Consider the following 114,567-nt stretch of genomic DNA (forward strand, 5'->3'; position numbering starts at 1 on the left):
GCTGGCCTACTATAATGCTGAACGTCCTCACTCGACCCATGGAATCTTGCCCCCCGACGAGGCCTATGCCAACAAAACAGAACCAATGAGAGTAGCAGCCTGACATGAAACCCTGATCCACCTTAACTAGGCTGCAAACTGGTCGAAAACTTAGGACCACCTCTGATGTTTCCCGATTGATCTCACAAACTTGTCCCAAAACGATCTGCGGACACGCCATAAAACATTGAAATAAGTAAGGAAACGATATGATTAAACATAAAGAAACTGCTCTGGCAGAACAAAGAGCCGTGGCTTATGCGGACGGAGCAGTACTTTCAGGAACCACTGCTGCAGGTTGGGGGTGCCATGTTGTGCTCCATACAAGTGCGGGTAAAATAATTGAGGTGAACCGCGGAAGCTCCGCAAGTGCGACACTGCCTAGAGCAAATATTGTGGCGATGCTTGGCGCACTCAAAACGGCTCCAGTTGATTTGCCGCTATCAGCCTCCTGAATGGCGCGAATAAGGAGAGGCCAAGACGTGGACTCTGCTGTTAACTTGATCGCAACTCCGTCCCATTAAAGCACGTCTTCAGCCTCGCTGCGAAAGAACGTAGCCTGATCACCTCGTGCATAGTGTTTACGTTTCGGTATCGTCATATTCTTCAAAGGAGTTGCGGGTGTCTGTCAGCGCTTGTGAGACCTTCTCGTTACACTCTTCATGTGCGGTTTCAAAATGAAAGCGCTCATTACGGTCTACTTCACCTTTGAACCCTGTGATGCGAGACTCGTCGTCCTCTTCTAGACGATAGTGGAAGTAGGTGCCCTTGATGGCCTGTATCTGATCGGGGGACAGCGAAGATACGATGGGGCCAATTCGAACGGCCTCTCGGTGATCTGTTGCGCCGAGCGAGAAGGTTTCTTCTGCTTTGGGGTAGGTGTTGGCAATGTCTTTTGGAATAGCTGCTCGGTGATAATAGGTGGCGTTGCGGCGATATAATCTTGGGTGTCCGGCCATGTTTTTTAAAACTGCCACTGTAACACTCTTCTGTAGCAGGCTGGATAGATATCGCTTTAAAAGCAGCAACTTGCAGTAATATAGGGCGATTCTGATTGGATGGTGGAGCCTAGCGGAATCGAACCGCTGACCTCTTGCATGCCATGCAAGCGCTCTACCAACTGAGCTAAGGCCCCATCCTGCAACTAGGTGTTGCGAAGTGCTGTTTAGGCAAGCGCGGGGAGGAGATCAAGGGAAAAAATCCCCGCGCAAAAGATTAATTGTCGTCGTCAGGCGCCGCGACATCTGCGATCTCGTCGAGAGGCACAGTGTCGTCATCGTCGTCGTCCTCAATGAAGTCATCTTCGAGATCAACTTCCTCAACTTCATCATCATCATCCTCTAGAACGACAACTTCTTCTTTTTCGGCATCTTTGGACGCGGTTTCAGCATCGGCCTTATCCGCCATCATGGTGCGTGCTTTCGACGAGGTGTCGATAACAACTTCTTCACCCGTGTAAGGGCTAATGATTGGTTTATTGTTTAGGTCGTAAAACCGCTTGCCGGTCGTTGGGCAAACACGTTTAATACCCCATTCTTCTTTGGGCATGGTTGTCCCCTTCAAGCTATCTAGAATTTCAGAGTTGAAGCCAACTGCCACAACATGGATAGGGTGTCAAAGGCTTTTAAAGATTGTAGGGGTAAGAAGCGGTTTTTCTCGTACACTTTTACGAAGTGTGAAACGATTTGTTAACTTGGAGGGGCGATGGACCGCCTATTATTACCTGGCGAGCCTCAGCTTGAAGTAACTCTGCGTCGCTCAGCGCAGGCCAAGAGGCTCAGTCTGCGTGTTTCGCGCCTTGACGGGCGGGTGACGTTGACGATGCCCAAGCGGGCAAAAGAGCGGGAAGCCATTGCTTTTGCATATGAAAAAGCGGACTGGATTCGCGGCCATCTTGTGGCGCGTCCTGAAAATTTGGTGCCCGAAATTGGCGGCTGGGTGTGGTTCCGTGGGGCCAAGATTCCCATCGTTGAGGGCAGGGGGCGGGCTGCAAAATTCGTCGATGGGGCCATATATGTGCCGATGGAGTCGCAAAAGGTGCCTATTCGGGTCGCGAGCTTCCTAAAACTTGCTGCGCGCGTTGATTTGACCGAGGCCAGCGAAGGATTCGCCCACGACTTGGGGGTGAGCTTAGGGCGAATTTCCTTGCGCGACACACGGTCTCGGTGGGGATCTTGCGCACACGATGGAAAATTGATGTACAGCTGGCGCCTCGTTATGGCCCCACCCTACGTATTGCGCTATGTCGCGGCGCATGAGGTGGCCCACCGCTTAGAGATGAACCATTCCGCTGATTTTTGGGCCGTTGTCGAGCGAATTTTTCCCGACCATAAAGACGCCCGCAATTGGCTGCGTGTTCACGGCGAAGAATTGCATCAGTTTCGTTTCACGGATTGACGTAGATCTGTTTTGTGATCACATTGGTTTTATGCAGACAAACAGCCGCCAAAATGACGCCCTCCACGAGCAAATCTATCGCCACCTACGGGCGAAGATTATGCATGGCGAACTTGCGCCCGGTCAGTCGCTAACCTTGCGGGGTTTGGGGGCGGAATATGGCGTGTCGATGACCCCTGTTCGGGAGGCCGCGCGGCGTTTGGTGGCAGAGGGCGCGTTGACGCTGTCCTCCTCTGGGCGGATTTCAACGCCTGAGTTGTCAAACGAACGAATCGAAGAATTGGCAGCATTGCGGGCGCTGTTGGAGCCTGAATTATCAAGTCGCGCCCTTCCACGCGCGCATATGGCCTTGATAGAACGGTTGCAGACCATCAATGTTTCGATCGCCGAACATATCGCAAAACAGGATGCTGTTGGCTATATTCGCACCAACTTGGAATTCCATCGAACGCTTTATTTGCGTGCTCAGGCGCCTGCTATCTTGGCGATGACGGAAACTGTTTGGCTTCAACTTGGACCAACGATGCGCGCCCTCTACGGGAAATTACGCCGTACCGAGACGCCAAGAAATCACCGTCTTATTGTTGCGGCTCTGCGTGCGGGAGATGAGCCAGGCTTGCGTCTGGCCATTCGCACCGATGTGACCCAAGGGTTGCGCCTATTGGCGAGTTAGCGGCCTTCCCCTCGATTCATATATTTGTAAGAATTTGGGAATGTTCGAATCAGCTTTGGGCTATTTCTTCGAACGCCGGATAGGAGGCATCCATGAGATGCTATACGGTTGTTTATTTGTAAAATTACAGCCGCGTATTTATAAATTCATTTAGTAAGGAGCGTAGTTGTAGCAATATTTGGTTGGTGGTGTTCGGGTTGAGATTTTCATCACATTGTTTTTGTTCGTTAAAATATTGAGAATTGAGTTTTCCTCACTCCTTTCGGAATATTTGTAAATATTTGTATTGAAGGTTGTAAGGCTGGGCGCTATGTTTTTTCAAACGCCGAACCCTGAAATGCGTCCAGAAGCGTAGCAACGCTAGGATGATCCAGACGGGTGAAAATTACCGCGCAGGTTGGCGATAGAAATCGACGAGTTGTTTGGGAGGCAGATTTGTTAGGTGTTCAACTAAACAAAATCGTCGAGAAATTTGGCGCCATACAAGCAGTTCACGGGACTGATTTGAAGGTCAAATCCAAGGATCGCGCTGCGGCGATGGTTATCCAAAACTCTGCGCTCTACCCCAACCCAATTGTGGCTGAAAATATCGCGTTTGGCCTCGAAATTTGTAAAATTCCAAAGGGCGAAAGTAAGGAACCCGTCGTTGCTGTTGGCGAGACACTTGGGTTGACCGAGGACCTTGAGAGGCGGCCTGCGGACCTCTCTGGGGGGCAAAGACACCCCTTTGCGATGGGGCGTGCAATCGTTCACCGCCCAGAAGTTTCTCTGTTTGATGAAACTCGGTCAAATCTGGACGCCAAGCTGCGGACACAAATGCGCGCCGAGCTTAAACAGCTTCACAAACGTCTTGACGCGACCTCCATATACGTGACGCACGATCAGGCCGAAGCCATAACTTCGGCGGATCGTATCGTCGTTATGTGCAATGGGCGCATTGGGCAAAACAGTGGTGGTGTAGCCATGCCAATTGCGTTGGATTCGGTAGAAACCTTGGGCTCTGAAGCGCTTTTGCATTCGCAAGTTGACGATGTTTCCTTCGTGCCCAAAGTTCAAACGCATGGGGAAACTCCCCATCTCAAAGCACTCTATGTCGATACGTCTCGGATCAAAGTTTTTGGTATAAAAACGGGCCGTGCCATCGGCCTCCCTAAAAACACACAGAGGGGGCGGCCTATGCGACGACTCTCTGAAAATGCGATGTGGGTTTGTCTTCACATGCGGCGGAAATGGCAAATATATCTGCTGCTTGCGCCCACGGTCATCTGGTTTCTGATTTTCTTGTGCAAACCTATGTACGGCCTCCAGATTGCCTTCCCGATACCGATCATCTTAGCCCTGGCTTTCAATGAGTTCGTAATCCCTGGCCTGAAGAAAACCGCGCAAACCATTGTGTATTTGCCGCATTTTATCTCAACCGTCGTTCTGGTATTTAGCAAGAGGCTGGCTTTAGTTCGATTTTGCCAACAGTCCTCGTCATGTTGATTATTCGGATCGGCAATATTCTTGAGATCTGGTTCGAGTTCATCTTCCTGCTGTATAAACCCACGGCTTATGAAATCTCCGATGTGATTTCGAGCTTCATTTATCCTCAGGGTCTTGCCGGGGCGCAATATGATGCGGCTCCCGCCGCGGGCCTGTTCAACGCTGTCGTCGCATTTGTCCTTGTTGCGACTGCCGCCACAATCAGCAAACCCGTTTCGCGCGCTTCATTGTGGTGAGGATAAATACTTGCAGAAAAACATGAACCTTTACTCTCGCGGCGACAAAGCATTTGCCTATTTGAACATGGCGCTGGTGAACGCTTTCAACATTACCCTTTTGCGCAAATTTTTTGAGGCACTCCTTGCTCCCTCTGGGGAAGCGGCACGTTTGGATAGCACCAAGGAGTTCCAAGGGCTTTGGAAAGTGTTCATCCCGCTTTCAAAACCGGCAATCGCGACGATCAGTCTGTTCTGTATTGTGGCGCGGTGGAACGGGTTTTTCTGTGCGATGATCTTGGTGCGCGACGAAGATAAGTCGTCGTTTCAAGTCAATATGCGCAAAATTATTGTAGAGCTTCAGGCCGACAATGACTTCGGGGCTGTATTGCTTACATCCGCCTTTTCGTTCGAAGCCGTCAATGCCGCGGTCATGGTCTGCTCGATCCTTATGGTTTTGATTGTTTACCCGTTCATCCAGAAATCCTTCAACAAAGGTATTTTTAAAGGCGGCGTAAAAGAACAATGAAGTCAAAGCATTATGGAAATTATATGCGGAAAACTACTTTGGTTGGGGCCGCGTTGTTGTCAACGGCAATCGGACCAGCACGTCCTGTTTTAGCGGGGGGGGAGTACCTTGCGTCGGAAGAACCGATCACATTGGACATTTTTTCCCACAAAAAACTATTCGTCTATGATGACAATTGGCCGATTGAATTGGCCACCGCTGCCGCATCAAACGTGACCCTAGATGCGTTCAATATCATGCTCGCATCGGATGATACTCCTGACATTGTTGGTGGCCAAGCGCTCAAGGAAAGCTTCAACCAACTGGGCCTAGAAGCTCCTCGGAACGTCGATGAAATTTATGCGATTTTGACAGAGTTTCGCGCTCAAGTTCTCAATAGCAACGGCCTAAAGGATGAAATCCCCGTTTTTAACCGGGAGTGGGAGGAAATGCAGCGCCTTGTGACAATGTGGGACGGCCACACATCTGGGGCGGATTCCCACAACGATTTTTATCTCAATGATGATCAAATCTGTCATGACTACATGGAAAACAGCGTCAAAGAAGGCATCAAGAACTTCTCTAAATGGAACGCCGAAGGTTTGATTGACCCCGAAACTTTTACCCAAGGAGGTGAACTCGCTGAAAATCAGCCCCGATTCAAATGGTTGCCGGTTGGCGAGGAAATCGCGCATAAGACACAGTTTTTCGAAAATCTTCCGTGGAAGTTTTTCACCCGCGGCACCGGATTGGAGACAGGATATTGTTTTTGGGGCTTCGATGTCTGGGATGAAGCCGCGGGTAAGACTGAGGCGAACTGGTCCAAAATCCGTGCGTTTACAGTGATTGATGCCCAAACCAATGTGCCGCCTTCTGACCGTACGGTGCGGTATGGATGGGTGGAAGCGAGCCACCCTCGGTTGTGGACAAATTCGCGAACTCTAGCGACCTTCAAGAAGGATGTTGCCAAGGACCTGAGCTATTGTTCATGGCATGTGTTCGTTAAAAAGTCCGCTAAGGGGGGGATGGACCACGACATCATGGCCGAGCCTTCACGCTATGAAAACGATCAACGCACGCCGCCTGCTTGGCGCCAACCCAATATTGATTACCAAGAATTGGTCTATGTCATTCGCCACTTGGCCATCGCGGGGAAGGTTCTTGAAAACCCCGCCTACTTGCGGCGGGTAAAAGAGTGGCAATTACCGGCCTGTCCGTGGGAAATTGATAGCACAACGTCGCGGCCTTATACCGATGAGTGGGCGTTTCGCGTTAGCGTTGCCTTGGTTCGGGGCTTTTACTGGCTGCATGATTTACCGCCGGAGGAGGAACGTGTCTTCGCCCGCCACCACCTTCTTGAGCGCACCCGTCAGACGGTGGACCACCTTATAAAACACGCCAATATTCAGCCTTTTCTCTGCAACAGTCATGCTGTGTGTGGGGTTTCCGCCGTACCTATTCCTGCCTGTATCACGATGAGGGGCGAGGGGGCGGAAGCAAAAGAATGGCTCGATCCTTCCATCAATTTCCTTTCGACCAGCTATACCCCTTGGGGCGATAACGCGGGGAGGGGGGCCGAAGGACCGCATTATTGGATGTCGAGCACGGCCCATTTGACAGAAGCGGCAAATCTCGTGAGACCCAATTTCGGGATCGACCTGTACCAGCGTCCGTTTATTCAACAAACGGGTGACTTCCCCGCCTATACCAACAGCCCGGATACGCGCCGCGCCGCCATTCAGCACCGTTTGGGCGACCCAAAGGAGCACATTCAATTTGTGTTTAAGTCCTCACCTTACGGCTCCGCTTCCCACAGTCACGGCGACCAAAATGCGTTCTGCCTAGCAGGTTTCGCCGAAGAGCGGGAAAACCACATTTATATCAAGGGGGACACGACCGAAGCCTATAAGCATTTCAACCTCTCCGAGACGAAGGTTCAACGCGAAGTCCATTTCGTGCGTGACAGCTATTATGTGTTCGTTGACATAAATTGGCTGTACCAAGCAAATGGCGAATATGACCTCGGAAGGCCCAGCTTCCGCTGCAATGTTGAAAAAACGGGTTTTCCCGATGTTGGCCCAAGCGAGTATGACGGGCTTGCTGTTTCGACGGCCCTTCACGTTAAATTCCCCAAGGAAAAACGTCATCGCATAGCAATTTTGCTTGTTTCATATTCAATGGAGGCCCCAAAACGGGTTTTCCATTTCCTTGATGATCAAGGGTATGATCGCGATTTTTACTTCACCGACGCGGATGAAAACGCGTTTAAAATCACCATCCAAAAACTGGCGAAAGCCTAAGGAATCACCCGATGTTGGGTGAATAACAGGAGCTTACTATGAATCTCAAAGGAAAAACCGCGATTGTAACTGGCGGCGGACGCGATATTGGTCGTGCTTGCGTTATGCGTTTGGCTAAAGAAGGCGCAAACGTTGCGATCAACTATTTCCAATCTTCCGAAGGTGCAGATTCAGCCGTTGCTGAAATCAAAGCAGCGGGTGGCAATGCCTTCGCAATGCAAGGCGACATGACCAAACAAAACGAAGTAAAAGCGCTCGTTGCGGCGACCGTTGAAGCTTACGGAAGCGTTGATACACTTTTGCATGTGTCTGGCGGGATCGTTAAGCGTGTTTCTATCGCGGACATGACTTTGGAGCACTGGAACAAGGTTATGGAGTTGAACACAACGTCGTTCTTCCTCGCTGTAAATGCAGTCATTCCGTTCCTCAATGAAGGGTCTTCCATTGTGTCGATTGCGTCGCAAGCAGGCCGCGACGGTGGTGGACCGGGGGCTGCAGTTTATGCGGCGTCCAAAGGTGCGATGACAACCTTGACCCGTGGCTTGGCCAAAGAACTTGGGCCGAAAGTTCGCGTGAATGCATTGTGTCCGGGCATGATCGACACTGATTTTCACAACATCTTCTCCAAGCCAGAAGTGCGTACGCATGTCGCTGGCATCACCCCCTTGAAACGCGAAGGCACGCCAGACGAGGTTGCAAACTTGGCCGTATTCCTCGCGTCCGACGAAGCTTCCTTTATCACGGGTGCAAACGTCGACATAAATGGCGGCTTGCTCTTCTCTTAAGCAGCGCGGCCACAGCCTTTCTGGGCTGTGGCCAACCCATATTTCAAGCGGAGGTATATTGATGGCCACCCCCGCCTTACTAAGGCGTCATATACCGAGATGCCCTCAAAGATAAGATGGTCGGTGGCATGATGATTATGTTTGCCAGTCACCTTCTTGGGTATACGTCCGGACAAGCCTCCTTCCTCACCACTGTTGCGCCGCTTGTTCTCCTCGTGCGTTACCCGTTTCTGGAAGTTGTGAATCGCCTTCCTCGGTTTCGCGTCATGTTGGCTCCCCTGCGTGACACGCCTGAACGCAAGTATCCGTCGCGCAAAAATCGTGCTTTCTAAATTGTTCTAACAACGTAACCGCTCATGCGCCGCCCCCTCGCTATCTCGATGACCAAGAGCCTGTTTATCATTTTGAAAACAACCGGCGCAATTCTCTCGCGGAACATTTGGGACCGAAACGCTGACCTGAACGGTTTTTGGTGAGCCTTGCTCGCTCGGCCCCTTTCCGATCCTTATGATTGTACCCGAATTCGTTCAAGTCCCAAACGGCAGCCCTCTGTATTTGTTCGGAATATTTTCGTAAGTACGGATGCTTCTTTTATGGGGGTACTGTTTGCGGGGCAAAACTTGGCAAACACCCTTTATTTCACCGCGTATCTTCGGGAGGGGCAGGGGGTTTCTGTCCTAACCTTTTGACGGCGATGATCACGGTTTTCTTGTCTGGTCGACGGCTTCCGAATTCTGCCCATCTTCGGTCTGAGATGGCTGCGCGCCTAAGGGCTTGTCCTGTCCTTCAGCATTCCTCTTCATATCGTCAAGACGCACGTTTAGTCCCCTTTAGAACGCAAAAAGGTAGCCACTGGGCTGCCTTTTTGATTGACGGGGTACATCGGATTAGGCGTGGATAGGGCCATCACCACAGGCCAGTGCGGCTTCGCGCACAGCTTCGGAGTAGGTTGGGTGCGCATGGCACGTGAGCGCGATGTCTTGAGCACTGGCACCAAACTCCATAGCAATACAAATCTCGTGGATCATGTCGCCAGCGGCGGGGCCGATGATATGGGCGCCCAAAACGCGGTCGGTGTCTTTGTCGGCAAGGATTTTTACGAAACCTTCGCCTTGGAAAACGGCCTTGGCGCGGGCATTCCCCATGAACGAGAACTTCCCGACTTTGTAGTTTACGCCTTGTTCTTTCAGGACCTGTTCCGTCGCGCCAACGCTGGCCACTTCGGGGCTCGTGTAGATCACGCCGGGGATCACGTTGTAATTCACGTGGCCTGATTTTCCTGCGATTTGCTCAGCGACGGCCATACCTTCGTCTTCGGCTTTATGGGCCAGCATGGGTCCTTCGATGACATCGCCAATGGCATAAATACCATCAATATTTGTATCCCAATGGGTGCCTGTCGCGATTTGTCCGCGTTCCGTCATTTTGCCACCGAGGGCTTCAAAGCCAAGATTGTCGACATAAGGACGACGGCCCGTTGCAACCAAAACGACGTCTGCATCAAGGCTCACTTCACTGTCGTCTTTGCGCAGTTTGTAGGTGACTTTTGCCTTGGTTTTGGTCGCTTCAACGTTTTGAACTGCGGCGCCCATAATGAAGTTCAGCCCTTGTTTGCTGAGAATCCGTTTCAACGTTTTCTGTACGTCTTTATCCATGCCGGGTGTGATTTCGTCGAGGAACTCGATCACGGTCACTTCGGTGCCAAGGCGGGCGTAAACCGACCCCAACTCAAGCCCGATGACGCCAGCGCCAATCACAACCATGGAGCGCGGGATTTTGGCTAAATCGAGCGCGCCAGTTGATGTGACAATCCGTTTCTCGTCGACTTCAACTCCGCGTAGGCTGCTGGCTTCGGATCCCGTTGCGATGACGATAGATGTCGCTGTGTGAACCTCGTCGCCAACTTTGACTTGGCCTGCGGCGGGGATGCTGCCCCAACCTTTGATCCAGTCGATTTTGTTCTTCTTAAATAGAAACTCGATGCCTTTAGTGTTTTGGCTGACAACGTCTTCTTTATAGGCCTTCATTTTGGGCCAATCGACCGAAGGGGATTTTCCCATGAGGCCCATTTTTGTGAAGTTGTGTTCGGCTTCGTGCAGCATGTGGCTGGAATGCAATAGGGCCTTGGAGGGGATACAGCCCACATTGAGGCAGGTGCCTCCGAGTGTGTCGCGGCCCTCGACGCAAGCAGTTTTCAAGCCGAGTTGGGCAAGGCGGATAGCGCAGACATAGCCGCCGGGGCCGCTGCCGATAACGATCGCATCATAATGTGCCATGGGTCTCTCCTTGGGTAGGAATTTCAATAATCTAAAGTGTGTTTCTGGCCAAGCTTAAGCGGTTTAAGTTTGGAATGTAGGGGTTTAGGGAATGAGTGCTGCGATAATCATCATAATGGTCGCAACGAGGCCCGCGAACCAAACATAGCTTCGCCAAGGCGTCAGCCCGTAAACATAGCAAAACACATATAAGATGCGCGCGACGACGTAGATATACGCGCAAGTTGCCGTGAGAACGGAGGATTGATTGCCGAGCGTGACAACAACCACAGCGAGGGTGAACATAACCAGCCCCTCAAAATGGTTGTCCAGCGCGCGTTTGATACGGGCCGCATTTCCAGACAAGTCGGGCGCGTTATCGCGCGTCCCCATTGCGACGTTGCGACCAAGTTGGCGCTGCCCTGCGATCATATAGGAAAAGTATTGTGCGCTTTGCACGAGGCCAGCGAGGGCAAGAGCGGTAAGTTCTGGGGTCATCTTTGCGGCCTACTTTGTGGTTCGGACGCCCCCGCTCTTTGAGAAGCGGGGGCGGTCTGAATTTACAGATCCATCAACAAGCGACGGGGATCTTCGAGGGCTTCTTTAACACGCACAAGGAAAGTCACTGCGCCTTTTCCGTCCACAATGCGGTGGTCGTAAGACAGCGCGAGATACATCATCGGGCGAATGACAACTTGTCCGTTGATCGCCATGGGGCGGTCTTGGATTTTGTGCATGCCGAGGATGCCAGCTTGGGGCGGGTTGAGGATGGGCGAGGACATAAGCGAGCCATAGACGCCGCCGTTTGAGATCGTGAACGTGCCACCCTGCATTTCGGCCATGGAGAGTTTTCCATCCCGTGCGCGGGCGCCTTTTTCGGCGATGGCCTTTTCGATTTCAGCAAATGACATGGCATCTGCGTCACGGATTACTGGAACAACAAGACCTGTTGGGGTGCCCGCTGCAATACCCATGTGCACAAAGTTTTTGTAGACGACATCTGTGCCATCGATCTCTGCGTTGACCTCTGGGATTTCCTTCAGGGCGTGACAGCATGCCTTGGTGAAGAAGGACATGAAGCCCAGCTTGACGCCATGCTTTTTCAGGAACAGGTCTTTGTATTCGTTACGAAGCGCCATCACTTCGGTCATGTCCACTTCGTTATAAGTGGTCAGCATGGCCGCTGTGTTCTGGCTCTCTTTTAGGCGACGCGCGATTGTCTGGCGCAGGCGAGTCATTTTCACGCGCTCTTCGCGAGAGGCGTCGTCAGGGACACTTGGCGCGCGCGGTGCCGCTGCGGCAGCAGATGGAGCGGTAACGGCCGAATCTGATGCCAGTGCCTTTTGCACGTCATCTTTCATGACGCGGCCATCGCGGCCAGTGCCTTGCACGGAGCCTTCAGAAAGGTTGTTCTCGGCCATAAGTTTTTTTGCACTCGGGGCGTCCTCGATGCTTTTGCCGGCGGTTGCGGCCGGTGCAGTTGCCGCGGCGGCGGGAGCAGCAGAAGATGCGCCGTTTCCGCCGATAACGGCGAGCTTGGCCTTCGCGTCGACAGTGGTGCCTTCAGGTGCAAGGATTTCGCTCAAGACACCTGATGCAGGCGCAGAAACTTCGACGGAAACTTTGTCGGTTTCGAGTTCACAAAGCATTTCATCTTGAGCAACAGTGTCTCCGACCTTTTTGAACCATGTGGATACGGTTGCTTCGGTTACGGATTCGCCAAGGGTAGGGACCATGACATCAACGCTTGTTGTCGGTTCTGACGCGGGTTTTGACGCCGTTGGCGCGGCTTCGGGTGCTGCGGATTTTGCTGCGGGGGCACTTGCCGCGCCAGCTCCTGTATCGATTGTTGCGAGGAGTGCATCAACGCCAACGGTTTCCCCTTCGGCGGCAATGATGGATTCCATAGTACCGGCAGCGCTCGCGGCGACTTCGACGGTTACCTTGTCGGTTTCCAGTTCGCAGAGCATTTCATCGACGGCAACCGCGTCGCCTGGCTTTTTGAACCATGTGGCGACGGTGGCTTCGGTGACGCTTTCGCCCAGAGTGGGGACACGGACTTCTGTGGACATGATAGCTTATCCTTGCAGTGTGAGCGCTTCGTTGATGAGCGCCGCTTGTTGAGCTTTATGTTGAGAGGCGAGGCCCGTCGCAGGGCTGGCCGCGGTGGCGCGTCCTGCATATACGGGACGGCGATGTTTTGCTTTGATGCGTCCGAGGACCCATTCGATATTGGGTTCCATGAAGGTCCAAGCGCCTTGGTTTTTTGGCTCTTCTTGGCACCAGATAACGTCCGCGTTTTCGAACCGTTTCAACTCATTCACCAAAGATTTGGCGGGGAAGGGGTAGAATTGTTCGACACGCATCAGGTAAATGTCGTCGATTCCACGGGCATCACGCTCTTCGAGGAGGTCGAAGTAGACCTTGCCTGAGCACATGACAACGCGTTTGATTTTATCGTCTGCTGCCAAGGTTGTATCGCTATTGCCTTTTTGCGCGTCATCCCAAAGAACACGGTGGAAGGAGCTTCCTGTCGTGAAATCTTCGACGGTTGATACCGCGAGTTTGTGGCGCAGCAGTGATTTCGGTGTCATCAATACCAGCGGCTTGCGGAAGCTGCGGTGCATTTGGCGGCGCAGTATGTGGAAATAGTTGGCTGGGGTCGTACAGTTGGCGACGATCCAGTTGTCCTGTCCGCACATTTGCAAGAAACGCTCAAGGCGGGCTGAGCTGTGCTCTGGGCCTTGGCCTTCGTATCCGTGCGGCAACAACATCACGAGGCCCGACATGCGCAACCATTTGCTCTCGCCAGATGAGATGAACTGGTCGATCATGATTTGCGCACCATTGGCAAAATCGCCAAATTGCGCTTCCCAAGCCACAAGTGCATTGGGTTCGGCCAGTGAATAGCCATATTCAAACCCCAGCACGGCGTATTCGGACAGCATCGAGTCGATGACATCAAAATGTGCTTGGCCTTCGCGGATGTGATTGAGCGGGAAATAGCGCTCTTCGGTATCTTGGTTTACGATACCCGAGTGACGTTGGCTGAAGGTGCCACGCATCACGTCTTGGCCTGAAAGGCGCACCGGGTATCCTTCGACCTCAAGCGAGCCAAATGCGAACGCTTCGCCTGTGGCCCAGTCGATCCCTTTGCCAGTTTCAACCATTTTGGCCTTGGCTTCCATCAAGCGTGCCACTGTTTTATGGACTGGAAACCCATCTGGAACGGTTGAGATCGCCTTGCCAACTTCGGCAAAGACTTTGGGAGACACTGCCGTTTTCCCACGCTGATAGGTTTCTTTTTGCGCGTTGAGGTGCTTCCAGCGCCCGTCAAGCCAGTCGGCTTTGTTCGGTTTGTAATCATTGCCAGCTTCAAATTCGGCATTCAGATAGGCTTGGAAACCCGCTTTCATATCCTCAATTTCGCCTTCGGGGATCAAGCCGTCTTTGACCAAGCGCTCTGTATAGAGCTGCAAAGTGGTCTTTTGTTTTTTGATCCGCTTGTACATGATCGGGTTGGTGAACATGGGCTCGTCGCCCTCGTTGTGCCCAAACCGACGATAGCAGAATATATCGAGGACCACGTCTTTGTGGAACTTTTGGCGGAATTCAGTGGCAACTTTGGCTGCATGAACAACCGCCTCGGGATCGTCGCCGTTCACGTGGAAAATAGGCGCCTCAACCATCAAGGCAATATCCGTGGGGTAGGGGCTTGAGCGGCTAAAATGCGGAGCGGTTGTAAACCCAATTTGGTTATTCACAACGATGTGGATTGTGCCGCCAGTTTTATGGCCCACAAGACCAGACAGACCGAAACATTCCGCCACGACACCTTGGCCCGCAAAGGCCGCGTCGCCGTGCAGAAGGATCGGCAAGGATTCGGTACGATTGACATCCTTCATTTGCGCCTGCTTGGCGCGCACTTTGCCCAAGACGACGGGGTTCACGGCCTCAAGGTGGCTTGGATTTGCGGTCAACGAGAGGTGAACCGTGTTGCCATCAAACTCGCGGTCCGAAGATGCGCCAAGGTGGTATTTCACATCGCCAGAACCGTCGACGTCTTCTGGTTTATAGCTGCCGCCCTGAAACTCATTGAAAATCGCGCGGTATGGTTTGCTCATCACATTACACAGAACGGATAGACGACCACGGTGGGGCATGCCGATCACGATGTCTTTGACGCCCAGCGAGCCGCCGCGTTTGATGATCTGCTCCATCGCGGGGATCAAGCTTTCGCCACCATCCAGACCAAACCGTTTGGTGCCCATGTATTTTACGTGCAGGAATTTTTCAAAACCCTCGGCCTCAACCAGCTTGTTGAGAATGGCTTTGCGCCCTTCGCGGGTGAACTGGATTTCTTTGCCGTAGCCTTCGATCCGTTCCTTGAGCCAGCCTGCTTCTTCGGGGTTGGAAATGTGCATGTATTGCAGCGCAAACGTGCCGCAATATGTCCGTTTGACGATATCGATGATCTGGCGCATCGACGCGATCTCAAGTCCGAGAACATTGTCGATAAAGATCGGGCGGTCCATGTCGGCCTCAAGGAAGCCATAGGTTTTTGGATCGAGTTCAGGATGGGTCGTGGTGTCGGTCATGCCAAGGGGGTCTAGGTCCGCCGCAAGGTGGCCACGGATGCGATAAGCGCGGATAACCATCAACGCGCGGATACTATCGAGAACGGCTTGTTTTAGTTGATCGTCGGAGACTTCCACACCCTTTTCGGCGGCCTTACTTTTGATTTTCGCACCCGCAGCTTCGGGTTCAGCGGCCCATTGACCGTCGAGTGCTTGCGTGAGGTCATCATGTGGGATCGGAGGCCAATCGGCACGTGCCCAGCTCGGGCCAGAAGCTTCTGCAACGACATCATCGCCGTTGTCGCCTAAACCCGCAAAAAACGCCTGCCAAGCCGTATCAACAGCCGTCGGGTCTTTGGCAAATTGCGCGTAAAGTTGCTCAATGTATTCCGCGTTATGGCCTTGAAGGAAGGAGGACGCGTGGAACTGGTCGTTAGAGCTTTGGTCGGTCATTCTGATAGCTTTCCGAGTGACATGGGGGTTGTTGTAATCGTGATATTTACCGCATAGAGCGCGGGAGTTTTGGCGGGTGCGCCATCGGTTTCCTCGATGGGCGTTAAAAGATCGGTGACAGTTTGTACGTCAATTTCGCTCAGCAGGATACGGCTGCGTTCCGTGGCTTCGCGCAGAAGGTGGCGGCTAGGAACATCGGGCAAGCCAGTCCATGGGACGAGCGTTTGGGTAAGGGTTTCTTCGGCGAGGATGGCAAGCCAGCTTGGACCTGCGAGGACGCACCACGGTTTTTTTGTTTCCAGACCTAGAGGGGCAAAGAAGACATCGCCGTGCTGATAGACGGGCTGGTTTGGGGCTAAGTTGGACCCACCGAGCACCGACATTGTGAGGAATTGCGCTGTTTGCACCGAAGCCTTTGTCGCGGCGGGGTCAAGCGTGGCGATAAGATTGCTTGCAGTAAGTATATCCGGCAGTGTTTTTGTGTTTTCGACACGCTGCCAGCCTTCGTCCAACAAGGTAGTGGAATAGGGGAGCTTCACTTCTGGGAGGGCTGCGCAGCGCGAAATTGCGGTGGCGGCGGCCTCTTGGGCGGTGAGGGGGGCGGCCGGCGCGCTACCCGCAACTAGGGAAAGTCCCGCAGCAAATGCTACGGGAACAACCCAATGTGCAAGGGGTGCGCGCAGGCCCATTTTGTTAGCCGATCGCCTTGAGAACAGCTTCGCCGAGTGTGGCGGGGCTATCTGCGACGATGATTCCAGCGGCTTTCATCGCTTCGATTTTACTCTCTGCGTCGCCTTTACCACCGGCAACAATCGCGCCTGCGTGGCCCATACGGCGGCCGGGAGGGGCTGTGCGACCCGCGATGAAGCCAGCTGTTGGTTTCCAACGGCCTTTTTTGCGCTCATCCGCAAGGAATTGCGCCGCTTCTTCTTCTGCGGAACCACCGATTTCACCGATCATGATGATCGAATGCGTTTCGGGATCGGCAAGGAACATTTCCAGCACGTCAATGTGCTCTGTGCCTTTGATGGGGTCACCACCGATGCCAACAGCTGTGGATTGGCCGAGGCCGATGTCAGAAGTTTGTTTCACGGCTTCATATGTAAGTGTGCCTGAGCGGGAAACAACACCGACGGAACCACGTTTGTGGATCGAACCGGGCATAATGCCGATTTTACACGCATCTGGTGTAATCACGCCCGGGCAGTTAGGGCCGATGAGACGCGATTTGGAACCTTCAAGCGCCCGTTTCACACGCATCATATCGAGAACAGGGATGCCCTCAGTGATACAAATGATGAGTTCCATCTCGGCGTCGATCGCCTCTAGGATCGAATCTGCCGCGAAGGGGGGCGGCACATAGATCACGGAGGCGTTGGCCCCAGTGATGTGACGCGCTTCGTGGACGGAGTTGAACACAGGCAGGTTCAAGTGGGATTGCCCACCCTTGCCCGGAGTGACGCCGCCAACCATTTTCGTGCCATATGCGATGGCTTGTTCGGTGTGAAAAGTGCCCTGCGAGCCAGTAAGACCCTGACAGATGACTTTGGTATTTTCGTTTACGAGTACTGCCATGATTTTAGCCCTTCACCGCTTTGACGATTTTCTGTGCGCCATCTTTGAGGTCGTCGGCGGCTATTACGTCCACGTCGGAGTTGTTGATGATTGCTTTGCCTTCGGCCACGTTTGTGCCTTCGAGGCGAACAACCAATGGAACCTTGAGGCCCACTTCTTTCACGGCAGCAATCACGCCCTCAGCGATCACATCACAGCGCATGATACCGCCAAAGATGTTCACAAGGATGCCTTTGACGTTGGGATCGGACGTGATGATTTTGAAGGCTTCGGTGACTTTCTCTTTGGTCGCGCCGCCGCCAACATCAAGGAAGTTTGCAGGCTCAGCACCGTAGAGTTTGATGATGTCCATTGTCGCCATCGCCAGACCCGCGCCGTTGACCATACAGCCGATTTCGCCGTCGAGGGCGATGTAGTTGAGATCGTATTTCGAGGCTTCAAGCTCTTTGGCGTCTTCTTCGCTTTCGTCGCGCAATGCGATGATATCGGCGTGGCGATACAAAGCATTGCCGTCAAACGAGACTTTCGCATCGAGCACTTTAAGGTCGCCGCTGTCGGTAACGATCAGCGGGTTGATTTCCAGCATCTCCATGTCTTTCTCAACGAAAGCTTTATAGAGCAGCCCCATCAGACCGACACATTGCTTAACCTGCGCGCCCTTAAGGCCGAGGGTGAAAGCAACACGGCGGCCGTGGAAGCTTTGGTAACCCGTTGCCGGATCAACCGAGAAGGAGAGGATTTTTTCAGGGGTCGCTGCAGCGACTTCTTCGATGTCCATGCCGCCTTCGGTGGAGCAAACGAAGGAGATACGCGATGTTTGGCGATCAACGAGCAACGCAAGGTACAGCTCAGTTTCAATGCCAGAGCCATCTTCGATGTAGATACGGTTGACTTGTTTGCCGGCTGGGCCAGTTTGGTGCGTGACCAAAGTGCGTCCAAGCATTTTTGCGGCTTCTGCAGCGGCCTCGGCCACAGATTTGGTGAGACGTACACCGCCAGCGGGGCCTGCGGACTCTTCTTTGAATTTACCTTTGCCGCGTCCACCTGCGTGGATTTGCGCTTTTACTACCCAAAGAGGGCCGTCGAGTTCGCCTGCGGCGGTTTTCGCATCTTCAGCTTTGAGGACGACACGCCCATCTGACACAGGTGCGCCAAAGCTGCGAAGAAGGGCTTTGGCCTGATACTCATGAATATTCATGAAAGAATCCAATCTTAATGCTACGTTCCTAAGTACCTAAACACGCATGTAAGGTGTAAATAAACGGTTTTCATTACATTTGGATGCAATATAGGGAATTTTCGCCATTTTGTGATCACACCAATAATTGGTGTGATCACAAAATGCGGAAGCCGAGAATGCTTGTGGTGGATTCGAGAGGTGGTAAATGTGTAATTTAAGGGTCGCCAGAAGGATTGATGAATGAAAACAGAAGATTTCGCGTCTAAATGGGCCGTTGTAATAACCGTGAGCGAGCCGAGTGAATTGGTTTTGGCGAATGTCGCCCATCATCTCACGCATGGGGCAAGTGAGATTTTCGTCTATTTGGATACGCCGGACGCGGAGCTTGAAGCGGTTTTGGCTGCGCATCCGGCTTGTCATGTCGCCTTGTGTGACGCCGCCTATTGGCAAGTCCAACACGGGATGAAAAAACCTCCTGCGCGACATACGCGCCGCCAAACCCTGAATGCCGATCTGGCAGCCAAGACGACTCGCGCCGCATGGTTGCTAAATATCGATGCCGATGAGTTTTTGTGGTGTGAGGGTCGATTCGCGGACATTTTGACCACAGTCCCCGAGTCTGCGGGCTGGATAAAACTCCGGCCATGGGAAAGGCGGCGTTTTGCTGGTCGTGCTGAAGGGCTTTTTGACGGGCGATTTCTGGGACTACATGTGCTTCCGTCCGAAAGGCCACTCACCGAGGGTGGTTTCACGGGGCATTTGGTCGGTAAAGCTTGTGTGAGAACCGGCCGAGGGTATGCCCTAACGCTTCACAACCCAAGGATCGGCCCCGTCAAGGAAAGAAGTATTCCAAAATCCTTCGAGGACGACAACGCCTACCTGCTTCATTTTGATGGTTTGACGCCGTTGCATTGGGCGAGCAAACTGCTTCGGCGTGCAGAAAAAGGCCCAGAATACGTGCGGAATAACTATCGTGGGAAAAGGTTGCGGCAGATTTACTTGGCGGCGCAAACATGCGGCGATCCAGCAAACCTTGCTAAGCTTCAAAACGAAGTGACGTATATTTCGCCCGAACGCGCAGAGGTTTTAACGGGCGAGGGAATGCTGCGCATGTTAGATCTGCAGATTCCGCAGGCGCTAAATACGCAGTTTTCGAATGAGGTTGTTGATCTTACCACCCAGCATTTCGACAAAAAAATCGCACCACTTCTAGATCAATTGCGTGCGCGTGTCGCGGCGCGCGGAGATGTATGGGGAGTGGGGAAATAGAAAAAGGGCTGAGTCTCCCCAGCCCTTTTCGCATTCATTTCCCTTAAAGTCTTAAGCGAGGGAAGGGTCGATCTCTTTACATGCTGCAACCAAACCTTTGACCGCATTGACTGAGCTGTCGAACATTTCTTGCTCTTCTTTGGTCAACTGAATGTCGGCAATGCGTTCAATGCCGCCCGCGCCGATCACGGTCGGAACCCCAACATAGAAACCATTGAGGCCAAACGCGCCATCAACGTAGGCCGCGCAAGGCAGTAGACGTTTTTGGTCCTTGAGGTAGGCTTCAGCCATTTCAATTGCGGAAGTTGCTGGCGCGTAGAACGCGGAGCCAGTTTTCAAAAGACCGACGATTTCGGCGCCACCATCACGGGTGCGTTGGACGATCGCGTCGAGCTTTTCTTGTGTTGTCCAACCCATTTTGATGAGGTCGGGCAAAGGGATGCCAGCAACGGTTGAATACCGAATGAGCGGAACCATTGTATCGCCGTGTCCACCCAAAACAAAAGCTGTCACGTCGCGCATGGAGACGTTGAACTCCGCTGAAAGGAAGTGGCGGAAACGTGCGGAGTCAAGAACGCCCGCCATGCCGCAAACTTTGTGGTGCGGAAGACCAGAGAATTCGCGCAGTGCCCAAACCATCGCATCAAGCGGGTTTGTGATACAGATGACGAATGCGTTTGGCGCGTGTTTTGCAATGCCTTCGCCGACGGATTTCATAACCTTGAGGTTGATGCCCAAAAGGTCGTCACGGCTCATGCCGGGTTTGCGTGCGACACCAGCGGTGACGATGCAAACGTCCGCGCCTGCGATATCTGCGTAATCTGTGGTGCCAGACATGGCCGCATCAAAACCCTCGGAGGGGCCGGATTCTGCGATGTCGAGAGCTTTGCCTTGGGGCGTTCCGTCTGCGATGTCGAAAAGGACGACGTCGCCCAGTTCTTTCATTGCAGCAAGGTGAGCGAGCGTGCCGCCGATTTGCCCTGAGCCGATAAGTGCGATTTTGGGTCTAGCCATGAAATTGATCCTTGGTCTGTTTAATCCGCCATTTGCCTATCCATTTGCGGAGCATCACGCAAGGGTGCTGCACTGCGGCAGGGGGGAACTTTGAGGGTTTAGATAGCGCTAACAACCATATAAAGGTGCAGGTAACCGTGCTAAAACATGCGCATTTCATTCGGAGACAACATGGAACTGGACCCAACATTTTTCGCATTTGCGGTACCTGCGGTGTTGTTTGCGGGGATTTCCAAGGGGGGATTCGGCAGTGGGGCGGCCTTTGCGGCGACTCCATTACTGGCGCTGATTCTCACGCCTGGGCAAGCGGTCGGGCTTATGTTGCCTCTTTTGATGTTGATGGACTTGGGAGCTTTGAAAGCATTTTGGGGGAAATGGAATTGGGCCACGGCCAAGATTATGATCCTCGGATCACTCCCTGGAATCGCGATTGGTGGGGCCTTGTTTGGTGTGGCGAACCCAAATGTCTTTAAGTTTTTGATTGGAATGGTTGCCGTCGGATTCGTCGTTTATCAAGTGTCGCGCTCGACCGGGTTGTTGCGAATTTCCACGAAAGAGATGCCTAAATGGAAGGGGTATCTCGCTGGCGCTGTCTCGGGTTTTACAAGTTTCATCAGTCATGCAGGCGGACCTCCCGCAGCTGTTTATCTGTTGTCCAAAAATATGAACAAAACAGAATTTCAAGCGACGACCGTCATTGTATTTTGGGCTATAAACTTGATGAAATTTCCGCCGTACTACATGCTTGGGATGTTTACCAAGGAAACGGCGGTTGCGGTTGCCTATCTGGCACCCGTTGCATTTTTGGGCGTGTATTTGGGTGTCATCGGCCACCGCAAGATGCCCGAAACACTATTCTTCCGCGTGACTTATGTCTTTTTGCTCATTACTGGCGGCAAACTCATTTGGGACAGTTTGGTTTAGATTATCAAACTTCGTCACCAGTGAGGGACGCGAGATCTTCGTTCATGGTTTCGAAGGCTTGGCCGGACGCGACAAGGCATGTCTTTCCGTTGGCCATCGTCACCGTAATGGTCCAAGTGCCGGACGTCTGGCTGGCGAAAACTTCGACAACTGCGTTATTTGCGCCCAATCCTATGCTTTGGCGGGTCTCGCCGTACTTATTTGCAAGCCGGTCAACAATTGCTATCCGGTCGCCGCAATTTACGCGTTGTTGTGCCTGTGCGCCTTGTGCAACGATCAACATCGCACCAACGGCAAGAGTAAGTGTTAAAAACTGATTCTTCATGTTTCTCTTCCTTTTTCAAAAGGTGCTAAACCCTATGCCGGGCCAATCCAGAGAGGTTCTGGCAGCAGGGGCTTTGCCCGTGTGGTTGCAGGGGTCGGGTCGTTTCGTTCCGTCGTTTTGGCGGCCATGCCTGACGGACCTCCTAATGCCCAACGTTGGAAACAGCTTGCATTAGCTTAGCAAATAAGTGGTTAAGCCGCCGTACTGTGATCCTTTTTAAAAGGTTAATTTCGTCTGCTGTGAAATCTCGATGGGTAAAATTCTGCACCGCGGCAATTTTTCCCTTGTCATTTGATGCGGTATGGGGATTGATTGCGCAACAATATTGCGAGGATAATTATAGCATGCCAGTAGAAACCTCTCTTACCCGCTCCGTTTTATATATCCCAGCTTCCAAGGAACGCGCCTTGGAAAAAGCGCGAGGACTGGAGACCGATGCCATTATCTTTGACCTTGAAGATGCCGTGGCTCCTGACGAGAAAGAAACGGCAAGGGCCGTCCTACGCAAAGCTTTGACACAAGGCGGGTATGGGAGCCGATTGCGCATCGTGCGCATTAACGGAGCGGAAACGGAGTGGGGTAAAGCTGATATTGAAGCTCTTAAAACAATGGATTTCGATGCGGTTTTATTGCCAAAAGTCGAAAATGCGGCGGATATTTCGAACGTGAATTCCGCGTTGCCAGACATCCCAGTGTGGGCCATGATCGAGACGCCGAAGGGCATTTTGCACGCCGAAGAAATTGCGGCGCACCCCGCCCTTGAAGGGTTTGTCATGGGCACAAACGATCTCGCCAAGGAACTTCGATGTCGTTTTCGGGCGGACCGATTGCCACTCATGGGGGCCCTTCAATCGGCCCTTCTGGCGGCGCGCGCGCATGGGGTGATCGCCATTGATGGCGTCTATAACGCTTTCAAGGATGACGCCGGTCTTGCACTTGAGTGTGAGCAGGGGCGCGATCTTGGATTTGACGGAAAGACTCTCATACATCCTGCACAACTCGCCACCGCGAACAGGGTTTTCTCGCCTAGCGCTGCGGAGGTCGACTTGGCAAATCGCCAAATTGAGGCCTATGAGACCGCCGAGGCAGTGGGGCAGGGCGTTGCGGTCGTAGATGGGAAAATTGTGGAGAACCTCCATGTGGTTACTGCACGCCAAATTATTTCTCAAGCGAAGGCCATTGCAGAGGCCCAAGAATAAAGGCAATGTGAAGCGGATTTACATTGCGTGTCGGCGCAGCTTTTGGAGATTTTCATGACTTTACTTTACCTTGGCCTCGCGCTCTGGATCATTGCCCACTTTTTTAAACGCTTACATCCCGCTCTGCGCGCCAAATTGGGCGACAAGGCCAAAGGCGGCGTTGCGGTGGCCGCATTGCTTGGCATTGTTGCCATGGTTATTGGCTATCGCAGCGCGTCAATTATCCCAGTTTACACGCCGATGGCGGGTATGGGGCACGCGAATAACCTTCTGATGCTTGTTTCCATTTTCCTATTTGGGGCTGGGAGCGCCAAGGGCGTTACCGCTAGTAAAATCCGTCACCCAATGTTGTGGGGCGTTGTTGTCTGGAGTTTTGCCCATCTATTGGTCAACGGCGACTATGCATCAGTTGTTTTATTCGGCGGAATGGGGATTTGGGCGTTGGTGCAAATGATTCTCATCAACCGCGCCGAGGGTGTCTGGGCACGGCCAATGGCTGGCCCAATTAACAAAGATATCCGCACCGTCTTTATCACACTGATCCTCTATGGCATCATTTCTGGCATTCACATTTGGCTTGGATACAGCCCGTTTCTAGGAACCTACGGATGAAAATTTATCGCCTCCTAACCGAAGAAGACACTTCGGCCTTTTGTCACAAAGTCTCGCTGGCGCTGAGCAAAGGATGGGAGCTTTACGGCAGCCCAACCTATGCATTTGATGCGGCAAACGGTGTTATGCGTTGTGGTCAAGGGGTCACAAAAGAGGTCGATACGCCCTATACTCCCGACATGAAACTCGGCCAGCAATGAGCAAAACCAACGCTGGGCGCTTTTTTGAGGATTATGCCGTGGGCCAAGAGATTGTCCACGCGGTGCCACGCACGCTTTCGGGAGGGGAGCGCGCGCTTTATCACGCGCTTTATCCCGCCCGCCATGCGGTGCAATCCTCGGATGAATTTGCGCGCAGCGTTGGGTATAGTGAAGCGCCGATGGACGATTTGATCGCGTTCCACTCGGTTTTCGGCAAAACAGTGCCTGACATCTCACTCAATGCTGTCGCCAATTTGGGCTATGCGGAGGGGCGTTTCTTGCGGCCAGTATTTGCTGGCGACACATTAACGGCGACCTCAGAAGTCATTGGCGTAAAGCAGAATAGCAACGGGAAATCCGGCGTCGTTTATGTGCGTACTCGCGGCGAAAATCAGCGCGGTGAGACCGTGTTGAGCTATGTGCGCTGGGTTATGGTGCGTAAACGCGACCTTGCATCGGCCCCTCCACAAACGGTGATCCCCGACCTTGTGGATCATGTCGCGCCGGTTGATTTACCCATTCCAGAAGGGTTGGATTTTACAGGATACGACTTCGCGCTGGCAGGGGAGCCGCATCGCTGGGCGGATTATGCCGTCGGTGAAGTCATCGATCACGTCGACGGCGTAACCATCGAAGAAGCTGAACACATGCTGGCAACGCGGCTGTGGCAAAATACCGCCAAAGTTCATTTTGATACCACGGCGCGCCCCGAGGGGCGGCGGTTGATTTATGGCGGACACGTGATTTCAATGGCGCGGGCGCTGTCTTTCAACGGCCTTGCCAATGCGCAACTCATCGCGGCCATCAACAGCGGCGCACATGTAAATCCGTGTTATGCAGGCGATACGATCCGAGCGTGGAGTGAGGTTTTGGATAAAGCTGAGACCTCCGCCCCTAATGTTGGTGCGCTTCGTTTGCGGCTAGTTGCAACAAAAGGCAGGGCAGGAGGGTTGCGTGACGCGGATGGCAAGTACTTGACCGATATTCTGCTCGATCTTGACTACTGGGTGCTTGTCCCACGCTGATTTTGCATTCCACTAGATTATTATAGGAGTCGGGGCAAATTTAAAATCTGCACGACACTTGTTACTCTATTTGTGATCACGGCAATTGGATGCGTGATCACAAAACTTAAATTTATACCGCTTTGTTTATGTTTCAAGCATATTTACGACTCTGAAAGAGTGACATGTGTAAAAAATGCGGTATTAGTTGTGAAACCGAACCAAAGGCATCTTATCCTGAAAGGGTGAACCCATGGCTGACATGAAGCAGAGCAAGCGCCCGCTCTCTCCGCATCTCCAAATCTACCGCCCCCAACTTAACTCCATGACGTCAATCCTGACGCGGATTACGGGCAACGCGCTCCTTGTGAGTTTTGTTCTCGTTGTGTGGTGGCTCTTTGCCGCGTCAACTAGCGAAGAATATTTTGCGGTGGCTAACGGCGTTCTAACGTCTTGGCTGGGGCAATTCGTGATGGTGATTTCGCTTTGGGGTATTTGGTACCACTATCTAGCAGGCTTGCGTCATTTGTATTTTGACTCTGGGCGCGGGCTTGATCCTGTGACTGCGGACAAATTGGGCTGGGGCTGTATCATTGGCTCCGTCGCTCTCACCCTGTTAACCTGTGTCATCGTTTAGGAGGCCACTATGAGTTTTATTACTGATCGTAAACGTGCAGAAGGCAAAGGCGCTTCGGGCACAGGCACCCTAGACCATTGGTTCATGCAGGTCAGCGCTGTTGGCTTGGCCGTGATGGTGCCCACATTCTTGTTCATTTTTGGCCGGGCTTTCGGAGGCAGCTATGAAGAGGTCCTCTCCACGTTTGCGCGCCCCGTTCCTGCGATCCTTTCTGCCCTCGTGCTGGTTTTTGGTCTTCTGCATTTCCGAAAAGGTGCGCAAATGATGATCGAAGATTACATGCGCGGTTCAAGCCGCAAAATCGCGATTATCGCGGTGATCCTCTTTTCCTACGGGTTGATGGCCACTGGCCTTTTCGCCCTCGCTAAAATCGCGCTTTAAGGAGCTGGCTCCATGTCTGCATATGAATATGAAACCCACGACTATGATGTGGTTGTTATTGGTGCCGGTGGCGCAGGTTTGCGCGCAACCCTCGGGATGGCCGAACAGGGCCTCCGCACTGCTTGCGTAACCAAAGTTTTCCCAACCCGTAGCCACACCGTTGCGGCGCAGGGCGGCATTGCCGCGTCGCTTTCAAATATGGGGCCAGATAATTGGCAGTGGCACATGTTTGACACCGTTAAAGGCTCCGACTGGCTTGGTGATACCGATGCCATGGAATACCTCGCCCGAGAAGCTCCCAAGGCGGTCTATGAGCTTGAGCATTACGGTGTTCCGTTCTCACGCACCGAAGAAGGCAAGATTTATCAGCGCCCCTTCGGCGGCCACACAACGGAATTTGGCGAAGGCCCCCCCGTGCAACGGACCTGTGCAGCCGCCGATCGGACCGGCCACGCCATTTTGCACACGCTCTATGGACAATCCCTCAAGCATAACGCCGAATTCTTCATTGAATACTTCGCGATTGATTTGATCATGTCCGAAGACGGCCAATGCCAAGGCGTTGTCTGTTGGAAGCTTGACGATGGTACAATCCACGTCTTCAACGCCAAGATGACGGTTCTTGCGACGGGCGGTTATGGACGTGCCTTCTTTAGCGCGACTTCTGCGCACACGTGTACGGGCGATGGCGGCGGCATGGTTGCCCGCGCTGGGCTTGCTTTGCAGGATATGGAATTCGTTCAGTTCCACCCAACCGGCATTTACGGATCGGGCTGTTTGATCACTGAGGGCGCGCGCGGAGAGGGCGGTTATTTGACCAACTCCGAGGGTGAACGCTTCATGGAGCGCTATGCGCCCACCTACAAAGACCTCGCGCCACGCGACTATGTTTCGCGCTCGATGACGATGGAAATTCGCGAAGGGCGTGGCGTTGGCAAGGATGGCGATCACATCCATCTTAATCTAAGTCACCTGCCCAAAGAAGCGCTTGCCGAACGCCTCCCCGGAATCTCGGAAAGCGCACGCATTTTTGCGGGTGTAGATGTCACCAAGGAACCGATCCCCGTTTTGCCAACGGTGCATTACAACATGGGCGGAATTCCAACGAATTATTTCGGCGAAGTTCTAAACCCAACTGCCAAAGATCCTAACGCCATTTTGCCGGGCCTGATGGCCGTTGGTGAAGCTGGCTGTGCGTCCGTGCACGGGGCCAACCGTTTGGGCTCGAACTCTCTGATCGATCTTGTCGTCTTTGGCCGTGCTGCAGCGATTAAAGCGGGCAAGATTGTCGACCCCGAGGCCTCCAATCCTGTCCTGAACCAAGCCTCCGTTGATGCCGCCTTGGATCGTTTTGACGGCTTGCGCCATGCAAAAGGCAATGTTTCCACCGCCGAGTTGCGCATTGAAATGCAGAAAACCATGCAGGCCGATGCCGCCGTGTTCCGTACGGATAAATCCTTGGCCGAAGGCGTTGAGAAAATGACCGTCATCGCTGGCAAAGTCGATGACCTAAAAGTTACTGACCGTAGCCTCGTTTGGAACAGCGACTTGATGGAGACGTTGGAACTGACCAACCTTCTTCCAAATGCGATGGCTACAATTGTCGGCGCCGAAGCTCGCAAAGAGAGCCGTGGCGCGCATGCCCATGAGGACTATCCCAAGCGCGATGACGAAAAATGGCGGGTTCACACCATCAGTCGTGTTGACGGCAACAAAGTTGACCTGACATATCGCCCCGTTGTTACGACTCCACTCTCCACGGAAGCCGAGGGCGGGATTAGCCTCGCGAGAATCGCTCCCAAAGAGAGGACGTTCTAATGCGTCTGTCTTGGGCCGTCTTGGGACTTTTGGGGGTTGCAGCTTGCGGTCCCACTCCACCGAAGACACCGAAAAACACGGATGAATGCCAGTCCTATGCTGCAAGTCGCGCTGGGCTGAGCTTTTCAACGGTTGGGGCAAAACAGGCGTATTTTAGTAAAGTTGTGACCGATACACATGGCGACAACAAAACGGTGCGCTCCACTTACCTTGGCTGCTTGGACCAAATTGGCGCGCTTCCAGAAGGCGTGAACTCTGTAGGCCAATCGGGGTCTATTCCTATTGGCGAGCGCACTGGAAACCGCAGTGACGTGATGTCGGGCGGAGCTGGCTACAAGATCGTGTCCTTTCGATCTGAGGGCCCTGGCATGATCGCGAGCGCTTCGGCCACGGGAACAGAGCCGCTCCCGCTTGAGTATGCCAGAATTTCTGGTGGAGCGGACCTTTGGTCCACCTTGTCACAATCACAACAAAAGCGCGTGCAATCTTACTTGTCTTCGGGGGGCGCATTTATGCCTTCCCTTCAGGGAGGCCTATAATGCGGAACAGTCATATGAGCGCAAAAATCGCTCCGAATTACAGCAAGCTTGGTGTTGATATGGTCGAGCGAGCCACAAAGAAACGGGTGCTATAATGGTAGAGTTTACACTTCCAAAGAACTCCAAAATCAAAGTGGGCAAAACTTGGCCCAAACCTGCTGGTGCGACGAATTTGCGGAAATTTCAGATTTACCGCTGGAATCCAGACGATGGCAAAAACCCCCAAGTTGACACCTATTTTGTCAATTTGGATACTTGTGGTCCGATGATTTTGGACGGGCTTATTCAAATCAAGAATGAGATCGATCCAAGTCTCACGTTCCGTCGCTCCTGTCGCGAGGGCATCTGTGGATCGTGTGCGATGAACGTCGGCGGGATCAACACGCTCGCCTGTATCTATGGCATGGACGAAGTGAAGGGCGACGTGAAGATTTATCCGTTGCCACATATGGAAGTGGTCAAAGACCTTATTCCAGACCTGACCCACTTCTACGCACAGCACGCGAGCATTATGCCGTGGCTGGAAACCAAATCTAACCGCCCCGCCAAAGAGTGGAAACAGTCGATTGACGACCGCAAAAAACTGGATGGCCTATACGAATGTGTGATGTGTGCTTGTTGCTCAACATCCTGCCCAAGCTATTGGTGGAACAGTGATGAATATCTTGGACCGGCGGCGTTGCTGCATGCCTATCGCTGGATTGTAGATAGCCGCGACGAAGCCACGGGCGAGCGTTTGGATGATCTTGAAGATCCGTTCAAACTGTACCGCTGCCACACGATTATGAATTGCGCGAAAACTTGTCCTAAGGGCCTTAACCCCGCAAAATCAATTAGCCACATCAAACAGATGATGGTCGAACGCGCAGTTTAAAAAATACAAAATGTTTAAAAAAGGGGCCGGACAATCTGTCGGCCCCTTTTGTGTTCTGGCTCCTAAGCCGATTTATGCAAATGCGGCTTCAAGGGCAATTTCTACCATGTCGCCAAAGCTTTTTTCACGTTGATCGCTCGGAAGGGCTTCCCCTGTCAAAAGATGGTCAGAGACCGTCAGGATCGCCAAGGCACGGCAACTGTGGCGCGCAGCCAGATTATAAAGTTCGGCCGCTTCCATTTCCACGCCCAGAATGCCGTGACGGATCATCTGTTCATTCAAATCGGGGCGCTCGTCATAGAAAACGTCGCTGGAATATATGCCGCCAACATGGGTGGGCGTGCCGCGGGATTGCGCCGCATCGGCGGCCGCGCGCAACAGGCCGTAATCGGCGCAGGGCGCAAAATTCATCTCTTTGAAAATCCCGCGTGACGGGGTCGAGAGGGTCGTTGCCGTCATGCCGATGATAACGTCACGGACCTTGATGGATTCTTGCATGCCACCACAGGATCCAATGCGGATGAGGGTTTTTGCGCCATAAGTTGTGATCAACTCGTTAACGTAAATTGAAAGGCTGGGCATGCCCATTCCGGTGCCATGGATGGTCACGCGGTTACCATTCCACATGCCAGTATATCCAAGCATGCCACGCACTTCATTGACCAGTTTAACGTCGGTCAGAAAGGTTTCAGCGGCCCATTTTGCACGATAGGGATCGCCCGGTAATAAAACGGTTTCTGCAATGTCACCGGGGGCTGCGCCAATATGGACTGTCATTCGGACCTCTTAAGTTTGACTGGATGGTCAATCTCTGCACAAAGCTTGGAGCGAGCGCAAGTAGTGTCTTACTGTGCCGCGATCGTTACAGGCGTAACAAGGGCGACAATATCAAACATGATTTTGTTCATTTCGAAGTCTTTCGGCGTATAAATTCGGGTAAGTCCCATTGCGAGCAGAGTTTTTGCATCGTCTTCGGGAATAATGCCGCCAGCGACGATGGGGATATGCCCAAGACCAGCATTCCGCATGCGCTCAACGAGTTCCCCCAATAGGGGAATGTGGCTGCCGGATAGAATCGACAATCCGACAATATGCGGCTCCTCGCGCAGGGCTGCTGCAACGATTTCCTCTGGCGTGAGGCGGATGCCTTCGTAGCATATTTCCATGCCACAATCACGTGCGCGGGTTGCGATTTGTTCGGCCCCGTTTGAGTGGCCATCAAGCCCCGGTTTGCCGACGAGGAACTTGAGGCGACGACCAAGGGACGCGCTTACGCCTTCAACGGCAGCGCGAATTTCTTCAAGGCCTTCCGTTTGGTTCGAGACGGTTTTGCGCACACCTGTGGGGGCGCGATATTGCCCGAAGGCAGTGCGCACAACGTCGCCCCACTCGCCCGTCGTAACGCCGGCTTTTGCGCAGGCGATGGAGGGTGGCATGATATTGGCACCGGATTTTGCTGCCGCGCGAAGAGCCGCGATTGCGGCTTGTACTGCGGTGTCATCGCGCGCTTCCTTGAAGGCCACAAGACGGGCGATTTGGTCCGCTTCTGCGGCGGGATCGGCAGCCATAATCGCGCGTTCCCCCGCGGTAAGGGGGCTTTCTTCCGTTTCGGTCCATCGGTTTACCCCGACGACCGTGGTTTCCCCCGTTTCTATTTTTCTCAAACGGTTCGCGTTGCTCGTCACAAGGCGGGATTTCATGTATTCAATCGCCGCGATTGCCCCGCCCATTTTGTCGATCTGGGCCAATTCGGCGCGAGTGCCTTCTTTTAGGGACTCCACTTTGCGTGTGACGGCTGGGTTTTCGTCAAACAAGTCGTCGAATTCCAAAAGATCGGTTTCATAAGCCAAAATTTGCTGCATCCGGAGGGACCATTGTTGATCGAAGGGGCGCGGCAGACCGAGCGCTTCGTTCCACGCAGGGAGTTGCACCGCACGGGCGCGCGCGTTCTTGGAAAGGGTCACCGCGAGCATTTCGATAAGAACGCGATAGACATTGTTTTCCGGCTGCTGCTCGGTCAACCCGAGGCTGTTGACTTGCACGCCATAGCGGAAACGTCGAAATTTTGGCTCCTCAATGCCATATCTCTCGCGGGTGATCTCGTCCCATAGGTCCACAAAGGCGCGCATTTTGCAAAGTTCGGTCACAAACCGGATACCGGCGTTAACAAAGAAGCTGATGCGCCCAACCATTGCGGGGAAATGCTCGGCTGGGACTTTTGTGCGTAAATCATCCAAAACCGCGACCGCCGTTGCAAGGGCAAAAGCCAGTTCTTCTTCGGGCGTCGCTCCGGCTTCCTGAAGGTGATAGGAGCACACGTTCGTTGGGTTCCATTTCGGTAGGAATTCGCGCGTATAGGCCGCGACATCCGTGAGCATACGAAGGGATGGCTCGGGCGGGCAGATATATGTGCCGCGACTGAGGTATTCCTTGATAATGTCGTTTTGGACGGTCCCTTGTAAGGCCGACACATCCGCCCCTTGCTCCTCCGCTGCGGCGATATACAACGCCAAAAGCCATGGGGCCGTGGCGTTGATCGTCATGGACGTGTTCATTTTCTCAAGCGGGATTGCATCAAAGAGGGCGCGCATGTCACCGAGGTGGTTGATTGGAACGCCAACTTTTCCCACTTCGCCACGGGCAAGTTCGTGGTCGCTGTCGTAGCCAGTTTGCGTCGGCAGATCAAAAGCCACAGACAATCCAGTTTGCCCTTTGGAAAGGTTCGAGTGGTAGAGCGCGTTGGAGGCCTGAGCCGTGGAATGTCCTGCGTAGGTGCGGAAAAGCCATGGCTTGGATTTCTCGGAAATTTGCATGGTTAAACCTTAGCGTAATTTTGATGCGTAAACTTACTTATAATTGATATATAGTTTCACTGTCAATCGCTGCGTTGCGGCATCTTGGGCTTTACCTAGGGGGCCGCGACTGAAACATTGGCACAATGTTTCAAACCGTTGAATTTCCAATTTGGCTAGTTGTTCTCGTTGCCCTCTTGGCTGCGATATCGACGCTTGATCGCATTCTAGTACCCTCCGTGCGCTGGTTTTTTCGCCGTCGTATGGAGCGGGTCGTCGCGCGGATAAATCTCAGGCTCCAGCGTCCAATTGAGCCATTCAAGCTCGCGAGACGTCACGATATGATCCAAAGGTTGATTTATGACCCTAAGGTCGCAGAGGCAATTCAAGAGCATGCGGAGGCCGAAGGTATACCCGAAAATGTCGCCTTTGAAGCGGCGCATAGATATGCGCGCGAGATCGTACCGTCATTCTCGGCGACAGCCTATTTTGGCTTCGCGATAAAAATCACACGTTGGCTTTCCCGTAGCTTTTATCGTGTCCGTCTTGGATATTCTGATGAGGAAAGTATCGCTCAGATTGCGCCTACGGCAACGGTGGTTTTCGTTATGAACCACCGCTCGAACATGGACTATTTCCTCGTGACATATCTCGCGGCCGAGCGAAGCGCCTTGTCATATGCCGTTGGAGAGTGGGCGCGCGTATGGCCTCTACAGGGGTTTCTCCGCTTTATGGGAGCCTATTTTATTAGGCGAAAGTCGCATAACTTACTCTATCGTCGCGTTCTTGGACGGTATGTTCAGATGGCGACTGAAGCTGGTGTTGCACAGGCCGTGTTCCCCGAAGGGGGGCTTTCTCTCTCGGGAAAAGTGGGGCCACCAAAGCTCGGAATCCTCAGTTATGTGATCTCTGGTTTTCACGGTGATGATGGCCGCGATGTTGTGTTTGTTCCCATCGCTTTGAACTATGATCGTGTTTTGGAAGATCGTGTTTTAATTGAAGCTGCGACCACGGGGTCGCGCAAATTTGGGTTCAGCTTTTTTAAGATGCTCGGGTTTGTTCTTCGCCAATTCCGCTTTTTCCTGACGGGTCGGTTCCACCGCTTTGGCTATGCCGCAGTGAGTTTTGGGCAGCCATTGTCTTTGCGGGAGTTTGCAGCCGAAGTACCAAAGGCAACCCATGATGAGCTTACGAAAACTGTGGGGCGGGAAATGATGAAACGTGTGCGCGAGGTTGTGCCGGTTCTTCCTGTTCCCTTGGTTGCTCTGATTTTAACCAGATCAACCAAGCCGTTGAGTCGCGAACAAATAGAAGCGCAAATGGGGGAGATCATTCAGGGCCTTAAAGAGATTGGTGCGCATGTGCATATCCCACGGGAAAATATTTCCTATGCTACCGACGTTGGTTTGCGCATCCTGTTGCTAAGGCAATTTATCCGTGAGGCATCTGGAACCTATACAATTACAGAGGATTCCAAAGAGTTTACGGCGTATTATGCGGCCTCAATTGAGCATTTGGTGGACGGCGAGCTTGTTATTTGATGGGAATGCGCCGCATCTGCTCGGTTATAAAGTTTCAAAAATGATGCCTGAATGGTTGTAATATTGCTTTGAGGTCGGTAATCCTTTCTTTAAGGCGCGTGATTCTGCGCCGCAGAAACCGATGGAGGCCGCCATGGCTCTAGATACAGAAAGCAAATTTCCTAGCAACGACGGTGCTAAGCTTGACCTATATGAGGTCGGTCAAATGCCGCCTCTAGGGCATGTCCCAAAACAGATGTATGCTTGGGCGATCCGGCGCGAGCGGCACGGTGAACCGGATAAATCTTTCCAACTTGAAACTGTGGCTGTTCCCGAAATTGACAGCTATGAAGTTTTGGTTTTGGTGATGGCCGCAGGTGTTAATTACAATGGTATCTGGGCGGGGCTTGGCGTTCCGATCAGCCCGTTTGATATTCACAAACAGGACTTCCACATTGCCGGTTCCGACGCTTCAGGCGTTGTTTGGGCGGTTGGGGATAAAGTTACGCGCTGGAAAGTTGGCGACGAAGTAGTGATCCATTGCAACCAAGACGACGGCGACGACGAGGAATGCAATGGTGGCGATCCTATGTTCTCATCGAGCCAGCGGATTTGGGGATACGAGACACCCGATGGGAGTTTCGCGCAGTTCACACGCGTGCAAGCGCAGCAATTGATGCCACGCCCCAAGCACCTGACGTGGGAAGAAAGTGCGTGCTACACACTCACCCTCGCCACCGCCTACCGGATGCTGTTTGGGCATCATCCACATGAGTTGAAACCGGGCCAAAATGTTTTGGTTTGGGGGGCCTCTGGTGGGTTGGGCAGCTTTGCTATTCAGCTCATTAATACCGCTGGGGCGAATGCAATTGGGGTCATTTCCGATGAAGAAAAACGCGCATTTGTGCTCGGGCTGGGGGCAAAAGGGGTCATTAATCGCAAAGACTTCAACTGTTGGGGGCAACTCCCGACGGTAAATAGCCCCGAATACAAAGACTGGTTCAATGAGGCGCGCAAATTCGGCAAGGCCATTTGGGATATCACGGGTAAAGGCGTGAATGTTGACATGGTTTTCGAGCATCCGGGCGAAGCGACGTTCCCAGTTTCAACCTTTGTTTGCAAGAAGGGCGGTATGATCGTTATTTGCGCAGGAACGAGCGGCTTTAATCTGACGATGGACGCGCGTTATGTATGGATGAACCAAAAACGCATTCAAGGCAGCCATTTCGCGCATTTAAAACAAGCAGCCGCGGCGAACAAATTGATGTGTGAGCGGCGTATTGATCCATGCATGAGTGAAGTCTTTGGTTGGAACGACATTCCACAAGCGCATCTCAAGATGCTGCGAAACCAGCACCAGCCTGGGAATATGGCTGTGTTGGTTCAGGCACCTCGTACTGGGTTGCGTACACTCGAAGACACTTTAGACGCGAATCTCTAATCCTGATTGTGCCCGCGACTCACCTGTGTTGCGGGCACAAACCTAGAAGACGAACAGGCCCCCCATAGCTTTCAAAACGTTAAAAGAGGCCGCCTCGCTATTTTAGGGGAGGAATAATATGCGAATACCCCAATTATTTAACTCGTGCTACGGTTGTGTCAATGCTCTGTTAACCACTGTCGAAGAGACTCGTCATGACAAACGTAACCACTGTGAAAGAGACTCGTCATGACAAACGACTGGATACTGAGCGTTCTCAACGACCTACAAGTTTTTGCTGATGCAAACGATATGCCTCAGCTCGCCTTACAGCTTGTAGAGACGAAAATATTGGCAGCCGCCGAGCTCTCTCAGAATCCGGAAAACCCAACAAGGGCGTTTAACGGGTATGAAGCGGAAGTTGGAGAGTATTATCGATCAGTTGGGCCAAGCGCAATCGCTTGAGGCTCTGCAAGATCAGGTATTCCAGATCAGGGACCTCTATGAGGTCGAGCATTTGGTTTATCATTCAGTCAATTCTACGGGTCAGCAATACGCTGCGCTCACCTATGAGGACGCCTGGGTCGATCACTACATCGAGACCGATTTGGCGCGGGTTGATCCCGTGGTCAAAGGGTGTTTCCAGCGGTTTCATCCCGTCGACTGGAAGCGATTGGATTGGTCGTCCAAAAAATCCCGTGACTTTTTGGGGGAAGCTGTTGCTGAAGGCGTCGGCAACCAAGGGTTTTCCGTTCCAATACGCGGTCCAAACGGGCAGTTTGCTCTCTTTTCGGTGAATCAGAAATGCGGCGACGAGGAATGGGAGAAGTTTACAGACCGCAGCATTCAAGATTTAATTCTGGTTGCGCATTACCTCAACCAAACGGCTTTGCGCATTGAACGTGGAACAGATGAGATGGCGACACGTGCCCTGTCTCCTCGCGAAAAAGATGCGCTAACTATGCTTGCGCTCGGGTATAGTCGTGCTCAGGCCGCCGAAAGCCTTTCCATTTCCCCCCATACTTTGCGCGTTTACATCGAAGCAGCCCAATTCAAACTCGGAGCCGCCAATACAACCCATGCCGTGGCGCGCGCGATGGCGCAGGGGTTGCTCGTCGTGTGAGTGTTGCGCAATTCGCGGGCAGGGCGCTCGCCTATGTTTGAGAATCTTTAGCCCTACGAAATAGACATCAAGGTGCCAATAACGACGGAGGGCACCATGATCCATTATCTTTATGCAGACCAACTCTCAACCTACCCAAAACTGCGCGACGGAATGTTCCGCGATCGCGCTCTTCAGTTTAAAAACCGCCTTGGTTGGGAGGTCGAAGTCGATGCAAATGGCAAAGAATGTGATGACTATGATGCCCTCAACCCCCTTTATGTGATTTGGGAAAATACCGACGGAACCCACGGTGGCTCCATGCGTTTCCTACCAACGACAGGCCCGACAATGGTCAACGATCATTTTAACGAGCTGTCTGATGGGGTGCATATCGAAAGCCCGCTTATTTGGGAATGCACGCGGTTCTGCCTTGCCCCAAATGCGCCCGCTGGTACGGCTACGGCTTTGATGTTGGGTGGCTCCGAAGTGGGGGTGAATTTCCATCTCAGCCACGCTGTTGGGGTTTTTGATGAACGAATGGTGCGCATCTATTCACGCCTTGGCTGGGGCCCCGTCATTATGGGAACTCAAGGAGAGGGGCGTGATGCTATTAGCCTTGGTTTTTGGGAGTATTCCAAGGAAATTCGCGAAAAAATGTACGAGAAATCGGGCATATCAGCGGCACAGTCGGCGCAATGGTTTAATCGTGCCTTTGGTACCCCATCGGCACAAGTTGGCGGCGCGGAAAAATCTCTAACCTTCGCTATGTGATATAGACTGGCAACCTCTGGGGCGGCCCTGTAATGTCGCCCCATGACCCTGCCAACCATTACCTATTCCGAAGATCAGGCCGAAGCCTTTGACCGCGTAACCGAAGTGTTACGGGAGGCAGGCGTTGATCTTGAAAATTCAGTAATGACACCGTTAAGTGATGGAAAACAAAAGGCTTTGGCCGTGATTGGGAAGGCTGGATCCGGCAAAACCCTTTTATTGGCGGAACTGTATAAGGCGCTTGAGGCCGCAGGCGTTGATGTTGTCTCAGGCGATTACGAAGGCAAGAAACGCAAATCGCGGCGCACGCTTGCAATCCTTGCCCCTACGAACAAAGCCGCGAGCGTTTTGCGCAATCGTGGGGTGCCAGCGACAACAATTCACCGCATCCTTTATACCCCCGTTTATGATCCCGAATACGAGAAAATCGCTGAATGGTTGGCGGGCGAGGGGGAGAGGCCGCAAGTCGAGGGGCTGACCGATGCGGCCCTCGATCGCGCCTTCGCTTTTTTCCAGAATAATAAATCGGTTCCGGGGGCATTAGCCGCCGCAGGGCTTCGTGGATCGGACTTTATTACCGGCTGGAAGCGCCGCGATGACCCGCTCGATATTGGGTTCATCGACGAAAGTTCGATGCTGGATGAAAAACAATACAATGATCTGCGTGAAATTTTCCCCACGCTGGTTCTTTTTGGAGATCCAGCCCAGCTCGCACCCGTAGGGCAGTCGGGCGAGATGATTTTTGACCGATTTAAAGGCCGTCAAAAGATGGTTCTTTCACGCGTTCACCGTCAAACCCAAGATAATCCTATCCTGGATCTCGCGCATGCTCTTGCCGATGAAAACCTCACGTTTGAGGGGTTTGAGCGGATGATAGAAGAGGCGTCAAAAAAGGACGAGCGCGTGGTTTGGGCACAGCGTGTCGAAAGCGACTTGATGGCGCGCTCTCCTGTCCTTGTGTGGCGAAACGCGACTCGCGTGCGGCTTATTCAGGCCTTTCGCGGTGCTTTTGGCGCTCCGGGGGATGCGCTTTTGCCGGGGGAGCCGCTAATTTGTGACGGGATTGAACTGCCCGCGAAACACCGAAAAAAACGCATTGATCTCGAGGCGCGTGGCCTAATTAAAGGGGCGCAGGTGGTCTATCTGGGACCAGGTCGCAATCCGGGTTTTTCGCGCATTCACGTAATGGGTGCCGAAGACCCGCAGGTCAGTGCGGCTTCGATCATCAAAATTGAATTCCCAGACGAAGAAGAGCCCTTCATTCCCTTTGCTGCCCGTATGGGGGCAGCGTTTTTGCACGGGGCCGCGGTAACCGTGCACAAGGCGCAAGGGTCGCAATGGGAAGATGTGCAGGTTTTTGGACCAGATATTTATGCCGCTGCGCGCATGGGACGGGTCGAGGCGGGGCAACCTTTGTGGAAACGGTTGGCTTATGTCGCTATTACACGGGCGGAAAAACGCCTTTTTTGGGTAGTGCGTAATCGTTTGGCCCGCCCAAGTGGTCCGCTGATAACGTCAGACTTGACGGTAAAGCCATCGGTGCTGAAATTGGCGATTGAAAACGAAGGGACAGAGGCATGAAGTCGATAATTATTACGGGTGCCAGCGGTGGTTTGGGCGCAATGACAGCGGGTATTTTCCTGTCACGTGGTTGGCGCGTTGGGTTGATGGCGCGCAACGCAGATAAACTTGCCGAGGTTGCCACTGGCTTTGAAAACGCTGTTCTTTTACCCTGTGATGTAACCAACGAGGTGCAAGTGGCGCAGGCTTTCGACAGCTTTGATGGCCCCCTTGATGCGCTCTTTAATAATGCCGGAAGCTTTGGCGCTACGGGTCTTATTGATGAGATTAGCCTTGCCGATTGGCAACAGGTTATGGAGGTCAATGTGACAGGGATGTTCCTCTGCGCACGTGCTGCTTTCGGTCGGATGCGCAAGCAGTCGCCACAAGGTGGGCGCATTATCAATAACGGTTCGATTTCCGCAACAACACCGCGTCCGGGGGCGATTTCCTATACGGCGTCCAAACATGCGGTTTCTGGGATCACCAAAACACTGGCGCTCGATGGCCGTCCTTTTGGCATTGCCTGTGGCCAAATCGATATTGGCAATGCGGCCAGTGCAATGACGCAAAAAATGTCGGGTGGCGTGCCACAAGCTGATGGCTCAATTCGGCCGGAACCTGTAATGGACGCGAGCAATGTTGCGGAAACGGTTTTTCACATGGCGAGTCTACCGCTCAATGCGAACATTCTAAACGTAACGGTTATGGCGACCGATATGCCGTTTGTTGGTCGCGGTTAGCGTGGGCCTTAAGCGCGGAAATAGCGGAAGATTGCGCTGGCACCCCAGCCCGCAAAAATTGCGATAAAGAGCGACATAATCCCGTAAATCAGAGAGTGTTGATGCGCGAGGTTGTACAGCCAGCGTTCGACACCCACTTTACGCACCTCAATGGAGGCCTCCGTTTGATTGACAACTCTTCCGTTGCGCACCAGTAAAAAACGCGTTTTGTATGTGCCTTCTGTAAGGTTCGCGGGCAGGGCAATTGAGGTGCGAAATAGGGTGTCCGAGGAAAGTTCGACCGCGCCTTCAAGGAGTTGATACAGTTTTTCTTTGTCGCGAATGCGTATCAGAGCTTCCGTGAAAGTTTCGGAATCAGTGATGTTGCTCGGCGCGCCAACCGAGCGCACAGCGTTGTTGATCGTTATATCGTGGCGCAAGTCAGAGGTTTGAGAAAGAATATCCTGTAGGGGAGACGTCGTTGCTACGGCATAGAAACTGGGTGCGGCATCAACTTCGACCGCATCAGTATTCACCCAAATTCCCAAAACACGCGACTTACGGCGGACAAGGACGGGCAAAGACGGGCCTGATACCGTGATGATAATATCCAGTTCCTCGCCCTCGGGAATCGGCGAGTCGCGTTTAATAGCGCCAAAAATGAGGATTTCAGAGCCGTCAAAATTAGCTGTGATGGCGACGTTATTATGGCTTAGAGCGGCGATGACTTCTTCACGCGCCGGAGCGGTTACAACACTTGTCAAAAGTAGGATGGTAGCGAGTAGAAGTGACCGCATTATTAGCTTCCCACCTTGCCCAAAGAGTAAAGTTCGCTGGGTTGGAGAAGCAAATCAAGCGCAAGTTTTCCGCAAACGACCAACACCAGAAGTGCCAGGAGCACACGCAATTGTTCGGCCTTAAGTTTGAGGCCAATGTGAGTGCCAAATTGGGCGCCAACAACCCCACCAATAAGCAGGAGAACCGCAAGGGGCATGTCGACGGTTTGGTTTGTTGTTGCGTGCAACAGTGTGGTGAATCCGGTTACGAAAATGATCTGAAACAGCGAGGTTCCGATCACAACTTTGGTGGGCATCCCCAGAAGATAGATCATGGCAGGCACCATAATAAAGCCGCCGCCGACGCCCATGATGGCCGCCAATATTCCAACAAGTACACCCACAAGGATCGGGGGGATTACACTGATATACAGGCCAGACGTGCGGAATTTCATTTTGAACGGGAGGTTGTGTACCCAGTTGTGTCTGCGTCGTATTGGTACTGCTCCGGGTCTTCTGGACCGAAGGATCGCACGAACGCTCTCGATAAACATGAGCGCACCGATGATGCCAAGGAAAACCACGTAACAGAGGGTGACAAGCAAATCTACTTGCCCCAAAGATTTCAGCAGGTTGAAAAGATAAATACCAAAAGCCGCGCCGAGCAGGCCGCCGATGAGCAAAACTGTCCCCATCTGAAGGTCGACGGTTTTGCGCTTAAAATGCGCAAGGACGCCGGAAATCGAAGACGCTACGATTTGGTTGGCCCCTGTCGCCACAGCCACGGCGGGCGGGATACCAATGAAAAACAGCAGCGGCGTGAGAAGGAAGCCACCGCCCACACCAAACATTCCCGACAGGATTCCCACCAATCCCCCAAGGCCTAACAATAGGAAGACGCTGACCGATACTTCGGCGATTGGGAGATAAATCTGCATTTGGTTACCCTGCTAGTCGCACAGTCAGTATAAGATGTCCCACGCCGGTTGTAGACCCCCGCATGCGACAAATCGGATCACTTCTGTTCAAAGCCGCACTTATTTTTCTTTTACGTAGGGCTGCCCCCCAGCGCGTGGCGGAATGGCTTTGCCAACAAACCCTGCGAGGATGATAACTGTGAGCAAATAGGGCAGAGCGTCGATGAATTGGGACGGTACTTCGAACCCCATAAACGATTTGTTTTCTAGATAGGGCGCCGCGGCTGCGAGGAAGCCAAACAAAATGCACGTTCCCATCGCCTGCCAAGGGCGCCATTTCGCAAAAATAAGCGCAGCAAGGGCAATATACCCCCGACCTGCCGTCATATCCTTCACGAAATTAGCGGCAAAACTCGCCAGATATACACCTGCTAGCCCGCACAAAACGCCAGCAATAATGATCGCGCTATACCGGAGTTTAACCACAGAAACCCCTGCTGTATCCACGGCCGCCGGATTTTCACCCGCTGCGCGCAGGCGCAACCCAAAGCGTGTGCGAAATAAAACGAACCATGTAACAGGCACGGCGATTAACGCTACATAGACCAATATGGTGTGCCCAGAGAGCAAATCCGAATAAATTGGCCCCAGTATCGGCACGTTCGCAACGGAATCCGCAAAGGGCAGTGTGATGTCGTGGAATCGGGCGCTGCTTGGCAGAGAGGGCGTGCGCCCACCAAGACCAAACCACGCAGAGCCAATCACAATCGAAAGGCCCGCCGCAAGGAAGTTGATCGCAACACCTGAGATGAGCTGGTCGCCACGGAAGGTAATCGATGCAACTCCGTGCAACATCGAAAGCGCCATGGAACCCGCAACTCCCGCCAAAAGGCCCAGCCAGATCGAGCCTGTTACAAACGCAACACCCCCTGTGAGGAAGGCTGCGCCGAGCATTTTACCCTCAAGGCCAATGTCCACGATCCCCGCGCGCTCAGAGTAGAGGCCCGCGAGGCACGCCAAAAGGAGTGGCGTTGCATAGCGCAAAGTTGAGTCGAGAATCGGGATTAAGATGTGAAAGAATTCCATGTCCTAAGCCCTCTTCTTCGAATTTGCGCGCATGAGAAAAATCCGCTCGACGGGGCCACGGACCATATAGTCGAGGGCGCCGGTTAGCAGAATGACGATGGCTTGAATCACGGTGACCATTTCGCGCGGGATGCCATAGACAAACTGTAATTCCGCGCCGCCTTGCCACAAGAAGCCAAACAAAATCGCCGCAAGAATGACACCGATGGGATGATTGCGCCCCATCAAGGCCACGGCGATGCCGATGAAACCAGCCCCTTCGACCGCGTTGTGGATCATGCGCTCGGCTTCGCCCATGACGTTATTTACAGCCATAAGTCCGGCAAACGCGCCGGAGATCAACATGGTGATGATCATGATTTTGGCGGGTGAAATTCCTGCATATTTGGAGGCAGTCTCCGAGTGTCCGAGGGCGCGGATTTGATAACCCAAGCGCGTGTGCCACATCAAAACCCAAAAAAACAAACAGCACAAAAGCGCCACGAGGAAGCTGATATTCGCGGGGGCGTGTTTTGAAAACTCAATGCCAAAGGGAGCGAGCATCTCGTGGAAGGTTGGCAAATGCGTGCCTGGTGGGAACGCGGCTGTTTCGGCAGCCATTTTGCCTTTCACTTTCATTGGGCCGGTCAACAGATATCCCGTTAGGGCCGCCGCCATAAAGTTGAACATGATCGTCGTGATAACGATATGGCTGCCCCGTTTTGCCTGAAGATAAGCGGGAATAAAGGCCCATGCTGCGCCGAACAGGCCACCAAAAACAATAGCTGCGGGAAGGGCGAGCGTCCAATGTGGCCACGGAACCGCTAATAAAATAACGGCGACTCCAAGGCCGCCAATCGCCGCTTGGCCCTCGCCGCCGATGTTGAACATCCGAGCGTGTGACGCGATGGCCATTGCGAGGCCTGTAAATATGAAGTTCGTCGCGTAATAAAGCGTGTAGCCCACACCGCGCGAACTGCCGAACGATCCTTCGATCATCGTGGCGAGCGCGTCAAACGGGTTAGTTCCGATCGCAGCGAGAACAATGCCAGAAATTACAAATGCAATGAGCAAATTTATGAAGGGGATAAGGGCAACATCCGCCCATCTTGGCATCTTGTTCATGCGCCCGCTCCGTCACTCTTGTCTGGTGTCATACCCGCCATCATCATCCCCAATTCGCGCTCGTTCGTTTCGCTCGCAAGGCGTTCGCCCATGATTTTCCCGTCAAACATGACGACAATCCGGTCCGCAAGCGAGAGCACTTCTTCAAGTTCCACCGAGACCAGCAAAATCGCCTTGCCCTGATCACGAAGCGCAACGATTTGCTGGTGGATGAATTCGATAGCTCCAATATCCACACCGCGGGTCGGTTGGCCAATGAGGAGTAAATCAGGATTGCGCTCAATTTCGCGTGCAAGAACGATTTTCTGTTGATTGCCACCCGAGAAGTTCGCCGCGTGAAGATGCGGGTTCGGGGGGCGTACATCAAAGCGGTTCATCTTGCCTTGAGTGTCCTCGAGGATGGCCTTGTTGTCCATTATGAATTTGTTTTTATTGTATTTTGCGTCGTTGTGATAACCGAAGGCGACGTTTTCCCACGCCTCAAAATCAAGGATAAGACCCTCTTCGTGGCGATCTTCGGGGACGTGCGCAATGCCATTGGCGCGGCGAGATTGGCCGTCGCTTTTGGAGCCTGTTAGGTCGAGTTCTTTGCCGTGCAAGCGGATGCTTCCGGTGGCCTTGGCGTAGCCGCCAAGAACTTCAAGAAGTTCAGATTGGCCGTTCCCCGAGACTCCCGCAATTCCCAAAATCTCGCCTGCGCGAATATTGAAGGAAATGCCTTTGACGCGGGTGACCTTATCTTCGTCAACGACCACAAGGTTCTCGACCGAGAGGATTTCCTCACCCGGTTGCACGGGGGCTTTGTCGACATGCAGAAGCACTTTGCGGCCGACCATCAGTTCGGCCAACTGCTCAGGGCTCGTTTCCGATGTTTTCACCGTCGCAGTCATTTCCCCACGGCGCATGACGCTCACGGTGTCGGTGATATCCATGATCTCGCGCAGCTTATGCGTAATGAGAATAATGGTTTTGCCAGAGGCGCGAAGGCCTTCGAGAATGCGGAACAGGTGGTCAGCCTCATCGGGTGTCAAAACCCCCGTGGGCTCGTCGAGAATAAGGATATCCGCCTTGCGATACAGAGCTTTCAGGATCTCAACCCGCTGACGATGCCCCACCGAGAGGTCTTCAATCAACGCGTCCGGATCAACATTCAACTCGTATTCTTCTGCCAATTCGGTGAGTAGTTTGCGCGCCTTGCGCAACGACGGCGTCAGGCGCCAACCATCTTCGGCCCCAAGGACCACGTTCTCAAGAACCGTGAAATTATCAACCAGTTTAAAGTGCTGGAACACCATGCCAATGCCAGCCTTGATGGCGGCCTGACTGTCAGGAATGACCGTTCGTTTTCCGCTAATAATAATCTCGCCCGCATCGGCCTTGTAGAACCCATAGAGGATCGACATCAGCGTTGACTTACCAGCGCCGTTTTCGCCAATAATTCCGTGGACGGTGCCCTTTTGGACGGTGATCGAGATGTCTTTGTTGGCTTGAACAGGGCCGAAAGCCTTGGAAATGCCGCGCAGCTCGATAGCGGGAGCGGGGGATGTTGGAGCGGCAGTTTCCTGCCGCCCCTTTTCTGGTGCCAAAGCCATTCTAGCTTAGTACGCTGGGCAAGTTTCGTCGGACATGTAGTCATGTACCGTGATGTCGCCAGCAATGATGCCAGCTTTTGCCGCTTCAACTTGCGCGATCATGTCTTCTGTGATGAGTGCCGCATTGTGCTCGTCCATCGCATAGCTCACGCCATCGTTCGCAAGGCCCATTGCGTTGAAACCTGGCTCAACGGCTTCGCCGGCGAGGAAGCTTTCGTATACAGCGTTATCGACGCGTTTCATCATGGAGGTCAAAACCGACCCTGGCTGAAGGTAGTTTTGGTTGCTGTCGACACCAACCGAAAGGATGCCTTCGTCAGCTGCCGTTTGAAGCACACCAAGACCGGTGCCGCCAGCTGCTGCGAACACAACGTCGGAGCCTTGGCTGATTTGGCCGCGTGTAAGCTCGCCACCTTTTACGGGATCATTCCAAGCAGAAGGCGTTGTGCCTGTCATGTTGACGATGACTTTCGCGTCAGGGTTCGTCGCTTTGACGCCCTGTGCATAGCCACATGCAAATTTGGAGATCAATGGAATATCCATGCCACCAACGAAGGAAACAGTGCCAGTTTCGGACGCCAAGGCCGCCAGAACACCCACAAGGTAGGAGCCTGTGTGCTCGTCAAAAACAATGCTGCGCACGTTTGGCTGGTCTACAACCATGTCGATCAAAACGAATTTTGTATCTGGGAAGTCGGGAGCAACTGTTTCAAGCGCAGAAGCAAACGAGAAGCCGGCCATAACAACAGGGTTGTTGCCGCCTTCAGCGAAGCGACGAAGAACCTGTTCGCGCTGTGCATCAGCAGAAAGTTCGAACTCATCGTAAGAGCCGCCTGTTTCTTTTACCCAACGCTCAGCACCATTAAAGGCCGCTTCGTTGAAGGATTTGTCAAATTTTCCGCCAAGATCAAAAATGATCGCGGGATCAGCCAAAACAGCGCCAGCCGATAGGGCCAAAGTCGCGGTTGCGCCGAGAATGGATTTCATGAGGGTCATTATACTCTCCCAGTTGTGTTTTTTTAGGGTGTCATACCATGGATGACGTTACCCTTTGTTAAGAGCAGATCACAAGAAGATCATCGGGTATTTAGGGGAGAGAGGCGACCGTTGGTCAACAAAAATTTTACCATTTGGTAATAAAACTTGAAATACCCGTGAAAATATTGGGTTAAGTGCCGTGTTTTCAGGCTCCTATGGTTTTTCGAAAAACCAGAGCGTCTAAAATAGTACCGCTTTGCGAACGGTAGTATCCGCGTCGAAGCCCAGATTCGCGGTAACCCACTCCCCGATATAGGGAAAGTGCCGCTAGGTTATCTTCGGCGACCTCAAGAAATGATTCTGTGGATTCGCGTGCGATGGCCTCGTTTTCAAAGAGTTCCATCAAGGTGCTTCCCGCGCCTGTTCGACGTGCATTTGGCTCGACGGCAATCGTAAGCAATTCGGCCTCTCCCGCGATGGCGCGCCCAAGAGCAAAGCCCGATGGGACCGTCACGAGGAATACCAATTTTTGAGAAAGTAGCGAGGCAAACTCGTCCGCCGACCATGGACGCGGCGACGTGAAGGAGCGCGCGTGCAGCGCCGCGAGGGCCTGTGGTGTTTTGAGGCTAGTCAAGGAGCACCGGCGGCGCGTCCTTTGCGGGAGCAGCATCGGCGGAGCGTACATAAAACGGGGTTGGTCGTTGACCTTCGGATTGGAACTCAAAACGACGTGCCGCGATTTTGGCAATTGCGACCGCGAGAGGGACATTTGAGGGTGTAAATTCGGTGGTATCAACGGGGCCGACCGACGGCCCTTCCAAGACACGCGCCTGAGCCTCAACGAGGGGAATTTGCTCGATAACGTCCACATCAGCACCGAGACTTTGGATGTAATATGTATCCCGCGGGGCAGGGATCAAGGAGTAGATCGGGCGCTCTAGACCATCGGCCTGTGCTTCGAGCGCCGTGACGCCCACCGCCGGAATACCAAGGGTCATCGCCAACCCACGGGCAAGGGCGACGGAAATCCGAATGCCGGTAAAATTTCCGGGGCCAGTTCCCACACCAATCGCGGCAAGGTCAGCCCACTTGTGTCCCGCTTGCGCGAGGACGTCTTCAAGGATGGGCACGAGGTTTTCGGCCTGTCCTTTGTGCATCGTAACATAGGTTTGCGCCAAAACTTGGTCGCCAAACAGCAACGCGGCCGCACAATGGGCGGCCGACGTATCAAATCCTAAAACCAGTCGATCAGGCAGCAACAGGCCGCACCTCAAGAACTTCGGGTATATAGTGCCTCAGCAGGTTCTCGATGCCCATTTTCAACGTCAGCGTCGAACTTGGACAGCCCGCACAGGCCCCTTGCATATGAAGATATACGATGCCGCGATCAAAGCCGTGGAACGTAATATCGCCACCATCTTGGGCAACCGCAGGGCGGACGCGCGTGTCGAGGAGCTCCTTGATTTGCTCAACAATTTCGCCATCTTCGCCTTCATGTTCGGCATGTCCAGACGCTGGTTTCACATCACCACTAAGCGCGGATTGGCCGGATTGGTAGTGTTCCATGATCGCGCCGAGGATCGAAGGTTTGACATGATCCCACTCAGTTGCGTCGTCTTTTGTGACAGTCACAAAATCAGAGCCGAAAAACACACCCGTCACGCCGCCAACCGCAAAGATGCGTTGGGCAAGAGGAGAGGTATTTGCAGTTTCAGCACTTGGGAAATCCGCCGTTCCAACTTCAAGCACGGTCTGGCCGGGCAAGAACTTTAAGGTCGCGGGATTTGGTGTGGACTCGGTTTGAATAAACATAGGGGCCTCCGTTTGAACCTAGATATGCGCCTGCGCGTCCTAAGTGTCAAGGTTTAGAACTGTTCTAAACATCCTATTCTGACAGAAACACTACGGTACTTATGTGATGGCTTCAAGTTGCTCTTTAGTCAAGTCACCAGGAACAATAGTCACGGGAATGGGCAAACTGCCCGCCGATTTTGACAGCGCCGAGACCAAGGGGCCGGGGCCACTTTTCCCAGTACTTGCTCCAAGAACCAAGACACCGATCTGTGGGTCGTCGCGGATTTGTGCCAATATTTCGTGCATAGGTTCGCCCTCGCGAATGATCAACGATGGATCAATGCCTTGGCGGTCGCGCATCCATTTTGCGAAAACGTCAAAATGAACTTGAATCCGCTCGCGGGCCTCGGCACGCATGATGTCGGCCACGCCAATCCAGTGATTGAACTCGTCTGGCGGGATCACAGATAGGATTTCCACTCCGGCCCCAGTATGGGCTGCCCGCATCGCCGCAAAACGCATAGCGTTTAAACATTCGCGGCTATCATCGAGTACGACCAAAAACTTGCGCATAAAATTCTCCCTTAACGGCTTGATGATGGCCGATTTTGGGGGCCTGCTGCAAGCACAATGAAAGATACCACTGCGTCGTAGTCTCATTGGCGAAAGGAAAGCCGCCTCTGGTCGGGGAACCAGAGGCGGTAGGGCGATGTGGGGCTGGTTGGGACTTGGGCAAAGTTTTCCAACCCACAGGTTTAAGGTAGGCCGTTTCTGAATCTTTTTTGTGACAGTTCAGCGGGGGAATTCGGCCAGCAATGCGTCAAGGTCGAACGGTGTATTGTTCATTGTCAGCGTGCCGTCCTTATCCCGTGGCCACTCGTTTTCGGCGCGGTCCCAGTAAAGTTCGACCCCGTTTCCATCGGGATCGTCAAGATAGATCGCTTGGCTGACGCCATGATCTGCGGCCCCCGTGAGGGGCCAGTCGGCTGCGATCAAACGGTGCAGCGCATCGGCTAGTTCTGCGCGGGAGGGATAGAGGAATGCCGTATGATACAGACCCGTATGCCCTTTAGGGGGCGGAGTCGCACCGAGGCTTTCCCATGTATTGAGGCCGATATGATGATGGTAGGAGCCCGCCGCGAGAAAGGCCGCTTGCGGGCCGTAACGTTGCACAATGCCAAACCCCAAAATGCCGCTGTAAAAGGCAATGGCGCGGTCAAGGTCCGAAACTTTTAGATGAACGTGGCCTATCCGAGTCTGGGGATGGACAGGCTTATTTTCGATGTGTTTGTTCGATGTCATGGCTTGCTCCTGTTTTCACATGTCAATTTAGGGATGTGCGCAGGGAAACGAAATGCTGATTGGCGCGCAGGGTTAGTTCATCTTTGCACATAGCGTAGGATGTGAAAACAAAAACGGGGCACCCGAAGGCACCCCGTAATCTGTGGAAATTGTATAAGGCGTGGTTTAGCGCACCATGCCAATGATATCGTAGGTTTTCTCAAGGATTGGTCCCGCAACAGTACGAGCGTTTTGGGCCCCTTGACGCAGGATTTTGTCGATCTCGGCGGTGTCTTGCATCAAACGCGCCATTTCGGCGGCAATCGGAGACAATTTGGAAACCGCAAGTTCGGCCAACATCGGTTTAAACACTGAGAACTCTTTGCCACCAACATCCGCAAGCACATCGTCCACCGTCATGTCGGCAAGACCCGCATAAATGTTGACGAGGTTGCGCGCTTCTGGACGTTCATTCAGGCCAGAGGCTTCACTTGGCAAAGCATCAGGATCCGTCTTGGCCTTGCGAATTTTCTGAGAGATCATGTCGGAATCGTCCGTCATGTTAATCCGGCTGGCGGCAGAGGGATCAGACTTCGACATCTTTTTGGACCCATCGCGCAAACTCATAACGCGTGTTGCCGCCCCCTCAGTAACGGGTTCGGGGATCGGGAAAAAGTCGACACCGTAGTCGTGATTGAACTTCGTCGCGATGTCGCGGGTCAATTCGATATGTTGTTTTTGGTCTTCGCCCACGGGAACATGCGTGGCGTGGTACACCAAAATATCGGCGGCCATCAAATTCGGATAGGCGAACAGACCCACAGAAGCGGCCTCGCGGTTCTTGCCAGCCTTGTCCTTGAACTGGGTCATACGGCTCAGCCAACCCATGCGTGCTACACAGTTGAAAACCCACGCAAGTTGAGTGTGCTCGGGGACTTGGCTTTGATTAAACAGCGACGATTTGGCGGGATCAAGGCCAGCCGCAAGGTAGCCAGCGGCCAACTCTCGCGTCGCGCGCCGCAGGTCATCCGGTTTTTGCGGCGTCGTGATCGCGTGCAAATCGACCATGCAATAAAACGTCTCAATGCCGCTTGCTTGCATATCCACAAAGCGTTTGATCGCCCCGAGATAGTTGCCTAGGGTCAAGCCGCCTGTTGGCTGAATGCCTGAAAAAACGCGCGGTACAAACTGAGTGCCGGGCTGCGAGGGTGTTTGGACCACCTCGGTCATAATGAATACTCCATCTGGATTTTTAATGTCCTTTCGCTTACCGATAGGACAAAGGCACGTCAATGTAAGCCTGTTTCATGAGGTCAGTAAATGAGCACACCCCAAAACGACAATGATTTCGATCACAATGCATCGCCGTTCAATGCCCTGCCCATCGCGGTTGTGGGTTTGGTGATGGTGATTGTCGCGGTCGAAATCATCCTGAGCTTGGCAAGTAGCGGTTTGATTGGCGGACCGGAGGCCATTGCATGGCGTCGCGACGCGATTTTGGATTATAGCGTCCTTGGCCAAATCATCACCCCCTACCTTGAAACGGGGCGCTATAAGCCAGAAGTCCTTGGCCGTTTTCTAACCTATTCTTTCGTGCACCAAAACTTTACGTCCATGGCCTTCGTCGCGGTGTTTATCTTGGCGCTCGGAAAAATGACCGCCGAAGCCTTTGGTAACTTCGCGTTTCTGCTCATTTACTTTGCCTCGGCCATTGTTGGTGCGGTGCTCTATTGGATGATTTTCCGCGAAGAGGCCGTGTTGATCGGCGGCTATGTCGGGGCATTTGGCCTCATCGGAGCCTTTACCTTTGTGCGTTGGGTGAGCTTATCGCTCAATGGCAGCAAACAGTATCAAGCCTTCTATCTCATCGGCATGTTTATGGGGCTGCGGTTAGTTTTCGGCATGCTTTTTGGCGGATCCAACGATTGGGTTGCCGAGCTTATTGGCTTCTTTGTGGGATTTTTCTTGTCATTCGTCTTGGTGCCCGGAGGGGCGAAGGCGATTTTAGTAAAGTTGCGCCGCAGCTAAGCTAGCGGCGCAACGATGCTTTGAAATCGCCAAGGCGGAAGGCCCCAATCAGGTGCCCGAAGCCGAAATAGCTGACTATTCCGGCTGTGATGAGCAAGAGTAGCGCCAAGACTTCAAATCCACCCGTGCCAAAAAGCTGCCCGAGCATAAGGTTTGCGGCCCAAAGACATACGCCCATAAACAGCGAGGCGATGACAATGCGGATTAAGCGGCGCCAAAACCGGCGGTCAAAACGCACGGTCTCGCCATAGCGACGCGCACCAAGCGCTAGCATAAGCACCATGGTCCACCCCGCGACAGTGGTCGCAAGGGCGGCGGCCCAAAACTGAATGAACGGCGCAAGACCGATGGCAATGGCGGCATTTAACACCATCGCAAACAGCGCGAAGTAGAACGGTGTTTTCGTGTTTTCCCGCGCGAAATAAACGGGTTGCAGCAGCTTTTGCAGGACAAACGCAGGCAGGCCAAGGCCGTAGATCGCAACGGCGACGGCGGTCGCTGCGGTATCGTCCGTGCCGAATGCACCGCGTTCAAACAATACCCTCACAAGGGGGATTGGGATCACAACTAGCGCCACGGCGGAAGGAATGGTGAGGGCGAGGGAAATCTCGCCCGCGCGGCTCAACGCGTCGCGGCTACCCGCAAAGTCTTCGGCGCGTAACCTGCGCGAAAGCTCCGGCAGAAGCACAATTCCAACGGCAATTCCGACAACGCCAAGGGGCAGCTGATACAGGCGATCCGCATAGGAAAGCCACGCAACGGCGCCTTCAAAATGGCTCGCGACTTGGCGTCCCACCAGCAAGTTGATCTGTACGACGCCCCCCGCGAGGGCGGCGGGGGCGGCGATAATCATTAGGCGTTTAAGGTCAGGCGTCATGCGTGGACGGCGGGGGATCAACCGATATCCCGCGCGCGAAGCGGCCACCCAAACGATGGCCATTTGCGCGATACCTGCTATGGGCACCGTGATGGAAATGGTCGTCCCCATGTCCCATCCCGCCCTATGTGCCGTCAGCATGGAGGTGACCAAAAGAATGTTGAGCAACACGGGGGCGGCGGCGGCGGCGGCGAACCGTCCGGACGAATTTAGAACGCCGGACAGCAGCGCCGCGAGGGAGATAAACAGGATATAGGGGAAAACGATCCGACCATAGAAAACAGCCAAGTCAAACCGTGCATCATTGGCAAAACCGCTGGCCATCGCAAGCACCAGCCAAGGCATGAAAAACTGGGCGATAATGGTGAAAACAATGAGGATTCCCGCAAGCCCAGACATCGCGTCCCGCGCGAATGTATGTGCGCCTTCGCCGCCCTCCAGCTTCTTGGAGAACATCGGTACAAAGGCCATGTTGAAAGCCCCTTCGGCAAAGAACCGACGAAACATATTGGGCAGCGAGAAAGCGACCAGAAACGCCTCTGCGACGGGCCCCGTTCCCAGATAGCTCGCAATAAGTATATCGCGTACAAAGCCTAAAATACGACTCATGAGGGTCCAAAAACCGACCGTCATAAAGCCCGACATCATCCCTCTGGATCTCATTCTTTGTTTGCTCTCTCGGCGCCACTCAAAATCGCGGCGCGAATTTTATCTTCAAGGGCTTTTTGCTTGGCGACCGTGTGATATTTAATGCCAAACATATCTTTTACATAGAAGGTGTCGACCACCTGCTCCCCAAAGGTCGCGATGATCGCCGAGGCAATATACACGTTCGCATTCACCAACGTGCGCGACAAATCATAGAGCAATCCCGGGCGGTCGCGGGTGTCGACTTCGATAATTGTGTAAATTTCACTGCCTTCGTTGTCGAAGGTGATATTGGTCGCCACGCGGAAGGCTTTTTCCCGCTTCTTCAGCTTGTCTCGCCCTGCGAGTGCATCGCGAGCAACCACTTCGCCCTTGAGGGTTTTCTGGATCATATTGCGTAGCCGCGTCATATGATTACTCGCGTAGGGGTGCCCCTCGGCGTCCTGAATCCAGAAAATCGCGGTCACATAACCGTCCTTGGTGGTGTAACTGCGCGCATCGACAACATTCGCCCCAACAAGGGCCAAAGCTCCCACGAGACGGGAAAAAATTCCGGGATGATCGACCATACAGAAGCACGCGCGCGTGGCATCGCGAGTTACATCTAGGCTTAGGTCGATACCGACTTCGCTATCGTTGTGGTTCTTTAGAAGATTGGCGAATACGATGTGATCCGCAGACTGCACCCCTTGCCAATAGGGCTGGTAATGGCGCGAGGTTTCCTTGCGAATATCTTTTTTGTCCCAGTCCGAAAGCGCGATGCGGAGCGCTTTTTTGGCGACCTCTTCTCGCGTGGATCGATTCACCTCTTCGAGTCCGTTCTCAAGCGCCATGGAGGTTTGCGCATAGAGATCGCGAATGAGCACGGCTTTCCAATTGTTCCATGTATTCGGCCCAACACCGCGAATATCACAAACCGTCAAAACGGTGAGAAGGTCGAGCCGTTTCTTGCTTTGGACCGATTTGGCGAACCCACGCACAGTACGGGGATCGGAAATGTCGCGTTTTTGGGCGATGTCTGACATCACCAGATGGTTGCGCACGAGCCATTCAACGGTTTTGCAATCGGCAGGTTTGAGACCAAGCCGTTCGGCCACTTTACGTGCGATCTTGGCCCCCAAAATCGAGTGGTCTTCGTCGCGACCTTTACCGATGTCATGCATGAGGAGGGCAACATAAAGAACTTTACGATCCACGCCCCCTTTCAGAATTCCGCTTGCCACGGGCAATTCTTCGATCAACTCTCCACGCTCAATTTTTGCAAGTGTTTTGATACATTGGATCGTGTGTTCGTCGACTGTGTAGTGATGATACATATTGAATTGCATCATCGCGACAATGACTTGAAACTCGGGGATAAAGGCCCCTAAAACGCCAATTTCATTCATCCGTCGCAGGGCGCGTTCCGGATTGCCATGTTTGAGCATAAGGTCGAGGAAAATTCGGCGGGCTTCTTTGTCGTTGCGCACCTCGTCATCAATTAAACCAAGGTTTGCATCAATCAACCGCATCGCTTGCGGGTGGAGCAGCATCCCTGTGCGCAGGGCTTCTTCAAATATCCGCAGGATATTAAGCTTGTTTTCAGCGAGTTCCATGTCGGGGGAAAATGTAAGCCGGTTTTGCTCAATTTCGAAGCCATCGCGGACTTTGCGTTTGCGGCGGAAAAAGCCTACGAGCCGAGGTTCTTTTTTAACCTGCGAAGCTTCGAGCGACGTGAGGAAAATACGTGTCAATTCACCCACGCGGTTTGCGTGCCGGAAATAGTCTTGCATGAAAATTTCAACGGCCCGACGTCCGGCTTTGTCGACATACCCCATGCGGGCGGCAACCTCGACTTGCATGTCAAAACTCAGCGTGTCCATCGCGCGCCGCGAGATCAAGTGAAGGTGGCAACGAATGGCCCAAAGGAAAGATTCTGCACGTTCAAAGCTGTCATATTCATCTTGGTTGAACATGCCCAGTTCAACGAGTTCGGCGGTGGAATCCACTCCATGTAGGTATTTCGCCACCCAAAATAGCGTTTGAAGATCGCGAAGACCCCCTTTGCCTTCTTTGACGTTCGGCTCAACAACATAGCGCTGTCCGCCTTGTTTTTTGTGACGCCGGTCGCGTTCATCAAGTTTTGCCTCCGTGAATTCCGGAGCAGTTCCTTTGAAGAGGTTCTTTTTTAAACTTTCGTCGAACTCCCCAAGCAAGGGTTCATAGCCTGCAATGAAGCGATGCTCCAAAAGAGCGGTGCGAATGGTGAAATCCTCGCGGCCCAGACGGATACAATCTTTGATCGTTCGACTGGCGTGGCCGACCTTGAAATGCAAATCCCAAAGAATATAGAGCATGCTTTCAATCACGCTCTCGGCCCAAGGTGTTATCTTGTAGGGTGTCAAAAACAACAGATCGACGTCCGAGTGCGGTGCCATTTCTGCGCGTCCATACCCGCCCACCGCCAGTAAGGCGAGGCGTTCGCCCTCGGTGGGGTTCGGGTTTGGATGAAGCAATTGCGTAGCGACCCCATGGGTCAAAATCACAATGCAATCGGTTAGGTAACTATAGGCGCTGGTGACGGGCTTCGCGTCAAATGGGCGAGCCAAAAACGCGGCTTCAATTGCTGCCGTTCCTTTGGAGCGAGCCTCCAAAAGAAACGCAACCGTGAGGGTGCGTTTCTCAGAGTTATCGCTGATCTCTTCAAGTTGTTTAAAAAGCGCCCTGCGTGATTCCTCAAGATTGAAGATGTCAGCAGGGTCACAGATCAGCTTTTTGGCAGGATATGTGATTGAGGCGTTTTTGTCGGCGGTACTAGAAACCAGAGCCGGAGAAGCTTCTTGGAGCGGGGTCAATGACGATTACCTGATTTTCTTGGACCTGCGCAATTGCGAGGCCACGTTGATTTGTTCCATCGGGGAGAAGGCGGAAGACACCGTTCACACCCACAAAACCGGAGGATTGTGTGAGGGCTGCCGAGGTGAGGGCATTGGAACTTCCGCTCTTAACCAGCGCCCCAATAGCCGCGATTCCATCATAGGCAAGGCCCGAGATCGGATGGGGAGGCTCGCCAAAGGCGGCTGAATATCGTGCGATATAACGGTTTGAAAGACCTGGATCGGGCAAGGCAAACCATGCTCCCTGAACTCCAGGGAGGGACAACGTCGCGGTTGGAATATCCCACCGCGTGAGGCCGATAAATTGGGTCGTTTCCGTGTTTATGCCATTTTCAGGAAGAAGTTGCGTCAGAAGCGGGAGTGCCCCTTCCGTCCCTGACGCGAACAAAATTGCGTCGGTCCCCGAATTGCGCGCTTGTGCGGCAATGTTAGGAATCGCATTGATCACGCCTTGCTGGCTCATCTCAAAGGAGGGCACGCCGGTGATCGTTGCGCCATTGCGGTTCGCGGCTTGCACCAAGGCGTCGCGGCCCGCTTCTTCTGAAACATTGTCGGCGCCGTGAACGATCATGACGTTCCGGCGGCCCTGATTTACACTATATGAAACGATGCGTTCGGCGGTATTTTGGAAGGTGTTGCCCAAAACAAAAACGTTTCCGCCTGCAATGGAAGGTTTATTTGAAAACGCGAGGATGTTTATGTTTTTGTTGGACAAAGCCAAGCCAACAGCATTGGCAGACTCACCGTATAGAGGCCCCAGAATGATCTGAGCGCCGTCATCCACTGCAGCCACGGCCACGGAGGCAGCCTTCTCGGCATTGCCCGAAGTACTATAAACTCTCAGATCGATTTGAACCCCTTCAAGGTCCGAAATCGCGAGGCGCGCGGCATTTTCAAGGGAGCGTGCAATGATGTTGTCGCCCGCACTCGCTGATTCTCCGGGAATCAGCAGAGCAACGCGCACAGGCTTCGACGTATTGATCGTCGGACCCGAACTTGTCGACGATGGCTGACACGCGGCCACAAAAAGCACAATAAATATGGGAAAAATAAGACTAAAACCCTTGCGGGCATTCTTTAAAAAAGCAAACATAAGTTGGTCTCGCTCCAAATTGCAAAAGTGCGCAAAGCAGTTTCCACGTTTGGAACGAACTTAAGCGCTTGAGCCTCATTAGTAAACGTCATGGAAGGCGCCAAATCATGAATTTTGAAACAAAGAAGCTCGCTGCTGGGCTGTATTTTGTCGCGACTCCGATTGGAACTGCGCGTGATATCACGTTGCGGGCGTTGGATGTCTTGGCGAACGCGGATGTGATCGCCGCAGAAGATACCCGTACCGCGCGCAAGTTGATGGACATTCACGGGGTGCCCTTGGGCGAACGGCAGCTTGTTGCCTACCACGATCATAACGGTGCCCAAGCGCGTCCTCGCCTGTTGCGGTATCTGGAGGAGGGGAAATCTGTGGCTTATGCTTCAGAAGCCGGAACCCCCCTTGTTGCGGACCCTGGATATGGTCTGTCGGTGGCAGCGATTGAGGCGGGATACACGGTAACCTCAGCGCCAGGCCCTAGTGCCGTCGTGGCTGCCCTCACAATTGCGGGCCTTCCCACCGATCAATTTCACTTCGCAGGCTTTTCCCCGAATACGCAAAAAGCGCGCCAAACCTATATGCAGTCTTTGGCGAAAATTGACGCCACGCTGGTTTTTTATGAATCCCCCAAACGGATTGCCGCAGCGCTGGCAGATCTTGCCCAAGTCCTCGGGGGCGCGCGAAGAGCCGCGGTTTGTCGCGAAATCACCAAGAAATTCGAAGAGGTGTCCCGTGGAACACTCGACGAACTTGCCGCCAGCTTCTCCGAGCGAAGCGTAAAGGGCGAGATTGTCGTCGTGGTCGATCGTGGTGCACAGGAAGAAATTTCCACGGCGTCGATTGAAGACGCCTTGAAACAGGCCCTCGAGTCTCATTCGGTTAAAGATTCTGCAACTATTGTGTCCGAAGCTTTGAATATCCCACGTCGGGATGTGTATCAAACCGCGCTTGCCATGAACAAAGGTCGCTCTGAATGAATGGACAAATGAATTACCACGCAGGCTTTGCCGCCGAAGAGGCTGTCGCGCGGTCATATGTCCGTCGAGGGATGCAGATTGATAAAACAAGATGGCGAGGGGCCGCGGGCGAAATTGATCTTGTTGCTCGAAATGGTGACGGCGTCGTCTTTATCGAAGTGAAAAAGAGCAAGAGTTTCTCCGCTGCGGCGGAACGTCTCTCACGGCGGCAAATGCAGCGAATTTACCAAACTGCATCCGAATTTCTCGCAGGCGAACCCAACGGGCAAAACACGGATGTGCGATTTGACGTGGCCTTGGTGAATGGCGTTGGGGAAATCCGCATCTTGGAAAACGCATTCGGCCAGATGTAATCTCCCATTGAAAATACACCCTTGCTAGGCCATCTATTGGCCAACAAGGAGATTTCACATGGCACTTAAAATCGCGTTTCAAATGGACCCAATCGAGCATTTCGATATTTCTGGGGACAGTTCTTTTAGGCTTGCAGAAGAAGCGCAAGCGCGCGGGCATGAGTTGTTTTACTACACGCCGGACAAACTCGCCTACCAAGAGGGGAAAATCACAGCGCGGGGTTGGCCTCTCACAGTTCAGCGTGTCGTTGGCGATCATTATTCTTTGGGTGAAGAAACAGAAGTTGATCTTGCTGATTTCGATGTGGTCTGGTTGCGTCAGGACCCTCCGTTTGACATGGGCTACATCACAACAACGCATCTTTTGGATCGCCTCAAAGAGACCACCCTTGTGGTAAATGACCCGTTTTGGGTGCGGAATTATCCCGAAAAACTATTGGTTTTGGATTTTCCCGATTTGACTCCGCCAACCACAATCGCGCGCGACTTGGCCACGATACGCGCCTTTAAAGAGCGCCACAAAGATGTGATTCTTAAGCCGCTTTATGGAAATGGCGGGGCGGGTGTTTTTCGACTGGATGCGAATGATCGAAACTTAGCCTCTCTGCATGAGCTGTTTTCGGGCATAAACCGCGAACCCTTGATCGTTCAAAAGTTCCTTCCGGATGTTTCAAATGGCGATAAGCGCGTGATTTTGGTGGATGGGGTACCTGTTGGTGCCATTAATCGTGTTCCCGCTGCAGGTGAAACGCGTTCAAATATGCATGTTGGCGGGCGGCCCGAGAAAATCGGCCTGACCGCGCGGGATTTGGAAATCTGTGATGCCATCGGACCGTTGTTGCGTGAAAAAGGCCAGATTTTCGTAGGAATCGATATTATCGGCGACTATCTCACCGAAATTAACGTGACCTCCCCAACGGGCATCCTCGAGTTGGAGAAATTCGATGGTGGAAATATTGCGGCGCAAGTTTGGGAAGCTATTGAAGCTAAGTGCTCTTAATGACGCCGTTGGGCAGGGAAACGATAACTGACAGCTTCGGAAACATGTTGTTTTTGAACGTTTTCCTGCTCGCCTAAATCTGCGATCGTGCGCGCCACACGTAATACGCGGTGGTACCCTCGCGCCGAAAGCCCAAATTTGTCGGCAACTCTGGATAGCAACTCTTTGCTTTCGGTATCTAGGGCGGCGATCTTCTCAAGGATGTCGCCTTGGGCATCGGCATTTTGATACATCCCGTCAATTGTGCTGAACCGGTCGGCTTGAATTTCCCGTGCGGCACTTACACGTTCTGCAATGGCCGCGCTGCTCTCTCCATTTTGTGGCAAATCAAAATCCGAAAACGGAACCGGCGGGACTTCGATTTGCAAGTCGAACCGATCCATTAACGGGCCAGAAATTTTCCCGAGATAGTCTTGGCCACAAATAGGTGCGCGGCTGCAGGCTCGAGAGGGGTCAGGAAGATAGCCACATTTACATGGGTTCGCCGCGGCAATCAGCATGAACCGACATGGGTAGCGCACGTGTGCATTCGCCCGCGCCACCATGACTTCGCCCGCTTCGAGAGGTTGGCGCAAAGAATCCAAAACATTTCGATTATGCTCAGGGAATTCGTCCATGAACAGGACCCCGTTGTGCGCGAGGGAAATTTCGCCGGGCAAAGCGGTGCGGCCCCCGCCGACAATCGCCGCCATTGACGCTGTATGATGCGGGTCGCGGAAGGGGCGGTCGCGATGAAGGCCACCTCCCGAAAGCAAGCCCGCGACGGAATGCACCATTGACGTTTCGAGGACTTCGCGCGGAGTGAGAGGCGGTAAAATTCCGGGTAAACGGGCCGCCAACATCGATTTTCCCGATCCAGGCGTGCCAAGAAGCAACGTGTGGTGACGCCCTGCCGCTGCGATTTCCAGCGCGCGTTTGGCGCGTTCTTGGCCTTTGACATCCCGCATGTCTTTTAGAGCGGGGGTATGTGTGGATTGTCCGGGTTCTGCGGCCGTTAGGAGTGTTTTTCCCGTGAAATGCTGAACCAAAGCCGTAAGGTTTGTCGCGCCAAGGGCGCGGGTTGTACTGACCCATGCCGCCTCGGAGGCACATGAAATTGGACACAAAAGGTCTTTGTCTTCGGCCGCTGCTGTTAGGGCCGCAGGCAGGGAACCATTCACATAGGCAAGGGTGCCATCCAGTGAAAGTTCTCCAATCGAAACATAGTCTTGTGCTGTGTCTTGGGGGATAATATCCAGCGCTGCGAGGAGGGCGATTGCAATCGGGAGATCGTAATGCGGCCCTGATTTTGGCAGGTCAGCAGGCGTAAGATTAATGGTGATCCGCTTGGACGGCAGGGCCACAGACATCGCCGTAAGCGCCGCGCGAATCCGCTCTCCTGCTTCGGACACGGACTTTCCCGGAAGGCCGACAATTGAGAAAGCAGGCAGGCCAGGCGCAAGGGAGCATTGCACCTCGACCAGTCGCGCGTCGATACCTTCAAATGCAACTGTGTAAGTGCGCGCGACCATTTTATCCGCCTTAACAAGTGTTAACTCTCCTTTAGGACTACGATGATCATAGTTTACGAAGAGTTAACGCATGTTCGGATGCGACCTTTTAGTCCGCCAAAAGTGCCATAAATGCTGGCCATGCTGCGGGGTCTATAACCGTTTTATCGCGGCATAACGCATTGCAGAACCCAAAGATACGCCCCTCAATTTTTGCAAAATGGGTTACAGGTTTTCCAGAATAGGGGCACATGGCGTTTTCTGAGGGGCCGTGCTCAATGGTTTCGACGGCCAGCGATGAGGCATGTGGCCAATCCTGTAATGCAAAATCGCGCTTATAGAAGGGTTGATCAGGGCCATCGACCATGCCCATTGCTCGCCAGCGGCGAAAGGCAGGGTCACTCAAATGTGCATCGACATAGGCCTGTGCCGAGGGCGAAACTTTGAGGCCATAGCCCGCAATGCGCGCGGCAATTGGCGCATAGAACGCGTCGGCGGCGCTATATTCTCCACAGAGCCATGGTGTTTCGTTTAAGGTTTCCTCGCGGGCGCGATCCCAGATGACTTCAAGTCGGCGAAGGTCTTTTTCGACGGCCTCGGAGGGTACAAAATCACTATAGGAAACACGCATGTTCATCGGGCAAGCGTCGCGAAGCGCGCCAAATCCGGCGTGCATTTCCGCGGCTAAACTGCGCGCGATGGCGCGATGCGTTGGGTTGCTCGGCCATATCTTGGCTTCTGGGTGGCGGCTAGCGAGTTCTTCGGCAATGGTGAGGGACTCGGAAATAACCACGCCATCGGGCGTTTTCACCGTTGGCACTAGCCGCGCGGGCGCGAATTCTTTTAGCATCTTTGGGAAGGCGTCTGAATAGAGACGCGCGAACCGAGTTTGCACAGGAATGTTAAATTTTTCAAAGAGCAGCCATCCCCTGAGGGACCAACTGGAGTAGGCGCGATCGCCCAATGCAAGTAAATATGTCATGCCAAAACTGTAGCTAGAATTCCGCGGTTCACGAAGCGAATTAATGGAATAATTGGTATCACATAATTTGATTGATGCTGGTCGCCCGCCAGCCTTCGTCAAACGAAAGGCAACTCAGGGAAAGGTTGTCTATTTTCTGCGCAAAAACTTCGGTCGTGCTAACGCCGAGAGCGCGTTGGACCTGACAGAGGATGGCTCCAAAATGGGCGACGATGATGATGTCGGGTTCTGGACGCGCCAGAAGCCGGTCTGCGGCAGCATCGACACGTTGGCGTAAATCATTCCAGCTTTCTCCCGCAGGGGCGGTACTTTCACCGGGGTGGTCCCAAAAGAGTTTGAGCGCGTCAGGATCTCGCGCGTTGGCCTGATCAAACGTGAGGTTTTCCCAGTCTCCGAAATGAATTTCGCGCAGGTCTGGATCGGGCTCAAGGAGCGGCCGCGTCTGTGAAAGCATCTTGGCCGTGCCAATTGCGCGCTGCAACGTGGATGAAATAATTGGTGCTTGTGTGGGAAGGGCCGTGGAAAGTCGTGCGAAGGCTGCTTGATCGGACAGGTCCGCTGGAATGTCACTCCAGCCAACCATCGATTTCGCGTGCGTCGGCGCGTGACGCACCCACCATAGGCGCTTCATGTGGCCTCCGGCATGGTGCCTTTAAGTGTGAGTGGCAGGCCCGCGACGACCAAAACAGCGTAATCCGACTGCGCTGCTAGCTGTTGATTTAAACGCCCTTGGGCCTCGCGGAACCTCCTTGAAAGCGCTTCAGCGGGCACGATTCCTGCACCGACCTCATTACTCACAATGACAACGGGAATGGCGCAGGAATTGAGCGCAAAAAGGAGGTTCTCCAGCGCTTCCTCGACGTTTCTGTCCGCTAGAAGCAGATTAGAAAGCCAAAGAGTCGCGCAGTCGAAAAGGATTGCCGACTCTGGCTGCGCCTCCAAGAAAACGGGCGCAATATCCATCGGCCGCTCTATGGTGTCCCAGCCCTCGCCTCGCATGATTTGATGGCGCGATATCTTGTTTTCCATTTCGGAATCAAAGGATTGCGCCGTCGCGAGATAGGTTCGTGTCCCCGCGTGCACAGCGAAAAGACTCTCGGCATAGGCCGACTTCCCTGAGGCAGCCCCTCCCAAAATAAAGCTCAATTTAGGCAGCATAACAATTTCCTCTATTCCTAGAATGGGTCTAGCAAACTATTTGGCGTAGGTTAAGGGTGGCAATTGGAGCGTTTGCGCAATAGCAATAAGGTAGGTTGAGTAAAAGGGCCGATCATGCTGGCACAAAAACGGGTTCTCTTAATTATTGGCGGCGGTATCGCGGCTTATAAGGCTTTGGATTTAATCCGAAAGCTCCGTGAGCGCGGAGTGTCGGTGACCGCTGTCCTTACCAAGTCGGCTGCGGAATTTGTGACGCCGCTTTCTATATCCGCCTTGTCGGGTAATAAGGTTTATCAAGATTTGTTTAACCTTACCGATGAAGCGGAAATGGGACACATTGAGCTTTCCCGCGCGTCAGATTTGATTGTTGTCGCACCAGCCACAGCGGACTTGATGGCCAAATCCGCGACAGGAATTGCCAATGATCTCGCGAGCACGCTCCTTTTGGCGACGGATACAGATGTTCTATACGCGCCCTCAATGAATGTTCGGATGTGGGATCATCCCGCCACTCAGCGCAATATTGCGCAAGTTATTGCGGATGGCGGCACTGTGGTTGGCCCCAACGAGGGCGATATGGCGTGCGGAGAATTTGGGTTTGGCCGTATGGCAGAGCCACTTGAAATCGTTGCTGCTATCGAAGCAAAATTGGCCGTTGGCCCCCTAAAGGGGAAGCGCATTCTTGTGACTTCGGGACCCACGCACGAGCCCATCGATCCAGTGCGCTATATTGCAAACCGGTCGTCAGGAGCGCAAGGAACGGCCATTGCCTCGGCGCTCGCCCAACTTGGTGCCGATGTTGTATTTGTTACAGGTCCAGCGGATATCGCGCCTCCTACGGGCGTGGAAGTTGTAAAAGTGCAATCCGCCCGCGAGATGATGGCCGCAGTTCAGCGCGTCCTTCCCGTGGATGCTGCGGTCTTTGCGGCGGCGGTTGCGGATTGGCATGTTGAAAACGCACGGGCCTCCAAAATGAAGAAAACCAAAGATGGAATGCCTGACCTTAAATTTGCGGAAAACCCCGATATTTTGGCGACGGTCTGTGCAAGTGCTAAGCGGCCTCGATTGGTCGTTGGCTTCGCCGCGGAAACCGATGACGTTGTCGCAAACGCTACGGCCAAACGTTTGCGCAAGGGATGTGATTGGATACTCGCCAACGATGTTTCGCCCGAAACGGGCATTATGGGTGGCAGTGAAAATGCAGTAACCTTTGTGACGGAGGAGGGCGCGCAGGCTTGGCCGCGTATGAGCAAAACCGAAGTCGCCAAGAAACTGGCTGGATTGATCGCACAGACATTAAATTCATAAAATGCGAGTGTTTTGAAAATGGAACAGACCATAATTTCCCTGAAATTTGTCGATGGCGCTGATCAGTCCATAGCTTTACCAAGTTATGAAACCAGCGGTTCTGCTGGGGCGGATGTGCGGGCTAATTTCCCTGCCGAACAGCGTGACGGGCTTGTGCTGTGCCCCAATCAACGGGCCCTGATTCCGGCAGGTTTTTCTATGGAGCTTCCTGAGGAATTTGAAGTTCAAATTAGGCCACGCTCAGGACTTGCGCTCAAACACGGGATCACGCTTTTAAACACTCCGGGGACGATTGATTCGGATTATCGCGGTCCCTTAGGCCTGATTGTCGTAAACTTTGGCGACACGGATTACCTTATTTCTCACGGAGACCGGATTGCTCAAATGGTTGTGGCTCCCGTAATTCAAGCGTCGTTTTCCCTAACAGAAACCCTTTCGAAAACCAAGCGTGGGGCTGGTGGTTTCGGCTCAACGGGAAAGCGTGACGGATGATCTTTCCGCTCTTTCTAATGGCGGCAATTTGGTTCGGGGGTGGCTATTTGAAGGCACCGCGCAGCCTACGTGGATTGTTGATATTCTGTATATACGTGGTCGGCTTACTGGCCCATTTTGCCTTGCCGGAAGGAAATGCAATGCGCGGATATTTTGGCCAGGTTTGGGGGGAATGGGCGCTTGTTGGAATTCTCATCGGTAGTGTTTTTGGTTTTCAAAGGTGGATTCTCTGGTTGCGGCACAAAGTGGCGAAAAATGCGGAAACCTTGGGCCCTAACGCGATATTTCGGGATGTTGAAATTGATCGATATTCCCGCCACATCTTTCTGCGCGAGATCGGCGGCGCTGGGCAAAAACGCCTAAGAGACGCGAAGGTTTTGGTTATTGGCGCTGGCGGATTGGGAGCGCCTGTTTTGCAATATTTGGCGGCGGCTGGGGTGGGGACAATTGGAATTGTCGACGATGACGTTGTGGATAATTCAAACCTTCAACGCCAAGTGATCCACAAAGACGCCAGCATTGATATGCCCAAGGTCTTTTCCGCTGAGCAAGAGCTTCGTGCGCAAAACCCTTTCGTGGAAATTCGACCATATTTCAGACGTTTAGATCGAGAAGGCGCTGTCGAATTATTTGCGGAATACGATGTGATTATGGACGGCACGGACAATTTTGAGACTCGGTATATGGTGAATGAGGTCGCAGTTCTTCTTCGGAAGCCCCTTATTTCGGCGGCTATGACGCAATGGGAAGGCCAGATTTCAATCTATGATCCTGCGCGTGGTGGCCCTTGCTATCAATGCGTTTTTCCCGAAATCCCGGCGCCGGGTTTGGTCCCCAACTGTGCAGAGGCAGGAGTCGTAGGACCGTTGCCGGGCATCATTGGTTCCCTGATGGCGCTAGAAGCCGTAAAGGATATTACTGGTGCCGGCGAGGGGTTGCGAGGGCAGTTGTTGATGTATGATGGGCTTTATGCGCAAGCGCGCAAAATTTCTGTAAAACGACGCAAAGATTGTCCGATTTGCGGTGAAAATTCACATTGAAAGGGTGGTGATCCGCGGCCTTCGTGACTAGCTTATGGTCAAAGGAGACATTCTATGACCAACCCGTTACTCGCTGCTTGGGACACACCCTTCAAGCTTCCACCTTTTGCTGAAATATCTGATGACGATTTTGAGCCAGCGGTTCGGGATGCCATGGCGCAAGCGCGGGCCGCGATTGCGGCGATTTCAGAAAATCCAGACACGCCGACTTTCGCCAACACGATAGATACGCTTGAGCAGGCGGATGAAAACCTTGGCCGTGTTTTGAGTGTTTTCTATAACCTCGCGGGGGCTGATAGTTCTGAAACACGCGAAAAATTACAGCGCGTATTTTCCCCGCTATTGGCAGAGTATTCCAGCGATATCAGTATGAACGCGGCCTTGTTCGCGCGGATAGACTCCGTGTGGAACAATCGTAAATCCTTTGATTTGACCGATGAGCAGTTGCGTGTTTTGGAACTTACTCGCCGCGGATTTGTACGGTCTGGCGCACAGCTATCGGGCGACGCGCGCGACCAACATCGCGCGGTGAAGGCGCGCCTTGCGGTTTTGGGAACGGAATTTTCGCAGAACCTCTTGGCCGACGAGCGCGACTGGTTTCTGCCGCTATTAGAAGATGATTTGGCGGGATTGCCCGAATTTGTGGTCGCCACAGCGCGGGCCGCAGGCGTTGAAAAAAAGGCCAACGGACCTGTCGTAACCCTTTCACGCTCGCTGATCGTGCCTTTCCTGCAGTTCTCGGAACGTCGAGATTTGCGCCAACTCGCCTATGAAGCTTGGGTTGCGCGGGGCGCGAATGGCGGAAAGACGGATAATCGTAAAATCACAAGCGAGACGCTCAAACTGCGCGAAACGCGGGCACAATTGTTGGGTTATGACAATTTCGCAGCCTATAAGCTTGAAACGGAAATGGCGAAAACACCAGAAGCCGTGCGAGAATTATTGATGTCGGTTTGGGATAAGGCCAAACCCGCCGCAGAGGCAGACGCGGCTATTCTTGAGAACATGATGCTTAAGGATGGCGTGAATGGCCCGCTTGAGGCTTGGGATTGGCGCTATTATTCGGAAAAACGTCGTTTGGCGGAGCATGATTTGGATGAGGCGGAATTAAAACCCTATTTCCAACTGGACCGGATGATTGAGGCGTCGTTTGATTGCGCGTATCGACTGTTTGGGCTTGAGGCTAAACCATTGGACGTTCCACTCTATCATCCCGATTGCCGTGCGTGGGAAATAAGCCGGAATGGCGTGCATGTGGCGGTGTTCATTGGGGATTATTTTGCTCGAGGTTCTAAACGGTCTGGCGCGTGGTGTTCGGCGATGCGCAGTCAGAAAAAACTGGGCGGAGAAGTGCGCCCGATTGTGGTGAACGTGTGTAATTTCGCCAAACCTTCGGCGGGCGAGCCTGCGCTTTTGTCCTATGATGATGCACGGACACTTTTCCACGAATTTGGCCACGCGCTGCACCAAATGTTGTCGGATGTGACCTACGAAAGTGTTTCGGGAACCTCCGTTTCGCGCGACTTTGTTGAGTTGCCGAGCCAGTTGTTCGAGCATTGGCTTGAAGTACCCGAAGTTCTCGAAAAACACGCGCTTCATGCGGTGACGGGCGCGCCCATTCCACGTGCGTTACTTGACCGACTGTTGGCGGCACAGACCTACAATATGGGGTTCTCGACCGTGGAATATGTGGCCTCGGCCCTCGTGGATTTGGACTTCCACAACGGGGATGCTCCGGTGGACACAATGGCCCGCCAAAGTGAAATTTTGGCTAGTATTGGCATGCCGCATGCCATTCGAATGCGCCATGCGACGCCCGGGTTTGCGCATGTGTTTTCCGGTGACGGATATTCGAGTGCCTACTATAGTTACATGTGGTCCGAAGTCATGGATGCGGATGCGTTTTTGGCTTTTGAGGAAACAGGCGATCCCTTTGATCCAGAAACAGCTAAGCGGTTGGAGAAATTCATTCTTTCCACAGGTGGGTCGCAGGACTCAGAAGAGTTGTATCTTCAATTCAGGGGCCGGATGCCAAAGGTAGATGCCCTTTTGAAGGGGCGTGGATTGGTCTGAAAACAGTCCGTTTAATCGCGAATTTCACCCACTCCGACGCCCCAATAATTCGACTTTGGAGCCCACCCTTTGTAACCATCTGCATTGAGTTCGCACCAGTCGGGATTACAGTCTTGAAGGCGGGCAATTACGCCCGCTTTTAATTCCGCCGTCGGAAGGGCGTTGTCTTTGGGATGGCTGAGAAGTTTGGTCAGGTCTTTGGTGATCACCACGGTGCGCACCCCCGAAAGCAGGGTGAAATGCACCCAGCCCCCAACGCCGTCCATGTCCCGCACGCGGCGCCAATGTCCGAATTCGGCGGTAATTTCCAGCGGCATGTTGCGGTGCTTATAAACCCAGTCAATTCGGTGAGTCAGGCTGGGCCCACGACGCACATTGGCCTCCGAGGCTTTCATCGACACGAATCGCGGAATTGGCAGATTTGTTACGGCCCCGCGCGTTTCGGCAAAAGACGAAGGCGTCATGGACGCAAAAAGGAGCACCGACAGGAGGGCTCGAACAAAGTTTTTGGAACGCATTTTGCGATTGCCTGACTTATTTTCTGCTTCTGTGCGTCGAGTTCTTGTGCCCGATCGTCAACTCGGCCACCATAGTCTTGAGAGCTGGAAAAGAAAAGAAAAGGGAGCGCACCATGCCCGCTAAACGTCTAAGTGTTGTCGTAACGCGACGGTTGCCTGCAGTTGTCGAAGCACGCCTCAAGGAGCTTTTTGAGACAACATTGCGGGTCGATGATACCCCGATGATTCGCGAGGAACTCTTGGCGGCGATGCAGCATGCGGATGTTTTGGTACCTACGGTTACCGACAAGATTGACGCCGCGATGCTGGCAACGGCTGGCGCGCAGTTGCGCCTCATTGCGAACTACGGCGCAGGGGTTGATCATATTGATGTCGCAACGGCGCGTCAGCGCGGAATCCTTGTTTCCAACACGCCCGGTGTGGTTTCCGAAGACACTGCCGACATTGCGATGATGCTCATTCTTGCCGTTACGCGCCGAATCCCCGAGGGGCTTCGTGTGATGCAGGAAGGCGGTTGGCGCGGATGGACACCGACGGCGATGTTGGGCGGACGGATTGCGGGCAAGAAGCTGGGGATATTGGGCATGGGGCAAAATGGCCGTGCGGTTGCGCGGCGTGCGGCAGCCTTTGGAATGGAGATACATTACAACAATCGCAAACGGTTGCATCCCGAGGTCGAAGCCGAGCTTGGCGCGACATGGTGGGAGAGTTTGGACCAGATGGTTGCGCGCGTTGATGTCCTTTCGATCAATTGTCCGCATACGCCCAGCACGTTTCATTTGATGAATGCGCGGCGGTTGAAATTAATGAAACCGACGGCGGTGATCGTCAATACGTCCCGTGGTGAAGTGATCGACGAGAACGCTTTGACGCGGATGTTGCGTGCGGGCGAGATTGCGGGGGCGGGCCTTGATGTGTTTGAGGACGGAGCGAACATTAACCCTCGTTTGCGCGCCCTCGATAACGTCGCTTTGTTGCCGCATGTTGGATCGGCGACGCGGGAGGGGCGGATCGAAATGGGCGAGAAAGTTATGATTAATATCAAAACATTTGCCGACGGTCATCGCCCACCGGACCTCGTTGTGCCCAATATTTTCTAGCGCCCGTCTGTTGATTTAGCATAAGATACCGTTGGTCGTGGTGAGCGGCTAGGGGGTTGCCGTGCTTCGCGCCAGCGAACGCCAATTTGATTGAATACCCCTTTTACCACCGAGATTTATGCCGGATACTATGACCGCTCCTTTATAATAGGGACGCAATGTCGGCAATTTTTAGCCGTTGGACACGCTTCTCCAAAGGCAATTGATCTGCGTCAATCGAACTTTGGTGTTTCGGTGAAATCTTACCTAACGTTTCTGTCACGTTCTTTTGGTAAGCGAGAGGTGAAACCGATGGACTACAAATATATTCAACCACACATCCAAAAGCTACAATCGGGCAACAGGGATCCTCATCCATTGGCGAGGGACCTCGCGCCCGAGTTGCCAAGCCAGCTTAGCGAATATGTTGATATCCTTGGGCCTTTCCCAAAGCAAAGCCTTGAGGCCCTAACCGACCTCGGGTTGTCTGACGCCGAGATCGCGCGTTACCACATGATCCCTCGGCGCTGTGTTTCGGAGCTTCGCACAATCTGGCATATTCACGGTCACGCCTAATTGCCGACCTAATAGCGGCCACGCAGTACAGTGCGCGGCTTGGTAATTCATGGTGCAGCTCCTTTATGCGGTGTGATCGCGGGTCTGCGCTTACGATTTGGCGGTACCGGAATGCCCGATAGGGTGACGAGATCAGGTTTTCGTTTTTTTCTGACAAGGGGCGAAAGCGTTTGGTCTGGGCGCAAATAAAGATAGTCGCGGGTAAGGGGGACCGCGTCAATTTTACGGGACAGTTGAAACTGATATACCGCTTGATACCCATGCCGAAATGTCTGTTCGCTGGCGGCGAGGTAGAAGCGCCACATCCGCACAAATTGGTCATCATAAATGTTGCGAGCCACGTCTTGGTTTTGGATGAAACGGTCGTACCATTGGCGCAAAGTATAGGCATAGTGCAGGCGCCAGCACTCAATATCTGTGGCCCACAACTGCGCTTTTTCGACTGCCGCCATTGTCTCCGAGACCGAAGGAACATAGCCGCCGGGGAAAATATGTTTGGCAATCCAGGGGTTTGTGTCCTTTGACGCGCGTGACCAACCGATTGTGTGTACTAAGGCGATCCCCTCGGGGGATAGGCGGTTGCGAAGAGTGGTGAAATACTCGTCGAAGTGGCGCAAGCCAACGTGCTCAAACATTCCAACAGAGACAATTCTGTCAAACTGCTCGTCGATATTGCGATAGTCGCAAAGGCGGATATCTACGCGATCCGAAAGCCCGGCCCGTTTTGCGCGCTCCGTTGCAAAGGCGTGCTGTTCTTTGGACAGTGTAATGCCGACAACATTTGCGCCATAATCCTGCGCCAAGGTCATCGCCATCCCACCCCAGCCACAACCGATATCCAAAACGCGCATGCCCGGTTCGATCAGTAACTTGCGGGCGATGTGGTTAATTTTTTGCTCTTGCGCTTGCTCCAATGTGTCGGAGGGATCCTTGAAATAGGCGCAGGAATACTGGCGGCTTTCGTCGAGAAAGAGATCATAAAGTTGCCCTGAAAGGTCATAGTGGTGCGCTACATTGCGGCGCGCCTGTGGCACCATATTATTCTGTTTCAAACCACGCAAAATTGCCCGCATTTTTATCACAGGCTTTTGCCACCAAACGCGATTCGCCCCAGCGGGATCGACGTTAAGAACAAGCATCGCCAAAAAGGATTGTAAGTCGTCGCCATCAATTGTTAGCGACCCATTCGTATAAGCTTCCCCAAGGGCCAATTCAGGGCTGAGGGCCAACTTGCGGACCGTGGCCATGCTGTGAATGCACACCAAAATGGGTTTGCCAGTCGCATCGCCATAGATGCGTTTCTCGCCATCGGGCATCACAATATGTAGCGATCCATTCTGCAACAATGGTTGCAGCATCTGGTCAAATGAATATTTCCAAAACCAATCCATTTCGGGGCACCTTTGTTAAGAAATCAAAGACTTGAAAGGCAGATCGCATGGTAGGCTTTGCTCCCCGCTTGGCGGTTTGAGTATACGAAGGCCTTTCCAAAATGTAGCATCCGCGCCACCGTCAGAATTGATACAAATCAACTCTGGCAGTCGTAAAAACGGACTCGCTCTTCGGGCTAGGCTGCCAAATCGCAAAACGGGGAGCATAGCTAAGTTCATTGAACCCCAAAGTTTTGCCTCGGCTAATAAATGCTGATCCAGCGCCAGATTGATTTGCCTCAACTGTGGCACCATTTTTTCGCCGACAACGGAGGAGAAAGGTGCCGTGCGCCGGAGGGATTCATCTGGATTGCGCCATAATCGCACCGCCGATAGGCCCGCTGATCCTCCTCAAGAATTGCTTCTGTCTCGATGTCAGAAAACCTGTATCCAAAGGAAATCGCGAAAATGGCCACGAATCCACACTTCACCCCTTCTCCTTTACAGGTACCCGATAGCCACAAAGGGTGTGACGTCATGATTTTTCTGGAGGATGCACACGTGGAGACCTCCGCGCTGTTCCATGCCCAAAAGGTCGCGAATGCGTTTTCTGGCAAAGTCGTACTTGTGCATATTATGGCGGATCCTCACGACGGGAAGGGCCCGATTGACCCCGTGGATTGGAATATCAAAAAGCAAAAAATCATGAAGGATCTTGCTGAACGCGCCCGCCCCTTTGCAGGGGAGGATGGGCCAGAATGCGAAGTAAAACTGCTCGAAGGGCAGTGTATCGGCCAAGTTTCCGATTTTGTGGACCATCGGCAGGGGGGCATCGCCGCCGCACTGCGGTCAACGGATGGTCTTGGCTGGCAATCGAGTGATACCGCTTGTGGTGTTTTGCTGTCGCAAAGTGCGGCAATTCTTATGATTCCTTCCCGCGCGAAAGGGGGGCAAGACAAGCGCTATCGCCGAATTCTGGTGCCCCTCGATGGATCGGTCCGCGCAGAGGCCGCCCTCCCGAAGGCTGTTTTGTTGGCTAAAGCGGAAAACGCCGAACTTTTGTTGTGTTATGTTGTCCCGAGCGTGGGTTTGACCGCGTTTGGCGTCAAAGATAAAAAGTCTGAAAAATTGCATGAAATGGTGGCAATCAAGAATGAGCAGGCAGGTAAAAGACACCTAGGTAGCATCAAGAAAAGCCTCGCACACAACGGTCTGAAAGTATCCACAAGCATTGTTCACGTCGGTGATGTACGGCGCGCCATCCTGAGTTTTGTGTCCGAGAAGGCCGTTGATTTTCTGGTCATGGCGACGCACGGACAAAGCGGACACGGCGATGTTGCCACCGGAGATGTCGCCCGTTTCATTTTGGACAGAGCGGAAATTCCGGTGTTGATGGTACGCCACAAACACACTCGAGATAATGTCCATGCGTTCAATACGGTGTCGTCCAAGGGGGTGCGGCAACCTGTGGGTACGGACGGATGAATGCCGCCGAAAAAGCGTCACCTGGTATTAATCGCCCCCCGATAAACTATGCGATTGATGCGGGGCCTCCGGTGCTGCTCGATAGCTATCGGGCGTTGCCCCGTCTGTCTGACTGGTTTGAGCAGGTCCGAACGTATTGCGCCGATCCTGCCGCCAATCATGAACGGGCGGCCGAATGGCTTTTGGATAATGACTATCAGGTCAAGCGGGCGTTGCTGCGGTTGCAAGAGGGTATGCCCCCCGATTTTTACCTCAAACTCCCCGCTATGGATGGCACAAACGGCGCAAGGATTCCGCGCGTTTTCGCGGTATCAAATGCGGTTTATGACGAGCTGACCCCCCAAATTATTTTTACCGATCTGGTGCGCTATATTGATGCTTTTCAAATGACGACGCCGCTCACCAATGCTGAGGTGTGGGCGATACCGTCGATGCTTCGCCTTGTGTGTATTGAACGGTTGATCCATGCGATCGGTGCGATGAACGCCGAGTTGTTGCTGAGCGTCGACCTAAGCGAGCAAACACTGGCCACGCCCGTGGCGCGACCCGTCGATCAGATAGCACGGGTGATTGCCAATCTGGTTACCATCGACACGATCAAATGGGCGGATTTCGTTGATGAGGTGAGTTGTATCGAGGCGGAACTGTCCAAGGATCCCGCGCATATTTATGCGCAAATGACCTTCGAAACCCGTGATAGTTATCGCAAAACCGTTGAGCGGTTGGGGAGGCGCACCAACACCTCCGAGTCCGAAATCGCGCGCGAGGCGGTGGTATTGTCCCAGAAAGAAAGCCAAGACTCGCTGCGGCATCATGTTGGCTATTGGCTCATAGGGGACGGGTTACCCGCATTGGAAGCTGCAATTGAGTATCGCCCGCCCCTCATTTCTGCATTTCAGCGTCAATTGTCCGGATTTAGGGGCGCGCTCTATGCTTTGGGGCTCTCGCTGCTTGTGGTGGCCGCCTTAATGGTGTCCGTCGTCTATTTGTGGGTCAATGATGCAACGTGGGGTCAATGGATTATCGGTGTCGCGGCAACGTTGTTGCCCGCCACAATCCCAAGCGTGTGGGTCGGGCATTGGCTTATCACCCGTCTGAGCCGGCCCAAGCCGCTCCCTGAACTGGATTTTTCAAAAGCCATTCCCTCAGAATTTTCCACGGCCATCGTGCTTCCTGTAATTGTCGCGTCTGAGGCCGAGGTCGAGGGGATTGCCGAAAAGCTGGAGATATTGCGCCTCGCCAATCCCGATCCGGCCCTCACCTTTGTGGTGCTGTCCGATCCGGTCGACGCGCCGACACAAACAATGCCCGACGATTCATTGATCGAAATCGCATTTCAAAGCCGGATCGCGGCGCTCAATCTTCGGTATGGAAAACAGGGCAAAGCCCCTTTCATTTTGCTGCACAGGGCACGTCAGCACAATCCATCCGAAGGCTGCTGGATGGCGTGGGAACGCAAGCGCGGCAAGCTTGAGGAGTTTAACCGCTTCGTGTTGGGGGAGGGTGTTGATGCTTTCAACGTGGTTGCCGGCCCCGTCGAAAGCCTGCGCGGTCTGCGCTATGCGATCACGCTTGACGCAGACACCCAATTACCACCAGGCACCACATCGCGTCTCATTGGAATTATTGCCCACCCCCTTAACCGAGCCGTCATTGATCCGCAAAGCGGGCGCGTGACCAAAGGCTATGCCATCTTGCAACCTCGGATCGAAATCCTCCCTAAACTTGAGGAAAACACGCATTTTAGTCACCTTTATGGTGGAGATACCGCCGTTGATATTTATAGCCGTGCGGTGTCGAATGTGTATCAAGACCTGTTTGGAACCGGCATTTACGTCGGCAAAGGGATTTATGACATTGCGGTCCTGCATCGCAGCACAGCGGGGCGGATTCCTCAAAATTCCATTCTCAGTCACGACCTTTTTGAGGGGCTGCACGCGCGCGCGGCGTTGGTGAGTAATTTGGTTTTGTATGAAGACATGCCCGCGACTTATCCGGAATTCGCGCAGCGTCAGCACCGTTGGATGCGGGGGGATTGGCAGCTTGTCCCTTGGCTCGGGCGCCGCGTCCCCGATGCGCAGGGAGGACGTATGCGCACGACGTTGACGGCGCTGGATCGTTGGAAAATGGTTGATAATTTACGCCGAAGTCTGACGTCGCCCGCGTTGTTGTTGCTCTTTTTGGGGGCGTGGCTGGTCTTGCCGGGTAGTGCGTTGGTTTGGACCGTTTTGGTTATTGCGGCCCCGGGTAGCTATCTGGCCGGAGAATTATTCGCCATCGCAACAGGGGGAATCCGGCGGGGGGCGATGGGCACCGCGATCCATAAAATCAAGACCACGGGTGGGCGCTGGTTTTTTACGATCACGTTTCTGGTCAGCGACACCTTGATCTCGCTTGATGCGATTTTTCGCACCCTTTGGCGGCTCTATGTGACGGGCAAAAAACGGCTTGAATGGACCTCGGCGGCGCATGTGTCCAGCAGGCTTTATGGCCAAAGTATTCGGAGGGCCTCTTGGAACCTGATGTGGCCCTCTTCGGCGCTTGCGGCGATTTTGGCGGGACATCTAGCCCTCAATAATCCTAGTGGTTTCTGGTCTGCGATACCGGTTCTGATCCTATGGTTACTTGCACCAGAAATCTCTGTGTGGACCGCACGCCCGCGGTATTTCCGCACCCAGTCCCTAAAGGCCACCCAACGTGCCTTCCTGACGTTGGTCGCACGGCGCACATGGCATTTCTTTGAGACCTTTGTTGGGCCAGACGACAATTGGTTGCCCCCTGATAACTATCAATTTGGCGACAAAGAAGAGATCGCGCATCGCACCTCGCCCACCAATATCGGCATGTTTCTGACCTCCGCTCTGGCGGCACGTGATCTAAATTTTATCACCGTCAGCGATTTCGTGGCCCGCAGTCGCAACACCCTCGACACGCTGGAGCGGATGACGCGGTATCGCGGGCATCTGCTGAATTGGTACAACACCCAAACCCTTGCCCCCCTTGAGCCGCAATATGTTTCGACCGTCGATAGCGGAAATCTTGCGGTTGCGTTAATCGCCCTGAAACAAGGCTGTCTGGACCTTGTGGCGCGCCCAGCATTTGAGAGCAGTAGTTTTGGCTCTCTTGAAACAACCCTCGACCTTTTGTGCGAGGCCCTCCGCGAGGTGCCAGACGTAAATGAGCGCGCGCTGCGCGATACTGAGCGGGCCATCCGGCGCCTGATAGCCCAGACCGCTTCATCTCCGCTGGTTTGGAAAACCATCCTCGACACGCTCGGTGACCCGCTCTGGCAGGAATTGGAAACGACTGTGCGCGATACGATCGAGGACGCGACTGATTTGCCCCAAACGCAAGTGAGCGAAATTACGACGTGGCTCGAACGGTTCCACCACGACTTGCACGCGATTGCGCGCGATATCGACACCTTCCTGCCGTGGCTTTCTTTGCTTGCCGAAGTGCCCGCGAAAATTAGGCCCAGTGCACAGGAAGTGGCGGAAATGATGTACCCCTCAAAAGGGCAAAATGGGAAACCGCATGCACCAAAGGCCCTGTCCGATCTCTTGGAGGCGTGGCGATCGGCGCACCCGAATGTTGACCCCAAGACCCAAGCGTGGCTCGATCAGATGCAGCAGGCTATTCACGCGGGGCTTGCGCAGGAAAACGCGTTGCACGCCGCGTTGGGGGATTTGGCCCAAAAGGCTGGCGAGATGGCCTACGGCATGGATTTCACATTTCTGTATGACTCTGCGTCGCGCCTTTTTTTCATTGGTTACAATCACAGTCTCGGAAAAATGGACAGCAGCCACTACGACCTTTTGGCGACCGAAGCCCGCTTGGCCAGTTATTTCGCCATTGCCAAACATGATGCCCCTATTGAGCATTGGTTTGCGTTCACGCGGCCCATCACCCGCCTTCAGGGAAAACCGTCCATTCTGTCGTGGAACGGGTCAATGTTTGAATACCTCATGCCGCCGCTTTTTTTGCCCAGCTACCGCGATACTCTATTGGGAGAAAGCGAGTTGACGGCGGTTGAATTTCAGCGGGAGTATGCGCGGGCGCGCGGCGTGCCGTGGGGGATATCGGAATCCGCTTTTGGTATCACTGATGCACAGGGCACGTACCAATATCGTGCGTTCGGGGTTCCGGGATTGGGTATTCGCAGGGGTCTGACCGAGGACCTTGTGGTGGCACCATACGGCTCGGCTTTAGCGTTGTGTGGATGGCCGCAAGCGGCGGCTGAAAACTTGCGCGCGCTTTCAAAACTCGGGGTTCTAACCCGATATGGCTTCATCGAAGCTTTGGATTACACACCGGATCGCGCCCCTCGAAATGCCGATTTTGTGCCTGTGGAAACCTTTATGGCGCACCATCAGGGGATGGTACAGGTGGCTATCGTCAATGCGTTGCGGGACGATATTATGGTGAAACGGTTCCTGCAGGAAAAAGCGGTTAAATCCATGGATCTTCTCTTGCAGGAACGCGTGCCATGGGATGAACCCTTGGAACGTGGCCGTGCGGATGAAGGTTGGGCTCACAAGGCTGATGTGCCGTCTGCACCAGACCTTGCCCCATGGCTGCCGTCGCCGGACTTTGTTGTTCCGCAGGTGCATCTATTGGGCAACGGGCGCATGGCGTCGTTGATCACCGATAAAGGGGGAGGAGGGCTTAGCTGGGGCGAAACTGCCCTGACACGCTGGCGCGCGGATTCTACCCGCACAGCAACCGGAATGTGGTGTTACCTTGAGGATGCCGATCGCGCAGAAATCTGGTCGCTTGGCACCTCTCCGTCGGGCCATACCACAGCGGAAACCAAAGTTGTTTTCCACCAGCACATGGTTGAATTCCTGCGCCGGCACGCGGGTATCGTTGCGCGTATGGACGTGACTGTTGCGCCATATGATGACGTGGAAATTCGGCGTGTGACGTTGGTGAATGAGGGGGATAAGGATCGAACGATTAACCTGACAACCTACGCTGAGGTGGTTTTGGCGCCCCCACTGGAAGACGAGCGCCACCCAGCTTTCAGCAAACTCTTTGTGAAAAGCACCTATTTTCCAGAGGAGCAGGCCTTGTTTTTCAAACGCCGTCCGCGCCGCCCCGAAGCCCGGCCCCCCGCCTTGCTGCACAAGTTGATTAGTACCGATCCTGACCTCAAAGTCGCGGCATGGGAAACCGACCGCCGCCGATTTCTGGGCCGCAATCAGAGGGAACAGAAGCCGCAAGGGTTGCGCGAGGGATTAAGTGGAACCACAGGGTGGACGCTTGATCCGGTATTGGCCCTTCAAGTGCGTGTGCGCCTGAAGCCCATGGAGACAAAGGAGCTGACCTTCCTCACCGTCGCAGGGACGTCCCGTAAGGATGTGGTGCAAGTGGCTAAACGCTATCCCGTGATCGCGATTGAACGCACGTTCCGCGACGCTTTGTTTGAAACGGCGCGCGCGGTTCACAAGCTGGGGATTGAACCTGCGCATTTGCCGGAGTTGCAATTGCTGTCCTCGTTGCTGGTGCATGCCCACCAGACATTCCGCGCACCACCGCCGCAGGACACAGACGTTTGGAAGGGGCAATCAGACCTTTGGCGGTTCGCGATTTCGGGTGATCTTCCGATCCTTCTCCTTGAGATTTCACACCCCGAAGAGTCAGCGCTTTTGGATGTTTTATTACGGGGGCATCGCCGTTGGCATGATCTTGGGTTGCACGTTGATTTCGTAATTCTGCGCGACGCGACAACGAGTTACGAAGAGCCGCTGCGGGAGAAGGTTTTGTCGATCCTGAGCGATACCAATGCGACGAGCCTGTTGGGGATGCGCGGCGGAGTTCATTTGCTTGCGGCGGACCAACTGGAAGCGGGGCTTCGACGCGGCATGGAAGCGGCTGCGCATGTGGTGCTGCGCGATCAAAACAAATCTCTCGGTGAGTTGCTGGATCGCGCCTTGAACGTTGGAAATCCTTCGCCGCCTTTCGAACCCGTTCCAGCCCCAGAATACAAACCCGTATCCGCGATCCCTAGGCCGAAAAACCTGTTGTTTGACAACACATATGGTGGGTTTGATCCCGATAACAGTGACTACGTGATCCATCTTTCCCCCGAAATGCACACTCCAGCGCCTTGGTGTAACGTTTTGGCTAACGACGATTTTGGCTGCCTTACGAGCGAAGCAGGACTGGGCGCAACTTGGGCTATTAACAGCGGCGAGCATCGCCTCACGCCTTGGTCCAACGATCCAGTGGCGGATGTCCCGTGTGAAGTGGTTTACCTTCGAGATGAGGCAAACAGTGATGTTTGGACCACGACGCCCATGCCGATGGGGATGGATGCGACGTGTCAAATTCGACATGGCGCAGGGTTTACGCAGTGGCGCCAAAACAGTCACGGGTTGGAGCAAGAGGTGTCGGTCTTTGTGCCGGTCGACGGTTCGGTCAAGCTTGTGCGATTGCACCTTAACAACAAGTCCGGCCAAGCGCGCCGTATCTCGGCGACCTATTACGCGGAATGGTTGCTCGGCGCCCTCGACAGCGTTGCGCGCCCGCATGTCTCCATCCGGTACGATCCAGCCCTAAAGTCCATTATCGGGCGTAATCGATGGAATGCGGAATTCGGCGCACGTGTTGCATTCCTGACGGCTTCGTTAGGCCCCCACAGTGTGACGGGGTCACGCAGTGATTTTCTGGGCCACGAAGGCGATGTGTTTAACCCAGACGGTTTGCGGCGCTGGGATTTAGGCGGGCGTTTTGTACACGGAGGCGACTCCTGTGGCGCGTATCAGGTGCATCTTGATATCCCCGCAGGAGCGCAGGCCGAGGTTGTTTTTGCCTTGGGGGAGGTCGCCAATCAAGCCGCCTTGGCCCAAGCGGTGGAGCGCTGGCAAGACCCAACCGAGGTCGAAAACGCGTGGCGCGCATTACAAGACACTTGGGTTAAAAGGTTGGGGAGTGTTCAGGTGAAAACCCCTGATCCCGCGTTTGATTTGATGGTGAACCGGTGGTTGCCTTATCAAAACCGAAGCTGTCGAATTATGGCGCGCGCGGGGTTCTATCAAGCTGGCGGAGCCTACGGTTTCCGCGATCAATTGCAGGACGTACTCGCCCTGTTACTCAGCGAACCCCAACGCGTGCGTCAGCATATTTTATTGGCGGCACGCTACCAGTTTGAAGAGGGCGATGTCTTGCATTGGTGGCACCCACCCGAGGGGCGGGGGGTGCGGACACATTGTTCGGACGACTATCTCTGGTTGGTCTATGTCACCGCGCGTTATGTTGCCGCGACAGGGGATATGGCCGTTTTGGATGTCAAAATTCCGTTTTTGAGCGCGCCGGAGTTGCGACCCGAAGAGCATGATCGCTATGCCCTATTTGAGCGCGGCGAGATAGGAACGTTGTATGAGCATTGCGCCCGCGCACTGGCCCGGATGATGGAGACAGGAGCCCATGGCTTGCCGTTAATGGGAACGGGCGACTGGAATGATGGCATGGACCGGATTGGCGACGAGGGGCGTGGCGAAAGTGTTTGGTTGGCGTGGTTTCAAATCGCCACCGTGACCGCGTTTGCTCCTGTGGCCCAGAAAACAGGGCGGGAAGAGGACGTTGCTCGCTGGCTTGTGCATACCAGCCATTTGGAAAACGCGCTGTCCACGCAGGCATGGGATGGAGATTGGTATCGACGCGCTTTTGATGATGAGGGTTTGCCTTGGGGGGCGTCCGAAAATGAGGAATGTCGGATTGATTTGATTGCTCAGGCGTGGTCGGTTTTATCAGGTCTCCCTGCGGATGCGCGAGCGCTCAAGGCGTTGACTTCGGCAGGTGAGAACCTTGTCGATGTCCAAAACCGGCTTATCCGCCTGCTTACCCCACCCTTTGACAAAACCGACCGTGATCCGGGATATATTCGCGCCTATCCACCGGGTATTCGTGAGAACGGGGGGCAATACACGCATGCGGCAGTCTGGCTTGGCGTGGCCTATGTAGCGATCAACGAGGGCGACCTCGCACATCAGGTTTTTGACATTATCAACCCCATTCGACGCGCCACAAACCAGCAAGCGGCAGACCTCTATCAGCGCGAGCCCTATGTGCTGGCGGGGGATGTATCGGGCGTGGGCGCTCAAACTGGGCAGGGAGGTTGGTCTTGGTACACAGGCGCCGCGGGGTGGACATTCCAACTCGGGGTCGAAGGTATTTTGGGCATGCGACCTGAACGGGGGGCTGTGCGAATGGAACCTTGTCTGCCGACGGCATGGGCGCACGCCGAAGTCGTGCTCGATTGCGGAAATGGCCGCCTTGAAGTGGTTATCGAGAACCCCGATCACCTCGCCCATGGTCAAGGGTTGCTCTGTGTAGACGGCAGCGACGCTCCAAACTCGACGGTGGCCTATCCGGGTAAGGGGCAAACACGAAAAGTTGTCATTACCATGAAATAAAGACCCCAAGGGAGCGCATCCGTGTTTTCTTGTCGATTTTCAGGGGCCCTTAAATAACGTGGCGGCCCAGAATAGACTTTCTAGGCCGCCAGTAAAGACCGATGAAGGGCGCGGTGTCAGGGCAGGGACGGGGGGGCGGCCTCCATGGTCTAACTGGGGTGTTGATTAATCCGGTACTGGTTCGAAATACGGGTCGCTTTGGGGACAGACCACGCCTTAACGTGCTTTGAGAAATGGCTGTGGTCATAAAGTCCAAGTTGTTGTTTATTCGGGTGGCGTAAAAACAGTTTGTTTTTAATTAGCGTGTAATTAGGGAGATAATGGCACAAAGGCGGGAGAAGCGATTGATTTGCATCAATCTCTGTGCGTCATCTGGATTCCGCTTCACAAAGATAAAACGCGTCGCAGGCAGCCTCCCGCCCTCGAATGACGCGCTTTCCTTTTAGAGGGCCGCGATGCTCGGTGACCACAGTACATTGCCCTTGGGCGCGTTTTTCTTGTTCGAAATAAACCACAACCCAATCGCGCGTCCGTTGGAAATTTTGTGCCGCTGGTGTGTTGGAAAAGATGGCGGTTAAATGCCATTTGTTGCGCTCAATATGCAGGATCGGGAGGTTTAACGACCCCGAAGCGTGAATTCGACGCGGCGAGAGCGTCGGCATTTGGTCGATCGCCGCTCTGTAGGCGCGATCAATCTCAAAGATATCAACAACGGAGGGCTGTTTTTCAAGCGCCTTGTGCAGCGTCGGCCGACGCCGAGAGAGGATTTCAGTTAACGCATGTGAAATGGCATTTACCCGCCGCTCGCCTACGCCTTTAAGCGCCAAGAGGCGACCGTCAATAGTGGCCTTTTCCAGCTCCTCAAGCGTATCAATGTTCAGTTGGGAATGGATGGATTTCGCAAGTCGTCGGCCAATCAATGGGATCGTTTGAAAGAGCTTTTCTGGGCCATGGTTCCCGCGCAACCTATCTATTAAGTTAAGATTTCCAGTTTCGTGCAGCTCGGCAATCGCTTTTGCGACGGGAGGAGCAATGTTGGGAAGCCGATCCGGACTAGCCCTCTCCATAATAGATTGAAGAGGTTGCGCTAAGTCCGCGACATAATGTGCGGCCTCGCGATAGGCCCGCACGCGAAACAGCGATGCGCATTGTTGATCCAGCAAATCGGCGACCTCGTTGAGCCGCGCGGCAACAAAACGATTTTTGTTCAAAGTCTCGCTTAAGTGATCCTGTCGTTGGATGAATGCAGACATTTAGGCGGCCTCTCTTTTGCCGATGATACCATTAGGCGCGGTGTGGCGTATGGGCGGGTACGTTCAAATTGTTGTGGGTTTAAGAGTAACGAAAGGATCAGAATGCCGATTGATATGTCTCAACCGGGGCGATTAATTCTCGGGCTTGGAATTGCCTCAGAATCGATTGAGTGCCCCTGTCTTTGATTCCCGCGGAAAAGCGCGCGTATCGCCTTGGCGCGTCGAGATTCAAAAAAAGAGTGGTGCGTGTGCAGGCATCTAGACGATTTGGTTGACTCAAATCAATTCGACCGCGTCAAAATAGGGCAGTTAAATAAGGTGCTTCAATCAAGGGAGGGGAATCCATTTTGATTTGAAGGGGATTTGGATTGAACTGGGGCGATCGGGAAAGGGGGATTAGGGAAAACGTGTTTCGGGCCAAGGGACGTTCGAACCGAAATCAACTTTTCATACAGTAACCACACAGAAAACCTGCGGCGTTTTCCATTGTTTGCACGTTGGTGGTTTTGATATGTGCCCATGAATCCAACAATTTGACAGATGTAGGAGCTTGCGGCTTTACGCGCAAGTCTGGGGGAAATCTCGCGTACGATCGATAGCAATGTTTTCAGAAATATTATTTTTTGCGTGTCGAGCGACATTTCTAAATGTTCAAAAAGTGGAATGTATTGTGAAAAAATTAGTTCTAAACACGTCTGATACACTCGAACGTATTTACGATTCGGCGCTTCGAAACACGCTCTTAGAAACGATTTTGGATGTCGTTTCTCATTTCTTGCCAGGGACGGCGGTTGTGTTGTTCGGACAGGATACTGTGCGTCTGCCGGGAAATTTCATGTTGCACAAGGGGCTGGGGACGAATGCTGTCGTGGCGTCGATGGCGAACTTGGCCGTTGATAATCCGTGGTTTGAGCGCCAGTGGCACCAACGGCTCGGAGAGATATACCAAGACGCAGAACTCATGTCGCGAGAGGAGCAAATCGCTTCACGTGGATTGACCATATGGAATGCGACGATGGGGGTAATGGTCCACGCGTCAGGGATCGTTCTTCATCGACAGCGCACCCGACAACTGGTTTTGGAAATTCGGTTTCCAGAAACAACAGACGCGAAATCACGGCGCGACGCGACGGCCCTGCTGGAAACTTTAGGTCCGCATCTCGTGCGGGCGGCAAAAATTATGTATCTCAAAAGCCGCTTTCCGTTGAGCACACAAATGGCCAATGATGTACTTGAGTTGTTTCCGTTTCCGGTTCTGATTGTTGACACGGAATGCCGCGTTCGCAGTATGAATGAGCGCGCCGAACTTTTGGCCAACAGGATGGATACATTTTTCATTAGTGCCGACAGCATCTTTCATGCCACCAATTTGGACGCCGAGTTGGAGTTTCGAGCCATGGTGAACCGGATGGGAGCCGGAGTTCAGCACAGCACCGAACTGTTTTCCCTGCCCAATGCCGAAAAGTCACAACAGATCTTTCTTTCGTTGACCAAACTCGGAGCGAACTCGACGCAGCGCCTAAACTCGCGTAACGTGTATGAAAAGCAAGGTGCTCGCTTGGCTCTGATTATTCAGGACACAACGGAGGCGCTTAAACTAAGTCACAGCGCACTTTGGAATGCATTCAAACTGACCAATGCCGAAGCCGAATTGGCCTCGCTGTTGTTGGAGGGGTGCACAATCGGGGACTGTGCGCAAAAGCAGAGTTTGGCGAAACAAACGCTGCGCAATCACCTCGGTTCGATAATGAAGAAAACCAAGACGAACCGGCAACCACAACTCGTTGCGTTATTGACTCGATTGGCACTCACGACGACACTCTAGAGGTAGAATGCCTCTCGCAGGCGTCACTTTGGGTCCATCGCATTGCGGGACCTTGGTGATGGCATGTGACCTGATACTGTAGGAGTGATCGTTGAAATTCCCATTTTTCGTCCTCGCGATGATCTGTTCTGGCTCCGTGGCCCATTCTCAAACCTTTGATCAAGACCTCCTGAGTCCCTTTTCAGCCCTTGGAAGCGGCGTGACGTTTGGGTTTGCGGATATGTCCCAATCGGACGAATTCAACGTGACGGGCCCCAGTGTAGGGTTCGGACTTGCTGCTAAAATCGACAGTGACGACGTTGCACCGTTTTATTTGGAGTGGAGTGGATCGTGGGCGTGGGGGTCGAATTTCACGTCTAGCACCGAAATGCAGGGATCCGATGCCTACGTTTATGCGCCCAGAAGAAGCCCCGTGGGCACAATCGACCTCTCAACCGAGATCAGTGCCACTGGCCCCACCGCGGCGGCGACGGTGCAAATCACAGATAATTCAGGGGATACGGCGACCATTTTCAGTTCTGCATTTTCGCCTTTCGGAACCGGAAACTCAGTGGCGCAGTTTGCCACAACGATGACGGATGCGGGCGGTATTTATGCGGCATTAACCACAGACGGCGAGGCGATCACCGCCACGTCCTATGGGGGAATGTTTGACTCGACGGGCGTTTCGTTCATGGGGTCGGGCAATGAAAGCAATACCACGACCATCACAACCACGGTTGAGGAAAATATCAAATTTTCCAATCAGGTGCTTTACCTGAGTAAGCGTTTTTCACTGGATGAGAACTGGATTTTGTCGCCCAAAATCGGGCCGAACTATCGTAGTTTTGATCGCAGCAATACAACGCGCACGACCATTGATATTGACGGAAGTCGCGGATCGGATTCCTCCATTCCGACAGTAACAATGGAAGATAACTGGAAGCTAAACGGGAAATACTATGGTGCCGTTTTGGGGGCGGGCCTCACGCGAAAAATAAACGACGCTTGGAGCATCAATTTTGGGGCGGAAGCTGGACTGACAAAGTTCAATGCCAAATCTGAAACGATGGAGCTGGTGAATTTCGCGGGGTCTGCTTCGGCCATTCCCGGCGAGCGCAAATCCTTGAATGGCACCGCACGCGTTGGTCGGATTACGGGCGCATTAACCCATGTTGCCGAGAACGGCGCGATTATCGTTTTTGGTGGTTATTTGGATTACATGTCGGATGTACCGTATTTACAATTTGAAACGGTTGGCAGTCCCAACATAACCACGGCGGGATCATCCGTTGGTTTGTCAGGGAACGGCGATACCTATCGTACACATTCGATCCAAAAAAAGAAGATGATCGGCTCGGGTCTCAATCTGAGTTTTGTTTTTCTCTTTTAACGTCCCTTAAAACGCTGAAAGCCCGTCCTGATTATCACAGTCCGGGCTAGTCTAGCGCGGTGTCGCAGGCGGCCTCGTTTCCGCCTGAGCGAACCGATAGTCGCGCCAGATAGCGATCTCCGGCCAAGGCATTGACGATGACCATTCCGACAATCTTTCGCTCGTCCGGTGCGACGTCAAACAAGCCACTTTGCGCGATGTTGGAGCGGCCACTTACTCCCTGTTTTGTAACGACAAAACTGTAACTCCCCGCGGCCTTGTCCCCCGACCAAACCACGCCACGGAGTTGAAGATTCTGCGACACCGTTTTGGTAGTTATCTCACAGTGGAGTTTCCCAGAGGAACTCTCTGTCTGTACCTCTCCCAAGGCCGATTTTTCTGTTTGGCTCATGGCGTTTGCCCTTTGTATCATGCAAAGTGTCGATACGCCGATAACCAAAAAAAGAACCAGCGCCTTGTGCCACGAAGGGTGACGAGCGCCGTTAATATCCAAAACTGATACGGGCATCTTCTCTGCTCCCCTTTTTGCGGGATAATTTGGTTCCTAGGTTAACGAGGCGCAACGATTTTTGCACTGTTATTCGCTCGCCCAGGTAACTCATAACTTGTCCGCCGGTTGACGTTTTACCGACGCGGCCTACCGATCACCTCGTTTGTAAGCACAAAATGCCTAGAGAAATGATCAAATTGACCCGCTAGTTGTTGATTCCGAATTCTAGCGTCGTCGTTGCGCCACCACTCCCCCATGTTTGAGAGTACGTAGAAAACGAACCGGAATATTGTGGTGCGGAGAATTGAAAACTTCCGTACCCCTGATAATTCCCAGTCTGGTCTACGCTTCTGCTAAAATCATTCCCAACTTGGGCGATAGATGCTGTGTTCCAGCGTCCGTTCTGACCAATGGCCGCACTGTTATTATTTCCAACCTGAGTTATGTGAGCATCATTGTCACCAGCTTGCGTTGTTGTGGCTTCGTTGTTGTCTCCGGTCTGATTTGTGTCTGACGTGTTTTGTCCAAATACGGAGAGTGGGGCGCTTATCAGCGCCGCAGTGATAAAGATCCTGAGCATCGTCAATCCTCCCTTTTTTTCAAAGAAATAAAATTTGTGGTTAGCCTGACTTGAACAGTTCTCTTTAGAAAGCCTGGCTACCTAAGAAAAAAATTTCAAAGAGATCCGATTCGGCATGGCAAACGTGTTTGTATAGGGTCACACGGGGCGGCATTTTTAATGCCGCCCCTGCATTTTAACGGTTAGTGTGGCGAAACGCCGTCCACTTGAACAGTCAGGGAGCCGTTGCCGACACCAACTTGATTGGTGTTGGAATAGTGGCCTGTGCCAAACTGGCCGGTTCCCGCAGCATTTAGGTGACCAGCTTGAGTCGTAACCGAGCCGTTGAATGCACCGTCTTGCAATGTGCCAGAAAAGTTTCCGGAACCGTTTTGACCAGTGAAGCTGCCATTGGCGAGACCGTACTGACCTGTCATCGCGAGGTTAGACCCAGCCTGCATTGTGGTTTGGCTGTTGAACCAACCGCCCTGATCGACGATTGACACGTTTTGGGCGTAAGCTGCGCCTGACAGAAGTGCGGAAACAGCGACGGTTGCAAAAATCTTTTTCATAATTTCCTCCATAGAGTTGATAATTAAGGTGTTGAACTTGGTATGCGTTGCGGGTTCCTCCCCGATCTGCCTCATAAATTTAGCTTGAAAAACGGCGGGAATCCCGTTGGAAAGTGCCACGAAAATCTACATTTTTTCTATATAATTCAGCCGCCTATACTTCGAATTAGCCAATTGTCCCTGCTTGGGACCAATTGCGGAGGAAATGGCGAAAACGGCTGGCCAAACAAGCAAACGGTCCACAAAACTTACGTGTCTACCGCGCGGTCAGCATTTTGGGGCAAAATTGGATTTTTGTACCCATCAGCTAGTATAAACGTACTGGGTTTTTCGTTCGAAATGACCCGAACCACGCGCGTAAAAACCCTCTAGCAAGGGAGCGACAAAACTACCGGGTTCGAAACTGGCCCTTTGTAAGAATCATATCCCAGTGCCTTCAAGGATGACTACCGACCCTCTGCGCCTCTGATTGGGATTACGCACCGGGGATGGTCATAGACAGCCAACGGAAAAACCCGTTCCGTTGGTCCAAAGATGAAACGGAGCTGTCGGAAGTGCTGATGGCAGGAAAGAGTTGGCTAACGATGTGATTGGAAGGTTGGGGAGGACGCCCGAAGAGAATAAGCTGAACGACTTTGACCGTGCTTCACACAGGTTTAGGCCTTGTGACATATCCGCGAACGCGCCGTCGCTCCCCTATAGAACGGCCAATTAAGGAGGCAGGCCTCTTGCGAGCGTGTATGTCAAAGACCCAACATTGGGGTTCACCCAAGATTTGCACAATGAGTGCAGGTCTTTTCACGGCGATTGATGCTCAGAATATGAATTGGGTTTTTCGAGGGGTCATCCCTTTTTGAGGGTCATTGCCAGACGCATTGTCGCGGCAAGGACCGCTTGCGCCAAAATGGGGGATCGGCCCGTGGTCATAGGTGCCTCGCCCTGCGGATCATTTTCGCGCAATGTGCAGGTCCAATGGCCGTCTTTGTCATTCGTTGGTCCCTGGAAATTTATGGACCAGTCGGGAAAGGCGTCATCCGCGATACGCATCGCCTCATCCGTGGTTCCAATGCGTTCTGCTAGCCTAATATCCGTGTCAACGGCGTCCGGCAAAAGATAGGCCATCCCATGCGCCACACCATCGAAATCGGCCACGGTGAGATCGGTTTGCGTCTCAAGTTCCTTGATGAGAATGTCTAATTCAGGGTCTTTCATCGGTGGGTCGCCTTTCGTGCGCGGGTTGCATCAATGGCTCAGGAGGACGGCACAATCTTGTTGTTCAATTAGGGTTTTCGTCGTACCGCCCAAAATCTCCTCGCGCAGGCGCGAATGGTCGTAGGCCCCCATGACAATCAGGTCTGCCCCTGCTTCTTTGGCCCGTTTGAGAAGAACGGTTCCGACCGGTTCCCCGCCGCTTGGATATTGCATGATGGTAATATTGCACCCTTGGTGGCTGAGCCAACGCGCGACGTCAGAGCCGGGGTTTTCACCGTCGCGCAACTGATTGGTCATTGGATCGAAAATCGCGACGGTCACGTTCTTGGCTGCCCGCAGGATCGGGAGGGCGGTCCGAATGGCGCGCGCAGCGGGAAGTCCAACTTTCCACGCGACGAAAACTGTTTCGGGTTGCAAGGAGGACGCGTTCCCTGTCCCGTTTAGCAATACACCCGTTGGCGCTTGAAAAAGGGTAACACGGAGCAACCCCCTAAAGAGATCGCTGTCCTGTCGTAATTCATTGGCAAGAACCATTAGGTCGCAAGCCATCGCCCGACGGGCTACGGTGTCGGGCAATGTGACCGCTTCGCCGCTCACTATACTCACATCCGCACTCACCCCTTGTGTCGCGAGGTACTCTTCAATCTGTAGGCGCGTTTGGTCCAGTTCGGCATTTGTTTTGTCGACTTCGCCATGCCAATCATAGGCGATAGATTGTCCGCTAAACGCTCCAACCTCATAGGTATAAAGGGGAATTGGCGGAACCGCTCCCAACACCAACACACTCAGATGCAGGTTATGCTCCCTTGCGGGGTCGGTGAGCGGTTTGAGATCGACAGACGAGGCCGACCTACCAACCACCACGAGGAGTGTGGCGTTTTTCATGGTGGCATTCCTTATATTCGGATTGCTTTTATCATGCCGTTTCACAGGATTGAGGCGTTGATCTAAATCAACTGTTACAGGCTTGATCATACTTGGAAAATGGCCGCCCTTTCGCTTTATGCGGCAATGATATTTTCAAGATGTTTGGATAGGTCTTTGGGCGCGACTTTTGTAAGGTCTTTGTCCACCGCCCCCATTACCGTTTCTTTGATGGTGTCTGGCAAGGCTGCACGTAATAACCCGAGCATATGCGGCGCTGCTACAAGGATCAGCCGATCAAAACTCCGGTCGCGATACCCATGGGCCAGTTGGGCGGCAATGAAGGTTGCAAATTTGGCCTGCGCCAAGGCCGCAGGATCGCGACGGGTTTTTGCCGCATTAGCATGCCCGTGGCTGCTGTGGCCCATACCCGCTGCGTCACTATATTCTAGGGGCGGATCGGCGTGCCATGTCTTGCCAGCCTCACTGACAAACCCTTTTCCCGGGCCGTTGTTTTTCATAACATGCGCGATCTCAGCATTTGCAAGAACGGCCCAAGTCACGACGGGTTTCATGGCAGGTCTCCTACTCCTCATTTCCCTTTCACCATATCGCTGCGGAGGTTTCCGTTTATGACATGGATCAACCGTCGTTTCGATCTGGGGCGTGGAGTGGCGGCGATGGTCCTAGTCTTTAGACGTACTGTTGGGGCGCGCCTTTACGGCCATCTCTCCGCTCATTTCGATCAGTTTCCCAGTCTCGACTTGATATTGATCAAAAGCTTTTTGCATAAATTGCGCCTGTAAGCGCTGGGCTTCGGAAATTGATTTGCAGTGCAACAAAGCATGCTGCGTTTGCACATCCTCTTTGATGCGTTCGGCCACAAAAGAAGTGATCTCATTCCCTAAACTGGCGAGATTTTCGAACCATGCCGTTCCCATCCAGCTGATGGGGGTCAGCGGCCTAAAGGCAGCAAGCGGATCGAAGGCGTCTGGTGTTTTTTTCGAGGTTTCGGTCTTGCGGTCCATTTTGGTCTCCTTCGGGTTTTGTTGCGAGCAAATGCAGAATATAGCGATATTGGGTTTTCGTCTTGATCAGTGTCAAATCTCCTGCAAAAACCTATGGGTTTGGTTTAAGGACTGCCCGCCAAATTTGGGCGCAGTTCAAAAGAAACCTGTTTTTTCAAATCTCTTGTATCAGTTCATTCCTCGCGCGTATTGGTGCAGAAAGTTCAAAGTTTTGATCTCGCTCAATTGCGGCACTGAAAAACCTGCGCAAACTGCGAGGCGAAAATCAGCGCGCTCATGTGGACAATGGGCGGGGAAGAAAACAGATGCAAAACGGATTGAGAACTCTGCAGGGCCAGAAAACGTCGATGAGTGTTCTCGTCGGATTTAGCGCGCTTTCAGGCTCGCCACTGAACGCATGCGCCCGAAAAACGATGGCCAATTGGTTGAGATCCATTGTGCGATCGAGGTCGAGAGGGCGCGCGCATGTGGGGTAAGGGTGTTAAGATTACAAGCATCGATGGCTTTGATATCAAAGTGGATGCAAGCTGGCTTCTTATTGCGACATTGATCGTTTGGAGCCTTGCGACTGGCTATTTTCCAAGCAAACTTCCCTTGGCGGACCCATCAACACTTGTGGGTCTGGCAGTGATCGCAATGCTGGGGCTGTTTGGCTCCTTGATCCTTCATGAACTCGCTCACGCGGTTGTCGCAAGACGCTTTGGCCTTAATATACACGGGATTACGCTTTTTTTGTTCGGAGGGGTCGCCGAATTGCAAACCGAGCCAACGGATGGTCGGAGTGAATTTTGGATCGCGATTGCTGGTCCCATCGCGAGTCTGTGTATCGCCTTGGGGTTCTGGGGAGGCGCTCAATTTTTGACTGTTGTTGGATTTCCTGAGGCGGCGCAGTTGGTTTTCCAGTATCTGGCGACCGTCAACCTCGTCCTCGCGATCTTTAACTTACTGCCCGCATTTCCGATGGATGGCGGACGTGTGTACCGCGCTTGGCTTTGGACACGCTCAGGCAATCTGTTGGCGGCGACCCGATATGCCACAACGGTTTCGGCCGTTTTTGCCTATATGTTTATGATGCTTGGTTTTTATGCGGCTTTCTCAGGTGATTTGGCTGTGGGTCTCTGGCCGATCCTGATCGGGCTTTTCTTGCTGGCAACATCGCGCGCGGCCCTTGCGCGGCTTGAAACCGAGATTGCACTGGGCGCGCGGACGGTCGAAGATTTGATGACCCGCGCCCCTTGGACGGCGCGGCCCTATCAAACATTGTCGGAGGTGGTGGATAGCGTCTTTTTGGATCACGGAATCATCTTTGCGCCCGTTATCGAGAACAACACCCTTCTTGGTTATGTAGATCTTCAGTTGGTTCAGCGTATTGATCGCGAAAACTGGGCCAACACAACGGTGGAAGATGTGATCGAAAGTACCAGAGAAGAAAACACCGTTTTACCCGAGATGCAGGGGCGCGACTTAATGGAGCGGATCCTGAAAACGGGTCGCCGCAAATTCCTTGTTGCAGGCGAATATGGCCTTGTTGGTGTGATTACGCTTTCCGATTTACTCGCTTATTTGCGTGTTTCGCAAGAAATTGGCTAGTAAGCTAGGTGGTCTCGTGGCAGATTTGTTAAATGCTTATTCACTGGTTTATTAACAGTAAGCTTGTCGGGGGTACCCCAGTTTGACAATAGATGACCACGCCTTGCTGCTTGCGACGCTGGACGCTGCGGTTGATGCAATCATTGTATCCGACCGCAAAGGTGTCATTTTGCGCCTCAACAAAGCAGCGGCAGAAATGTTCGGCTGGCCTATAGACAAACTGATCGGCCAAAACGCCCGCATCCTTGTTCCCGGCGGCACGGCGGCACGGCATGAAGATTTTATTACCACCTATCTTCAGACTGCCAAAAAGGAGATCACTGGCTCTGGCCGCGACGTTGAAGGGCTGCGCGCGAACGGAACCGTTTTCCCACTACATGTTTCCATTGGAAAGGCCGATATCCAAGGCGATGTCGCTTTCGTTGCAATCGTGCATGATTTGACCCGCCGAAAGGCGACCGAAGAGGCCTTGGCGCGGTCGCAACGCATGGAAGCCATCGGCCAAATGACGGGAGGTATTGCGCATGATTTCAACAACCTTCTTACGGTCGTGATCGGCAATCTTGAACTGCTCCAAATGAAGTCAGAAAATGAGGAAGGTTTGGCGTTGATTTCGGATGCGCTAGAGGCCGCTGAACTGGGGGCGGACCTGACGTCTCGGTTGATGGTGGTTTCGCGCAAAAGTGCCCTGACCTGCGAAGTGATCGCGATGAACGATGTCGTCAAACACTCCATTGCAATCCTGAAAAGGACCATCACTGCGCGCATCAATATCCAAGCGGATTTGGCAGAAAATCTATGGCCCACGGTCGCCGATAAGACACAATTTCAGACTGCGATTTTGAATTTGGCCCTCAATGCGCGTGACGCGCTGTCCGAGGGGGGGCGGATTCATATCGACACGCGGAATGTTACGCTGGACGATACTTATTTGGCGCAGGAAATCGGTGTGAAAATTGGCAACTACATCCGCTTGTCTGTCAGTGATAACGGCGAGGGTATGTCGCGCGAAACGCAACGCCATGCTATTGATCCGTTCTTTACGACTAAGCCCGTTGGCAAAGGGACGGGCATGGGACTCTCGCTCGTTTATGGCTTTGTGAAGCAATCGGGTGGGCATCTGACGATCTATAGTGAGGTCAAAAAAGGCACGACGATCAACCTTTACTTTCCTGCGTTGATTGGGGCGGATGAGCTAAAAACTCTGACAGAAACCGTTGATCATAAATTTCAAAATATTGGAGCGGGTCGACGTGTGCTTGTGGTTGAGGATGATCCGCGTGTGCTGCGTTTGTCCCAAACACGTCTTTTGGCGCTTGATTTTGAATGTATTACCGCGACTTCGGGTGATATCGCGTGGGATATTTTACAGGCCCGAGACGATATTGATCTGGTTTTTACAGACCTTGTTATGCCCGGGAAACTGTCGGGATATGACCTTGCTAAAAACGTCACAAAACACAGGCCTGATGTGCATGTGATGGTAACGTCTGGTTTCTCGGAAGGCGTGTTATTGGGGGGGCGGGTTCGTGAAGAATTTAAAATTCTACGCAAACCCTATCGTCAAGCCGAGCTAGTCGAAGCACTTCAGGCGGTACTGGAGAACGACTAACTCTTACCTGTGGGAGTTTCCGTTAGAGTATAGCCAATTCCGCGCACTGTTTTTATGAGGAGTGGAGTGGCGGGGTCGCGCTCGATTTTCTTACGCAAACGCGCAACTTGGTTGTCAATCGTTCGATCAAGGGGCGCCCATTGTGGCCCGTCAATGAGGTCCATCAGGCGATCCCGCGATAGAGGACGTTTTGGGTGGTTCAAAAAGGCGACGAGGAGTTTGAAATCGGCCGTTGTTAGATCGCAGATTTCGCCATCTCGGTCTTTTAGGATCATATGATCAAGGTCAACGGTCAAACCGTCAAGGTTGAGCGGCGCGGTGCTTGATGACGCGCCCGGTTCTGGTGTCAAATGACTTGGAACCTGCCCATCAGAACGGCGTAAAACGGAGCGCACGCGAGCCAAGACTTCCCTGACATGAAAAGGTTTAGCCAGGTAGTCGTCGGCGCCAACCTCTAGCCCGACAATGCGGTCGATCACATCATCTTTGCCCGTCACCATAATGATTGGAACGTTGTGCGAGCGGCGAATGTCGCGCGCAATATCCAACCCGTCATCTGCGCCAAGGTTCAGATCCAGCGTCATTAAATCGGGGGTACTCTTTAAGAAAGCGTCCCGAACGCCGTCGCTGTCGCTCGCCTCGCGCACAGAATATCCACCCTCTTCGAGGCAACGTCGAAGAAGTGCACGAACCTTAGGGTCATCATCAACAACGAGGATATTTTTTGAAATCACAGAGAACGCCCTATAATAATTCGGACTGAGAATATTAACTGACAATACTGAAAACGCTGGAAAATAGCTAGCTATAGGTTGTTTTTCCGAGGTTTTGATACAATTTGATACAAACCGTTACGAAACCGCGGGATTGGATGCGACGATATTCTGCGAAAATGGGAAGTCATTTCTCTTGGGGGGAACTAGCATGTACGTTACATTTTCCATGGAACAACAACCGTTTTCATATACACCGTTTTTCAAAGTCCCGCGCAAAATTCTTACGAATGCGCCAAATAATCGAAGATATCCATCAAGTGCGAATTTATTTCGGGAAGGGGATAAAGCTGAGCATGTTTATGAGGTTAAGTCTGGGGTTTTGCGTTTGGCCCGCGTGCTTGCGAACGGCCGCAGACAAGTTATAGCCTTTGGATTGCCGGGTGACATTGTTGGATTTCCCAATGGTGATTTTTATCATACGGACTGCGACGTGGTTTCGTCAGCGGAGGTCATCGCACACCGACTCAGTGAGCTTGAGAGTGCCAAGGGTGATTTAGAAGTACACCGTCGCCTTATGAAGGCGGCCTTGCGTGAAATTAGCTGCATGCAAGACCATGTCATGATGCTCGCGTGCAAGTCAGCGATGGAAAAGGTCGCGTCGTTCCTTTGTGTCTTGTCTCTGCGGACGGGCACGCCGAGCAGTAATTATACCGTTTTTTCGCTGCCGATGTGTCGCGCCGATATCGCTGATTTTCTGGGTCTGACCATCGAAACTGTCTGTCGGATGTTTAGCCTTCTGCGCAAAGAGGGCACGATTGCCCTTAACACGCCGCAAACCGTGGTGGTTCTGGATATGGAAGCCCTCACCGACGCCTCTCAGTCCGACTAGCTTGCGGGCTAATATATCCCATTTTGGAGCAAGTGATCATGTCCTAATTTCTCAAGGCCATTGGCGATGTCGTCAGCGGCCAAAGGGTGGGACAATAAATAGTGGGAGGTTGGTCGGAAGGAGCGCTCTGCTGCGAGGGACAAGGCCTCCTCCCAGTCCGCTTCACCGAAATCGCCGCGCCCGACCCACATCAACGCAACCAACTCGTATTGGTGATCGAGGATCATTGCGTCTATTTCCTCAATAAGTTCCTCGTGGGACGGCTCCGTACCAACTTCTTCGTTCAGAGTGATATGATGCGATTCTGGGAGTGCATTGTCGCGAGCATCACGCGGCGTGTCTTCATCGCCCAACGTTTCCGCGCGCATCTTGAAGAGGAGCCGGCGCAAGAAATCCGGTGCGATTGTCAAATTGTTAACCATTTCAAACCCCGTTAGTCTGGCCACATTTCACAGATAGATTTTGGCAGTCCAGCTTTCACATCCCTGATCTCGCCTTCGGAAATCCTGTTGTTCAGCGTCCTGAAGACGGCCACAATATCTTGCGCGCCACGCCAATCCTGAACTTCCGAAACTTGGGCTTCGATTGACGCGATAAAATGTTCCGCCTTTTGGTCACGTAGGGGGGTATGCGCGAGGTTCCACCCCTCAAAAAACATGCCACGCACCAGCAGAGGCATCTGGGCCGAGAGCTGCACTGCTTCCTCATGTTGCAGGTGATCGCGAATTTGCGCCATTGTTGCGCGCAGCAAACGCAGGGCATCGCGGCTGCTGCTCCAAGCTAGTCTATCGCGCAATTCGTTGATCCATTCATGGGTGAGTTGAACTGTATGGTCGATCACTTCCAGTCCTTGAGCCGACATCGTGTCCTCCCTTTTTGGTGCGTGTTTTAACTGTTGCGGGCGTGCGTTTACGGTTGGCCAATCATCGGTTCAAGAAACGCCGCCGTTATATACCGCCACGGCATTTAAAGCGCAGTACCAGAGACATTTTCTGTCATTATGTAACTGCCAATCATGTGGTCAGTAGTGTCAGCAGGGTTTTGGCCGAGGAGACTGACAAAAACGAAGGCTCAGACCGCGGTTTTCACATCAGTCACAGTGAATATCTTTACTCTCGCTTCCTTTCAAAGGTTTAGCCTGAAAAAACATCGTCCGATTGATAGGAATCAACTCGAGCCTGTGATTTTCTCGACCAGATGGGGTTTGCGGCTATTGGCAACGTCGTCCCTTGCCATAAACTATGGGTGTTTATTGCTATTTGGCTGCTGCGGCATTTTTTAGAGTATGCACGGACTAAACAGAGACGCGGAGACTATGATATCTGGATGACGTAAATTTAGGGGATTGGTTTTGTCCAAAAAATCCGACCCCAATCACCGACCACATTAAATTCCTGCGAAATTGCGCGCGAGAGGTTGGTCTGGATTTCGGTTGCGGGTTGTGCAATTGGACGCAATTTTTAACCCGCTTTTTTAAATTGTGGCGTACAAAGCTAAGCCGTTCAAAAGCCGTGCGGATATCATTTATCTCGCAACAGAACGTTGATCAGCCGAGCTGATGGGCAAAAATAGTACATTTACAGTGGTTCCCACTAATTGCATTGCAGGGCAAACTGCGCCTCTATTTGCCCGAAATGGTCCCGGATGGGCCGTCAATGATGCGTCCTCCGCGCAAACCGGTTTCCCAAAACTGTCGGGTGAACTTGCGAATGGAACCCAGCTTGAACACAACGATGTCATCAAAACCTTGGCCCGTCCTTTTGAGGGTGCGCTTGCGACCCCGCTCACGGATAAACTATGGATCGCAACGGCCAATTCCCCCAAAAACGACCCCACTTTGGATTCAGCCACCGCACCGACCGTCTGGACGGGCATTGGGAAAAATACTGAACCTTTGGGCATTCCATCATGGGGCGTTCATGACCCCTGAAGAATGCGCCAAACTCAAGTGGCAGGCGGCAATTGATGGTGGCGGTGAGATGACGATGCCAAATTCGCTTCTCACAGAGGTCGATCCAAACATGTCGGAAATTTTCGATGATATGGATATTTCAGCACCAATTCCGTCGCTTCATACCATTGGGATGCTCAATGATATGATTGCGATTTATTTTGGGTCGAGTGAAAGAATGTTCAGGTAGTTCTGGGATCCTGCCGCCAAAAAACTGAGTGAAGATGAGAGTTGGGACGCCTCAAGTATCTTGGCCGAGGGGCAAGTCGCGTTAACTGCCCTCATGATCATGGGCGATTGGGGGCTGTCCAAACGAGTGGATAGGTTTCGACCAAGACTGCCTCCAGCGTTGCCGTGGTGAACAAAAATGGCTCAAACAAGCGGGCAGTCATTTACCCTTTTGGCGATATACTCGCCGCGGGCGAAATCAGTTTTGCGCCTCCCAAAGCGGGTGGCGAACCCGAAAATAACATGCTCAATTCCGCGGATGCGGCGAACGGACTTGCGGCGCCGATAAACACTTTAGCGACCAAATTTTGACACGCTGCATTCCCTGGCGTGGCTTGATCTGACACAGGGGGCGGTCCTCATTCAAGCGCCCGATACGGATGAAAGATACTACGTTGCGACCTGTCGGGCATGTGGAGTATGGTCTTTGCATCGATTGGATCGCGCACAAACCAACGGTGAAAAGGATTTTGACGCCGTTCATGCGTTGCAAGATCATTTCGCTGTGTAGCGACGCAGTTGGCAATGCATTGGACGGACATAACGCCCATGTCCTTCATGTCGATAAGGAAGACTTACCCCCCCCCCGAAGCTTTTTGGTCGCTTTCCCTCTTTGACAACGACGGCTTCCCCACCGCCAATCCGTTGAACCGCTACGCAGTATCAAGCTGGATGCCGCTAACGTATAATTCTGACGGGTCACTTGATATTCGCATTCGTTCTGAGGCACCGAAGCTGCGGAAGAAACAGGCTGGTTGCCTTCTCTAAAAGCTGGATATGGATTGAACATGCGTTTATAAGCGCCCTATTCCGATGTCATTTCAGGCAAATGGGCACCATCGGCGGTTTCGAAGGTGATATGAAAATCAATTGGAAATCCCTTGCAATTACGAAGGGAGAGCGTACGGTTTTTGAACTCGCGCTCAATGAATTAACGAACCAATCAGGAGTGATAAATGGCTGACAAAATTAAACGCTTGCGCATAGGTGTTGCCGCAGCGGGGCTGGGGTTTGCATTCTTGGCGCCCACGGCGATGGCGGATGAAGCAGATGCGGATCGCCTTCTTAAGGCGATGTCGGACTATCTAGCCGCGACCACAGAGTTTAGCTTTGACTATGACGCGACACTTGATGTTGTTTCCGTCGAGGATCAAATCATCAGCTTTGCCAGCTCTGGCGAGGTTGCTTTGGCGCGTCCAGACAAGTTTCATGCGACCAGAGTGGGTGGATTTACCAACATTGTCATGAACTATGACGGCTCTAATTTCAGCGTTTTGGGTAAAGATGCGGGTGTTTACACCCAGCTGCCCATTTCAGGGTCAATTGATCAATTGGTCGATACCCTGCGAGAAAGTTATGGTCAGCCATTACCCGCAGCCGACTTGCTCACCACGGATACATATGCCGCGTTGATGGGGAATGTCACGGATGTCAAAGACTTTGGCAGCGGCGTTATTGCTGGCCAAGAGTGCGACCATCTTGGACTTCGCACCGATGAAGTTGATCTGCAAATTTGGATTGCGCAAGGCGATCAGCCTTATCCTTGTCGGTATGTGATTACCACGCGCGGTGAAAAACAAGGGCTGCAATATAGCTTGAACATCCGCGATTGGCGCACTGGCGAAACTTTGGCTGACGATGCGTTTACTTTCATGGCGCCTGATGGGGCCACCGAAGTAAGCATTGAGGACTACAAAGAGCAAGTCAGCGAACTGCCAGACTTCATCAGAATGGGAGAATAACAATGAAACTAGGTCGTCGTTTTATAACACTTGGCGTTTCTGCGGTTCTTATTGCTGGAACATTGGAACTGGGCGCGCATTTTGATGTTCCAGGCGTCAAAGGCATTGCTACCCAAGCGGAAGCCAGAATTGGTCGTCCCCTGACCCCAGTAAGCATTGCAGGTGTTGGGCGCAGAACCGTCCGCAGATGCGCAGTCGGCGTCTATAATTGCTAGGCTAGGCAGTCACCAGTGAATTACGGAGAGGCTAGGGGCGCAATCTTCTAGCCTCTTTTTTGTTAATGTTCCGCCCGAAGTGCTCGTTTAGGCTACTTTCTGTTAGACAGCACGACGGGTTTGCCATGAATGCAGTCAGACCAGTTCAGCCTTGATGGTTTTAAAGAAGGTTTCCATTGCTGCATTGTCGTATCAATTTCCCTTACCGTTTATCCACTGCTGGGCTGCCGATAAACTTAAGCCTCTTGGTTTGGCTCGCGAAGAACTTTGTTACCTTTTTAGGACTTCCCTTTTCTCAGTTCGGCGACTTTGCGTTCAAGGTTAGATTGCACCGCAGGTTTCTCATGGTCTTTGCCTTCTTGTTGAGTCCATTTGCTCAAGGTTGCAAACCCAACGTCAATATCAGCGGCAGCCTGTTTTCGGGTGAGCCGCTCGTTAGAGCAACGCGTACCGCTTCTTGTCTAAATTCTGCTGTGCGTTTCGTTCCCATAGGGGGTCTCTTTTTGCGCATAATATGCGGTCAGAGGAGCGGCACAAACCCGTGACAAGCCCAGTCAAAATAGGAGCCTTATTGGCAGGCGCTGCATGGAGATCATCTTAAGCTCATTGATTGACTGGCTCCACATAACGCTGAAAAGACACCCCATTCTTGGAAGGCTTATGATCGGTATTGTTTTTGGCTTTGGTTGCTGGATCTCTTAATTTAAGTGGGCTCACCAATCCTAGCCGATAAATTCTGAACGGCGGCTTTGCTCTCGCAGAGTAGACCTTCCCGCCGTGAAGATGCTACACGATGCGCGAATGCCCAACGCGGCATCGCATATACCAGTCCAAAGTCCGGTTAGGGCCGTTCATAACGGAAGCGTATAAAGTGCATTTAGCAGCACGGCTTGCCAACGCCGCTTTGATATCAAAAAGTTTTGAAATACAGTAGCCAGCTTATGCAGATTTATTTTTCGCCTTCTTACCAGTCATGGTTGGTCGCTCGCCATGTTGCGCACCAGAACCTTTGAGCGCTTGATACCAAGCAGGTTTCTGGACAGGATTTGCTCCCGGGCGTTTCACTTTCGGCTTTTTGGGTTTAGGCATTTAGTATCCTTTCCGGATTTCGGCCTGAGATATAAGATATGTGATCTGATTGATACCGCCAAATTTTAACTTGGGTTGGGTGACCGCAAGAGTGAGCGCTACAAAGGCCGCTGTAAAATACCGAATTTGAAAGAACGAAGTGGTCCCCGCGAATGTCCGCAATGTGACTGCCGCGCAGAAACGAAGGCGCACGGCTCAAGGTCAGCAATGGGCCGTTCAGGTTGGTTGGCCTGTGTTTCGGTCAACGTTGGCCGCTGCGCCCGCGACCTCTGCAACTATTCTGTAGAGACTATGCCTTCTTTCTAAAGGGTGGTATTTTTTGTCCAGATTCTGACGAAGAAATTAGTACGCCAAGCCTTTTTAGACGTGTTTCTTCTTTCTTGGCGCTCATGACCCACCAAATAGTGTCTCTTTTGTAGGAGGGGGCGAGACTGGTGAAAAATGACCAGGCGGACTGGTTCGCTTCGATCTGCACCTCATACTCACGGTCAAGCGGAACGTTTCTGTGCTCACTGGAGTAGCCTTGCATATCGGTTCTGCTATTAAAGAGGTGCAGCCCTGCGGGTTTCATTTTCCCTAGTTGCAGAAGTGTTTCGACCTTCTTTACGTTCACCGCACTCCACACACTTGTTAATTTGCGTGGGGTAAAGCGTATCTTATAACTTTGTTCATCAATGGTTTTTCGAATACCGTCGATCCACCCATAACAAAGAGCGACATCAACGGATTCAGACCACGTATGGCTTTCGCGTCCAGTTTTCTTCCTGAAATAGCCCACCCAAAGCTCACTGGCTTGGGCATGATGTTCATCCAGCCAATCGGTAAACTCTTCTTGGTTTTTGAAAAAAACTGCATCGACCATTCTTGTCTCCATCGGTGGTTCATCGCCCCAGCGAAGCTGGAAGGGGTTCCTTGTTCTTTAAACGCTCTTGGGCCTAGATCACACCCTGCCGTCCCAGCAATCCAAACATCGCCTGGTTCGTTTCTTCAGGCGTTTTCTGCTGAATTCAATGACCGAAATCCAGATCGACCACCTCCTCATTGGACACAAAATCTGTGAAGGTCACCGCCTTCGCGACTGGATCATGGTCACCTCCGACAATAAGTGTCAGTTACAGTCAAGGTTTCTGTGTAAATTGATACTGCCTGTGAACCCTGTTGCTTCAAAAGCGGGCGTTCGTGTGACGCGCAGCATTTTCATCTGTGAAGCTTGGGTTGGCTAACGGTTTGTTGGACCACGTCGACGTTCAGACGGAGGCGTGCCCCCGTAGGCGAAAGACCAACGGCATCATAGCAAGAACGAGAACGGCCGCGAAGAAGAAGGGGGCACCCGGCATGTAAGTGCCCTCGGCGTCCACGGATGCCTGAAACAGCCCAGTCATTACAAGGGGCGACAGGATTGCGGCAAGGGATGACAGCGAAGCGATAACGCCCTGCACGACCCCCTGCCGATCGTCATCCGTCTGGTTCGATGCCATGGCTGTCATCAATGCAGGCACAAGATCCGACAACGCAGCAAGGATAAGAAAGACCACCAGAGCCGTAATCGACCCCGTGAAGCCAAATCCAATCATCCCGATCAGCGCCGAAATCATGCCCAGCATCAAGGTGCGGAAATCCCCGATCCACCTGATAAAGACCGGCATCAATCCCCCCTGTACCAAAGCCAAAAGCACGCCGTAGGCCGCGAGCGAAAGCCCAATATAGAGTGTCGGCCAATCGAACACTTCGCGGGTCCAGAAAGCCCAAAGCGTTGGATAAACCATGTTGGCAAATTCGAAGATGAAAATGCAAACCAGTGGCACAGCAAGCCCCGGCAAGCGGAAAGCATCGAAAATCGATTTGAACGGGTTGAGGTCGCGCTTGCCAAAAGGGCGGCGTTTTTCTGGCGTCAAGCTTTCTGGCAGCACAAAAAACCCAAACAATGCGTTGCCCGCCGCCAAGGCCGCGGCGATCCAGAACGGAGCAGAGAGGCTGATTTCAGCGGCAATACCACCCAAAGCGGGGCCAAGGACAAAGCCGATCCCGAATGCTGCGCCGATGAGGCCAAAGTTCGCAGCCTTTTCTTGCGGGGAAGACATGTCAGCAATATAGGCCGTCGCGGTAATGTAGGTCGCCCCAGCGAGGCCTGCGAGGGACCGTCCGAGAAGGAGCAGCCAGAAACTATCGGCCAAGGCCATGATCACATAATCTAGTGCCAACATAACGAGCGCGGCGATCAGTATCGGTCTGCGGCCAACAGCATCCGAAATGCTGCCCACAATAGGCCCACTCAGGAACAACGCGCCTGCATAGGCTGCCATGAGCAACCCGCCCCACAAAGCGCCTTGTCCGGTGTCACCCGCACCCACGCGCTCCATCAAGTCCGGCATGATGGGGAATACGATACCGATACCGATGGCGTCGATCATCAGCGTTATGAGAATGAAGACTAAGGCACGATTTTTGAACATGTCACCCTATCGGATGGAGCCTCCTGAAAAGCAAGATAAAAGAGGTGTTGTTTTGTGACACCTTATCCAAAACCGCATCCTCCACGTTTAGAGGTTCGCTGCAAAATGGAACGAATGCGTCCTACGACAATGTCCGTGAAACGACACCGCGATTTATCGACCCGTAACCGGACTGCGAGACTTAAGAGACTTAACAAATGCAGTGGCTTTGAAAATATCGATCTACATTCAAGGCTGGCAGCACCAATTGTTGTTCTACTTTCTAACGCCTAGTTAGCCGCCATTTAGTATCAACTGGCGTGTGCTAATTTTCCGTCCCAAATCTCGGCTGATATTTTTGGATCAATAGGATCGGCGATGTATGACGGGGTCATGATCTGTACCTTGTTTTCATTGAATACGGCAACGATATTCCGGTGAAGGTCGGACGTAATCTTAGGGATGCTCGACCCTCGTGTGGTGAAGGCATTGACCTGATAATTTATAGCGAAGTCAGCAAGTTCGGTCCAAAGTACAAAAGGCTCTGGGCGGCTTTTCAACCCATCAGTTCGTTGCGCGGCCTCAATCAGCATCGCCTCGATTTTTTCAGGGGTCTCTTCATAGCCGATCCCCACCGTGGTGTGCAAAAGCAGGCCACTGCCATGCACGCGCTTTGTATAATTGATCACTTCAGAATTCAACATTTTCGCATTTGGAATGCTGATCAACTCGTTTTTGACGGACTTGATATGTGTCTCCATCAACTTTATTTCGACCACGTCGCCGACATGGGCCCCAACTTTGATCCGGTCACCGATATTCATGCTGCGACGGTAGATCACGAACAGACCGGACAACACGTTGCTCATCACCGAGTTGGAGCCTAGGGACAGCATCGCGCCCACGAGAAGGGACAGCCCTCGAAACGCCGAAGAATCCGACCCCGGGACATAAGGAAAACAAAATACAATCGCGATCAAGATTACGGCCACTCGCAGAATATTAAATGTCGGATCGACCCAGTGTTTTTCGAAATCCCCGAGCGTAATACTACCTGCGGCCACCGCATCGAAAAACACCCGAAGCCCGCGAATTAGGAAGCGTGCCAATAGTGCAATCAACAAGATCGTGACGATGTTCGGCGCGACCGAAGCAATTCCGAGCGCAATTCTGAGGACGGGGCCCGTGACATGAGTTAGCAAAAGATTCGCCATCGGGCGGGTTTCGGCAACGGCAAAGAGTACGAAAGTTAGATAATAATATAAGCCCAGAACAAACATGATCAGTAGGATAAACTTAAAACCAAAGAGGATGAGTGCGGCAATGGCGCGAACCTGAACCATTTTGTTGGTTGCCAATTCAAACGAGGAAAACTGCCTTTGAACGACGATACTGATCCATTTGTTGCCTTTCTTACGCAGCAACAGCATGGCTCCACAAAATACCAGAAACACCAAGGTCCACATCCCGACTTCAATTGCGCTGTCAGCACGCGCGTCGTCGGTCCGGTCTGCCCTGTAGTTTGAAATTGCCTCAGAAATAGCATCAGCATGCAGCCCCGCCAACACGGGCAACGGCAGTTTTTCCATATCTGAATCGGCTTGGGTCACAGTCGAAATAAGGTTTACGCCAGCAAAGATTTGATGTCCAAGCGCATCCTCGCGGATGTCCATTTTTAAATTCTTGATTGCGCTGGATCCTGCGACGTCAAGTATTCTCGTCTCAACAATTGCTGCACGTTCAACTGCGGGCTGCGCGCTTGAACCGCGCAGGAAAAACAACTCATCGCCCTCTATAACAACAGGTGCCAAATAGACGTCATCAACTTTTTCAACGTTTGCCGTAGTCTCCTCGGACGTGGTTTTTGTCTGGGCATGCAGAGGCAACGCCAGCAAAAACGATCCGATAGCAATCAACGAGAATAACCTGAGCCAGTGGAATGGCGGTTTGCGGGATACTGTGTCTGATTTGCGGAATTCCATTATGGATGAATATATCGACAATTCGAAACTGCCTAGAGGAGGTCCCGCAAACTAGGCTATTCAGGCGGGAATAAGCCAACGGGTGCGATTTGACATCAACTCAAAACGCGCAACCTTCAAGGCGCCTGCACATCTGAAAACAATATTTGGCGCAGTCATGTTCAAGGTGTCCTTCCCCTTTGTGGAAGGGGCAAGCGGACCAGAATTAGGAGAAAGTAAGGGTTTTAAATGAGGTTAAGTATAGCCGTTGCTGTAATTTTGATAGCAGGTGGAATTACCTTTGAACTGTGGCCCAAAAGCGAACAAAATCTCCAGCCCACATCAAATCAACCTGAGATGGGTGAAGTTATGGCTGAAGTGATTTTGGCTGGCACCCTTTCGCAGAATTCCCAAGTTGGGAAAAAATCGAGTTTGAGGCAAAATTGTCTGACGTCAGCGCCTGATGAACAGATTTGAGTATTTTAACAACCGAGAGTTTCTGTTCACCTTATCGATTAGGCGATCGAGATGACGAAGACGCCACAGACATCGAAAGACGCCGCTGAGAAGGTGGTTAAGTGTATTGGCGGGTCTGCGACGAGTAAAGCGTCTCGGTGCTGTGCCGCAGCGAAGGCATCCCTGTGAGCCTGCATGACCGCTGGTCGAAAGAATTTCTTGAGGCAGGTAAGCGTCGTCTTTCCGGGGCACTGCGCGACAGGAAAGAGGCGGGTCATAATAGTATTGGTCTTGTGGCTGTTCAGTTCCGGTCTCTCAACTCATTTATGCGGCCTTTCGTTCAAATGCCAAGGGGCTTCTGCCTTGATGGATTTGAAGAATGTTTCCACCATGGAATTGTCGCTTGCCCGGCAGGGTTATGCGCAGCATGATCCCGAGAGGAGGAGCAATTCCCTTTGCCGCTCATGGATAATTTGAAGCCGTTTTTTATCAGGCATTTCTGGTAATCATGCGATCGGAATTGCGAGCCGTATGATGAACGGGGTGGCCGCCGTAATGCCTGGCCATATCCAACGCGCGCATTGCCAGATCTCGCTTCATGCGATTGCTGACCGCGGCCTTCCGGGGGCGCTTGTTCTCTTTGTCGATATCTTGATGAGGCCCAGACATAAGGTCATCGTGCTGGTGCTTCTGAACCGACTTGTTCAGTGTCGACAAACCCACGCCTAAATTTGATGCAACCTGTGGCCGCGTCGGGCCGCTAGTGGTTGCGATGCGGACCGCATCACGCCGAAACACGTCTGTGTATCTCGGTGCCATTTCTTATCTCCTTCATAGCTAACAGTGCTCGAAAGAGATCGAACTGAACCGTGACAAGACTCGCCCATTTAAGGTCCCTGTCTGAGTTCAAACATAGAACTAGTTTGGAACGTGGGATCCGAGTGCTGTAATCTAGAACGTTGGAGGGGTGCAGGCGCTGATAACTCTGCACGTCTCATTTCCAACATTGCGGAAGCGATGTGGTTTGCGGCTGTCAAATAGGTATCCCTCGCCAGTTTGAAGGACTTTAACCTGATCGCCGACAGTGATTTCGATTTGGCCTTGAATAACAACCCCGACTTCTTCCCCTGCATGCGCCAGAAATTCGGGGCCTGTATCGGCACCTACTGGATAGGTCTCATCCAGCATTTGCAGGGTATGCCTGCTGGCATCTCCAATCTGTCGAAGCGACACGGCTGAGGGCCCGAATTGCGGCGCGACTTCGACGAACTCATCAGAAGTGAAAAAAATCTTTGGTTCGCTAAGCTCTTCAATAGTTGTGAAAAACTCTGCAATGCTTATGGGAATCGCATCTAGCAAACTCTTGAGTGAAGCGACAGAGGGACTGGTTTTGTTCTGCTCAATCAGGCTGACGGTGCCATTTGTTAGACCCGCACGCGCGGCAAGTTCCCGCTGCGACAACCCGTGTGCTTTTCGAATCTCTTGCAGCCGGTCGCCAATGTCCATTTTGCTATCCCTATGCAGATTTCCGCAATTATCTAAGAAGATCAACTTCCTACAACGGTTGCGCGTACAAACTCAAGCGGTCAAAAAAATGATATGCGCCCAATTGATCCTAGGCGATCCATTCCTTCTTGGCGAATAGATATTGACAGTTAAATTAAACAGGGTATGGAAATATTAAACACCCCTCGTTGGGAGAGCGGTGACTCGTTGGAAAGGACGTCATTAAATGGCCAATACAGTCAAAAATAAACCGACCAGAACGGCAATGAAACGCAAGTCGGTTATCGCAATTGTACCGGATGCCGCTCCTCTGAAGCAATCCAATGCGTCGTTGATTGCCAGACGAGAGGCCGCCGTTGCGCGTGGCGTGGCTTCTGCGGCACCGATCTTTGCAAAATATGCGGAAAACGCGGAACTTTGGGATGTAGAGGACAATCGCTATGTAGATTTTGCGGGTGGCATTGCCGTTCTCAACACGGGCCATCGTCATCCAAAGGTCGTTGCTGCGGCCAAAGCGCAGGAAGATCAGTATACGCATACCAGTTTTCAAGTTGTGCCATATGAGCCCTATATTGCCTTGGCCGAAAAGCTGAATGAACTTGCTCCGGGCGATCATGCCAAAAAATCGCTGTTGGTCACAACTGGTGCCGAGGCCGTCGAAAATGCGGTCAAAATTGCGCGGGCGGCAACAGGGCGGCCGGGTGTGATTGCTTTCACAGGCGGATATCATGGTCGCACGCTGTTGACGCTCGGGATGACGGGTAAGATTTCACCTTACAAAAAGGATGTGGGTCCATTTCCATCCGATATTTACCGCGCGCCTTTTCCAAGCCTTCGCGACGGTATCACTGTGCAGGATGCACTGACCGGATTGCAAAACCTCTTCCTGACAGACGCGCAACCCGAGCGGATCGCAGCGATTATCATTGAACCCGTCCTCGGGGAGGGTGGCTATACGCCCGTTCCCTTCGAAATGATGCAAGCGCTTCGCGCAATTTGCGACCAGCACGGAATTATGTTGATTGCGGATGAAATTCAGGCGGGATTTGGTCGGACGGGCACTTGGTTCGCGATTGAGCATTCTGGCGTCGTACCCGATTTGATTACCGTCGCTAAATCGATGGCTGGTGGCTACCCAATTGCAGGTGTCATTGGCCGCGCAGAGGTGATGGACGCAGTAATTCCGGGTGGTCTGGGGGGAACCTATGGAGGTAACCCCGTTGCATGTGCCGCCGCTTTGGCCGCGATCGAAGCGATTGAGGAAGAAGGTCTTTTGGCTCGTTCCACTGCGCTTGGAGAATACTTCCGGACACGCTTTGCGGATATCGGCGCACGTGTTTCGCCCTACCGGATGTGGGACATTCGCGGTCTTGGCGCAATGTTGGCGGTTGAATTTGTGACAGATTTTGAAACGGCAACGCCAGATGCGGCGCTTACGAAATCTGTGGTCGCACACGCACTCAAACGGGGCCTAATTCTGTTGTCCTGTGGCATGCACGGCAATGCGTTGCGCATTATGGTGCCGTTGACCGCCTCGGACGCGATCATTGACGAAGGTCTTTCAATCTTTGAAGCTGCATTAACCGACGCAATGGCTGAATTGCACGGATAAGCGTTACAAAAGAATTCAATTTAGGCGGGCTTTTGCGTCCGCCTAAATTGATCAGCTATGTGGATAACCTGTCTCGTGGCGCCATGGACAACCGTGTCCATCGATGCCCTTTGGGTCGCGTCCGGGTAGGGTTGCACGCAAAAGTTGCATCACTGGTGATCGATTATGGGTTGGTTTGGCGGATCATTTGTTGTGGATTTTGAGAATCAGCAGGATCGCAAAGGCTGGTCATCCGATCTATTCGTTGATTATCGTCAGTATGTTACGAATAACTTACACCATTTCAGTGTTATTTTGGCCTGACACTTATTGCGATGGCATAGCAGACGAACATATCGACAAAGAACGGGCTGAATGCGCCTGAATTTTGCTCAATATTCATCGGATTGTTGAAAATAATAAACAAAATTGGCGATTTTTTGTGAATTCAGTTGCAGGAATCGCGCGATTTTGTCAGTCTCAGGGAATATTCGCTCGTTAGTGTGATCAAACATACTGGGAATTAATTGAGTTAGGGGCCGTTACTAGGTCCCAATTAGGTGCGGAATCGTTGTCGGGTTTCGTCGTTCAAAATCAGATCCTCTTTCTAGGAGGACGTGACACAACTTTAGAATTGGGAGATAACTATGAGTTTTTTAAAGTACGTGGCGTTTGCCGGAGCCATGATGGCCGGGACCGCTTCGACCGCGCAGGAGCAATTCATCACGATTGGTACCGGCGGCCAAACTGGCGTTTACTTTGTTGTAGGCCAATCAATTTGTCGTCTGGTGAACCGCGGCACGGCTGAACACAACCTGAAGTGCACAGCCCCGTCAACAGGTGGGTCCATTGCCAATATCAACGCGATTATGGCGGGTGATATGGATATGGGCGTCGCCCAGTCCGATTGGCAATACCACGCCTATAACGGCACGTCTGAGTTTGAAGGCAATAAGTTCGATGACGAACGGGCTGTATTCTCTGTGCACGGCGAGCCGTTCACAGTGATCGCACGCGCGGATTCAGGTATCAAAACCTTCGCTGACCTAAAAGGCAAACGCGTCAATATCGGCAATCCCGGTTCGGGCCAATATGCTACGATGCAAGTGGTCATGGATGCACTTGGCTGGACAATGGACGACTTCGCTTTGGCGTCTGAGTTGAAGCCAGCCGAGCAAGCCGCCGCACTCGGTGACAACAAGGTTGATGCGATCATCTATACGGTGGGTCATCCGAATGGTTCGATCCAAGAAGCCGTGTCGACAGTTGATGCGGTCCTAATCCCTGTGACGGGTCCCGAGATCGACGAGTTGATCGCAGAAAACCCTTTCTACGCCGCAGCGACTGTCCCTGGCGGTATGTATGAAGGGTCTCCTGATGACATCAACACATTTGGTGTAAAGGCGACGTTTGTTACGTCGGCAACAGTCGATGATGAGGTCGTGTATCAAGTTGTCAAAGCTGTTTTTGACAATTTTGACCGGTTTAAGCGCCTGCACCCAGCCTTCGAAAATCTGACCGAAGAAGGCATGATCGCCGATGGTTTGTCCGCTCCGCTACACCCCGGTGCTGAACGGTATTACAAAGAACGCGGTTGGATGTAATCCACTCTTGCGCAAAATGGCGGCGGCCTGAAAGGGCCGCTGCTGCTACGGAATCTCACAACGAGACCTATAATAATTAGTCAACAGATTTTTTACCTGACGTGTGCAGGTGACGGGGGACCGACATGACGAATGACCCAAACCAGCAGCAAAATGCGCGCGTCGAGGCCGAAGCCGAAAGCCGCGGTGGACTTAGCCAAGCCGAACTGGACGCGCTGGTCGCATCTTCGGACACGGGTGGTCGCGGTTCGACTGGTTCTGTTGGGACTTTCTTAACATGTGTGGCGCTGTCTTGGTCGCTGTTTCAGCTTTGGATCGCTTCGCCTATTCCTTTTATTGTTGGCTGGGGTGTCTTCAACGATACTGAAAGCCGGTCAATCCATTTGGCCTTTGCCCTTTTCCTCGCCTACGCAGCCTTTCCTTCGGCGAGGACGAAATTCCAAGTCGGACTTGGGATCACCGTTCCCCTTTTTCTCGCGTTCCTGTTTATGACAGGGGCCAAAGACGGCACAGCGACGTGGTGGATACCCATCATCGCATTGGCCATTGTGGCCGCAGTTATCCTAGGGTCCCCCAAAGACCGCGTACCGGTTTGGGAATGGGCGATGGCCGTTATTGGGGCGCTCGCAGCACTCTATCTGTTCGTCTATTACCGTGATATTTCCAGCCGCGTTGGCGCGCCAATCATGCAAGACTTCGTGGTTGCTGTGATTGGTCTCATGCTGCTCTTAGAGGCGACCCGTCGCGCCTTGGGGCCTGCGCTGATGATCGTGGCCACGGTTTTCCTTGTCTACACTGTGCTTGGGCCAAATATGCCCAGCATTATCGCTCATAAAGGCAACAGCCTTTCAGAGATCGTGAACCACCAGTGGATAACCACCGAGGGCGTGTTCGGGATCGCGCTGGGGGTTTCGACGAGTTTTGTGTTCTTGTTCGTTTTGTTTGGATCGCTTTTGGATCGTGCAGGCGCGGGGAACTATTTCATTCAAGTCGCCTTTAGCTTGATGGGGCATATGAAGGGCGGCCCTGCAAAAGCAGCGGTTGTCTCGTCTGCGATGACGGGTTTGATCTCTGGGTCTTCGATTGCCAACGTTGTCACCACGGGCACATTCACCATTCCGCTGATGAAGAAGGTTGGTTTTTCCTCGGAAAAAGCGGGCGCGGTTGAAGTTGCGTCCTCGGTGAACGGTCAGATTATGCCGCCCGTTATGGGGGCTGCGGCCTTCTTGATGGTGGAATACGTCGGTATCCCGTATTTTGATGTGGTCAAGCACGCCTTTCTTCCGGCGGTTATTTCCTACATTGCCCTTGTTTATATTGTGCATCTTGAGGCGCTCAAAGCGGGCATGGAAGGCCTGCCACGGGCCTATACGCCAAAACCCATCGTGCAACGCCTGATTGGTATTGCTTTTACTATTGCCGTGATCTGCGCCATTTCCTTTGCGGTTTATTACGGCATGGGGTGGATACGTCCTGCCTTCCCCGAGACCGCTGCCTATATCATCTTTGCATTCATTACATCGATCTATGTTGGTCTGCTCTATGTGTCCTCCAAGGAAGAGCCGCTGGAATTGGATGATCCAAACGCGCCCGTCACCGCCTTGCCGTTGCCGGGTCCGACTATCCGGTCGGGTTTGCACTTTATTCTGCCGGTTGTTGTGCTGGTTTGGGCGCTTATGGTTGATCGCCTTTCACCTGGTTTGTCGGCGTTTTGGGCGACAACCTACATGGTATTCATCCTTTTAACGCAGCGGCCACTCACTGCAATGATGCGCAAACAAAGTGGTCTTGGAGCCGCAGTGAAAGAAGGATTTTTCGACCTCATCGACGGTCTGGAAACCGGCGCGCGCAACATGATCGGCATCGGTATCGCTACGGCGACGGCGGGTATCATTGTGGGCGCTGTTAGCCAGACGGGCGTTGGCTCGGCCTTGGCGGATGTGGTTGAGGTGCTTTCGGGCGGCAATATCCTTGCGATCTTGTTCCTAACCGCAATCCTGTCGCTCATCCTTGGTATGGGCCTGCCAACGACGGCCAACTATATCGTGGTTTCGGCTTTGTTGGCCCCTGTCATCGTAACGCTGGGCCAGCAAAATGGGCTGATTGTGCCTCTGATCGCGGTCCACCTTTTTGTGTTCTACTTTGGCATCATGGCCGACGTAACGCCGCCGGTGGGGCTTGCCAGCTTTGCCGCCGCCGCCGTTTCTGGTGGTGATCCGATCAAGACGGGTGTGATTGCGTTCTTCTATAGCCTGCGGACGGCCGCTTTGCCCTTCCTGTTCATCTTCAACACGGAACTGCTGCTGATTGATGTGACGTGGAGCCAAGGTGTCTTTGTCTTTATCGTGGCTACCTTTGCTATGCTGCTGTTTGCGGCCGCGACACAGGGTTGGTTCTTGGCCAAGAACCGCTTCTATGAAACTGCCGCCTTGTTGCTCATCGCGTTCACGCTGTTTCGCCCCGGGTTCTGGATGGACATGGTCGCTCCCCCCTATGTTGACGAGCAACCGTCCGAGATTGCTACTGCAGCCATGAACACGCCGATCGGTGATGATTTGCGCCTGCGTGTTGCTGGTGTGAACGACCTTGGGGATCCGATCGAATTTGTTGCCGTGTTGACCATTCAAGACGGGGCAACGGGTGAAGAACGGTTGGAAAATGCGGGACTTGTGTTCCGCAACGAAGGCGACACGCTTATGATTGACGATGTGACGTATGGCAGCGCGGCTGCCACGGCAGGTCTAGATTGGGATCAGACAGTTTTACAGGTGCTGCGCCCCGTGGGGCAGCCCTCTAAATACCTGATGTTCTTACCAGCCTTACTGCTTTTGGGCTTGGTTGTCTTCTTGCAACGCCGCCGCACTGGGCACCCGATCCGCAAACAAGCCACCGCTTAAAGGAAACAGACCATGTTTAAAAACGTATTGCTTACACTTGATCTGAATACCAAGGCGTCTTGGGAAAAGGCACTGCCTCAAGCGCTGGAACTGGTGACGGCTTCAAAAGGCACTTTGCATGTCATGTCGGTGGTTCCGGATTTGGGCACGCCGATGGTTGAAAGCTTCTTTCCCTCCGACTTTGAATCCAAGGCGATCGCTGCGGCAAGTGCAGCGCTGGACGGGCTTGTGAAGGCGAATATCCCTCAGGGCGTGTCGGTCAAACAGCATCTCGCTTTTGGCAATATCCACCATAAAGTGTTGGAGGCGATCGAGGAAACACAGTGCGATCTGGTCGTTATGGCGTCGCACAAGCCAGATAGCGTGCGGGAATTCCTAATTGGGTCAAATGCTGACAGAGTTGTGCGCAGATCACCAATTTCAGTCTTGGTAGTAAGAGCATAAATACATGCCAATCGCAGAGGCTTTAATAGCTCATCCTGGGCTGCTCTATCTGCAAGGAGTACTATCCCTATGACCCCTTTCGCTATTGCTGGCATTCAAATGCACGTCAATGCCCTTCACTCCAATGTCGATGCTATGATGCATCGTCTGGATTTGTTGATGATCCGTTTCCCTTGGACACAGATGGTTCTTTTCAGTGAACTTGCGCCTTTTGGCCCGTTGGAAAAATTCAAACTGCCGCAAGAAAACGCTGTTATTGACCGGTTTTGTGAGGCGGCCCGTCGGTACAAAATATGGTTGATCCCGGGGTCGATGTTCCTAACTCACCCCGAAAACAGTGGGGTTTATAACACTTCGCTAGTGATTGACCCCAATGGGATTGTCGTACGGCGCTATGCCAAAATGTTCCCGTTTTTACCCTACGAGGCAGGCGTCACGCCCGGAACGGAATTTTGCGTTTTCGACGTGCCTGATGTGGGTCGGTTTGGTTTGTCGATCTGTTACGACATGTGGTTTCCGGAAACGACGCGGCAACTGACCAGCCAAGGCGTTGAGGTGCTGTTGCACCCAGTGTTAACGGGCACAACAGACAGGGACGCTGAACTGTCGATCGCGCGGGCGACCGCAGCTCAATTCCAGTGCTATGTCATTGATGTGAATGGTTTGGGCGCGGGCGGTATCGGTAAATCCTGCGTTGTTGATCCTACGTCTCAGGTGCTGCACCAATCCGGCGGCCAAGAAGATATGTTCCCAATCGAGGTGGATATGTCGATGGTGCGCCGCCAGCGCGAAACCGGCTTCAAAGGCCTGGGTCAAGTGCTGAAAAGTTTTCGCGATCGTTCGGTGGATTTCTCGGTCTATGACCGGACCAGCGGAACCGATAACTTTTTGAAAGCGCTTGGGCCGCTGGAAGTGCCACTCCAAGGCTCTCGTTCGGGCTTGTATGTGGATGAGCCCGCAATTCTCGACGTGGAACCGGAGTTGGCTATGCCCACACCGGAATATGTCGAACCGGCCATTACTGACAAAAAAATAATCGGCTGATCTGCGAGGTCCCTTGGCAGGAGGCCGGCGGACCCTTCTTCGCACATCGAATTACAACTGGGAGAACGATCGATGAATTCCGTCAGCGACTATTATTCGGCGACGCAACTGCGCACAGATAACTGGAGTGCGCTCAGGGAGATAACAGGGTCCTTCGCCAGAAATATGCCGAACAAAATCTCGGCCAAAGACACCGCGAAAACACAGGAATTATTCGAGTCCCTCGCATTGATCGAGCCATACTGGGCCTTTCCAGGCATGGCGGCCTTTATTCATCTTCGTCGTTTGTTCGAACACAATAGCTATGAAGAATTGGCCTTTGCAGTTCACCGTGTGACGCGGGCTCTGACAACGGGCGCTTATCGACGTCGCTCCATTCCCTTGGAACGCGACAGTATCGACAAGGAAGAGTACGACGACGAGTCTCTCCTGTCACCCGAAGCGCGCGCCATGACCAAACCCTATTTTGAGGTGTTGATCGTTGATAACGTCAGCGACCAACAGGAGCGCTGGCTGAAAAACAATGTCACGCGCATGCGTCGTCCAGAAGACCCATTCACCTATGAAGCTGTCGTTGTTCCTAGTTTAGAAGACGCCCTCATTGCAGTCCTGTTTAATCATAACATTCAGGCCATCGTAGTGCGTCCCGGCCTTGTTTTAAAGTCAAAGCTCGACAATGAAATTCTCCATAGTTTCCTGAGCCGAGCAGGGGGAAGCGACGCAATTGACGCGATGCTGCCGGAAAACTATGGCCCAGAACTGTGCCGTCTCATTGAACGGGTGCGGCCAGAATTGGATGCCTATCTGGTCACCGACCGGTCGGTTGAAGATATCGCAGGGCTTGAACTGGGTATCTGTCGCCGTGTTTTCTACAACCAAGAAGACTTTATGGAGCTGCACTTGAATATCCTTCGGGGTGTTGAAGCACGCAA

106 protein-coding genes, 1 tRNA gene and 2 pseudogenes (1 of these 109 only partly in view) are annotated in these 114,567 nt (G+C 52.9%); 57 read left to right on the top strand and 52 right to left on the bottom strand.

The features are described from left to right. Nucleotides 1–248: 248 nt before the first annotated feature. Nucleotides 249–494, top strand: coding sequence for a hypothetical protein (locus AB9F26_RS17760; RefSeq protein WP_335584137.1), 246 nt, complete (start codon nt 249–251; stop codon nt 492–494). A 126-nt stretch (nt 495–620) separates the two neighbouring features. On the opposite strand, the gene AB9F26_RS17765 is transcribed toward AB9F26_RS17760, so the two are convergent. The 3 genes from AB9F26_RS17765 to AB9F26_RS17775 form a co-directional block, all read right to left on the bottom strand. Then, the gene (locus tag AB9F26_RS17765) at nt 621–1,016 is read right to left on the bottom strand and encodes a DUF6538 domain-containing protein (RefSeq protein ID WP_335584136.1); all 396 of its coding nucleotides are present in this window, start codon (nt 1,014–1,016) and stop codon (nt 621–623) included. An 82-nt stretch (nt 1,017–1,098) separates the two neighbouring features. Next, nucleotides 1,099–1,174 (bottom strand) — tRNA-Ala (locus AB9F26_RS17770). Between the two features lie 80 nt (nt 1,175–1,254). After that, nucleotides 1,255–1,587, bottom strand: a complete 333-nt coding sequence (locus AB9F26_RS17775) for a TIGR02300 family protein (protein WP_335584135.1) — start codon at nt 1,585–1,587, stop codon at nt 1,255–1,257. A 156-nt stretch (nt 1,588–1,743) separates the two neighbouring features. On the opposite strand from AB9F26_RS17775, the gene AB9F26_RS17780 reads away from it, so the two are divergent. The 8 genes from AB9F26_RS17780 (at nt 1,744) to AB9F26_RS17815 (ending at nt 8,734) form a co-directional block, all read left to right on the top strand. Beyond that, the gene (locus AB9F26_RS17780) at nt 1,744–2,436 is read left to right on the top strand and encodes a SprT family zinc-dependent metalloprotease (protein ID WP_335584134.1); all 693 of its coding nucleotides are present in this window, start codon (nt 1,744–1,746) and stop codon (nt 2,434–2,436) included. 31 nt (nt 2,437–2,467) lie between these two features. Next, nucleotides 2,468–3,109: a GntR family transcriptional regulator gene (locus AB9F26_RS17785; RefSeq protein WP_039001435.1), complete on the top strand. Its 642-nt coding sequence runs from the start codon at nt 2,468–2,470 to the stop codon at nt 3,107–3,109. 435 nt (nt 3,110–3,544) lie between these two features. Further along, nucleotides 3,545–4,594 carry an ATP-binding cassette domain-containing protein gene (locus AB9F26_RS17790; protein WP_369768637.1) on the top strand — a complete coding sequence of 350 codons (1,050 nt, stop codon included), beginning with the start codon at nt 3,545–3,547 and terminating at the stop codon, nt 4,592–4,594. Continuing rightward, nucleotides 4,588–4,830: a hypothetical protein gene (locus AB9F26_RS17795; RefSeq protein WP_335584132.1), complete on the top strand. Its 243-nt coding sequence runs from the start codon at nt 4,588–4,590 to the stop codon at nt 4,828–4,830. The genes AB9F26_RS17790 and AB9F26_RS17795 overlap by 7 nt, the downstream gene beginning before the upstream one ends. A gap of 22 nt (nt 4,831–4,852) precedes the next feature. After that, entirely contained in the window at nt 4,853–5,338 is a 486-nt protein-coding gene (locus AB9F26_RS17800) for an ABC transporter permease subunit (protein ID WP_335584131.1), read from the top strand. A gap of 23 nt (nt 5,339–5,361) precedes the next feature. Then, complete coding sequence (locus AB9F26_RS17805) at nt 5,362–7,617, top strand: hypothetical protein (protein WP_369768638.1); 2,256 nt, start codon at nt 5,362–5,364, stop codon at nt 7,615–7,617. A 38-nt stretch (nt 7,618–7,655) separates the two neighbouring features. After that, the gene (locus AB9F26_RS17810; RefSeq protein ID WP_335584129.1) at nt 7,656–8,402 is read left to right on the top strand and encodes a glucose 1-dehydrogenase; all 747 of its coding nucleotides are present in this window, start codon (nt 7,656–7,658) and stop codon (nt 8,400–8,402) included. Between the two features lie 128 nt (nt 8,403–8,530). Continuing rightward, nucleotides 8,531–8,734 (top strand): hypothetical protein, encoded by a 204-nt coding sequence (locus tag AB9F26_RS17815; RefSeq protein ID WP_335584128.1) that lies wholly within the window; start codon nt 8,531–8,533, stop codon nt 8,732–8,734. A 555-nt stretch (nt 8,735–9,289) separates the two neighbouring features. On the opposite strand, the gene lpdA is transcribed toward AB9F26_RS17815, so the two are convergent. The 7 genes from lpdA to sucC form a co-directional block, all read right to left on the bottom strand. Further along, on the bottom strand, nt 9,290–10,678 hold the full coding sequence (lpdA, locus tag AB9F26_RS17820) for a dihydrolipoyl dehydrogenase (RefSeq protein WP_335584127.1): 1,389 nt from the start codon (nt 10,676–10,678) through the stop codon (nt 9,290–9,292). A gap of 84 nt (nt 10,679–10,762) precedes the next feature. Then, on the bottom strand, nt 10,763–11,155 hold the full coding sequence (locus AB9F26_RS17825) for an MAPEG family protein (RefSeq protein ID WP_335584126.1): 393 nt from the start codon (nt 11,153–11,155) through the stop codon (nt 10,763–10,765). A gap of 62 nt (nt 11,156–11,217) precedes the next feature. Beyond that, nucleotides 11,218–12,729: a 2-oxoglutarate dehydrogenase complex dihydrolipoyllysine-residue succinyltransferase gene (gene odhB / locus AB9F26_RS17830; RefSeq protein ID WP_335584125.1), complete on the bottom strand. Its 1,512-nt coding sequence runs from the start codon at nt 12,727–12,729 to the stop codon at nt 11,218–11,220. Between the two features lie 6 nt (nt 12,730–12,735). Next, nucleotides 12,736–15,687: a 2-oxoglutarate dehydrogenase E1 component gene (locus AB9F26_RS17835; protein WP_369768639.1), complete on the bottom strand. Its 2,952-nt coding sequence runs from the start codon at nt 15,685–15,687 to the stop codon at nt 12,736–12,738. Beyond that, complete coding sequence (locus AB9F26_RS17840) at nt 15,684–16,376, bottom strand: hypothetical protein (protein WP_369768640.1); 693 nt, start codon at nt 16,374–16,376, stop codon at nt 15,684–15,686. The genes AB9F26_RS17835 and AB9F26_RS17840 overlap by 4 nt, the downstream gene beginning before the upstream one ends. Before the next feature lie 4 nt (nt 16,377–16,380). Further along, nucleotides 16,381–17,262: a succinate--CoA ligase subunit alpha gene (gene sucD / locus AB9F26_RS17845; protein ID WP_039001423.1), complete on the bottom strand. Its 882-nt coding sequence runs from the start codon at nt 17,260–17,262 to the stop codon at nt 16,381–16,383. A 4-nt stretch (nt 17,263–17,266) separates the two neighbouring features. Then, nucleotides 17,267–18,460, bottom strand: coding sequence for an ADP-forming succinate--CoA ligase subunit beta (gene sucC / locus AB9F26_RS17850; protein ID WP_335584123.1), 1,194 nt, complete (start codon nt 18,458–18,460; stop codon nt 17,267–17,269). A 222-nt stretch (nt 18,461–18,682) separates the two neighbouring features. Between sucC and AB9F26_RS17855 the strand changes: the two genes are divergently transcribed. Continuing rightward, nucleotides 18,683–19,711, top strand: coding sequence for a glycosyltransferase family 2 protein (locus tag AB9F26_RS17855; RefSeq protein ID WP_369756440.1), 1,029 nt, complete (start codon nt 18,683–18,685; stop codon nt 19,709–19,711). A gap of 51 nt (nt 19,712–19,762) precedes the next feature. Here AB9F26_RS17855 and mdh read toward each other — a convergent pair whose 3' ends face one another. Then, the gene (gene mdh, locus AB9F26_RS17860) at nt 19,763–20,725 is read right to left on the bottom strand and encodes a malate dehydrogenase (RefSeq protein WP_039001421.1); all 963 of its coding nucleotides are present in this window, start codon (nt 20,723–20,725) and stop codon (nt 19,763–19,765) included. 171 nt (nt 20,726–20,896) lie between these two features. Here mdh and AB9F26_RS17865 point away from each other — a divergent pair, with 171 nt between their 5' ends. Beyond that, the gene (locus AB9F26_RS17865; protein WP_335584121.1) at nt 20,897–21,649 is read left to right on the top strand and encodes a sulfite exporter TauE/SafE family protein; all 753 of its coding nucleotides are present in this window, start codon (nt 20,897–20,899) and stop codon (nt 21,647–21,649) included. A 4-nt stretch (nt 21,650–21,653) separates the two neighbouring features. Here AB9F26_RS17865 and AB9F26_RS17870 read toward each other — a convergent pair whose 3' ends face one another. Continuing rightward, complete coding sequence (locus AB9F26_RS17870) at nt 21,654–21,974, bottom strand: hypothetical protein (RefSeq protein WP_335584120.1); 321 nt, start codon at nt 21,972–21,974, stop codon at nt 21,654–21,656. Between the two features lie 344 nt (nt 21,975–22,318). Here AB9F26_RS17870 and AB9F26_RS17875 point away from each other — a divergent pair, with 344 nt between their 5' ends. The 9 genes from AB9F26_RS17875 (at nt 22,319) to AB9F26_RS17915 (ending at nt 29,238) form a co-directional block, all read left to right on the top strand. After that, complete coding sequence (locus AB9F26_RS17875; protein WP_369768641.1) at nt 22,319–23,173, top strand: CoA ester lyase; 855 nt, start codon at nt 22,319–22,321, stop codon at nt 23,171–23,173. Nucleotides 23,174–23,227: 54 nt separating this feature from the next. Continuing rightward, nucleotides 23,228–23,785: an NnrU family protein gene (locus AB9F26_RS17880; protein ID WP_335584118.1), complete on the top strand. Its 558-nt coding sequence runs from the start codon at nt 23,228–23,230 to the stop codon at nt 23,783–23,785. After that, nucleotides 23,782–23,985, top strand: coding sequence for a DUF1737 domain-containing protein (locus AB9F26_RS17885; RefSeq protein WP_039001416.1), 204 nt, complete (start codon nt 23,782–23,784; stop codon nt 23,983–23,985). Before AB9F26_RS17880 ends, AB9F26_RS17885 begins: the two co-directional genes overlap by 4 nt. Further along, nucleotides 23,982–25,010, top strand: a complete 1,029-nt coding sequence (locus AB9F26_RS17890) for a MaoC family dehydratase (RefSeq protein ID WP_369768642.1) — start codon at nt 23,982–23,984, stop codon at nt 25,008–25,010. The genes AB9F26_RS17885 and AB9F26_RS17890 overlap by 4 nt, the downstream gene beginning before the upstream one ends. Nucleotides 25,011–25,242: 232 nt before the next feature. Beyond that, the gene (sdhC, locus tag AB9F26_RS17895) at nt 25,243–25,626 is read left to right on the top strand and encodes a succinate dehydrogenase, cytochrome b556 subunit (RefSeq protein WP_369768643.1); all 384 of its coding nucleotides are present in this window, start codon (nt 25,243–25,245) and stop codon (nt 25,624–25,626) included. Between the two features lie 9 nt (nt 25,627–25,635). Continuing rightward, nucleotides 25,636–26,007, top strand: coding sequence for a succinate dehydrogenase, hydrophobic membrane anchor protein (gene sdhD / locus AB9F26_RS17900; protein WP_369768644.1), 372 nt, complete (start codon nt 25,636–25,638; stop codon nt 26,005–26,007). 12 nt (nt 26,008–26,019) lie between these two features. Next, nucleotides 26,020–27,825 carry a succinate dehydrogenase flavoprotein subunit gene (gene sdhA / locus AB9F26_RS17905; protein ID WP_369768645.1) on the top strand — a complete coding sequence of 602 codons (1,806 nt, stop codon included), beginning with the start codon at nt 26,020–26,022 and terminating at the stop codon, nt 27,823–27,825. Next, nucleotides 27,825–28,364, top strand: a complete 540-nt coding sequence (locus AB9F26_RS17910; protein ID WP_369768646.1) for a hypothetical protein — start codon at nt 27,825–27,827, stop codon at nt 28,362–28,364. Before sdhA ends, AB9F26_RS17910 begins: the two co-directional genes overlap by 1 nt. 94 nt (nt 28,365–28,458) lie before the next feature. Beyond that, nucleotides 28,459–29,238 (top strand): succinate dehydrogenase iron-sulfur subunit, encoded by a 780-nt coding sequence (locus tag AB9F26_RS17915; protein WP_039001410.1) that lies wholly within the window; start codon nt 28,459–28,461, stop codon nt 29,236–29,238. 72 nt (nt 29,239–29,310) lie between these two features. Here the strand turns inward: AB9F26_RS17915 and deoD are convergent, their stop codons facing one another. Continuing rightward, nucleotides 29,311–30,015, bottom strand: coding sequence for a purine-nucleoside phosphorylase (gene deoD / locus AB9F26_RS17920; protein WP_039001409.1), 705 nt, complete (start codon nt 30,013–30,015; stop codon nt 29,311–29,313). A gap of 68 nt (nt 30,016–30,083) precedes the next feature. Continuing rightward, the gene (locus AB9F26_RS17925) at nt 30,084–32,051 is read right to left on the bottom strand and encodes a protein meaA (protein ID WP_335584113.1); all 1,968 of its coding nucleotides are present in this window, start codon (nt 32,049–32,051) and stop codon (nt 30,084–30,086) included. Nucleotides 32,052–32,176: 125 nt separating this feature from the next. On the opposite strand from AB9F26_RS17925, the gene AB9F26_RS17930 reads away from it, so the two are divergent. The 6 genes from AB9F26_RS17930 (at nt 32,177) to AB9F26_RS17955 (ending at nt 39,149) form a co-directional block, all read left to right on the top strand. Beyond that, nucleotides 32,177–33,571 carry a 1-acyl-sn-glycerol-3-phosphate acyltransferase gene (locus AB9F26_RS17930; RefSeq protein WP_369768647.1) on the top strand — a complete coding sequence of 465 codons (1,395 nt, stop codon included), beginning with the start codon at nt 32,177–32,179 and terminating at the stop codon, nt 33,569–33,571. A 133-nt stretch (nt 33,572–33,704) separates the two neighbouring features. Beyond that, nucleotides 33,705–34,991, top strand: coding sequence for a crotonyl-CoA carboxylase/reductase (gene ccrA / locus AB9F26_RS17935; RefSeq protein ID WP_039001407.1), 1,287 nt, complete (start codon nt 33,705–33,707; stop codon nt 34,989–34,991). Nucleotides 34,992–35,379: 388 nt separating this feature from the next. After that, nucleotides 35,380–36,093, top strand: coding sequence for a LuxR family transcriptional regulator (locus AB9F26_RS17940; protein ID WP_335584111.1), 714 nt, complete (start codon nt 35,380–35,382; stop codon nt 36,091–36,093). Nucleotides 36,094–36,189: 96 nt separating this feature from the next. After that, nucleotides 36,190–36,846 (top strand): acyl-homoserine-lactone synthase, encoded by a 657-nt coding sequence (locus AB9F26_RS17945; RefSeq protein ID WP_369768648.1) that lies wholly within the window; start codon nt 36,190–36,192, stop codon nt 36,844–36,846. Nucleotides 36,847–36,888: 42 nt separating this feature from the next. After that, nucleotides 36,889–38,427 (top strand): ATP-dependent RecD-like DNA helicase, encoded by a 1,539-nt coding sequence (locus AB9F26_RS17950; protein ID WP_369768649.1) that lies wholly within the window; start codon nt 36,889–36,891, stop codon nt 38,425–38,427. Next, nucleotides 38,424–39,149, top strand: coding sequence for an SDR family oxidoreductase (locus tag AB9F26_RS17955; protein WP_369768650.1), 726 nt, complete (start codon nt 38,424–38,426; stop codon nt 39,147–39,149). Before AB9F26_RS17950 ends, AB9F26_RS17955 begins: the two co-directional genes overlap by 4 nt. 8 nt (nt 39,150–39,157) lie before the next feature. On the opposite strand, the gene AB9F26_RS17960 is transcribed toward AB9F26_RS17955, so the two are convergent. From AB9F26_RS17960 to trpS, 12 genes are all read right to left on the bottom strand, one after another. Then, the gene (locus tag AB9F26_RS17960; protein WP_335584107.1) at nt 39,158–39,925 is read right to left on the bottom strand and encodes a TIGR02186 family protein; all 768 of its coding nucleotides are present in this window, start codon (nt 39,923–39,925) and stop codon (nt 39,158–39,160) included. 2 nt (nt 39,926–39,927) lie between these two features. Beyond that, nucleotides 39,928–40,842: a sulfite exporter TauE/SafE family protein gene (locus tag AB9F26_RS17965; RefSeq protein WP_335584106.1), complete on the bottom strand. Its 915-nt coding sequence runs from the start codon at nt 40,840–40,842 to the stop codon at nt 39,928–39,930. Between the two features lie 99 nt (nt 40,843–40,941). Next, the gene (locus AB9F26_RS17970) at nt 40,942–41,907 is read right to left on the bottom strand and encodes an ABC transporter permease (RefSeq protein ID WP_369768651.1); all 966 of its coding nucleotides are present in this window, start codon (nt 41,905–41,907) and stop codon (nt 40,942–40,944) included. A 3-nt stretch (nt 41,908–41,910) separates the two neighbouring features. Beyond that, complete coding sequence (locus tag AB9F26_RS17975; RefSeq protein ID WP_039001400.1) at nt 41,911–43,011, bottom strand: ABC transporter permease; 1,101 nt, start codon at nt 43,009–43,011, stop codon at nt 41,911–41,913. Then, the gene (locus AB9F26_RS17980) at nt 43,008–44,603 is read right to left on the bottom strand and encodes an ABC transporter ATP-binding protein (protein ID WP_369768652.1); all 1,596 of its coding nucleotides are present in this window, start codon (nt 44,601–44,603) and stop codon (nt 43,008–43,010) included. The genes AB9F26_RS17975 and AB9F26_RS17980 overlap by 4 nt, the downstream gene beginning before the upstream one ends. 6 nt (nt 44,604–44,609) lie before the next feature. Continuing rightward, entirely contained in the window at nt 44,610–45,599 is a 990-nt protein-coding gene (locus AB9F26_RS17985; protein WP_335584102.1) for a BMP family ABC transporter substrate-binding protein, read from the bottom strand. 187 nt (nt 45,600–45,786) lie between these two features. After that, nucleotides 45,787–46,215, bottom strand: coding sequence for a GNAT family N-acetyltransferase (locus tag AB9F26_RS17990; protein ID WP_335584101.1), 429 nt, complete (start codon nt 46,213–46,215; stop codon nt 45,787–45,789). Then, on the bottom strand, nt 46,208–46,840 hold the full coding sequence (gene tsaB, locus AB9F26_RS17995) for a tRNA (adenosine(37)-N6)-threonylcarbamoyltransferase complex dimerization subunit type 1 TsaB (RefSeq protein ID WP_369768653.1): 633 nt from the start codon (nt 46,838–46,840) through the stop codon (nt 46,208–46,210). Before tsaB ends, AB9F26_RS17990 begins: the two co-directional genes overlap by 8 nt. Further along, complete coding sequence (locus AB9F26_RS18000; RefSeq protein ID WP_335584099.1) at nt 46,830–47,393, bottom strand: NifU family protein; 564 nt, start codon at nt 47,391–47,393, stop codon at nt 46,830–46,832. Before AB9F26_RS18000 ends, tsaB begins: the two co-directional genes overlap by 11 nt. A gap of 99 nt (nt 47,394–47,492) precedes the next feature. Beyond that, complete coding sequence (locus tag AB9F26_RS18005) at nt 47,493–47,948, bottom strand: universal stress protein (protein WP_335584098.1); 456 nt, start codon at nt 47,946–47,948, stop codon at nt 47,493–47,495. Nucleotides 47,949–48,167: 219 nt separating this feature from the next. Further along, complete coding sequence (locus AB9F26_RS18010; protein ID WP_369768654.1) at nt 48,168–48,677, bottom strand: VOC family protein; 510 nt, start codon at nt 48,675–48,677, stop codon at nt 48,168–48,170. Nucleotides 48,678–48,842: 165 nt separating this feature from the next. Continuing rightward, nucleotides 48,843–49,886 (bottom strand): tryptophan--tRNA ligase, encoded by a 1,044-nt coding sequence (trpS, locus tag AB9F26_RS18015; protein ID WP_369768655.1) that lies wholly within the window; start codon nt 49,884–49,886, stop codon nt 48,843–48,845. 90 nt (nt 49,887–49,976) lie between these two features. Between trpS and AB9F26_RS18020 the strand changes: the two genes are divergently transcribed. Beyond that, nucleotides 49,977–50,684, top strand: coding sequence for a rhomboid family intramembrane serine protease (locus AB9F26_RS18020; RefSeq protein WP_369768656.1), 708 nt, complete (start codon nt 49,977–49,979; stop codon nt 50,682–50,684). A gap of 1 nt (nt 50,685) precedes the next feature. Here the strand turns inward: AB9F26_RS18020 and murJ are convergent, their stop codons facing one another. From murJ to AB9F26_RS18035, 3 genes are read right to left on the bottom strand one after another with little or no spacing between them, the layout of a single operon-like run. After that, complete coding sequence (gene murJ, locus AB9F26_RS18025; RefSeq protein WP_335584094.1) at nt 50,686–52,224, bottom strand: murein biosynthesis integral membrane protein MurJ; 1,539 nt, start codon at nt 52,222–52,224, stop codon at nt 50,686–50,688. Next, nucleotides 52,221–55,043, bottom strand: a complete 2,823-nt coding sequence (locus AB9F26_RS18030; protein WP_369757994.1) for a [protein-PII] uridylyltransferase — start codon at nt 55,041–55,043, stop codon at nt 52,221–52,223. The genes murJ and AB9F26_RS18030 overlap by 4 nt, the downstream gene beginning before the upstream one ends. Continuing rightward, entirely contained in the window at nt 55,003–56,178 is a 1,176-nt protein-coding gene (locus AB9F26_RS18035) for a penicillin-binding protein activator (RefSeq protein ID WP_335584093.1), read from the bottom strand. Before AB9F26_RS18035 ends, AB9F26_RS18030 begins: the two co-directional genes overlap by 41 nt. 107 nt (nt 56,179–56,285) lie before the next feature. Here AB9F26_RS18035 and rsmI point away from each other — a divergent pair, with 107 nt between their 5' ends. Genes rsmI through gshB form a run of 3 tightly spaced genes read left to right on the top strand, consistent with a single transcriptional unit; the run spans nt 56,286 to nt 58,505 of the window. Next, nucleotides 56,286–57,152 (top strand): 16S rRNA (cytidine(1402)-2'-O)-methyltransferase, encoded by an 867-nt coding sequence (gene rsmI, locus AB9F26_RS18040; protein ID WP_335584092.1) that lies wholly within the window; start codon nt 56,286–56,288, stop codon nt 57,150–57,152. Then, complete coding sequence (locus tag AB9F26_RS18045) at nt 57,149–57,505, top strand: YraN family protein (RefSeq protein WP_335584091.1); 357 nt, start codon at nt 57,149–57,151, stop codon at nt 57,503–57,505. Before rsmI ends, AB9F26_RS18045 begins: the two co-directional genes overlap by 4 nt. Nucleotides 57,506–57,563: 58 nt before the next feature. Further along, entirely contained in the window at nt 57,564–58,505 is a 942-nt protein-coding gene (gshB, locus tag AB9F26_RS18050; protein WP_335584090.1) for a glutathione synthase, read from the top strand. Here gshB and AB9F26_RS18055 read toward each other — a convergent pair. The 4 genes from AB9F26_RS18055 to cobU all read right to left on the bottom strand — a co-directional run bounded on the left by AB9F26_RS18055 (nt 58,502) and on the right by cobU (nt 62,135). Then, on the bottom strand, nt 58,502–60,016 hold the full coding sequence (locus AB9F26_RS18055; RefSeq protein WP_335584089.1) for a YifB family Mg chelatase-like AAA ATPase: 1,515 nt from the start codon (nt 60,014–60,016) through the stop codon (nt 58,502–58,504). The two genes, gshB and AB9F26_RS18055, sit on opposite strands and share 4 nt — an antisense overlap. An 88-nt stretch (nt 60,017–60,104) precedes the next feature. Further along, a complete protein-coding gene (locus tag AB9F26_RS18060; protein WP_335584088.1) occupies nt 60,105–60,977 on the bottom strand; it encodes a glutathione S-transferase in 873 nt (290 codons plus the stop codon). 58 nt (nt 60,978–61,035) lie between these two features. Then, nucleotides 61,036–61,608, bottom strand: a complete 573-nt coding sequence (locus AB9F26_RS18065) for a histidine phosphatase family protein (protein ID WP_335584087.1) — start codon at nt 61,606–61,608, stop codon at nt 61,036–61,038. Next, nucleotides 61,605–62,135 (bottom strand): bifunctional adenosylcobinamide kinase/adenosylcobinamide-phosphate guanylyltransferase, encoded by a 531-nt coding sequence (gene cobU / locus AB9F26_RS18070; RefSeq protein WP_335584086.1) that lies wholly within the window; start codon nt 62,133–62,135, stop codon nt 61,605–61,607. The genes AB9F26_RS18065 and cobU overlap by 4 nt, the downstream gene beginning before the upstream one ends. Nucleotides 62,136–62,249: 114 nt before the next feature. On the opposite strand from cobU, the gene coaBC reads away from it, so the two are divergent. The 4 genes from coaBC to AB9F26_RS18090 are packed head-to-tail and all read left to right on the top strand — an operon-like array spanning nt 62,250 to nt 67,048. Beyond that, nucleotides 62,250–63,443 (top strand): bifunctional phosphopantothenoylcysteine decarboxylase/phosphopantothenate--cysteine ligase CoaBC, encoded by a 1,194-nt coding sequence (gene coaBC / locus AB9F26_RS18075; protein ID WP_335584085.1) that lies wholly within the window; start codon nt 62,250–62,252, stop codon nt 63,441–63,443. A gap of 18 nt (nt 63,444–63,461) precedes the next feature. Next, nucleotides 63,462–63,935, top strand: a complete 474-nt coding sequence (dut, locus tag AB9F26_RS18080; protein WP_369768657.1) for a dUTP diphosphatase — start codon at nt 63,462–63,464, stop codon at nt 63,933–63,935. Beyond that, nucleotides 63,932–64,975 (top strand): molybdopterin-synthase adenylyltransferase MoeB, encoded by a 1,044-nt coding sequence (locus AB9F26_RS18085; protein WP_335584083.1) that lies wholly within the window; start codon nt 63,932–63,934, stop codon nt 64,973–64,975. Before dut ends, AB9F26_RS18085 begins: the two co-directional genes overlap by 4 nt. A gap of 54 nt (nt 64,976–65,029) precedes the next feature. Continuing rightward, a complete protein-coding gene (locus AB9F26_RS18090; protein ID WP_369768658.1) occupies nt 65,030–67,048 on the top strand; it encodes a M3 family metallopeptidase in 2,019 nt (672 codons plus the stop codon). A gap of 11 nt (nt 67,049–67,059) precedes the next feature. On the opposite strand, the gene AB9F26_RS18095 is transcribed toward AB9F26_RS18090, so the two are convergent. After that, nucleotides 67,060–67,566 carry an SH3 domain-containing protein gene (locus AB9F26_RS18095; protein WP_335584081.1) on the bottom strand — a complete coding sequence of 169 codons (507 nt, stop codon included), beginning with the start codon at nt 67,564–67,566 and terminating at the stop codon, nt 67,060–67,062. Nucleotides 67,567–67,679: 113 nt separating this feature from the next. Between AB9F26_RS18095 and AB9F26_RS18100 the strand changes: the two genes are divergently transcribed. After that, on the top strand, nt 67,680–68,666 hold the full coding sequence (locus tag AB9F26_RS18100; RefSeq protein WP_335584080.1) for a D-glycerate dehydrogenase: 987 nt from the start codon (nt 67,680–67,682) through the stop codon (nt 68,664–68,666). 291 nt (nt 68,667–68,957) lie between these two features. Then, nucleotides 68,958–69,221 (top strand): hypothetical protein, encoded by a 264-nt coding sequence (locus AB9F26_RS18105; protein ID WP_335584079.1) that lies wholly within the window; start codon nt 68,958–68,960, stop codon nt 69,219–69,221. A gap of 47 nt (nt 69,222–69,268) precedes the next feature. Here AB9F26_RS18105 and AB9F26_RS18110 read toward each other — a convergent pair whose 3' ends face one another. Next, nucleotides 69,269–70,612, bottom strand: coding sequence for a class I SAM-dependent methyltransferase (locus tag AB9F26_RS18110; RefSeq protein WP_369768659.1), 1,344 nt, complete (start codon nt 70,610–70,612; stop codon nt 69,269–69,271). A 447-nt stretch (nt 70,613–71,059) separates the two neighbouring features. On the opposite strand from AB9F26_RS18110, the gene AB9F26_RS18115 reads away from it, so the two are divergent. Continuing rightward, a complete protein-coding gene (locus tag AB9F26_RS18115) occupies nt 71,060–72,076 on the top strand; it encodes a universal stress protein (protein WP_335584077.1) in 1,017 nt (338 codons plus the stop codon). Next, nucleotides 72,073–80,493, top strand: a complete 8,421-nt coding sequence (locus tag AB9F26_RS18120) for a GH36-type glycosyl hydrolase domain-containing protein (RefSeq protein WP_369768660.1) — start codon at nt 72,073–72,075, stop codon at nt 80,491–80,493. The genes AB9F26_RS18115 and AB9F26_RS18120 overlap by 4 nt, the downstream gene beginning before the upstream one ends. Before the next feature lie 368 nt (nt 80,494–80,861). Here AB9F26_RS18120 and AB9F26_RS18125 read toward each other — a convergent pair whose 3' ends face one another. Beyond that, nucleotides 80,862–81,746 carry a helix-hairpin-helix domain-containing protein gene (locus tag AB9F26_RS18125; protein WP_369768661.1) on the bottom strand — a complete coding sequence of 295 codons (885 nt, stop codon included), beginning with the start codon at nt 81,744–81,746 and terminating at the stop codon, nt 80,862–80,864. A gap of 670 nt (nt 81,747–82,416) precedes the next feature. On the opposite strand from AB9F26_RS18125, the gene AB9F26_RS18130 reads away from it, so the two are divergent. Continuing rightward, nucleotides 82,417–83,571, top strand: coding sequence for a helix-turn-helix transcriptional regulator (locus tag AB9F26_RS18130; protein WP_369768662.1), 1,155 nt, complete (start codon nt 82,417–82,419; stop codon nt 83,569–83,571). Nucleotides 83,572–83,662: 91 nt separating this feature from the next. Next, a complete protein-coding gene (locus tag AB9F26_RS18135) occupies nt 83,663–84,943 on the top strand; it encodes a hypothetical protein (protein WP_335584073.1) in 1,281 nt (426 codons plus the stop codon). A 46-nt stretch (nt 84,944–84,989) separates the two neighbouring features. Here the strand turns inward: AB9F26_RS18135 and csgH are convergent, their stop codons facing one another. The 7 genes from csgH to AB9F26_RS18170 all read right to left on the bottom strand — a co-directional run bounded on the left by csgH (nt 84,990) and on the right by AB9F26_RS18170 (nt 89,668). After that, a complete protein-coding gene (gene csgH / locus AB9F26_RS18140) occupies nt 84,990–85,334 on the bottom strand; it encodes a curli-like amyloid fiber formation chaperone CsgH (RefSeq protein WP_335584072.1) in 345 nt (114 codons plus the stop codon). A gap of 304 nt (nt 85,335–85,638) precedes the next feature. Continuing rightward, complete coding sequence (locus AB9F26_RS18145) at nt 85,639–86,013, bottom strand: hypothetical protein (protein ID WP_369768663.1); 375 nt, start codon at nt 86,011–86,013, stop codon at nt 85,639–85,641. A gap of 182 nt (nt 86,014–86,195) precedes the next feature. Next, nucleotides 86,196–86,564, bottom strand: a complete 369-nt coding sequence (locus AB9F26_RS18150) for a hypothetical protein (protein ID WP_335584070.1) — start codon at nt 86,562–86,564, stop codon at nt 86,196–86,198. 843 nt (nt 86,565–87,407) lie between these two features. Beyond that, the gene (locus AB9F26_RS18155) at nt 87,408–87,776 is read right to left on the bottom strand and encodes a hypothetical protein (RefSeq protein WP_335584069.1); all 369 of its coding nucleotides are present in this window, start codon (nt 87,774–87,776) and stop codon (nt 87,408–87,410) included. Between the two features lie 30 nt (nt 87,777–87,806). After that, the gene (locus AB9F26_RS18160) at nt 87,807–88,661 is read right to left on the bottom strand and encodes a universal stress protein (RefSeq protein ID WP_369768664.1); all 855 of its coding nucleotides are present in this window, start codon (nt 88,659–88,661) and stop codon (nt 87,807–87,809) included. Between the two features lie 116 nt (nt 88,662–88,777). Next, nucleotides 88,778–89,215 (bottom strand): host attachment protein, encoded by a 438-nt coding sequence (locus AB9F26_RS18165; RefSeq protein WP_335584067.1) that lies wholly within the window; start codon nt 89,213–89,215, stop codon nt 88,778–88,780. Nucleotides 89,216–89,326: 111 nt separating this feature from the next. After that, nucleotides 89,327–89,668, bottom strand: coding sequence for a phasin family protein (locus AB9F26_RS18170; RefSeq protein ID WP_369756401.1), 342 nt, complete (start codon nt 89,666–89,668; stop codon nt 89,327–89,329). A gap of 465 nt (nt 89,669–90,133) precedes the next feature. Here AB9F26_RS18170 and AB9F26_RS18175 point away from each other — a divergent pair, with 465 nt between their 5' ends. Both AB9F26_RS18175 and AB9F26_RS18180 read left to right on the top strand, forming a co-directional pair. After that, entirely contained in the window at nt 90,134–91,258 is a 1,125-nt protein-coding gene (locus AB9F26_RS18175) for a site-2 protease family protein (protein WP_369768665.1), read from the top strand. An 82-nt stretch (nt 91,259–91,340) separates the two neighbouring features. Further along, nucleotides 91,341–92,870 (top strand): PAS domain S-box protein, encoded by a 1,530-nt coding sequence (locus AB9F26_RS18180; protein ID WP_335584064.1) that lies wholly within the window; start codon nt 91,341–91,343, stop codon nt 92,868–92,870. Here AB9F26_RS18180 and AB9F26_RS18185 read toward each other — a convergent pair. Next, nucleotides 92,867–93,604, bottom strand: coding sequence for a response regulator (locus tag AB9F26_RS18185; protein WP_335584063.1), 738 nt, complete (start codon nt 93,602–93,604; stop codon nt 92,867–92,869). The genes AB9F26_RS18180 and AB9F26_RS18185 overlap by 4 nt on opposite strands. Nucleotides 93,605–93,794: 190 nt before the next feature. On the opposite strand from AB9F26_RS18185, the gene AB9F26_RS18190 reads away from it, so the two are divergent. Next, on the top strand, nt 93,795–94,475 hold the full coding sequence (locus tag AB9F26_RS18190) for a helix-turn-helix domain-containing protein (RefSeq protein ID WP_369768666.1): 681 nt from the start codon (nt 93,795–93,797) through the stop codon (nt 94,473–94,475). A gap of 8 nt (nt 94,476–94,483) precedes the next feature. Here AB9F26_RS18190 and AB9F26_RS18195 read toward each other — a convergent pair whose 3' ends face one another. Further along, nucleotides 94,484–94,897: a DUF3775 domain-containing protein gene (locus tag AB9F26_RS18195; protein WP_335584061.1), complete on the bottom strand. Its 414-nt coding sequence runs from the start codon at nt 94,895–94,897 to the stop codon at nt 94,484–94,486. An 11-nt stretch (nt 94,898–94,908) separates the two neighbouring features. Next, the gene (locus AB9F26_RS18200) at nt 94,909–95,337 is read right to left on the bottom strand and encodes a DUF2267 domain-containing protein (protein WP_335584060.1); all 429 of its coding nucleotides are present in this window, start codon (nt 95,335–95,337) and stop codon (nt 94,909–94,911) included. Nucleotides 95,338–96,033: 696 nt separating this feature from the next. On the opposite strand from AB9F26_RS18200, the gene AB9F26_RS18205 reads away from it, so the two are divergent. The 6 genes and pseudogenes from AB9F26_RS18205 to AB9F26_RS18230 all read left to right on the top strand — a co-directional run bounded on the left by AB9F26_RS18205 (nt 96,034) and on the right by AB9F26_RS18230 (nt 98,611). Then, on the top strand, nt 96,034–96,405 hold the full coding sequence (locus AB9F26_RS18205; RefSeq protein ID WP_335584059.1) for a hypothetical protein: 372 nt from the start codon (nt 96,034–96,036) through the stop codon (nt 96,403–96,405). Beyond that, nucleotides 96,395–96,616, top strand: coding sequence for a hypothetical protein (locus AB9F26_RS18210; protein ID WP_369756396.1), 222 nt, complete (start codon nt 96,395–96,397; stop codon nt 96,614–96,616). The genes AB9F26_RS18205 and AB9F26_RS18210 overlap by 11 nt, the downstream gene beginning before the upstream one ends. Nucleotides 96,617–96,964: 348 nt before the next feature. Continuing rightward, nucleotides 96,965–97,165 (top strand): annotated as a pseudogene (locus AB9F26_RS18215) (DUF1254 domain-containing protein); the annotation flags it as partial. A 47-nt stretch (nt 97,166–97,212) separates the two neighbouring features. Next, nucleotides 97,213–97,422 carry a DUF1214 domain-containing protein gene (locus tag AB9F26_RS18220; RefSeq protein ID WP_369768670.1) on the top strand — a complete coding sequence of 70 codons (210 nt, stop codon included), beginning with the start codon at nt 97,213–97,215 and terminating at the stop codon, nt 97,420–97,422. Between the two features lie 188 nt (nt 97,423–97,610). Continuing rightward, nucleotides 97,611–98,396, top strand: coding sequence for a DUF2092 domain-containing protein (locus AB9F26_RS18225; RefSeq protein ID WP_156477439.1), 786 nt, complete (start codon nt 97,611–97,613; stop codon nt 98,394–98,396). A 2-nt stretch (nt 98,397–98,398) separates the two neighbouring features. Beyond that, nucleotides 98,399–98,611 (top strand): hypothetical protein, encoded by a 213-nt coding sequence (locus tag AB9F26_RS18230; RefSeq protein WP_369768667.1) that lies wholly within the window; start codon nt 98,399–98,401, stop codon nt 98,609–98,611. Between the two features lie 939 nt (nt 98,612–99,550). On the opposite strand, the gene AB9F26_RS18235 is transcribed toward AB9F26_RS18230, so the two are convergent. Then, nucleotides 99,551–99,700: a hypothetical protein gene (locus AB9F26_RS18235; RefSeq protein ID WP_156477440.1), complete on the bottom strand. Its 150-nt coding sequence runs from the start codon at nt 99,698–99,700 to the stop codon at nt 99,551–99,553. Between the two features lie 289 nt (nt 99,701–99,989). Then, nucleotides 99,990–100,562, bottom strand: coding sequence for a YdeI/OmpD-associated family protein (locus AB9F26_RS18240; protein WP_335586556.1), 573 nt, complete (start codon nt 100,560–100,562; stop codon nt 99,990–99,992). 148 nt (nt 100,563–100,710) lie between these two features. Here AB9F26_RS18240 and AB9F26_RS18245 point away from each other — a divergent pair, with 148 nt between their 5' ends. Further along, nucleotides 100,711–100,923 carry a hypothetical protein gene (locus AB9F26_RS18245; RefSeq protein ID WP_335586557.1) on the top strand — a complete coding sequence of 71 codons (213 nt, stop codon included), beginning with the start codon at nt 100,711–100,713 and terminating at the stop codon, nt 100,921–100,923. 24 nt (nt 100,924–100,947) lie between these two features. Here AB9F26_RS18245 and AB9F26_RS18250 read toward each other — a convergent pair whose 3' ends face one another. Together AB9F26_RS18250 and AB9F26_RS18255 are read right to left on the bottom strand one after the other, a co-directional pair. Next, complete coding sequence (locus AB9F26_RS18250) at nt 100,948–102,153, bottom strand: MFS transporter (RefSeq protein ID WP_335586558.1); 1,206 nt, start codon at nt 102,151–102,153, stop codon at nt 100,948–100,950. Between the two features lie 290 nt (nt 102,154–102,443). Beyond that, nucleotides 102,444–104,135: a mechanosensitive ion channel family protein gene (locus tag AB9F26_RS18255; protein ID WP_369768668.1), complete on the bottom strand. Its 1,692-nt coding sequence runs from the start codon at nt 104,133–104,135 to the stop codon at nt 102,444–102,446. Between the two features lie 207 nt (nt 104,136–104,342). On the opposite strand from AB9F26_RS18255, the gene AB9F26_RS18260 reads away from it, so the two are divergent. Further along, a complete protein-coding gene (locus AB9F26_RS18260; protein ID WP_335586560.1) occupies nt 104,343–104,570 on the top strand; it encodes a hypothetical protein in 228 nt (75 codons plus the stop codon). A gap of 326 nt (nt 104,571–104,896) precedes the next feature. On the opposite strand, the pseudogene AB9F26_RS18265 reads toward AB9F26_RS18260, so the two are convergent. After that, nucleotides 104,897–105,197 (bottom strand): annotated as a pseudogene (locus tag AB9F26_RS18265) (hypothetical protein); the annotation flags it as partial. Between the two features lie 303 nt (nt 105,198–105,500). Then, the gene (locus AB9F26_RS18270) at nt 105,501–106,055 is read right to left on the bottom strand and encodes a cupin domain-containing protein (RefSeq protein WP_039001558.1); all 555 of its coding nucleotides are present in this window, start codon (nt 106,053–106,055) and stop codon (nt 105,501–105,503) included. Between the two features lie 265 nt (nt 106,056–106,320). Between AB9F26_RS18270 and gabT the strand changes: the two genes are divergently transcribed. The 6 genes from gabT to AB9F26_RS18300 all read left to right on the top strand — a co-directional run. After that, nucleotides 106,321–107,667, top strand: coding sequence for a 4-aminobutyrate--2-oxoglutarate transaminase (gabT, locus tag AB9F26_RS18275; protein ID WP_369768671.1), 1,347 nt, complete (start codon nt 106,321–106,323; stop codon nt 107,665–107,667). A gap of 626 nt (nt 107,668–108,293) precedes the next feature. After that, complete coding sequence (locus AB9F26_RS18280) at nt 108,294–109,250, top strand: TAXI family TRAP transporter solute-binding subunit (RefSeq protein ID WP_039001560.1); 957 nt, start codon at nt 108,294–108,296, stop codon at nt 109,248–109,250. 125 nt (nt 109,251–109,375) lie between these two features. Then, nucleotides 109,376–112,147, top strand: coding sequence for a TRAP transporter permease (locus tag AB9F26_RS18285; RefSeq protein ID WP_335586562.1), 2,772 nt, complete (start codon nt 109,376–109,378; stop codon nt 112,145–112,147). 12 nt (nt 112,148–112,159) lie between these two features. Then, nucleotides 112,160–112,591 (top strand): universal stress protein, encoded by a 432-nt coding sequence (locus AB9F26_RS18290; RefSeq protein WP_369756390.1) that lies wholly within the window; start codon nt 112,160–112,162, stop codon nt 112,589–112,591. A 69-nt stretch (nt 112,592–112,660) separates the two neighbouring features. Beyond that, nucleotides 112,661–113,635, top strand: coding sequence for a carbon-nitrogen hydrolase family protein (locus tag AB9F26_RS18295; protein ID WP_082802238.1), 975 nt, complete (start codon nt 112,661–112,663; stop codon nt 113,633–113,635). Between the two features lie 72 nt (nt 113,636–113,707). Further along, on the top strand, nt 113,708–114,567 hold the 5' end (the start) of the coding sequence (locus AB9F26_RS18300; protein ID WP_335586563.1) for an aminotransferase class I/II-fold pyridoxal phosphate-dependent enzyme. It continues 1,873 nt past the right edge of the window; 860 of the gene's 2,733 nt are visible here — the first part of the coding sequence; its start codon is at nt 113,708–113,710; its stop codon lies beyond the right edge, outside the window.

Origin of the sequence: Falsihalocynthiibacter sp. BN13B15 (assembly GCF_041205415.1) — a bacterium.
GTDB lineage: Bacteria > Pseudomonadota > Alphaproteobacteria > Rhodobacterales > Rhodobacteraceae > Falsihalocynthiibacter > Falsihalocynthiibacter arcticus.

What these genes read in the sequence shown, in the direction of transcription:
- AB9F26_RS18260 (WP_335586560.1), top strand. Translation starts at nt 104,343, where the DNA reads ATGAGGTTAAGTATAGCCGTTGCTGTAATTTTGATAGCAGGTGGAATT.
- AB9F26_RS17785 (WP_039001435.1), top strand. Translation starts at nt 2,468, where the DNA reads ATGCAGACAAACAGCCGCCAAAATGACGCCCTCCACGAGCAAATCTAT.
- AB9F26_RS18005 (WP_335584098.1), bottom strand. Translation starts at nt 47,948, where the DNA reads ATGCGCAAGTTTTTGGTCGTACTCGATGATAGCCGCGAATGTTTAAAC.
- AB9F26_RS17940 (WP_335584111.1), top strand. Translation starts at nt 35,380, where the DNA reads ATGAAGCGGAAGTTGGAGAGTATTATCGATCAGTTGGGCCAAGCGCAA.
- odhB (WP_335584125.1), bottom strand. Translation starts at nt 12,729, where the DNA reads ATGTCCACAGAAGTCCGTGTCCCCACTCTGGGCGAAAGCGTCACCGAA.
- AB9F26_RS18095 (WP_335584081.1), bottom strand. Translation starts at nt 67,566, where the DNA reads ATGCGTTCCAAAAACTTTGTTCGAGCCCTCCTGTCGGTGCTCCTTTTT.
- AB9F26_RS18000 (WP_335584099.1), bottom strand. Translation starts at nt 47,393, where the DNA reads ATGTTTATTCAAACCGAGTCCACACCAAATCCCGCGACCTTAAAGTTC.
- AB9F26_RS18280 (WP_039001560.1), top strand. Translation starts at nt 108,294, where the DNA reads ATGAGTTTTTTAAAGTACGTGGCGTTTGCCGGAGCCATGATGGCCGGG.
- AB9F26_RS17865 (WP_335584121.1), top strand. Translation starts at nt 20,897, where the DNA reads ATGGAACTGGACCCAACATTTTTCGCATTTGCGGTACCTGCGGTGTTG.
- AB9F26_RS18295 (WP_082802238.1), top strand. Translation starts at nt 112,661, where the DNA reads ATGACCCCTTTCGCTATTGCTGGCATTCAAATGCACGTCAATGCCCTT.
- AB9F26_RS18175 (WP_369768665.1), top strand. Translation starts at nt 90,134, where the DNA reads ATGTGGGGTAAGGGTGTTAAGATTACAAGCATCGATGGCTTTGATATC.
- AB9F26_RS17775 (WP_335584135.1), bottom strand. Translation starts at nt 1,587, where the DNA reads ATGCCCAAAGAAGAATGGGGTATTAAACGTGTTTGCCCAACGACCGGC.
- AB9F26_RS18195 (WP_335584061.1), bottom strand. Translation starts at nt 94,897, where the DNA reads ATGGTTAACAATTTGACAATCGCACCGGATTTCTTGCGCCGGCTCCTC.
- AB9F26_RS17910 (WP_369768646.1), top strand. Translation starts at nt 27,825, where the DNA reads ATGCGTCTGTCTTGGGCCGTCTTGGGACTTTTGGGGGTTGCAGCTTGC.
- AB9F26_RS17970 (WP_369768651.1), bottom strand. Translation starts at nt 41,907, where the DNA reads ATGGAATTCTTTCACATCTTAATCCCGATTCTCGACTCAACTTTGCGC.
- AB9F26_RS17835 (WP_369768639.1), bottom strand. Translation starts at nt 15,687, where the DNA reads ATGACCGACCAAAGCTCTAACGACCAGTTCCACGCGTCCTCCTTCCTT.
- AB9F26_RS17880 (WP_335584118.1), top strand. Translation starts at nt 23,228, where the DNA reads ATGACTTTACTTTACCTTGGCCTCGCGCTCTGGATCATTGCCCACTTT.
- AB9F26_RS18045 (WP_335584091.1), top strand. Translation starts at nt 57,149, where the DNA reads ATGAATGGACAAATGAATTACCACGCAGGCTTTGCCGCCGAAGAGGCT.
- AB9F26_RS18285 (WP_335586562.1), top strand. Translation starts at nt 109,376, where the DNA reads ATGACGAATGACCCAAACCAGCAGCAAAATGCGCGCGTCGAGGCCGAA.
- AB9F26_RS17760 (WP_335584137.1), top strand. Translation starts at nt 249, where the DNA reads ATGATTAAACATAAAGAAACTGCTCTGGCAGAACAAAGAGCCGTGGCT.
- AB9F26_RS18020 (WP_369768656.1), top strand. Translation starts at nt 49,977, where the DNA reads ATGAGCACACCCCAAAACGACAATGATTTCGATCACAATGCATCGCCG.
- sdhA (WP_369768645.1), top strand. Translation starts at nt 26,020, where the DNA reads ATGTCTGCATATGAATATGAAACCCACGACTATGATGTGGTTGTTATT.
- AB9F26_RS17875 (WP_369768641.1), top strand. Translation starts at nt 22,319, where the DNA reads ATGCCAGTAGAAACCTCTCTTACCCGCTCCGTTTTATATATCCCAGCT.
- AB9F26_RS18100 (WP_335584080.1), top strand. Translation starts at nt 67,680, where the DNA reads ATGCCCGCTAAACGTCTAAGTGTTGTCGTAACGCGACGGTTGCCTGCA.
- AB9F26_RS17915 (WP_039001410.1), top strand. Translation starts at nt 28,459, where the DNA reads ATGGTAGAGTTTACACTTCCAAAGAACTCCAAAATCAAAGTGGGCAAA.
- cobU (WP_335584086.1), bottom strand. Translation starts at nt 62,135, where the DNA reads ATGCTGCCTAAATTGAGCTTTATTTTGGGAGGGGCTGCCTCAGGGAAG.
- AB9F26_RS18115 (WP_335584077.1), top strand. Translation starts at nt 71,060, where the DNA reads ATGGCCACGAATCCACACTTCACCCCTTCTCCTTTACAGGTACCCGAT.
- AB9F26_RS18110 (WP_369768659.1), bottom strand. Translation starts at nt 70,612, where the DNA reads ATGGATTGGTTTTGGAAATATTCATTTGACCAGATGCTGCAACCATTG.
- AB9F26_RS17780 (WP_335584134.1), top strand. Translation starts at nt 1,744, where the DNA reads ATGGACCGCCTATTATTACCTGGCGAGCCTCAGCTTGAAGTAACTCTG.
- AB9F26_RS17925 (WP_335584113.1), bottom strand. Translation starts at nt 32,051, where the DNA reads ATGCAAATTTCCGAGAAATCCAAGCCATGGCTTTTCCGCACCTACGCA.
- AB9F26_RS17795 (WP_335584132.1), top strand. Translation starts at nt 4,588, where the DNA reads ATGTTGATTATTCGGATCGGCAATATTCTTGAGATCTGGTTCGAGTTC.
- AB9F26_RS18240 (WP_335586556.1), bottom strand. Translation starts at nt 100,562, where the DNA reads ATGGTCGATGCAGTTTTTTTCAAAAACCAAGAAGAGTTTACCGATTGG.
- trpS (WP_369768655.1), bottom strand. Translation starts at nt 49,886, where the DNA reads ATGACCGAGGTGGTCCAAACACCCTCGCAGCCCGGCACTCAGTTTGTA.
- AB9F26_RS17980 (WP_369768652.1), bottom strand. Translation starts at nt 44,603, where the DNA reads ATGGCTTTGGCACCAGAAAAGGGGCGGCAGGAAACTGCCGCTCCAACA.
- sucD (WP_039001423.1), bottom strand. Translation starts at nt 17,262, where the DNA reads ATGGCAGTACTCGTAAACGAAAATACCAAAGTCATCTGTCAGGGTCTT.
- AB9F26_RS18155 (WP_335584069.1), bottom strand. Translation starts at nt 87,776, where the DNA reads ATGAAAGACCCTGAATTAGACATTCTCATCAAGGAACTTGAGACGCAA.
- AB9F26_RS18120 (WP_369768660.1), top strand. Translation starts at nt 72,073, where the DNA reads ATGAATGCCGCCGAAAAAGCGTCACCTGGTATTAATCGCCCCCCGATA.
- AB9F26_RS18090 (WP_369768658.1), top strand. Translation starts at nt 65,030, where the DNA reads ATGACCAACCCGTTACTCGCTGCTTGGGACACACCCTTCAAGCTTCCA.
- murJ (WP_335584094.1), bottom strand. Translation starts at nt 52,224, where the DNA reads ATGAGATCCAGAGGGATGATGTCGGGCTTTATGACGGTCGGTTTTTGG.
- AB9F26_RS17805 (WP_369768638.1), top strand. Translation starts at nt 5,362, where the DNA reads ATGCGGAAAACTACTTTGGTTGGGGCCGCGTTGTTGTCAACGGCAATC.
- dut (WP_369768657.1), top strand. Translation starts at nt 63,462, where the DNA reads ATGGAACAGACCATAATTTCCCTGAAATTTGTCGATGGCGCTGATCAG.
- AB9F26_RS17885 (WP_039001416.1), top strand. Translation starts at nt 23,782, where the DNA reads ATGAAAATTTATCGCCTCCTAACCGAAGAAGACACTTCGGCCTTTTGT.
- AB9F26_RS17855 (WP_369756440.1), top strand. Translation starts at nt 18,683, where the DNA reads ATGAAAACAGAAGATTTCGCGTCTAAATGGGCCGTTGTAATAACCGTG.
- AB9F26_RS18290 (WP_369756390.1), top strand. Translation starts at nt 112,160, where the DNA reads ATGTTTAAAAACGTATTGCTTACACTTGATCTGAATACCAAGGCGTCT.
- AB9F26_RS18190 (WP_369768666.1), top strand. Translation starts at nt 93,795, where the DNA reads ATGTACGTTACATTTTCCATGGAACAACAACCGTTTTCATATACACCG.
- AB9F26_RS18235 (WP_156477440.1), bottom strand. Translation starts at nt 99,700, where the DNA reads ATGCCTAAACCCAAAAAGCCGAAAGTGAAACGCCCGGGAGCAAATCCT.
- AB9F26_RS18085 (WP_335584083.1), top strand. Translation starts at nt 63,932, where the DNA reads ATGATCTTTCCGCTCTTTCTAATGGCGGCAATTTGGTTCGGGGGTGGC.
- AB9F26_RS17800 (WP_335584131.1), top strand. Translation starts at nt 4,853, where the DNA reads ATGAACCTTTACTCTCGCGGCGACAAAGCATTTGCCTATTTGAACATG.
- AB9F26_RS18170 (WP_369756401.1), bottom strand. Translation starts at nt 89,668, where the DNA reads ATGGACCGCAAGACCGAAACCTCGAAAAAAACACCAGACGCCTTCGAT.
- AB9F26_RS18225 (WP_156477439.1), top strand. Translation starts at nt 97,611, where the DNA reads ATGGCTGACAAAATTAAACGCTTGCGCATAGGTGTTGCCGCAGCGGGG.
- AB9F26_RS18165 (WP_335584067.1), bottom strand. Translation starts at nt 89,215, where the DNA reads ATGAAACCCGTCGTGACTTGGGCCGTTCTTGCAAATGCTGAGATCGCG.
- AB9F26_RS17950 (WP_369768649.1), top strand. Translation starts at nt 36,889, where the DNA reads ATGACCCTGCCAACCATTACCTATTCCGAAGATCAGGCCGAAGCCTTT.
- AB9F26_RS17890 (WP_369768642.1), top strand. Translation starts at nt 23,982, where the DNA reads ATGAGCAAAACCAACGCTGGGCGCTTTTTTGAGGATTATGCCGTGGGC.
- AB9F26_RS18160 (WP_369768664.1), bottom strand. Translation starts at nt 88,661, where the DNA reads ATGAAAAACGCCACACTCCTCGTGGTGGTTGGTAGGTCGGCCTCGTCT.
- AB9F26_RS18150 (WP_335584070.1), bottom strand. Translation starts at nt 86,564, where the DNA reads ATGAAAAAGATTTTTGCAACCGTCGCTGTTTCCGCACTTCTGTCAGGC.
- AB9F26_RS17930 (WP_369768647.1), top strand. Translation starts at nt 32,177, where the DNA reads ATGTTTCAAACCGTTGAATTTCCAATTTGGCTAGTTGTTCTCGTTGCC.
- sucC (WP_335584123.1), bottom strand. Translation starts at nt 18,460, where the DNA reads ATGAATATTCATGAGTATCAGGCCAAAGCCCTTCTTCGCAGCTTTGGC.
- gabT (WP_369768671.1), top strand. Translation starts at nt 106,321, where the DNA reads ATGAAACGCAAGTCGGTTATCGCAATTGTACCGGATGCCGCTCCTCTG.
- AB9F26_RS18205 (WP_335584059.1), top strand. Translation starts at nt 96,034, where the DNA reads ATGGGCAAAAATAGTACATTTACAGTGGTTCCCACTAATTGCATTGCA.
- ccrA (WP_039001407.1), top strand. Translation starts at nt 33,705, where the DNA reads ATGGCTCTAGATACAGAAAGCAAATTTCCTAGCAACGACGGTGCTAAG.
- AB9F26_RS18145 (WP_369768663.1), bottom strand. Translation starts at nt 86,013, where the DNA reads ATGCTCAGGATCTTTATCACTGCGGCGCTGATAAGCGCCCCACTCTCC.
- csgH (WP_335584072.1), bottom strand. Translation starts at nt 85,334, where the DNA reads ATGAGCCAAACAGAAAAATCGGCCTTGGGAGAGGTACAGACAGAGAGT.
- AB9F26_RS18250 (WP_335586558.1), bottom strand. Translation starts at nt 102,153, where the DNA reads ATGTTCAAAAATCGTGCCTTAGTCTTCATTCTCATAACGCTGATGATC.
- AB9F26_RS18210 (WP_369756396.1), top strand. Translation starts at nt 96,395, where the DNA reads ATGACCCCTGAAGAATGCGCCAAACTCAAGTGGCAGGCGGCAATTGAT.
- AB9F26_RS18230 (WP_369768667.1), top strand. Translation starts at nt 98,399, where the DNA reads ATGAAACTAGGTCGTCGTTTTATAACACTTGGCGTTTCTGCGGTTCTT.
- AB9F26_RS18055 (WP_335584089.1), bottom strand. Translation starts at nt 60,016, where the DNA reads ATGGTCGCGCGCACTTACACAGTTGCATTTGAAGGTATCGACGCGCGA.
- AB9F26_RS18010 (WP_369768654.1), bottom strand. Translation starts at nt 48,677, where the DNA reads ATGACATCGAACAAACACATCGAAAATAAGCCTGTCCATCCCCAGACT.
- AB9F26_RS18125 (WP_369768661.1), bottom strand. Translation starts at nt 81,746, where the DNA reads ATGTCTGCATTCATCCAACGACAGGATCACTTAAGCGAGACTTTGAAC.
- AB9F26_RS17815 (WP_335584128.1), top strand. Translation starts at nt 8,531, where the DNA reads ATGATGATTATGTTTGCCAGTCACCTTCTTGGGTATACGTCCGGACAA.
- AB9F26_RS17825 (WP_335584126.1), bottom strand. Translation starts at nt 11,155, where the DNA reads ATGACCCCAGAACTTACCGCTCTTGCCCTCGCTGGCCTCGTGCAAAGC.
- AB9F26_RS17955 (WP_369768650.1), top strand. Translation starts at nt 38,424, where the DNA reads ATGAAGTCGATAATTATTACGGGTGCCAGCGGTGGTTTGGGCGCAATG.
- AB9F26_RS18220 (WP_369768670.1), top strand. Translation starts at nt 97,213, where the DNA reads ATGTCGATAAGGAAGACTTACCCCCCCCCCGAAGCTTTTTGGTCGCTT.
- AB9F26_RS18035 (WP_335584093.1), bottom strand. Translation starts at nt 56,178, where the DNA reads ATGTTTGCTTTTTTAAAGAATGCCCGCAAGGGTTTTAGTCTTATTTTT.
- sdhD (WP_369768644.1), top strand. Translation starts at nt 25,636, where the DNA reads ATGAGTTTTATTACTGATCGTAAACGTGCAGAAGGCAAAGGCGCTTCG.
- AB9F26_RS18105 (WP_335584079.1), top strand. Translation starts at nt 68,958, where the DNA reads ATGGACTACAAATATATTCAACCACACATCCAAAAGCTACAATCGGGC.
- AB9F26_RS17985 (WP_335584102.1), bottom strand. Translation starts at nt 45,599, where the DNA reads ATGACCCTCATGAAATCCATTCTCGGCGCAACCGCGACTTTGGCCCTA.
- rsmI (WP_335584092.1), top strand. Translation starts at nt 56,286, where the DNA reads ATGAATTTTGAAACAAAGAAGCTCGCTGCTGGGCTGTATTTTGTCGCG.
- AB9F26_RS17945 (WP_369768648.1), top strand. Translation starts at nt 36,190, where the DNA reads ATGATCCATTATCTTTATGCAGACCAACTCTCAACCTACCCAAAACTG.
- mdh (WP_039001421.1), bottom strand. Translation starts at nt 20,725, where the DNA reads ATGGCTAGACCCAAAATCGCACTTATCGGCTCAGGGCAAATCGGCGGC.
- deoD (WP_039001409.1), bottom strand. Translation starts at nt 30,015, where the DNA reads ATGACAGTCCATATTGGCGCAGCCCCCGGTGACATTGCAGAAACCGTT.
- AB9F26_RS18270 (WP_039001558.1), bottom strand. Translation starts at nt 106,055, where the DNA reads ATGGACATTGGCGACCGGCTGCAAGAGATTCGAAAAGCACACGGGTTG.
- AB9F26_RS17810 (WP_335584129.1), top strand. Translation starts at nt 7,656, where the DNA reads ATGAATCTCAAAGGAAAAACCGCGATTGTAACTGGCGGCGGACGCGAT.
- AB9F26_RS18060 (WP_335584088.1), bottom strand. Translation starts at nt 60,977, where the DNA reads ATGACATATTTACTTGCATTGGGCGATCGCGCCTACTCCAGTTGGTCC.
- lpdA (WP_335584127.1), bottom strand. Translation starts at nt 10,678, where the DNA reads ATGGCACATTATGATGCGATCGTTATCGGCAGCGGCCCCGGCGGCTAT.
- AB9F26_RS17870 (WP_335584120.1), bottom strand. Translation starts at nt 21,974, where the DNA reads ATGAAGAATCAGTTTTTAACACTTACTCTTGCCGTTGGTGCGATGTTG.
- gshB (WP_335584090.1), top strand. Translation starts at nt 57,564, where the DNA reads ATGGCACTTAAAATCGCGTTTCAAATGGACCCAATCGAGCATTTCGAT.
- sdhC (WP_369768643.1), top strand. Translation starts at nt 25,243, where the DNA reads ATGGCTGACATGAAGCAGAGCAAGCGCCCGCTCTCTCCGCATCTCCAA.
- AB9F26_RS17840 (WP_369768640.1), bottom strand. Translation starts at nt 16,376, where the DNA reads ATGGGCCTGCGCGCACCCCTTGCACATTGGGTTGTTCCCGTAGCATTT.
- AB9F26_RS18200 (WP_335584060.1), bottom strand. Translation starts at nt 95,337, where the DNA reads ATGTCGGCTCAAGGACTGGAAGTGATCGACCATACAGTTCAACTCACC.
- AB9F26_RS17975 (WP_039001400.1), bottom strand. Translation starts at nt 43,011, where the DNA reads ATGAACAAGATGCCAAGATGGGCGGATGTTGCCCTTATCCCCTTCATA.
- AB9F26_RS18065 (WP_335584087.1), bottom strand. Translation starts at nt 61,608, where the DNA reads ATGAAGCGCCTATGGTGGGTGCGTCACGCGCCGACGCACGCGAAATCG.
- AB9F26_RS17960 (WP_335584107.1), bottom strand. Translation starts at nt 39,925, where the DNA reads ATGCGGTCACTTCTACTCGCTACCATCCTACTTTTGACAAGTGTTGTA.
- AB9F26_RS18245 (WP_335586557.1), top strand. Translation starts at nt 100,711, where the DNA reads ATGACCGAAATCCAGATCGACCACCTCCTCATTGGACACAAAATCTGT.
- coaBC (WP_335584085.1), top strand. Translation starts at nt 62,250, where the DNA reads ATGCTGGCACAAAAACGGGTTCTCTTAATTATTGGCGGCGGTATCGCG.
- AB9F26_RS17965 (WP_335584106.1), bottom strand. Translation starts at nt 40,842, where the DNA reads ATGCAGATTTATCTCCCAATCGCCGAAGTATCGGTCAGCGTCTTCCTA.